Origin of the sequence: Amycolatopsis sp. NPDC058278, assembly GCF_042881395.1 — a bacterium.
Classification (GTDB): domain Bacteria; phylum Actinomycetota; class Actinomycetes; order Mycobacteriales; family Pseudonocardiaceae; genus Amycolatopsis.
The window spans coordinates 1-86,667 of sequence record NZ_JBHVXZ010000031.1; the positions used below are offsets into that span (position 1 = coordinate 1).

Below are 86,667 nucleotides of genomic sequence, written 5' to 3' on the forward strand. Positions count from 1 at the left end.
CTGCCACCCTCCGCTCTAACTATTTTTGGTGTGCCCCCCTCCCCCCAACCCCCCCCCCCCGCTGGTTGGGGCCCGCCTGGCGCCCCCCCCCCCCCCCCCCCACCACCCCGGCCCGGCGCGCACTAGGAACTCGTCATGATCCGCTATGTCCTGCGACGGCTGCTCCAGCTGATCCCGGTGTTCTTCGGCACCACGTTCCTGATCTACGTCCTGGTCTGGGCGCTGCCCGGCGACCCGTTCTCCGGCAAGTGCGGCCAGGCCGCGTGCCCGGCGGCCTACGTCGCCCAGATGACCGAGAAGTACCACCTGAACGACAACATCTTCGTCCAGTACTTCAAGTACCTCGGGAGCCTCTTCACCGGTGACTGGGGCGAAACCTTCAACGGCACCTCCGTCGGCGAGCTGATCGCGACGTCGTACCCGATCACGCTGCGGCTGGCCGTGATCGCCGTCGCCATCGAAGCCGTCATCGGCCTCACCGCCGGCGTGCTGACCGGCCTGCGCGGCAAGGGTTTCCTCGACAACCTGGTGCTGGTGTCGACGACGTTCCTGATCTCGCTGCCGGTGTTCGTCACGGCGATCGTGCTGCAGCTCGCGCTGGGCGGCAACGGTCTCGGCTGGATCGAGGCCAGCGTGTCGGAGGATCCGAGCGTCGGCGAGCTGATCGTGCCCGGCATCGCGCTCGGCAGCTTGTCGATGGCCTACGTCGCCCGGCTGTCGAGAAGCAGCATCGCCGAGAACCGCCGCGCCGACTACGTGCGGACGGCGATCGCGAAGGGGCTGCCCCAGAGCCGGGTCGTCGGCGTCCACCTGCTCCGCAACTCGGTGATCCCGGTGCTCACGTTCCTCGGCACCGACCTCGGCGCCCTGATGGGCGGCGCGATCGTCACCGAAGGCGTGTTCAACATCAACGGTCTGGGCAGGCTGATCTTCCGCGGCATCCAGGACCGGGAGAGTGCGACCGTCGTCGGCGTGGTCGTCCTGCTGGTGCTGGTGTACCTGCTGATGAGCCTGCTCGTCGACCTGCTCTACGCCGTTCTCGACCCGAGGATCCGCTATGACTGACCCGAACCTGGTGGGTGGCGGCGGCGCCGACGCGGCCGAGCTGTCCCGCGTCGACGACTCCGCCACCAGCCCGCAGAAAGCCCGCAGCCTGTGGAGCGACGCCTGGCAACAGCTGCGGCGCAAGCCCGCGGTCATCGCCTCGGCGGTGATCATCCTGTTCATCGTGCTGCTCGCGATCGCCCCCGGCCTGTTCAGCTCGCGGGACGCCGGGTTCAGCGACCTGTCCCACGCCAACGAAGGGCCGTCCGCGGACGCCTGGTTCGGCTACGACAACCAGGGCGCCGACGTCTACGCCCGCACGATCTACGGCACGCGGGCCTCGGTGCTGGTCGGCGTGTTCTCCACGCTGCTGACCGTCCTCTTCGGCTCGCTCGTCGGCATCCTCGCCGGCTACTACGGGAGGTTCGTCGACAGCTTGCTTTCCCGCTTCGGCGACATCTTCGCGGGCCTGCCGTTCATCCTCGGCGCGATCGTCATCCTGACGACGTTCAACGCACCGGGCTCGAACCCCGGCGCTGTCACGATCATCGTCCAGGTGGTGTGCTCGATCGCCGTGCTGAGCTGGCCGGTGGCCATGCGCATCATGCGGTCGGCGACGCTGGTGGCCAAGCAGCTCGACTACGTCAAGGCCGCGCGCGGCCTCGGCGCCAGCACCCCGCGGATCATCTTCCGGCACCTGCTGCCGAACACGATCGCGCCGGTGCTGGTGTACGCCACCATCGCGCTCGGCGCGTTCATCGGTGCCGAAGCGACGCTCGCCTTCCTCGGCATCGGCGTGCGCGCGCCGGTGGTTTCGTGGGGCGTGCTGATCTCCGACTCGAAGGACTACTTCCAGAACGACCCGCACATGTTGCTGTTCCCCGGCGCCTTCGTCACCCTGACCGTGCTGGCCTTCGTGATGCTCGGCGACGGCATCCGCACCGCGCTCGATCCGAAGTCGAGGTAGATCTCCTTGTCCGACAACGAACTCCTGCTCGAGGTGGAAGATCTGCGCGTCGAGTTCCGGACGTCCGACGGCGTGGCGAACGTGCTCAACGGCGTCAGCTACTCCGTGCACGCCGGGGAAACCCTGGCCGTGCTCGGCGAGTCCGGTTCCGGGAAGAGCGTCACGGCGCAGACGGTGATGGGGATCCTCGACACGCCACCCGGGGTGATCACCGGCGGTGCCGTGCGCTGGCGCGGCGAGGACCTGCTGACCGCGTCCGACGAACGCCGTCGTGAAGTCCGCGGCAGCGAGATCGCGATGATCTTCCAGGACGCCCTTTCCGCGCTGAACCCGGTGTTCACCGTGGGCTTTCAGATCGAGGAACAGCTGCGCGTCCGGCTCGGGATGTCCAAAAAGGATGCCCGGAAGCGCGCGATCGAACTGCTCGACACCGTCCGCATCCCCGCCGCGGAACGTCGGATGAAGGACTACCCGCACCAGTTCTCCGGCGGCATGCGCCAGCGCGCGATGATCGCGATGTCGCTGGCCCTCGACCCGGACCTGCTCATCGCCGACGAGCCGACCACCGCCCTCGACGTCACCGTCCAGGCCCAGATCATGGACCTCCTGGGGGAAATCCAGGCCGAGCGCAAGATGGGTCTGGTGCTGATCACCCACGACCTCGGGGTGGTCGCCGAGGTCGCCGACCGGATCGCGGTGATGTACGCGGGCCGGATCGTCGAGCAGGCCGACGTCGGCGAGCTGTTCCGCGCGCCGGCCCACCCCTACACCGCCGCGCTGATGGACTCCCTGCCCCGGCTCGACCTCAAAGGACAGACGCTGGAAACCATCAAGGGCCTGCCGCCCAGCCTGCTGGACATCCCCTCGGGCTGCCCGTTCCACCCGCGGTGCAAGCGCGCCGAGGCCAGGTGCAGCGTCGACGTCCCGCCGCAGCACGCGATCGGTTTCGGCCGGACGAGCGCGTGCCACTTCGCCGAAGAGGTGGTGAGCTCCCGTGCCTGATCCGATCCTGTCCGTCCAGGACCTCCGGAAGTACTTCCCGGTCCGCACCGGCATCCTCTTCAAGCGCACGATCGGCCAGGTCAAGGCGGTCGACGGCGTCTCGTTCGACCTGATGCCGGGCGAGACGCTCGGCGTCGTCGGCGAGTCCGGCTGCGGCAAGTCGACGCTCGCCCAGGTCCTGATGCGCCTGGAGGAACCGACCGGCGGCACCGCGCGGTTCGAGGGCCGCGACATGTTCGCGATGCGCGGGTCCGAGCTGCGGAAGCTGCGGCGCGAAATCCAGATCGTGCTGCAGGACCCGTACACCTCGCTCAACCCGCGGATGACGGTCGGCGACATCGTCGGCGAGCCGTTCGAAATCCATTCCGACGTCGCACCCAAGGGATCGCGGGCGGGCAAGGTGCGGGAACTGCTGGAGGTCGTCGGGCTCAACCCCGAGCACCTCAACCGCTACCCGCACCAGTTCTCCGGCGGCCAGCGCCAGCGCATCGGCATCGCGCGGGCGCTCGCGCTGCGGCCGAAGGTGATCATCTGCGACGAGCCGGTGTCCGCTTTGGACGTCTCGATCCAGGCGCAGGTGATGAACCTGCTCGGTGACCTGCAGGGCGAGTTCGGCCTGTCGTACGTCTTCATCGCGCACGACCTTTCGGTGGTGCGGCACCTGTCGAACCGGGTCGCGGTGATGTACCTCGGCAAGATCGTCGAGCTCGGCACCGACGAGGAGATCTACGAACGGCCGTCCCACCCGTACACCCAGGCGCTGCTGTCCGCGGTACCGGTGGCGGACCCGGCCGTGCGCGGGCGCCGCCAGGTGATCCGGCTGACCGGCGACGTGCCGAGTCCCCTGGATCCCCCGTCCGGGTGCCGGTTCCGCACGCGGTGCTGGAAGGCCGAGGACAGGTGCGCGTCCGAGGTGCCGGAACTGGTGCCCCGGACCGACGGGCACTTGTCAGCTTGTCACTTCGCGGAGCAGAAGTCGGTTGTTCCATAACGTACGTTTGGCCGTTGTACACGCATTGTCCGGTCTATACGGTGCAGGAACCGCTTTCCGAGGAGGAGAATCGTGAAGAGACCCAGGCTTTTCGCCGCGGCCATGGCCGTCCCGCTGTTCGGGGCGCTCTCGGCCGTCGCGGTTCCCACCGCGTCGGCGCAGCCCGCGCTGTCCGGCCCGGCGACCGAATTCACCGTGCTCGCCAAGGACGTCCAGAGCATCGGCAGCGCCCAGCAGGCGATCAAGGCCGCGGGCGGCACGGTACTGGAGACCAACACCGCGGTCGGCCTGATCAGGGCCAGCGCGCCGGCCACCGGCTTCACCGAGCGCGTGGCCACGAACCGCGCGGTGTTCGGTGCGGCCAAGGCCCAGTCCATCGGCTCGGTGCCGAAGATGGGCAAGAAGACCAAGGGTGACGCCGGCGTCGAGAAGGAAGGCCGCGGCGCTGCTTCTTCGAAGAAAAATGTCACAGCCGCAAATGCCGTCGGGATGGACCCGCTGGACGACCAGCTCTGGGGCCTCAAGTCCGTCCGCTCGGACCTCGCGCGCACCAAGCAGCCGGGCAGCAAGCAGGTCAAGGTCGGCGTCATCGACACCGGCATCGACGGCACGCACCCGGACATCGCGCCGAACTTCGACGAGGCCGACTCGCGCAACTTCACCCGCGACATCCCGACCGACGTCAACGGCGCCGAAGTCGACGGGCCGTGCGAGTTCCGCGGCTGCGTCGACCCGGCCAACCACGACGACGGCGGCCACGGCACGCACGTCGCGGGCACCATTGCCGCCGCGGCCAACGGCTTCGGCGTCTCCGGTGTCGCACCGAACGTGACGCTGGTGAACATCCGCGCCGGCCAGGACTCGGGCTTCTTCTTCCTGCAGCCGACGGTCGACGCGCTGACCTACGCCGGCGACGCCGGCATCGACGTGGTCAACATGTCGTTCTACACGGACCCGTGGCTGTACAACTGCACGGCGAACCCGGCCGATTCGGCCGCCGAGCAGGCCGAGCAGCGCACGATCATCGAGGCGACCCAGCGCGCGCTGAACTACGCGCACCGCAAGGGCGTCACGATGGTGGTCGCGCTGGGCAACCAGCACACCGACCTGGGCGCGCCGCAGCCGGACACCACGAGCCCCGACTACCCGGCGAACGGCACGCACCCGCGCACGGTGGACAACTCGAGCTGCCTCAACCTGCCGGTCGAGGGCAACCACACCATCGGCGTGAGCTCGTTCGGGCCGTCGCAGAAGAAGGCGGACTACTCGAACTACGGCCTCGAGCAGATCTCGGTGTCGGCCCCGGGCGGCTTCTTCCGCGACGGCTTCGGCACGCCGTGGTACCGCACGGTGGAGAACCAAATCCTCTCGACGTACCCGAAGAACGTCGGCATCGCCGAAGGCAACATCGACGCGGACGGCAACATCACCGAAGCCGGCCTGACCGCGGGCGTCAAGAAGGCGACCGCGCCCGACGGCCGCGTGGGCTACTACCAGTGGCTGCAGGGAACGTCGATGGCCGCCCCGCACGCCACCGGCGTCGCGGCGCTCATCATTTCCCAGTACGGCAAGAAGTCGCACGGCGAGTTCGGTCTGGACCCCGACAAGGTCCAGCGCGTCCTCGAGGGCACGGCGGCGAAGATCGCCTGCCCGGTGCCGCGCACGGTGGACTACCTGAAGGAGAACCGCGACGCGACGTACACGGCCACCTGCGAGGGTGACCCGTCGTTCAACGGCTTCTACGGCCACGGCGCGGTCGACGCCTACGCGGCGGTGACGCGCGGGTCGCAGTACCTGAAGTAAGGGAATTTCCGCACCGCCCCGCCCCGGGACGCCAACCTTCCGGGGGCGGTCCGCGTTTACGACGGGACTGGGGGGATTCCGTTGATCGTGCGTGAACCGGCGTTGCCGGTGGACCCGAGACTGCCCGGCGAGCCGACCCTGCTCGAGGTCGGCAGCACGCGGCTGTGGCTGGCCCGCCGTGGGGTACGGGTGTGGTTGCCGACGCGGCTGCTCGCGCTGCGCATCGGCGCGCGCGGCTTCGGGGTCCGCGAACGACCTGAGCAAGCCGTCATCGCCGCGGTCGTGGGCGCTTCCTTCCCGGCCTTCACCGCCGGCGTGGACCTGCCGGGCCGGGGAGCGGTCCTCGCTGTGCTCTTCGCCCTTGTGCAGGTGCTGCGCTGGGGGCGGATGCAACGCCGCGAGCGGCTCGCCGAGCGCCTCACCGCGGCCGGACCCCCGCTGCCGCTGCGCGTGGCGGCCCGGCAGGTCGGCTGGTGGTACCTGGCGACGGTGGCCGTGACCTTCGCCGGCGGGGCGGTGTTGTGCGCGGCGACGTTCCTGACCGCACCGCGGTTCGGGGACTACTGGTACCCGCCCTCGGTCGACATAGCGCTGTCCACGATCGCACTGGCCGTCGGCGCCGGCGCGACCGCGCTGGTGCTCGGCAAGGCCCTCCGCTCGCCGGTGATCGCGGAAGACGAGGCATCCCGGCTGGTCGACGAAGCGCTGCGAGCCGAGGACGCCCACCGCTACGCCTTGTGCACGTTTTACGCCCTGTTCGCGGTGCCGGTGCTCATGGTGGCCTGGGAGCCGCCTGCCCTGCTCGAGTGGGCCGCGTGGGCTTACTCGGCGGTGGTGGCCGCGTTGGAGCTGACCGGCTGGCTGCTGCTCCGCCACCGGTACCGCCGGCTGCCGCCCGGCTACTACGGCCGGTAAACCATTCCGGGCCTTGGCGCGTGTAGGACGGGACAGGGGGAGGTCCGATGGTGGTGGAAGCAGCGTGGACGACGCTCGCCGAGAGACAGGCGGCGCGGGCGTGGCTGGCCGGCCACGGCGTGGTGGTGGACGAGCCGACGCCGCTGCTGGCGGTGCGGGTCGGGTCCCGGGTGCTGGCCACACGGTCCTACCAGGCCTACAGCGTGCTTTCCTCCGTGGTCTGGATGGTCGCCTTGTTCCCGCCGGTTCCGGTGCTCGCGCGGTTCCTGGTGCTCAGCGTGCTCTGCACCGCCTATCCACTGCTGCAGTGGCGCCGGGTGTGCCAGGCCGACCGCACCGCCGCCCGGCTGGTTCCCGCGGGCGCCCGGCCGTCGCTCCGGGTGGCGGCCGGGCAGGTGGGCCGGTGGTACCTCGCCGCGGTGGCGACGACGTTCGGCGGCGGCGTGGTCCTCTGCGCGGGGTTCGCGGCCAACCCGGCGGGCTGGGCGGCCGCACTGGTGATCGGCGCCGCGAGCGTGGCGCCGGTGCTCGGCCGGGCCCTGCGCGCCCCGGTGATCGCCGAGGACGAGGCCTCGTCGGCGGTCGACGCGGCCTTGCGGGCCTACGACGCCCGAGCGTTCGCGGTGCCGTTCTTGTTCACGTTCGCCGCTTGGATCGACCTGTCCACCAGCTGGCCGTGGGCCCCGGCGCGGTTCGTGCCCGCGGTCGGGTACTTCGTCCTGGTGGTGGCGGTCCACGTCGGTGCTGCGAGGGAGGCCCGGCGCCAAAGCCTGCCGCGCGGCCACTACGGGACGGTGACCCCGTGATCGCCCCGGCGCCGACGGACGCCGAGCGCGCGGCGGCCGGCCGCTGGCTGGTCAAGCACGGCGTCGACGTGCCGACGCTGACCGACCTGCTGTCCCTGCGGCTCGGCTTCCGCGCCGGCGCCCGGCCGCCCGGGTCGTGGCGGTGGATCGGCGTGGCCGTCCTGGGGTACGCGGCCGTCACGATCGGGTTCGCGAGCCTGGCTTTCCTGCCCGGTGTCCGCGGCGGGGAACTGACGGACAGTTCGTACGTCTTCTTCATCATCATCGCCCAGCACCTCGGATACTGGCTTCCGGCGCAGGTCCGCGACCGCCAAGCGCTGGCACGGTTCGGGACGCTCGACGGCCCGCCGCGTACCGAGGTGCCCGGCTGGTTCCTCGCCGTGCCGCTGATCACCTTCGGCGGCGGCGCCGCGCTCGCCGTGACGATCTTCGCCACGACGCCGTTCCGCACGTTCGCGGGCAGCTGGCTCCTGCTGCTGCTCCTGGGCGCGGCGGTCACGGCCGCGATGGTGACCGACGTCTTCCGGCGTCCCGTCATCGCGGAGGACGCGACATCCCGGGCGGTGGACACCGCTCTGCGGCTGCAGGACCTGCTCATGGCGATGCCCGGGATCTACGCCGTTCCCACGCTGGTCGATCCGCTGGTCGGCCACGCACAGCCGCCGGAGTGGCGGCCGTGGCTCGTCGGCTACGCCGTGCTCGCGGTGGCGACGCAGGTAGTCGTGGGTGTCATCCAGTGGCGGCGGCTACGGGCCGTGCTCACGGAAACCGGGGGAGAAGTCCGTGGACGTGCGTGAACCCGCCCTGCCGGTGAACCCGAGGCTGCCCGGCGAGCTCCGTGGGTGAACGAGTACCGAGCCGCGGCGAGGTCGTGCAGGCGGCGGCGTGGCTGGGAAAGCACGGGGTGCGGGTGGGCGTTCCGACGTGGTTGCTCACCGTGCGGCTGGGGGTCCGCCCCACCGCGCGCTCCCGGCCGCTGGTGGTCCTGCAGGTGGGGATCGTCGTGGCGGCGGTCGCGGGCGCCGTGGCCTACCAGTGCCTGCAGTACCTGCCCGGGGTACGCGGTGTGGAGATGACCGAGAGCAAGGTCGCCTACTTCCTGGGCACCGGGATGCAGCTGGCCTTGTGGTACCCGACTTGGTGGCGGGACCGGCAGGCCGTGGAGCTGCTCGGCGACCGCATGCTCACCCGGCCGCGGCCGTCCTGGCGGGAGACGCTGGGAGGCTGGTACCTCGCGTCGGCCGCGGTCACGTTCGGCGGCGGCGCCGCGCTCGGGGTCACGATGTTCGTGGCGACGCCGTACCGGACCTACGCCTGGAGCTGGCTGGGCCTGCTCGCACTCGGCGCGGTCGTGTTCGCGGTGGTCACGACCGGAGTCGTCCGCCGCCCGGTGATCGCGGAGGACGAGCCGTCCGCTGCCGTCGACGCTGTGCTGCGGCGCGAGGACCTGTACATCGCGTTCCCTTCATGCTGTTCGGTGCCGGTGCTGGTCGACCTGATCACCACCCACCGCCAGCCACCCGGGTTCGCGCCGTGGCTCATCGGTTACGCGGTCCTCGCGATCGCCCTGCAGGTCGTCGGCGGCGTCTTCGACCTGCGGCGGCGCCCGGTGCTCCGGGGCGGCGGCTACGGCGTCCCGCGGCCGGCCCGGGCCGTGGCCGGCCGGTCACCGGAGGCGTCCCGGTGATCGCGGTGACGAAGGACGAGCAGGCGGCGGCCAAGTGGCTCGAGAAGCGCGGTGTCCGGGTCGCCGAGCCGGCCACGCTGCTGACCTACCGGTTGAGCGTCCGCGCCGGGCGGCGGTCGCCGGACGCCTTCGCCGCGGTCTTCGTCCTCAGCGTGGTGGTCGCCGCCTGCGCCTTCGGCTACGTGTTCCTGCGCCTCCTGCCCGGTGTGGAGGGCGCCGACCTGCCGAAAGCCGGGTCCGTCTTCTTCATCGTGGTCGGGATGATCCTCACGATGTGGCTGCACATCCGGGCGGGCGACCGGCGGGCGGCGGCCTGGCTCGGGGATCGGCGGCTGCACCGGCCGCCTCCGTCCGGGCTCAGCGTGCTGAACGGCTGGTACCTGACCTCGCTGCTGGTCACCTTCGGCGGCGGCGCGACGCTCGCCGTCACGATGGCGGCCGGTGGTTCGCTCTGGGCGGTGTTCTGGCTCGGCCTGCTCGCCTTCGGCGCGGTGGCGGACGCCGTGGTCCTGACCGGCATCCTCACGCGGCCGGTCCTCGCCGAGGACGAAGGATCGCTGGCGGTCGACGTCGTGACGCGGCTCGAGGACGTCCACCTCCTGGTGCCGTCGGCGTTCGCGATCCCGCTGCTGGGCGAAGTGGTGTACGAAGACCGGCCGGGCGAGCCGTGGTTCATCGGCTACGTCGTGCTCGCGGTGGCCACGCACGTCGCCGGGTGGTTCACCCAGCGGCACCGTCGTCCCGCGCTGCCCGCGGACGGCCACTACGGGGAGGCCTGATGAGCACGAAAGCCGAGCGCACCATGATTCTGCGGTGGCTGGCGGGCCGCGGCCGGCCGGTGGCGGCGCCGACGCCGTTCCTCGACGCGCTGCTGGCCACGCGCAACGTCACCATCCGCCGCGCCCTGCCGTGGCTCCTGCTGTTCGGCGTCCCGGCGCTGTTCGGAGCGATCGGCTACCACTCGCTCTTCGGGCCCGGCGCAACCGTGAGCACGCCGGCGTACTTCGCCTGTTTCGCCATCCAGCTGACGATGTGGCTGAGCGTCCGGTCCCGGCAGCGCGCGCTCGCGAAGCAGATCCGTCCGTGGCGCGGCGCGGCGCACGAACGACCCGGCGGCTGGTTCATCGCCGCCGCCGCGCTGGCCTACGGCGGCGGCGCGGCGCTGGCCCTCGTCCTGTACTTCGCCACTCCGGCGCGGACTTACGCCTTGAGCTGGCTGGGTCTGCTGGTCCTGAGCGCGGTGTGCAGCAGCTCCATCATGGCCGGCTACCTGCGGGCGCCGGTGCTCGCGGTCGACGAGCCGTCGGCGGCGGTGTACCGAGCGCTGCTCGCGGAGAACATCCACACGGCGGCACCGGCACTGGCGGCGGTCCCGCCGATCCTGGACGTCGCCCTCGGAAACCGGCTGCCGTCGGGGTACGGGCTGTGGCTGGCCGCGTACGCCGCAGTGGTGGTGGCGATGGAGCTGGTGGCGTACGTCCGGAGCCGCCGTCCCCTGCCACCCGGCCACTACGGCGATCCGCTGCCGGCGCCGGGATTCAGCGGTTCGACGCCTTCTTGACGAACTTCGCCAGGTCCTTCGACTGCTGCACCCGGGTCGGCTCGTGGATGTACATCATGTGGCCCGCCGGGTAGTACGCCGTGTCGATGTTCTCGCGCAGTTCCTCCGGGATCTGCAGGTGGGCCAGCACGTGCTCGGCCGCGTAGTACGGCGTCGCGCCGTCGTAGTGGCCGAAGGCCACGTGCACCTTCAGGTGCGGGTTCGCGCGCATCGCCGCGCTCAGCGAGTCCACCACCGACACCGAACGGCCCTCGAAGTCCGAGTACGACCACGCCTTGAACGTGTCCTCGCTGATGAGCTCGTACGGCAGGTCGTTGGCGTACCCGAGCTCGGCCCGCACGTAGTGGTTGAACGCCGCCGCGTACGCGCCGATCACGCGGGAGATCGACGGGTCGTCGCTCATGTGCTCGCGGCCGCCGTCCGGCTCCCACGTCGTGAACCGGCCGTCCATCCGGCCGACCGTCCGGCCGCGGTCGCGCAGCAGCTCCGTGAAGAACCGGACGTGCTCGATCCGCAGGTTCACCCGGTCCACATAGGACTCGGCCAGCCCGGTCAGCGACGCCAGCGTGGCCACCGCCTCCGTCCGGTCCTGAGTGGACAGCCGGGCGCCGCGGGCCAGCGCCCACGGCAGGTCCTTGGCCGCGAAGTCCTCGGCGTCGGCGAGGACGTCGTCGAGCGGGCGCTCGCCGTGCAGGCCGTGGTAGTGCGCGATCGCCGCGTACGTCGGCACGTACAGCGAGTACGGGAGGTCGTTGCCCTCCGTGAACTGCAGCGTGCCCAGGTCGAGCACCGACGAGATGAGCAGCAGCCCGTTCAGGTACAGCCCGTGCCGGTCCTGCAGGTGCGCGGCCAGCCCGGCGGCGCGCAGCGTGCCGTACGACTCGCCGGCCAGGAACTTCGGCGACAGCCAGCGCTGGTGGCGTGACACCCACAGCCGGATGATCTCGCCGACCGACTCGATGTCGCCCTTGAAGCCGTGGAAGTCCTTCGTCTCGCCGCCTTCGGACGCGCGCGAGTAGCCGGTCGACACCGGGTCGATGAACACCAGGTCGCTGTGCACCAGCAGCGTCTCGGGGTTGTCGGCCAGCCCGTACGGCGGCGGCATCAGGTCGTCGACGTCGCCCGAGAGCACCCGGCGCGGCCCCAGCAGGCCCATGTGCAGCCAGATGCTCGACGAGCCGGGGCCGCCGTTGAACGCGAACGTCACCGGCCGCGACCCCGGGTCGGCGTCGTCGAGGGTGTAGGAGGTGATGAACACCTCCGCCTTCGCCTTGACGCCCTCGGACTTGCCGTCCTTGACGACCTCCTTGCGGAGGACGACCCGCCCCGCCTTCGCCGTGTACGCGAGCTTCTTCCGCTTCACGGTCAAGGTGTGCTGGGTCGTGACGACGTCGTCGGTCGGCTCGGCCGGGAGCTCGGTCGTCTCCGCGGCCTTCGGCTCGGGGGCCTCTTCGGGGGTGCTGTCCGCCATGGACCCAACTTAGTCGGCGGGAACGGGCGTCTGTGGCAGGGTGACCTGGTGCACACCGAGGACTGGCCGGCGACGATCGAAGAAGCGCTCGCCGTGCAGGACCGGCTTCGCGGCCGGGTCGAACGCACCGACGACTGCCCCGAGCTGCCGCCGACGGTCACCGGTCTCGACGTCGCCTACGACGACATCGGCGGCATCGCCGCGGCGGTCGTCACCCTCGAGACCGCCGGGCTCACCGTGGTCGAGGAACGGACCCACCGCGCGAAGGCCGTCTTCCCGTACGAACCGGGCTTGTTCGCCTTCCGCGAGCTGCCGCCACTGCTGGCCGCCCTCGAGCGGCTGGAGCGCACGCCCGATGTCCTGGTCTGCGACGGCCACGGCCTCGCGCACCCCCGGCGCTTCGGCCTGGCCTGCCACCTCGGCGTGCTGACCGGGCTGCCCGCGTTCGGCGTCGGCAAGACCCGGTTCGTCGGCTCGCACGGCACGCCGGCTCACGTGCGCGGGTCTTCGGAGCCGCTGGTCGACGCCGGGGAGGAGGTCGGCGCGGTGCTGCGGACCCAGGACGGCGTCAAACCGGTGTACGTCTCGGCCGGCCACCGGATCGGCCTGGCCCACGCCTGCCGGCTGACGCTGGCGTTGACCCCCCGCTACCGGCTGCCCGAGACCACGCGGCACGCCGACCGGCTGTCCCGGGCGGCGCTGCGATGAGGTCGCTGCCCGAGCTGGACGCCGCGGTGGCCGGCTGCCGCGCGTGCCCGCGGCTGGTGGCCTGGCGCGAGGGCGTCGCGGGCACCAAAGCGGCCTTCCGCGGCGAGGAGTACTGGGCGCGCCCGGTGCCGGGCTTCGGGCCGCCGGACGCGTCGCTCGCCGTCGTCGGCCTGGCGCCCTCGGCGCACGGCGCGAACCGCACCGGCCGGATGTTCACCGGCGATCCATCGGGTGATTTCCTGTTCCGGGTCCTGCACGAGGTCGAGCTCGCCTCGCAGCCGACGTCGACGGCGATCGGCGACGGCCTCCGGCTGTACGGCACCCGGCTCGTTTCGCCCGTGCGGTGCGCGCCGCCGGAGAACAAGCCGACGCCGGCCGAGCGGGACACCTGCCGCCCGTGGCTGGCGGAGGAGCTGGCGCTGTTACGTCCGACACTGCGGGCGATCGTGGTGCTCGGCGCGTTCGGCTGGCAGGCGTTACTGCCCGTGCTGGAGGCGACCGGCTGGCCGGTGCCGCAGCCGCGGCCGGCGTTCGCGCACGGGGCCGTCGTGGAGCTGGGCGACCTGCGGCTTTTCGGCTGTTATCACGTCTCACCGCGCAATGTCCAGACACACCGCGTGACCCACGCCATGGTGGCCGACGTCTTCCGGGCCGCGACCTCGGTGACAGGGCACGACTGAATCGTTACGGAAACCGCAGCGACGCTGGTCACAGCCGGATGGGGCCCCCGAGCGAGGTCGCGGCGAAGGTGTCACCATGAGGACATGGCTGCTGCGAAGTCGAAGTCGGAACCGACTCGGATCCTCGTCCTCGGTGGTGGGTACGTCGGGCTCTACACGGCGTACGGCCTCCAGAAGATGCTCCGGGCCAACGAGGCCTCCGTGACCGTCGTTGACCCGCAGCCCCACATGACCTACGCGCCGTTCCTCCCGGAGGCCGCGGCCGGCGCGATCGAGCCCCGGCACGTGGTCGTGCCGCTGCGGCGGGTGCTCAAGCGCTGCCACGTGCTGACCGCGCGCGTCACCAAGATCGAGAACGAGAAGAAGTCCGTCACGGTCGAGGCGGCCGACGGCCACATCGAGCAGCTCGGCTACGACATCCTGGTCGTCGCGCTCGGCGCCGTGGCGCGCATCCTCCCGATCCCGGGCCTGGTCGAGGAAGGCATCGCCTTCAAGACCATCGGCGAGGCGATCTACCTGCGCAACCACATCATGACCAAGCTCGACGAGGCGGCCAGCACGCTCGACCCCGAGCTGCGCAAGCGCCTGCTGACGTTCACGGTGGTCGGCGGCGGGTTCGCCGGCATCGAGGCGCTGGCCGAGCTCGAGGACATGACCCGGTTCGCGGTGGAGAACTACTACCCGAACATCAAGACCTCCGACATCCGCTGGGTGCTCGTCGAGGCGGCCGGCCGCATCCTCCCCGAGGTCCGCGAGACCCTCGGCGTGTACACGGTCGAGCAGCTGGAGAAGCGCGGCATCGAGGTCTACCTGTCGACAGCGGCGAAGTCGTTCGAAAACGGCCACGTCGTGCTCTCGGACGGCACGGAGTTCGACACCGACACGATCATCTGGACCGCGGGCGTGAAGGCCAACCCGGTGGTCGGCCAGTCGGACCTGCCGGTCGACAAGCGCGGCCGCCTCGAGGCGACCGCCGCGATGCAGGTCGTCGGCCACCCCGACGTCTGGACCGCCGGCGACAACGCGGCGATCCCGGACCTCTCGCGCACGGAAGAGGACCCGACGGCGACCTGCCCGCCGAACGCCCAGCACGCGGTCCGCCAGGCCCGCCTCCTGGCGAAGAACATCATCAAGGTCCTCCGCGGCGGCAAGCCGAAGGACTACTACCACAAGAACCTGGGCGCGGTGGCGAGCCTCGGCCTCCACAAGGGCGTCGCGGACGCGCTGAACCTGAAGATCAAGGGCTTCCCGGCCTGGCTGTTCCACCGCGCATACCACCTCAAGGCAATGCCGACGTGGAACCGCCGCATCCGCATCCTGTTCGACTGGATCCTGGGCGGCTTGTTCCGCCGCGAGGTGATCTCGCTCGGGCAGATCAACAACCCGAAGGACGAGTTCGCGCGCATCTCGAAGTCCTGACGTCTTCCCGTCGAAGCCCCCGGTCCTCGTGGCCGGGGGCTTTCGCCGTTCGGGAGGACCCGCTGGTGGAGTGAGGTCATCGCCTAGAGTGTGCGATGCCCCCGTAGCCCAACCGGCAGAGGCAGTCGACTTAAAATCGATTCAGTGCGGGTTCGAGTCCCGTCGGGGGCACCACGCAGACCATCATCATCCGAACAGCCCGACCTGACCGGCACGCTGGTCATCGAGGCGACGTACGACCTCTCCGCGACGCCGGCCCAGGTCGGTCGTCCGCATCGACGGGTCCGAGGCCGGTGCCGCGGAAGCATGTCCGTGGGAACACTCCGATCGAGGCTCGCGGAGCGGAAGTCGCTCGGTCCTGTCCCTACGGCGTCGTCGCCGGGACAGTGACCGTCGGGCCCGGAACCTGGACCGTCGACGAGCTTGGCCAGAAGATGAAGGTCAGCAGCGCCATCAAGACGCTGATTGCCACTGCCACCACCAGCAACAGGCTTTGCCGACGGATGCGCCACTCCAGGCTCTGCAACCGGCGCGCGACTTCTTGTTCTCGTTCGCCGGGGTGGTGGCTCCTGGGTGCTGCGAGCGGTTGAGTTCGGACGCCGGGTTCGGTCGCGAGCTGCGGATCGTGGGGAAGGGACGTGCTGGGTTGTGGTAGCCGTCCGGTCTCCCGGATGGCGACGGGTGGTGCCTGAACCGGCGCCTGAACGGCATGGGTCAGGTGTGCCAGCCGCTGCCGGCGCCAGCGGACTTCGCTCAGCTCGGCGAGCACGTCCTCGTGATATGCCGTCGGCGCCGCCAGGTAGCGATCGACCAGCTTTCTCGCCAACGGCGAAAAGGAGCTCGCCGCGGGTTCACGGCCGGTGCCGATCCGCCGTCGCGTGGTTTCCCCGGACTCAGGCAGCCGCAGCACGCACCAGAACCGCGGTGCCCCTTCCTTGTCCGGAGATGCCTCGGGCCGGGTGTCCGAATCTTCGTACGTGGAAAACGTCCACTCGAATCGTTCACCGGGTGTCGAGACGACCGGATCGAGGATCTCTCGTGCGATCGTCAGGAACGGGAGCGGGTCCCGGTGGCCGAAGATCGTGACGTACGGCGATTCTTCCGACAGCACCGTCTCCAGCAGCAGCTCGAGGGTGCCGGGATCGAGGCGCACGGCCTCGTCCGCCTCGTCCAGCCAGCTGTCGTGCAGCGCGTCCCAGACGCCAGGGTCCCCGATGCACAGCGGCTCGTGCGCGTTCATCCGCCAGCCGTCCCAGTGCGAGAGGAACATCGCGTGCTGCGCCAGCACCTCCGCGGGGCCGACCAGCGCGTGCGAGCTGTTGCGCCCGTCCGGGTCGTTGTCGAACCGGGTGAGCACGGCGGCGTCGCCGTTGTCGAATTCGAAGTAGGAAAACGCCTTCGGCGGCAGCCAAGCTCCGTTCGCCTCGATCGTCGGGTTGAGCCGGTTGTACTTGTCGAGCCGGTGGTCCCACCGCTGTCGCTGATACGTGCTGAGCCCGTTCGACGCCTTCGTGATCCCGATTCCGCCCTGCGTGGTGAGCCCGAACAGGATTTGTTCCACCGGACGCGTGTCCCTCATCTGCGTGCTCCCTCGGTCCGGGTCATCGGGATCACGCCGGCCATCGCCAGCAGCGACAACAGTGGCACCATCACGCGCGTGGGCCGGATGCCCGAGCGGTACTGGTTGTCTTCGCCCACCGCGCCGCCGGTCGCCGAAACGAAGTGCATCGTGCAACTACGGAAATCGCGGTACAGCTTGGTCAGGGACGCCGCGTTCGCGCGGTGCAGCAGCGCGTAGACGTCGCGGCTTTCGGCGACCAGATCCGCGGGGTCGACCCGGCCGCCGGGGTCGTGGCGGAGCCACCGGTCGGCCGGGGCCAGGTAGCGCAGACGGTCCGACTTCGTCAAGGCGACCACCGCGGGGAGGTGCCGGCCGCCGTTGGGGAGGCGCTGGACCGCCTCCTGGACGAACTCGTTGGTCGCACCGGCCCCGAACGGACTCGACAGGGAAAGATCGCGCTGGAGGTCGCGTGATTCCGCGAAGCTGCGCAGCACGTGCGGTGCGTCCTCGACGAACAGCACCGCTCCGGCAGCCACGAGGAACCGCGTGTGCCGCCCGTTTTCACCCGCCTTCGCAAAGTCCTCGCCCGCCACGTCGAAGAAGACGATCGGCCGCTTGACGCCTCCGCTCTCCACCGCCAGCCAGGCGAGGTGCGAGCCCGACTCGTTGATCGTCGCGGGCAGCTTCTTGCCTGCTTCGAAGGTGTCGAGGAACTTCCGCTTGAACGTGACGTGCTGGTAGTAGTCCAGCGCCTTCGCGCTCAGCTCGGTCGTGCCCACCTCGCTGCCCGCGAGCAGCGCGCGGATCATGGCGACGACCAGGTGCGTCTTGCCCGACAACGGACGTCCCACCAGCGCGATCACCAATGGGTCGTCGTAGTCGACGTAGGTCGCGGGCAAGTAGTGGTTCGGGCTGTCCTGCGATGGGTTCGGGCACCGGACGTACCAGCGGCTGCGTGCGTCGGCGACCTTGTCGGGGTTTCCGTCGTCGGGCCAGACCGCCGCGCTGTAACGGCCTTCTTCAACCGAGTACTGGAGCAGTTCGGTGTCGTTCCAGCCGAACGTGTCCAGGCACGTCGGGCACGTGATGACGCGGTCGGCGAGAGGGTTCACGCGGACACTCCGATCAGGACGAGCCAGACGACGGCGACCAGGAGCAGGGCGGCCGTGGACAGCAGCGTGACGACCACGCGTGAGCTGCGGCGCGGCGGCGCCGGCGGTGCCGGGACCGGCTGGGGCTTGGGCCGTTTGCGTTCCCGCGCCACGTCGAAGGCGGCCCGCCCGGCTTCGAGTTCGTCCACCCCTTCGATGCGTGGGAAGTCCTCCCGGCCGAGACGTCGCAGCACCTCCGTGGCTTCGGGGACGGGCCCGGACGCCGTGAAGAGATCGCCGAGCCGCGAGGCGAGCAGCGGTATTTCGGCCAGGTCCGGCCGGCCGGCCGGCCGGGTCCCGGTGAACGCCTCGTAGAGCAGGCAGCCTGCCGCGCGCGCGTCGGTCTCCGGAGTGACCCGGCCACCGCGCCGCCGGTCGGGTTCGCCGACCAGCGCGGCGTCCTCGAACAGCACGAGCTGGATCCGGTCACCGTCGAGCCGGATGCTGTCGAGGCTGAGCTGCCCGTGCACGACTTCGACCAGCGACAGGTGTGCGAGGGCGTCGAACACGTTGACCATGAAATCCCGCTGATCGGCGCCGAGCAGCCGGTCGGTCACCTCTCGGGCCGGGACGCCGAGGTAGTCGTGGAACAGAGCCCACGGCTCGAGCGTGTCCATCGCATAGCCCGCCAACGCCGGGAACGGCCGCGGCCGCCGGTCCGGGAAGGCGCGGGTGAGCCGCGCCAGCGCACGGATCTCGTTGTCCAGTAGCATCCTCGAGTTTTCGTCACCGGCGGCGTACGGGCTCCGGAGCACGAGCGTCGCACCGTCGGTGGTCTGGACCCGGCAGGTGCGCAAGCGCGAGCCCGGCAGGTGGATCTCCTCCCGGTTGATCAACTTCCACCGGCTGGGCCTCCCATCGAGGTCGCACCCGGACAACGAGTCGGCCTCGGTCGTTCCGCTCATGACAGCGATCCGTCCCCTTCGTCCGTGGCGGCCTCCGGACTTTCGTGCACGACGCGGCCGGCACCCAGCGGGACCAGCCGCAACGCCCCGACGACCTCCGACGCGGTGGTGAGCACCGAGACGTCGCCGGCGACGCGTAGCGCACGCCGTGCCGTTTCCGGCGCGAACCGGAGCACCCGGATGCTGCGCCAGGCGATGTCGAGCGCGCGGATGTCCCCGATCCGGCAGAGCTGGACGAACTCGGTTCGCCCGTCGGTGCGCAGGACCCGGGCCGCGGCGTCCGAGCGTTGCCAGAAGCCCAGGCTGAGCTGCTCGCGCGCACCGTTGTTGTCGACCACGGGGGGTGTGCGGTGGATGCCGTGGGTGTCCAGGAACTTCTCGTAGTCGGAGAGCCTGCGCTCGGCGGTCGTCACTACGTTCTCCGGCGCGGCGGTCAGCGTGGCTTCGGAGCCGACGGCGGCGAGGTGGTCCTCGAGGGCGTGGAGGACCAGCGAGATCAGGTCTTCGCGCAGCACCGGCACCACATCCGGCAGGACGTCGGACGGGGAGCTGCCGCGGGCGGCCGGTTGCGACCTCGCCCGCGCGCGGTACAACCCCGCGAGCTTGCTGGTGTCCGCGGCCAGCGCGAGTGCTGCATCGGCCAGCCGCCGCCGGTGCGCCACACCGCGGACGTGCTCGGCCACCTTGCCCTCCACCAGTGCCTCGACGCGTTCCACGGCCTGCCGGGTCTCCTCGAGCCGCAGCTCGGCCAGCCACTTCGCCCCCGTGTGATGCCAAGCCGCCGACGCCCCCGCGGCGAGAACGACCAGCGCGGCGGCGACACTGAGCAGCCCGGCCGGCGAGCCGGCGCCTGCCCGCGACGGCAACGTCCCCGCGTAGATGCCGGCCGCCGCGGCCGCCGCCGTTCCGATGAGGACAATCAGGGACGCGCGAGGCGGCAGCCCAGAGGCGCGGCCCGCGAACCCGGCCGACAGCAGCAGCCCGGCCAGGGCCACCACCGCACCGCCCGGCCACGACGACAGGAAGGTCACCACACCTGCGCAGAGGGCGGTCAGCACGGCCAGAACCGCCGCGGGCGCGAGCCAGTCCGAACGGCGCAACCGGATTCGCGCGGGAGCGAGGTGGCGGCGCAGCGACGCGAGCTCACCGCGGAACTTCTGGTGGTCCGGTGCCATGTTCCGGTTGGCGAGCGCACGCAGGTTCGCGCTCAAGTCCTGCAGGGAACGACCTCGGGCGAGCTCGGTCCGCACCAGCTCGCGCAGCTGCCCCGCGAGCCGGCGGTGGTTCGCCGGGTCGGCCGCGGGTACGCCCAGCCGGGCCAGCTCTGCTTCGTTGTGACCCGTCTGCCGGCCGTCCATCAGGGTCAGCATCTCGTCGATCCGCGCGAGCCTGGTGTCGAACGCGGTGTGGATCCGGGTGGTGTCCGCGCCGGCGCCGGTGCGGACCAGCCCGGACGGCCGGGCCACGGCTTTCGCCGCGGTCACGGCCGACTCCACCGCCTGCCGCAGCGCCTGCCGATCCTTGCCCAGCGGCGAGCCGGGAACGACGACGTCGAGCGCCGGGTCGAGCCGGGCGCCGGCGCGAGGCGGGAGGGGGGCTGCCGGTGGCGGCAGACCGGGAACGCTGTGCTCCGCCAAGGCCTCCAGCACTTCGCGCCGGGCCAGCAGAAGATCGTCATCGTCCAGCGGTGGCCGCACGATGTCCAGTCCCGGGCACGCCGTCTGATAAGGGACCTGCCGGACGATCTCGTAGACCTCGTCGAAGACCTCTCCGTCGCTCAGCGCGGCGATGAGGTCGGGAAGGACGTCCGGGCCGTCGAGAACCGGCTCCGGTCGCGCACTGCCGCCCGCCCAGCGGCTGCCGCGTTCATCACCGACCCACAGCGTGACACCCCCGAACCGGAAGGCAGCGGACTGGCGCAGCGAGATCCCGCGCGCGCCGTCGTCGATCGGCCCCACCGCCACGCAGACGACCGCGCGCACGTGCGGGAGCGAAAGCAGCCGTTGGTAGCGATCGTGGTTCACGAGGAGGTTCCCCGTCGTATCGACGACCACGATCCGGCCCGGAAGGCCGAGCCGATGGGCACTGGCCGGGTCCAGCTTGTCCAGATAGGACATGTCGGGACCACTATCGCGGATGTCGAGCACCTGCACAGCGGGTGTCACCGGGTCACCCACTGGTACAGCTCCCCGAGGTTGTCCTGGTGGGCGTCCTCACTGCCGGTGAACTTCAGTTTCAGTGCCGCTTCGAAGGTACTGGTCCAGAACTCCTGGATGGACTCGAGTCGCCGCCGTCCCGAGCTCCGGCCCTCGGCGAGCAGTTCGGCGGCCTCCTTGGCCTCGGTCCGGGCCAACGACACCAGGGTGAGGAAAGCGGGCGCCGGCGCCACCAGCTTGCCGTCGAGGCCGAGCGGTTTCGTCTCCATCAGCCGATCGCAGAAGTCCTGCCGGATCTGTTCGCTGTCGGCGAGGACCCAGCGTTCGTAGGCGCTGATCAGGCTGCTCCAGCTCGACAGCGGGTAGTACGGCGTGAGTTCGAGCCGCATGTTGACGGCGGAGTCGCCGAGGAAGAGCTGGACCGAGTCCGGCGACTCCGGATCGCCGGTCGCCTCGAGGAAGCCGTTCCACGCCGCGCAGAGGATGTGGTGCAGGATCCGGGCGCGGTCTTCCGCGGTGGTGGCGAGGTACCCGTACCGGTACCCCGTGCGCTGCCGCCACGGCAGGAAGTCGTTCTTGCGCCCCTCGGCGACCGCGTCCGCCCAGTTCACCAGCACCTTCTGCACCTCGGGCACCTCGGTCAGCCCCATTGAGGAGCGGAACAGCACCACGACGATCGACTCGGCGTCGATCGGCCGGAACTCCGGAACGGAGTCCGCTTCTCGCGGCAGGTTCACCTCCTGCCGCAGGAACTTCTCGAGTTCCGCGTCGCGCTTGCCCGCCGGTGACGGGTAGGAGAAGAGAATCTTCAGCCGGCCGCTTCCGCTCGGCGCAAAACCGCCTGGCACGAGTCCGGCCAGCTTCTCGCGGAACTGCGCGAGATCGTCGGTGCCCACCGTGCCCTTGTTGCGCCCGGCGGCCGCGGCCAGCAGGTCGTGCAGGCCGGCGAGCAAGGGCTGGTGGACGTCGTCGCGGTAGCGGAACAGGCGCAGCACTTCGGCCTTGATCAGCCCGCGGAGCTTGGCGACGGCGCGTTCGGGACCGTCCTGGAGGCCGAACTCGGCGAACTCGGCGTAGGCGGCCTGCCAGCCCTGTGGGCTGATGATCGTGTCGACGACATCGGCGGGGGTCGCGGTCGGCAGCAACCGGCTCTGCTCGGCGTAGACCGCGACCAACCGGCGCACGACCGCGCTGTAGAACGAGGCGAGCTGGCCCTGGCGGGGAAGCAGGTAGGACACGCCCACCCGTGGTTCGTACAGCGCCTTGGCCCTCCTGGCGAACCGCGCGTCCTCGGTGCGCGCGTGCTCCCGGAACGCCTCCAGCAACGCCGAGACCTCGCGTTCGGCGGTGCGCACCTTGCGCTCCCAGCGCGGTGCCTGCGCGTTCCACGCGGCGTGCCAGGCTCGCTGCGCGCGCCACGCGAACCAGGTGTCCTGGCGCTTGAGCGACTCCTGCACGACCGGGTCGGAAAAGCGGATCTTCTTCCACCACTTGGTCTTCTTGACCTCCGGTGACGGGCCACCGAGCGTGATTCCCTGCGGTGGAGCGGGTTCACCACGCCTGCTCTCGACGATCTTGACGAACCCCTTGCCGCTCAGCGGTTCGGTCAGCGCGGCGTCGCCGAACAGCACGCGCCCGAGCCGGAACACCCCGGTGTCCCCGACCATTTTGGCGACGGCCCTGGATGGGTCGAACTGGTTCGCCATCTCGGGGACATCCTGGCGCAGCGTCTGTTCCAGCGCGTGGATGCTCGACTCCATCGTGCGTCTGCGGGTGTTCAGCATCGCCAGGATCTCCTCACCGCCGTCCACCGCGGGCGGGGAGTTGATCGGCAGCGGTGCCCGGTTCAGCAGCGGGTCGATGTTGGCGTCCTGGAACATCCGGGTGATCAGCTCCCGGTTGTTCTCGCCGGCCATCCCGCTCGGCGTGGACATCTCCTCGATCGCGTCCGCGAGCAACTTGGAGGAGATGATGTCGGCGAGATCCTCGGCCGGCACGGTCATCGACGCCACGGCACTGGTGGACACCCCGCGTTTGCCGATCCCGGTCGGCGCGGAGATCCCCCGTTCGCTGGAGCTGTTGATGAAACTGTCGGCGAACGACTGGAAGTTCCGGTCGAGGTACTGGACGCCGTCGGGGTCGGTGGGCAGATCGGTGCCGATCAAGGAGAGCAGCAACGAAACCACCGACCGGTGCAGGTCGTCGCGGTGCATGCCGGCGGTGAGGCTGAACAGGAACGCGGTCTGCACGGTCGACGCGCGCAGCCGGATTTCGTTGCCGCCGGGGTAGCGCACGGCGAGTGACCCGTTGATACCGTGCCGGTCCAACGCTGTGCCCGCCACCTGCGAGTTCTGGTCGTCCACCAGCCGGAACAGGTCGAGCAGCGAGCAGGCGGCGTTGAGCTCCGCCGCCCGCCCGCCCCCGAGCCCGTCCTCGAACGCGGACGGCATGAGCACCAGCGGGTAGATCCGGGCCTTGTACTTCTGTTCGGCCAGCGCGTCGCCGATCAGGTGAAGGTAGTCGAAGAACAACCCCGACCCGGTGCCGCCCGCCACCGAGAAGGCGACGAAGACGTCGATCGAATCGCGCAGCTTGCCGCCCAGCCGCGACAGCTGGCCGCCGGAGTTGTTGATCTGGCCGATCGCCTTGTGCAGTGATGACTTCGCCGGAGCCAGCCCGGTGCGGAACGTCTCGAACAACGCCGCGCGCCCGATCGTCGGCAACTGCCCCGCACCCTTGGACAGCGGGCCGACGCGGGGTTCGTGTTCGGCGGGCGGCAGCCAGCTTTCGACGACCGACGCGGCGCTGAGCCGCAGGCTGCGCGCCACCTCAGGGTATGTGTCGTACGGTGGCACGAGTTCCCGCACCATCGTGTACGTCCGTTCGGCGGCCGGCAGGTGGATGCGGTCGGGCACCACCCGGTTCTCGACGTGACCGAACTCGTCCTCCGCCAGATCGGCGTAGACGAACTGCAGGCATCCCGGCAGCTGGTAGCCCAGCATCTGTTCCCCGGGCATCAGGTCGCGCAGCGCGGAACCGTCCGGGCCGCACAGTTCTTCGCGCAGCTTGCGTTCGAGCTCGGCGCCGATCCGGCACCCGGTGCCACCGAGGCCTACGAACAACATCGGTTGGTAGATCTGCATGGGTCCTCCTGCCGGATCACTCCGGTGGATCGATGGGGCAGCGGGTCAGAGCAGGGGATCGCCGGGCGTGGCGCCGTCGGTGGCGAAGGGAACAGTCGGCGCATAGCCGTCGCCGGGCTCGTCGCCCGGGGTGTCGGGGCGGAACAGCGTCTGGGTCACCACCAGCGTCAGGCCTTCGCCGACTTCGGTCTCCTCCCCGAGCTGGACGTAGCGCGTGTCGCCGTACGGTGTTCTTATGCGCAGCCCGGCACGGGATCGGGTGAGCTGGAATGCGTCCGGATCACCGGGTTTCGCGTGGTGCAACTCCGGCACCCGGGCCTCGGTCTTGACCGTGAACGGGAACAGCACGGCCTTCTGGTCCTGCGCACCGAGGTAGGTGCGATGCCCGTTGCGGACGGCCTGTACGGTCAGGTCCTTGACCTCCCGGACCCGGCGCCGGGCCACGATCGCGACCACGATCGCGGCGATGATCAACACCAGTGCGAGGCCGGCCAGCGCCGGCAGCCACGGGAACGGCGGCGCCGGTTTCGCCACGTCGACGGTGAAGGCCTTCTCGTGGAAGACGGTCACGGGGTCGGTGTCGTCCACCAGACGGAGCGTCCCGCTGGTCACGCCCTCCGGGCTGTTCGGGGCGAAAACCAGCTGAAAGTCGAACGTGCTGGCCCCGGGATCGACCTCGTGGACGGCGTCGGGAACGGTGATGGTGGCACCCCCGACCTGCCGGATCTCGACGCGGAGCCGTTTCCGCTGCCCGGAGTTGTTGGTCACCGATGCCCGGGCGGACACGGCTTGCCCCGGGGCGACCTGGGTGGCGATGGTGGGCAGGCTGGTCGTGATCAGCACGGTGGGCACATCCGGCGCCACCTTGACGGTGGCGACGGCGTCGGCCGCACTGATGCCGATCCCGGTGACGGTCCCGTGGAACTGCACCTGGCCCGCGGCGGCCGCGGGAATGGAGATGCGACCGGAGTAGGTGCCATCGGGCGCGCCGTCCGGGTCCTGCCCGTCGTCGCGCAGGGCCAGCGGCTGGGCCGGCAGCTTCGCGTTCTCCATCGTTACGGCGAAGCTCAGTCCCTGCAGCAGCTTGGGGTCGGTCACCGGCTTGCCGCCGCGGAGCACGATCTGCAGGGAGACGGCGACCTGCTGGCCCGCCGCGGGTGACGGCGGGTCGATCAACAGCTGTGCCTGGGCTGCGCCCTGCCATGTGACGGTCGTCAGGACGTTCTGCGGCGGGATGTCCGGCAGCGACGTGAGCCGGACGTGCCAGGTGCCCGGCAGCGGGTCGACGACGTGCAGCACCTCGACCGCGCCGCTTTCACCGCTGACGGAGAACTGCCCGGCGGTGCTCTTGCCGGACTTGGGCACTACGTTGCCCTGCGGGTCGGTGTACTCGACCGCGACCCGGCCGTCGTGCTTGACCACCACGATCGATCCGTCGGTCGCGATCGCCGGGACGGTCACCGGAACGTCGAGTGCGCCGCCAGTGCCGAGCTGGTTCTGCGTCACCGGGCCGACGCCGGTGCAGCTGCCTGAGCTGAACGAGCGCAGCAGTGCCTCGGCGACGTCGGCCGAGCCGGAAACGACCGTGGCCGAGGGTTGGGGCACCCCCGGCCCGCACCCGGTCTGGAAACCGCCCCGCGCGAACTCGTCGAGCGCGGATTTGTCGACTTTTCCGAATCCGAGCGGCCAAATCTGGACGTGCGCATCCCGCGCCTTGGCAAGGTTTTCTCTGATCGATTCGTGAGCGGCAGCATTGCGCTGCTCAGCGGTCTTCCCGACGCCGTAACGCGGGCTGTCGCTGACATCGAGAACACCGTCAGTGAGGAGAAAGATCATTTTCTGCGCGTCCGGGCGGGAACTATCGGCCAGGTAGCTCAGTGCCTGCTTCAGTGCCTCGGCGTGATCGGTTCCCGAGCCTTCGTCCTTGGTGCGTTTGCGTAGATCGCGCACGCATTGAGAAATTCGTTCCCGCTCGGCGGGCCCGGTCAGCTGAATCGGTGGGCAGGCGACGTCGACCGCCGGCTTGGTCCCGTTGTCGCTGGCGAAGCCGACGACCGAAACCGTGGAATCAGTGGACAGCTGGGCTTGCGCGATGAGGCTCGCCGCATCCTGTTCTCTGGTCATGTCCTGCGGATTGATGCTGCCGGACTCGTCGACCAGGATGACCATCTGAATCGGCTTCACCCCTGTCGCCTGCTGTTCGGCGAGTCGCGGTTGGAGATTTTCCGAAGCCTGGGAGAATGCGTAGGAACCAACTTCACCAGAAAGTGTCAGTAACACCCCGGCGAATATCGCAACGGTCTTGGGCAGTGCCCTCACGTGCCTGCTCGCCCAGCCGCTCAATGTGTCCTCCACGCACTGCGCCATCCGAATGGTTCAAGTACAACCAGCCATGTCGAGCGTGGTCGTCCCGCTGTTACGGGATTTGACGAACACGCGTTGTCACGATTCGGCTCGGCCGGTTGATGTCCGATCGTGACCGGTCGGTCGAAACAAGCGATGTTCTGTCACCGACAGTGTGGCCATGTCTGGACACGAATCCCGCCCGCTCACCGACATTCGCGCTGTCGTCGTCACTGCGGCCGGCGATCGGTTCGCCACCGGCGCGGACGACGGCTCGATCCGCCTGTGGACCACGGTGCCGTTTCGGCGCTTGGACGCCGTCTCGGCCCACACCGGGGGGACGCTGGCACTGGCGCTGGACGAGGCCGGTGGCCAACTCTTCAGCGCGGGCCGCGATGGGCGGATCCTGCGCTGGAAAGTGTCGGAAAACGGGCTGACGCGTGCCGGTGAACTGAAGGGTTTGCGGGGTTACAAGCCCGTTCGAGGACTGGCGATATCGTCCGAACGAGTGGCTGCGGCGAGCGACGACGGTTCACTGCGGACGTGCGACCAGAGTGGCGAGGGCGGGTTCACCGAGAAGCTCGACCTGGAGCCTCGGACGATCGCCTTCCTTCCCGGTGGCGACAAGTTGGTGGTGGCCGGAACGCGCGGGCACGTGGGAGTGGCCCAAGTTTGGCGGGTGACCGCGACTGTCGAACCGCTCGCGGAGGTGAAGCTGGAGGGGTGCGAATTCATCCGCTGCGCCGTGGTCGCGGACCGGCGTTTCGTGCTCCTCGGTGGTGACGGTGGCAGCGTGGCCTGCTGGGATGTGGAAACGTGGATGGTCGAAACGCTCCGGACCGATCAACCGGACGTGGTGCACGCGATGGCCATGCGCGGTCCGGGTGAGTTCGTCGCGGGTGGCTCCGACGGCGCCCTGCGGCAGTGGAACATCCGGGACAAGCTGTCGAGACGTTTCCCGGACGTGAGCAGCAGCGGGATCCTCGCGCTGGCGGTCGCTCCGGGGTCGGATCCGCTCACCATGGTCGTCGCGGGCGGCAACGGCGCGCTGACCCGGTACCAGGACGATCACGTGCTGGACCGGCAGTTCAGCGGGCACGTCGGTGCGGTGCGTGCGATCGCGGTGAGCGCCGAAGACGATCTCGTCGCGACCGGCGGCACCGATCGCGTCATCCGGCTGTGGAACCGCAAGGGCGATTCCGAGGCCGAACTCGACGAGCACACCGGTGCCGTGACGGCGATCGCCACTTGGCCGGGTGACCGAGCCCAGCTCGTGTCGGGCGGTGAAGACCACAGAATCATCGTCTGGGATCGGTTCCGCAAGGCACCGGTCAACAAGGTGCCCATGGATCACGGGGCGAAGGTCTGGGCCGTGGCGGTCGATCCGCAGGGGAGGCGGATCTACTCCGGCGGCAACGACGGCAAGGTGGTCGTCTGGAACGCCACCACGCACAAGCGGATCGGACAGCCGTGGGTGGTGGCCGAGCGGGCGGTTTCGGCGATCGCCTTGTCCGGGGACGGTGAGTACGCGGTCTTCGGTTCGGATGACGGCAGAGTCATCTTCCGCGAGCTGCGCCGAAACGGCGGCGGTTCGGCCAAGACCTTCGTGGTGCCGGACGGTGCCCAGATCCACACGGTCGCTCTCGATCACGACGGCCAGATCGCGGTCGCAGGGTCGGGATCGGGCGTGATCACGGTGTGGGACACGGTGAACGGTGCACTCGTGTGCGACCCGATCCAGACCGGACACGGCGATGTCCGAAAAGTCTTGCTGTCCCCAGCGGGCGGTTCGATCATTTCGTGCGGTGAAGACGGTTCGGTCGAACGGTGGGACCGGAAGACCGGTGTTTCGCTTGGCAATGTCTTTCCCGACTTCGTCGACGCGGTGGAGACCATCGCTTTGATGCCGGAAGGGAAGGTCATCGTGGCCGGCGGTGGGGACGGCGAATTGGAGCTGGTCAGTACCGCCGAATACGGCTCGAGCCTGACCGATGCGGGTCATGCGTCGCCGGGTGAACAGCGGCCGGCGCAACGTCCGCACCCGTTCCTGACCGGGGACAACGCGACCGTGCATGACCTGATCGGGACCAGCAGCGATGTGTGGTCGATCGCCGAACTACTCGCCGCGCGACAGACCCAGGGGCCGGTCTCCGTTGCGCTGCTGGGGGAGTGGGGCTCGGGCAAGTCGAGCCTGATCCTCCAGGTCGAAGCATTCGTCCGGAAGCTGGCCGCCGGCGCGCGGGACAAGCCGGCGCCGTTCTGGCTGGCCGGGATCCGGCAGGTGCGGTTCAACGCCTGGCACTACAGCGACGACCACTTGTGGACCGGGCTCATCGAACAGCTGCTGTCCGCGCTGCGCGCCGAGAAGGCAGCGCCGGACGCGACCAACGGTGCCGGACTCAAAAAGGACCGCGACGACCTGCTCCGGTTGCAGGGCGGCCTGAAGGAGCATCTGAAAGCGGCCAAGGACGCACAGACGTCCGTGGTGCGCCGGAACGAGCATCTGGGCCGCGCGCTCGCAGCAGTGGCCGCCTACGACGCGAAGCGGGAAAATAAGCAGATGGCGGTCGCGGTGCAGGCCATCCGGAAGGGGCAGACCGGGGTTCGCTGGTTGTTCCGGAGCCGGACCGCCTTGCTGGTCGCACTGCTCTTGGGTACCGCTGTCGCGGCTCCGATCCTGATTCCCGCCCTGGCCGGCTGGGTCGTGACAGCTGCCACGTTGGTGACCGCGATGGCGACGTCGCTCACGAAGACGTACTCGTGGTGGAAGAAGCGCACCAGGGAACTCACCGAAAAGCTCACCGAGCGAGCGGAAGGGCTGGAAAAGGCACTGGCCGACAACACCGAACAACTCAAGCAGACGGATCCCGAATTCCTGCTCGACAAGCTCGCCGACGAGCTGTCGCTGCCCGACCGGTACCAGCACTTCCGGGGTTTGACCGGATACGTCCACCAGGACCTCAGCAAGTTCACCGAAGCACTCGAAGGCGTGGCCGCCGCCGGGAAGCGCGCCAAGATCGACCGGATCGTCCTCTACATCGACGACCTGGACCGGTGTGCCCCGGAGCGGGTCTCCGAGGTCCTGCACGCGGTCAACCTGCTGATGGCGTTCCCGGTTTTCGCCGTGGTGGTCGCGGTGGATCCCCCGGCCCTGTTCGAAGCACTGCGATCGGCCCGGGCGGTCACTGTCGACGAGTCACGGCAACGCTCGTTCGATCTCGGGCTGCTCGACAAGGTCTTCAACCTCGCGTTCGCGGTGCAGCCACTGGGTGATCGCGGTGGGCGCTACCTGCGTCAGCTGGTCAGCGACCTCGGGACGGTAGCCGAGGACGACCACGAGCCGGCGGCGGCGGAACCGGCCGAAACCGGCGGCGCGGCCCCGGCTTCCCCGCGGACGGCCACCGCGGTCGCAGGGATGCGCTCGCTCTCGGCGCCGGAGCCTGTGCAGACGCCGCCGCACCTGCCGCCGATCAGCCACGAAGAGCTGGACTTGCTGGCGTCACTGACGTCAATCCTGCCCGGGCCTCGTGCGGTCAAGAAGCTGTCGAACATCTACCGCTTGATCTTGGCGGGCGAGTTCGATCGACGTATCGAGCTCCTGAACGGCGACTACCGGGTGGCCGCGGTGCTGGCCGCGGGGCTGGTCCGGTCACCGGAACAGTTCGCTTCGCTGATCCGGCACCTGAGCACCGTCCAGCTGTGCCCGAGTGACCACCACCGCGACGTCGTCGGCGTGCTGCAGCGGTGCGGCAACGGCTGTGCGGAACTGGCGGACGTGCTCGCCACCGAGATCGCGAAACTGCCGCGAGAAAGCCGGTGCCCGGAACGGTACAAAAGCTGGTCAGTGAAGATCGCGAGGTACGGCTTCGCGACCTACCAGCACTACGTCGCGTCGTAGCGACGCGCCCACACAGACGGGCCGCAAAGTCGTAGGAACGCCGAATCGGACTTGTCAGGATCCGCCGGCCTGAGTCAGAGCTCAGCCGAGGGTTTCAGGGAAGCCCGCACGCGGGCGGCGTCAGCGGTCCGTTCCTGCGCTTCAAAGAGTTCCAAGGCCTTCTCCAGCGCCGCCCGGGCTGACTCGGCTCGTCCTGACGTTAGGTACGCCGCGCTCACGCCTTCCAGGGTGTTCGCCTCCTCGTAAGCGTTTCCCGCCTCTCGGCGCAGTGCCAGCGCCTGCTGGTAGTAGTCGACGGCGGTGTCGTACTCGCCGGTCTGGTGCGCGATGTGGCCCAGACTGTCGAGCGTGGAGGACGATCCGTCGCGATCGCCATGCTGGAGTTGCAGGGTGAGTGCTTCGCGGCAATGCGACAACGCCTCGTCGTAGTGGCCTTGTTTGGCCAGGTACCAGCCGACGGTGTTGAGTGCGTCCGCTTCGCGGGTGCTGCTCCCCATGGCGCGGTACAGCCGCAATGCGTTTTCGGCGTGGGTGCACGCCTGCTCGTAGCGGTGCTGGGCGCCCAGCACCCAAGCCATGATCCGGTGACTGTGAGCTTGGTTTTCGACATCGCCGATGGTCGCGGCCAGCGTCAGCGCCGCGTCGAGGTGGGACATCGCCGCGTCCCACTGCCTCACCTGGGCAAGAGCGCGAGCCAGCCGGCGAGACGCCAGCGCCTGCTGCGACTTGTCCTCCAGCAGATCGGCCGAGGTTCTCGCGAGCTGCCACACGGCGAGGAGGTCGTTGTTCCGCCCTTTCCGGTGCAGGAACGTGTCCATCGCCCAGGCCAGCTGCCACGTCGGCTCGATCAGGCCGCGCGTCGCGGCGGTCCGCTGAGCGGCGATCAAGCAGGCGTGCTCCGCTTCGAACCACGCCATCGCGTTCTGCTCGGTCAACGTGAGCGCCGACGCGCCGGCCACGGGCGGGCCCAGTTCGATGGGCGTCGAATGGGGGTACAGCGCGCGATCACCCCGATGGGCCGTGCGCAGGTAGAAGTCGAGGATCCGCCGCACCGCGGCGTCTTGGCTTTCGGCAGAGCGTTGTGGTCCCAGGGTGGCCGCGTACTGCCGGACCAGGTCGTGCATCGCGTATCGGCCCGGACTGACCATCGTCAGCAGCGAAGCCTCCTCGAGTGCGTACAAGATCCGGCGCGCCTCGCCGGCCTCCACGCCGAGGAGTGCCGCGGCCGCCGGCAGGCTGAGGTCCGGGCCCGGCGCGAGCCCCCACAACGCGAATGCCCGTCGTTGCTCCTCGGCGAGGGCCGAGAAGGACCACGAGAGGACGGTGGGCAGGCTGGCCAGAGGATCGTTGCCGCTGAGCGCGGTGAGACCGGTGTTCCGGAGCTCGTCGACCAAGTCCGACAGCCTTGCCCGCGGCCGCAGCGAGCTGCGGCTGACCACAATGCTCAACGCGAGCGGAAAGCCCGCGCAGTACTCCAGCAGCGCCGCCACCGCCTCGGGCTCCGCGGAGATCCGATCGTGCCCCAACTTCCCCTCGAGAAGAGCGAGGGCATCCGCTTCGTCCAGAACATCGACGACCAAGTGCCCGGCTCCATGCGCGGTCTGTAGGCCCGCCAGGTGGTTCCGGCTCGTGACCAGCACCGTGCACTCGCTGCCACCGGGCAGGAGCGGCGCCACCTGCTCCGTGCTCGCCGCGTTGTCCAGGACGATCAGCATGCGCCTGTCGGCGACCAACGTCCGGAACTGCGCGGACAGGGCGTGCGCGTCGGAAGGAAGGCGGTCGGCGTCCACGCCGAGCGCATCGAGGAAGCCTCGCACCGCCGTCTCCGGCGACATCGGGCCGCTGTCCGGGCTGAACCCGCGCAGATCGACGAACAGCTGCCCGTCGGGAAACCGGGCGAGGTGGTCGTGAGCCCAGCGCGCCGCCAGCCAGGTCTTGCCGATCCCGCCGACCCCTCCGAGGGCCGAAATCACGACGCTCCGGCCGATCGTCGCCGTGTCGTCCGGCAGCAGCGCGTCCAGCGCACTTCGCTCGGCGGACCGCCCGACGAACGACGTCGGTACGGCCGGGAGCTGCCGAGGTACCCCCAGCTCGCGCGGGGGGTGGTGGATGTGCACGGAACCGCTGATGACACCCGCCTGGACCACGGTGCCGCTCACCGGAGCGGACACCTGGTTGACCACCATGCCCACCTGCGCTGCTTCAGATGCGCGTTCGGGCTCGACTTCGTCCTTCATGCGGCCCTCAGTAGTCCCAGTGGATCTTGCTCCAGGTCAAGTCGGTGAATTCGATCCCGTACAAGGTCAACATCGCGGCGTAGTGCTTTACGTGCGCACTGATCGGGCGGCTTCCCTCGGTCGAGTGTGAATAGACGAAGAATTCGCTGTCGTCAAGGCCGACTTCGAACGGCTGGACAGCGCGTGTGTCGGACAGCGCGATCCGCTCGCCGTACGGCAGATACCACTGTCCCGGTTTTATCCCCAATCCGATCAGGTCCCGGTCGGAGTTCTCCCCCGTGCTCTTCGCGGGCATGTGGCCGCTGACGAACTCGCCTTCCACGGTGAGTGACAACCGGCCCATCGGCCAGGCATGGCAGTCGATCACCGCGTTGCGGTAGTGGTCTCTTCCGCCACCGGGGTGGGGGTTCGCCAGCACCGAGAGTGGCTGGGCACCCTTGCTTCGCAGGTAATGGGCGCTTTGTTCCGCCAGTTGCCGCAGGTGCTCGAGCCGCTTCCGATGCCGTTCGAACTCCGTCCTTTGTGCGGCGGCGTTCTTGGCGTCCTGGTCGACGTGGAACCCGACCAGTGCATCCACCTCATCGCCAAAGCTGCCCATCTTCGCGACCTCCGACGTCTCGGGCTCAACGCACAAGGTAGCGTCCGCTTGGTGAGTTCGGTGTGGTTTCGGCGTGGGTGAATTGATCTTGATTGCCGCGCCCTCCGGCTGCATCGATGCCCGGTTCGAATTCCCGAGAAGGCTTCGCTGGTGGCCAGGCCCGCTTCTTCGTCGCGAACGGTGATGGCTGGACCTGCCGGGCCTTCAACGCACTGCTGCCGGGTTCAGAACCAGCGGCGCACGGCCCGCTCGAACGAGCCACGGTCCGGGACGCGCTCACCGGCCCAGGCGACGATGCCGTCCGGGCGGATCAGCACCGCGCCGAAGCCCAAGTCGTTCTTCGCCGGGCCCGCCTCGTACCGGATCCGGTTGCCGTACCGGCGCGCCACCTCTTGCAGGGGACCGTCCGCGCTGAAGTCGAGGGCGACGCCGCGGCCGTCGTGCAGCAGGTCGCCGACGCGGGTTCCGTTCTCCAGTGTGAAGTCCGGGGCGTTGTGGCCGACCAGACCCTGCTCGCCCAGGTCGTAGTGCAGCGAAGTTCCGCTGGTGCGCTCGAAAACGTACGTTGTTCCGTCGCGTGTGGACAGAACGTCGTGGAGGACGGACCGGGCTGCGCGGGAATGGCGGTCCGGGCGCATGGCCGCCACCTGGGCTCGGGACCAGTCGAGTACCCGGGCTCCGATCGGGTGGCGTTCGGCCGTGTACGTGTCGAGGAGTCCGGACGGTGCGTTGCCGGCCGCCGTTGCCGACAGCTTCCAGCCCAGGTTCATCGCGTCGCCGATGCCGAGGTTGAGGCCCTGGCCGCCCAATGGGGAGTGGATGTGGGCCGCGTCTCCGGCCAGCAGGATACGTCCTCGGCGGTACGTGGTCGCCTGCTTCGCGCGGTCGGTGAAGGTGGAAGCGAGGTGCAGCTCGCCGAGCGTCACGTCGGTGCCCGACACCCGGCGCAGCACCGACTGGAGGTGTTCGCGGGTCGGTGGTCGGGAACGGTCGTACGCGCCGCCGTCGAAGTCCAGTACGCCCAGGTGGCCCGGCTCGGACATTGTCAGGTACATGCCCTGCGGGGTCACGGTGAAGCCCGGAGCGAGGAGACCGGGATCGGCGAGCGTGACCAGCGCGAGGTAGCCGGTCAGCTGCGGCTCGGTGCCGGCGAAGTCGAAGCCCGCGAGCCGCCGGACCGTGCTGCGGCCGCCGTCGCAGCCGACGAGCCAGCGGGCCGGGTACTCCTGCTCCGCGGCCCGGGCCACCGCCGCCGAGCCGTCCTGGGTGATCGCCGTGATCGCGACGCCGCGGCGGATCTCGACGCCGAGCTCGGCCGCCCGCTCGGCCAGCACCGTCTCCACCGCCTCGAGGCTGGTCATGATGCCGTCGAGCGCCGGGCTGGGCAGGCGGTAGGGCAGGCGGGCGAGGTCGACGTCGGCCGGGTCGAGGGGCGTCCCGGCGAAGTGGCCGACCGACCGCGGCGGCGCCGGCTCGTCCGTGACGGGCCGCTCGGCCACGCCCGACGCGGCCAGCAGCGGCGGCAGCATCCCGCGGCGGTAGAACGCCTCGACCGATCCGCCCGACAGGCCCCGCATGCCGAGCGGGAAGCTCCGCCACGGGGACCGCGGCTCCGGCTCCCGTTCGAGCACCAGCACCGAACAGCCCGCGAGGCCGAGTTCGCAGGCCAGGAACAGACCCACCGGGCCGGCTCCCACGATCACCACGTCATGCATCACAAACCGCTTTCTCGAGGTCTTGAACGTGCCTCGAGACTGACGGCCGTCACGCACACGGCGCGCACACCGCGCTCACCCCGCGAGCCGCGCCGGGTCAGCGGCGGCGACGGCTGCCGGCGCATCCAGCTCCCAGCCCTCCGCGTACGCCGCGGCGAACCCGGCCTCGCCCAGGGCGGCCCGGCCCCGGTGGGTGAGCTCGCGGACCTGCGGATCGGTGCGGTCGTGCGCCCCACGCAGCCGGGCGGCGACGCCGAGCAGCACGGCCGGCTCCCGCTGCCGTCCGCGTGCTTCGGCGAGCGCGGCCGTGTGCACCGTCACCAGCGACAGGATCGGCAGGTCCCGGGCCGCCAGCGCGGCCGCGTACGCCGCTCGCCCGGCCTGGTCCGCGCCGGCCGGGTCGCCCAGGGCCAGGCAGAGCGCGGACCGCGCGCCGGCGATCAGCGCCCGGGCGTGGTCGGAGGGGAACCCCGTGTCGACGAGCAGCCGGCGTTCGGCGTCGTCGAGGAGGGCCCCGGCCCCGGCCAGGTCGCCGAGGCGCACGCGCAGGCCGGCCTCCCAGCCGTCGATCAGGACCGGCAGTTCCGCCGACGACGCGCGCAGCAGCCGCTCCCGGACCGAGCCGATCACCGCCAGCGCCCGGCCGGTTTCGCCGCGCCGGATGTGCAGGTCGATCCAGCGCAGGTCGTTGTAGAGCTGGTCGCCGAGGCTGAGCGTGCCGAACTCGCCCGCCAGCGCCTGGGCCTCGCGCAGGTCGGCCAGCGCGCCGTCGAGGTCTTCGTAGCGCCGCAACTGGGCCCGCATCGGCAGCGTCGCCGACTGGCCCCACCGGTCGCCGGCCCGCCGGAAGCCGGCCAGCGCGGCCGCCACGTGGACGCGCACCCGGTCGAGCTCGCCCGCGTTTTCGGCGATCTCGGCCTGGAACATGTGAGCCAGCCCGGACAGCCACACGTCGTCACCGTCGGCCAGCTGCCGGAAGATCGCGAGTGCGGACTCGTCGCCCAGCAGGAAGAGCAGCATCGGGCCGAACACGCGGTAGTGGCCGGGCAGCCGCGGGTGCGCCAGCAGCCGTCCGGCCAGCTCGCGCATCTCCGCCCGGTCTTCCGCGGCTTCCCCGGCGCTGATCCCGGACAGGATGTCCGCGCGGCTGAGCAGGTGGGCGGCCCGGGCGCAGTCCCGCTCGGGCGTCGGCTCGCCGCCGGGCACCGCCAAGGCCTCGCCCAGCCAGTAGCCGGCGTCGGAGTCGCGGCCGAACATCTGCCAGTACCAGGTGAGCGCGAGGGCCAGCGCGATCGCGGCGGCGGAGTCATGGGTGGCGCACAGGTGACGCAGGGCGGCGACCGCGTTGTCGTACTCGGCGCCGATGACTGCCATGGCCGCCAGCTGGCCTGGCCCGCGCAGCTCGGCGTCGTGGCGGGTGATCAGCCCGGTGAAGTGGGCGGCGGCCAGGTCGCGAACCGGGCCGAGATCGCCGGCGAGCCGTTCGATGCCGTACTCGCGGATGGTCTCGAGCATGCGGTAGCGGCCGGTGCCGGGCGCGAGCTGCAGCAGCGACCGGTCGACGAGGGCGGCGAGTAGGTCGGGGACTTCGCCGGCGGGCACGGTGGTGCCCGCGCAGACGGCGGCGGCCGAGGCGGACGTGACGCCGCCGGGCAGGACGGCGATCCGGTCCGCGACCGTGCGTTCGCGCTCGTCGAGCAGCTCCCAGCTCCAGGCGATGACCGCACGCAGGGTGCGGTGCCGCGGCGGCGCGGTACGGCTGCCGGTGGTGAGCAGCCGGAACCGGTCGGCGAGCCCGTCGGCCAGGTCCGGCAGCGACAGCGTCCGCAACCGGGCGGCGGCCAGCTCGAGGGCCAGCGGCAGGCCGTCCAAGCCGCGCACCACGCGCACGATGTCGGACAGCGTGGTTTCGTCGACGGCGAAACCGGGCCGCACGGCGGCGGCCCGCTCGGTGAACAGGCGCACTGAGGCCACTTCGCGGACGTCGTCGTCCAGGCCGGGCAGGGCGAGCGGCCCCAGCGGTACCAGTGCTTCGCCGTCCACGGCCAGGGGTTCGCGGCTGGTGGCGAGCACCCGCAGGCCGGGGCAGCGGGGCAACAGCGTCGCGACCAGGTGGGCCACGGCGTCGATCAGGTGCTCGCAGTTGTCGACCAGCAGCAGGCTTTCCCGGCCGCCGAGCTCGCTGACGAGCACGTCCAGCTCGTCAGCGTGCTCGGCCCCGGCGCGCTTGCGGGCGTCGAACAGCGCGCTGCCGCGCAGGCCGATCCCGGCGAGCACGGCCGGCGCGACCTTCGCGGGTTCGGTGACGGAGGCGAGGTCGATGAGCCGGACGTCGTGGCCGTGCCGGCGAGCGGCCTCCAGCGCGAGCCGGGTCTTGCCGGCGCCACCGGGGCCGAGGACGGTGACCAGGCGTCCGGTCCTGAGCAGGGCGGAGACGCGCGCGAGGTCGTCGTCGCGGCCGATGAAGCTGGTCAGCGGCGCGGGCAGGGGAGCGGGCCGGGGCCGGTCCGGGGCAGGGGCCGGGAGGGGTTGCAGCAGACGCAGGTGGCGTTCCCGCAGCGCGGTGCCCGGGTCGGCGCCGAGGGTTTCGGCCAGGGTCCGGCGGACGCGCTCGTAGACGGACAGCGCCTCGGCCTGACGTCCCTGCGCGGCGAGCGCGTCCATCAGCAGGGCCGCCGCCCGCTCGTGCGCCGGGTGCTCGGCCAGCAGCGCGGTCAGCCGGGCGGCGGCCGGTTCGGCGCGTCCCAGCGACAGTTCCGCGTCGGCGAGGTCCGCGATGGCTTCGATCGACAGCCGGGTCAGCCGGGTCGCCACCGCCGGGGCGACGGCGGCGATGAGCGCGGGCTCGCCCCACAACGCCACCGCCTCGGCGAGGGCGGTGCTCGCGGCTTCGGCGTCCCCGGCCCGCAGCCGCTCCCGGCCGGCCGCGGTGAGCTGCTCGAAGCGCAGGGCGTCCACGTCGGCCACCGCCAGCCGGTAGCCGCCCGCGACCTGCACGAGCAAGCCGTCGGCCGGGGCGAGGGTGCGGCGCAGCCGGGAAACGAGGGTCTGCAGGGCAGAGGCGGTGCCGGACGGCGGTTTGTCGCCCCACACCGCGTCGACCAGTACCCCCGGCTCGACCGCGCGGCCCCCGGCGAGCGCCAGCCGGACGAGCAGGGCCCGCAACCGCGCGCCCGGGACGGGCAGGACCGTGTCACCCCGGGACACCTGGAACGTGCCCAGCAGCGTGATGCGAAGCCCGTCCATGCCCCGATCTTCGCGTGCCCGGCCTCGTGGCCTCAACGAGGGCGGCCGCGTGAGCGCGGTGTGCGTCCCGTGTGCGCGGCCCACCGCAGCCTTCGGAGGTCAGCACGACCACGGGAGGCAACAGATGACCGACACGAACATCGGCTGGGTCCGCAGCTGGGGCGCCTCGCCCCAATCGCCGTACGGCGGGCTGGGCTCGCTCGAGGACCAACCGCCCTTCGCCGACGTGACGCTCCGCCAGGTGGTGCGCCTCAGCGGCGGCGGGCGCCGGGTGCGCGTCCGCTTCACCAACGAGTTCGGCACCGCGCCCGTCACCATCGGCGCGGCGCAAGTGGGCCTCGCGGTGCCCGGCGGCGGCGTGCGGGACGGACGCGTGCTGACGTTCTCCGGTGCCACGGCCGTCACCGTTCCCACGGGCGCACCGATGCTGAGTGACCCGGTGGAGCTGCCCGCGGCGGCGTTGACCGAGCTGTCCGTCAGCCTCTACCTGCCCGAGCGCGTGGAAACCTGTACGTGCCACGAACCCGTCTTCGACACCGGCTGGACGATCCCGGGTGACGCCGTCGCGGCTTCGGTGCTGCCGGCGGACGCCACCGCCCTGCCGGTGCGGGCGCTCATCTCCGCGGTCGACGTGGTCCCCGACGCCCCGGCAACGGCCGTCGTCGTGGTCGGCGACTCGCGCACCGACGGCGCCGGGTCCACTCCGGACACCCACCACAGCTGGCCGGAGCTGCTGGCCGCGCGAGGCGCGGGTTTCGTCGTCAACCAGGGCATCAGCGGCAACCGGCTGCTCGACGAAGGCATCGGGTCCGCGGTCCTGGCCCGCTTCGACCGGGACGTGCTGGCGACGCCGGGCCTCGGCTGCGTCGTGGTGTCCGTGGGCGGCAACGACCTCGCCATCTCCTTCGCCCCGCGCGACGACGGTCCGCTGGCCGACTTCCTGAAGGCGTTCCCCGGTGCACCGGTGACGACGGACGACGTCATCGCCGGCTACCGGCAGCTGGTGACGCGGGCGCGTGAACGCGGGGTGCGGGTCTACGCCACCACGATCGCGCCCTTCGAAGGCGCCGACGCCTTCACCCCGGGGTGCGAGACCGCACGCCAGGTGGTGAACGAGTGGATCCGCACCGGCGGCGCGTTCGACGCGGTGCTGGACTTCGACGCCGTCTGGCGCGACCCGGACCACCCCAGCCGGATCAGGGAAGGCCTCCACTCCGGCGACTACCTGCACGGCAGCGACGCGGGCTACCGGGCACTGGCCGACTCGGTCGATTTGTCACTGTTCGGCTGAGCCCGAACCGGGCGGCCATCTCCGGGAAACCGGGACGCCGGCCGGGTGAACGCGGCCACCATGGCGGGATGGCGTTCACCGAACCACCCGATCCCGGTCAGGCGCGCACGCTGGCCGAGCTCATCGCGCAGCTGCGGCTGCTCAAGGCGTGGGCGGGCGGCCCGTCGTACGCGCAGATCGCCGAGCGGGTCAACCGGCTCTGGACGGCCGCCGGGCGGCCACCCGGCGAGCGGACCGCCCGCACCACCGTCGCCGACTGCTTCAAGCCCGGCCGGGCGCGGCCCAACACCGATCTGCTGCTGGCCGTCGTCGAGGTGCTGCACCCGGACCCGGGTTACGTCGCCGACTGGCAGCACGTGCTGCGGGTGGTCCGCGGCCGCGCGGAGGCGGCGACCTTCGTCCAGGCGCAGCTCGGCCTGCCGGAGGCGGACGCGCACTTCACCGGGCGCCGGGCGGAACTCGCGCGGCTGGGCGCGGTGCTCGGCGATGGCGCGGGCGGGCGGGTGGCGGTGATCGCGGGCATGGCCGGGGTCGGCAAGACCGGGCTGGCCGTCCACGCCGGCCACGAGCTCCTGCGCACGGGCCGGTGCGACAACGCGCTTTTCGTGAACCTGCGCGGGTTCCACCCCGACCCCGGCCGGCCGCCGGTCGATCCGGCCGCGGTGCTCGACTCCTTCCTGCGGCTGCTCGGCGTGCCCGGGCACGCCGTCCCCGCCGACCTGGCCGGCAAGACGCGGGTCTACCAGGAACGATCGGCCGGGCGGCGCCTGCTGGTCGTCCTCGACAACGCGAGCAGCGAGGAGCAGGTCCGCCCCCTGCTGCCCGGCGAGCGGGGCGGCCCGGTGCTCGTCACCAGCCGCCTGGCGTTCGCCGGGCCGGCCGGGGCCACGCACGTGCCCTTGGACGTGCTGAGCCCGGACGACGCGCTCGCGTACCTGCGGCGCACCGTCGGCGCGGAACGGGTCGACCAGGCACCCGGCGTGGCCCGGCGGATCACCGCCGAGCTCGGCCGGCTGCCGCTCGCGCTGAGCCTCGCCGCGCTGTGGATGACCGCGCCGGCCCACCGGCCGTGGCTGCTGGCCGACCACCTGGAGCGGCTCGAGCAGCGGCGCGCGCACCTGCGGCTCGACAACGCCGTGGACGCGTCGATCAGCCTGTCCTACGACCAGCTCGCCGAGCCGGAGCGGCGGGCCTTGCGGCTGCTGGCGTTGCACCCGGGCGCGGACCTGGACGCCCACGGCATCGCGGCGCTCGCCGATACCGGCCTGGCGGAGGCGACCCGGATCGCGGACCGGCTCGTCACCGCGCACCTGGTGCGGCGCGACGAGGCGGGCCGGTTCGAGCTGCACGACCTCATCCGCGCGTTCGGCATGGCACGGGCCGAGGACGAGGACGCCCCCGCCGGCCGGAAGGCCGCGCTGACGCGGTTGCTCGACTACTACACGTTCGCGGCCGCCACCGCGATGGACCAGTACGCGCCGCGGATGCGGGCCTACCGGCCGCGCGTCCCCGACCCCGGCCTGCCGATCCCGCCGCTGACCGACCGCGAGCCGGCGACCGCGTGGCTGGACGCCGAACGCGCCAACCTGGTCGGCGCCGGTGTCCACGGGGTGGCGTCCGGCCACGCGGGCCTGCTGTCGCGGCTGCTGTTCCGGTACCTGCAGACCGGCGGCTACATCAGCGAAGCGCTGGTCCTGCACGCGAGCGCGGCCGAATCGGCCGACCCGGCCGCCCGCGGGCACGCACTGGTGAGCCTCGCCGCCACCCACAGCCAGGTCGGCCGCTACGAGGTGGCGACGCGGCACGTCGAGGAGGCACTGGACTGCTTCCGCGGCGCCGGAGACCGCTCCGGCGAATGCCGGGCGCTCGGCACGCTGGGCGCGATCACGTCGTGGAACGCCGACTTCGTGCGGTCGGCGGGGTTCCTGCGGGAGGCGTTGACGCTGTCCCGCGAGCTCCGCGACCGGGCCGGCGAACGGACCGCGCTGACCAACCTCGGCTTCGTCTACGGGCGGCTGGGCTGGTACGCCGAGGCGCTGGAGATCCACATGAAAGCGCTGGCCATCGACCAGCAGACCGGCGACCTGTGCGACACGGGGCGCACCCTGCTCAACATCGGCGACACGCACCTGCGTTCGGGCGGTCACGCGGAGGCCTGCGGCTACTTCCGCCGCGCCACCGCGATCGCCGAGCAGGCGGGCGACCGCGACCTGCACCTGGAAGCGCTGCTGTGCCTCGCGGACGCGTCGCTGGAACTGGGCCGGACGGAGCACGCGCGGACGACGCACGAGTGTGCGCTGGCGATCGCGGTGGACCTGGGGAGCCTGCACGCGGCGGCCCGGGCGCACACGGGCCTGGCCCGGGCGCTGACCGTGTCGGGTGATCCGGAGCGGGCCCGGCACCACTGGCTCGCGGCCCGGGACCACCACCGGGAGCTGGGGTTGCCGGAGCCGGCGGAGATCGCGGCGGGAGCGGATTGTTCAGTGGCGGCCGGCGGCTGAGCCGGCGCGCATTCCGCAAGGCGCCCCCTGCGCCCCAATGGGCTTTTCCCAGTGGGGGCGGGGCAGGTGTTGTTGTGTGATGAGGCGTGGGGCCGCGGTACATCTGTGGTACTCGAGCAAGCACCGCGCCTTGGGCGGGAACATCCAGTTCTAGCCACCCCGGGCGGGTTCCCGCTCCGGACCTCGCCGGTGCTGCCCGGCTCCCGCAACGACCTCTCCGCCGCCCGCGGCCTCGGCATTACCGGCGCGCTCACTGCCGCCGCGGCTACCGGCCTGCCCGTCCTGCCCGACAAGGCATCCCACTTAGCCGACCACGGCATCCACACCCCCGATCAAGAAAACCGCAACTCAACCCACTCCTCGACCCCGTCAGCGGCTCTGCAACCTGCTGCAATCCCGCGCCCGGGCTCTCGGTGATCGCACCATGGTCCCTGCTCAAACCCGCTGGCGAACCCTCGATCACATCAGCCTCTGCCCACCCCAACGCCCCCACCAGCCACACCACGGGGAGACAACCCCAATGTGGCCTTGGTTGCGTTGAGCACTCCGAAGGCCACATCGGGTGCGTTGAGCGCACCGACGGCCACCTTGGGGCGCATTCTCCGGGACTCGCGGCGGCGTCCGGGTTCGTCCGGGATTGCTGCCCGCGGACGCACCGACCGCGATGCTCGCAGCCGGTGCGGGATCGCGGTAGCGCGTCCCACACCTCGGACACCCACCGTCGAAGGGAGACACCATGGGGCGCCTGATCGACCGCGTGCTGAACCGGATCGTGCCCACCGCACAGGCTTCCGCCTGCAGCGGCCAGTACTTCTGCAATGCCCAAGGCCACAAGGGCTACTGGTACCGCTTCTGCTGCCCGCAGACCGGCTGCGAGTGGTCCAAGGTCCGCAGCACCTGCTGATCCGGTCCGAGCGTGCCGGGCGGTGTCCGCCGCCTTCCCCGCGGACACCGCCCGGCGTGGATGGAGTGACATGGAGTACCTGCGGGCCGCCGGCGCGGCAGTGATCGCCGTGGTCTTCGCCGCCTCGGCGTTCTCGAAGCTGCGGGACTTCCGCGGGTTCGCGCGCTCGGTGCCCGCGCTGGTGCCGATGCCCGCCAAGTGGGTCACGCCGGTGTCGGTGGCCGTGGTGGGCACTGAACTGGCCTCCGCGGTCCTCGTGCTGGTCACCGCCGTGGCCGGCTTCGTCCTCGCATCGGCGTTGCTGCTGGCCTTCACCGCCGCCATCGCCGCTTCACTGCGACGCGGGCGGCGTGCCCCGTGCCGCTGCTTCGGCGCGACCGAAACCCCGATCGGCCCGCGCCACCTGGTCCGCAACACCCTGCTGGTCTGCTTCGCCGTCCTCGGCGCGCTCGCGCCGGCGCACCAGCCGCCCGTCGCCGGAGCCGCCATCGCCTTCGCGGCCGGGGTGGTGGTGGCCGTGCTCATCGTCGCCATGGACGACATCGCCGTCGTGTTCGCAAGGAGTTCCTGATGCCTTACGTCGTCGCCACCTTGGTGCTGCTGGGCGTGGTGTGCCTGCTGAACCTGCTCCTGACCGTCGGGATCCTGCGCCGGATGCGAGCTCAGCCCGCCGCGAGGTCCGAGCCGCCGTTCGCGCTGCGCCCCGGCTCGGCCGTCGGCGAGTTCGCCGTCACCACGACCGACGGCGAGCCGCTCACCGCCGCCGGGCTCGAGGGCACGGTGGCGTTCTTCTCCGCCGACTGCGCCGCCTGTCACGACACCCTGCCGGACTTCCTCGCCTACGCCCGCGCACAGGGCCGTGACCACGTCTTCGCCGTCTTCGGCGGCGAAGAGCCGGACACCGTGCGCGCGCTCGCCGAGGTCGCCCACGTGGTGACGGCCGAGCTGGACGGCGGCCCGGTCGCCGCCGCGTTCCGCAACACCTGGACGCCCGCGTTGTACGTGGTGGCGGCCGGGCGGGTGACCGCGACCGCCGGCCGGGTGCACGAACTGCCCGTGCCCGCCGGACGGTGACCGTGGGGGAACCGGACCACCGGATCGGCGCGGAGCAGGTACGGGCGGCGGGCGCGGCCGCCGCCCGGCTGCTCTGGCGGTCCGGACCGGCACGGCTGCTGGGACTGGTGGCCATGACCGCGGCCGCGGCCACCGCCCCGATCGCCACCGCCTGGCTCACCAAACTCGTCCTCGACCGCCTCGTCGAGCGCACCGGCGCGGTCGGCGGCCTCGCCGTGGCCCTGGTGCTGACCGGGCTCGCCGTCGCCGCGCTGCCCGTGGTCGTCCACTACGTCCGCGCGCAGATCGGCCGCGCGGCCAGCACCGTCGCCACCGACCGGCTGTTCGCCGCGCTGGGCAGGCAAGTCGGGTTGCGCACCTTCGAGAACCCGGCCTACCAGGACCGGCTGCGCCTGGCCCAGGAAAGCTGCGGCCGGATGCCGGAAATCGTCGACGGAGTCGGCGGCACGCTCAGCGGGACGCTTTCACTGGCCGGGTTCCTCGGCTCGCTGCTCCTGCTGAGCCCGGCGATGACCGGCGTAGTGCTCGCCGCCGCGATCCCCGCCCTGCTCGCCGAACTGCTGCTGGCCCGGCGCCGGGCCGCGGTGGAGTGGCGCATCGAGCGGTTCACCCGGCGCGAGTTCTTCTACAGCCAGCTACTCACCGGCATCCCCGCCGCGACCGAAATCCGGCTGTTCGGCATCGGGGCGTTCCTGCGCGCCCGGCTGATGGACGAGCGCCGCAGCGCCAACGAAGCCCAGCGCCGCATGGACGAGCGGGAGCTGTGGACCATGGGCGGGCTGACGGCGCTGAGCGCGGCCGTCGCCGGGGCGGGGCTCTGGTGGGCGATCACCTCGGCGTACGACGGGTCGCTCAGCGCCGGCGACGTCTCGATGTTCGTGGCCGCCGTCGCCGGGGTGCAGGCCGCGCTGGGCACGCTGGCGTCGTCGATCGCCGGCGGACAGGCCCGGCTGCTGTCGTTCGCGCACTACGTCGCCGTGGTCCACGCGGAACCCGATCTGCCGAGCGGTTCCCGCGACACGGTTCCCGCGCTGCGGCAAGGGCTCGAGCTGCGTGACGTCTGGTTCCGGTACAGCGACGACCACCCGTGGGTGCTGCGCGGGGTGGACCTCGCCATCCCGCACGGTGCGGCGGTCGCCCTCGTCGGCCTCAACGGCGCGGGCAAGAGCACGCTCGTGAAGCTGTTGTGCCGCATGTACGACCCGACGCGCGGGCAGATCCTCTGGGACGGCGTCGACCTGCGCGACCTGCCGCCAGCCCTGCTGCGCCAGCGGATCAGCGCCGTCTTCCAGGACCACATGAACTACGACATGACCGCGGCCGAGAACATCGGGCTCGGCGAGCTGTCCGCGCTGGACGACCGGGCCCGGCTGGTGGACGCCGCGACCCGGGCGGGCGCGCACGAGCGGATCGCCGCCCTGCCGAAGGGTTACGACACACCGCTCACCCGGATCTTCGAGATCGGCACCGAGGACACCTCGACCGGGGTGGTGCTTTCCGGCGGGCAGTGGCAGCGGCTGGCGCTGGCCCGCTCGCTCGTCCGGGAGAGCCGGGACCTGATGATCCTCGACGAGCCGAGCTCCGGCCTCGACCCGGAGGCCGAACAGGAGGTGCACGCGCGCATCCGCGAGCACCGGCAAGGCCGGACGAGCCTGCTCATCTCGCACCGGCTGAGCGCGGTGCGCGACGCCGACCGCATCGCCGTGCTCGAGGACGGCCGGATCAGCGAGCTGGGCACGCACGAGAGCCTGCTCGCCGCCGACGGTGGCTACGCGCGCCTGTTCCGCCTGCAGGCCGACGGCTACCAGGCGGTGTCGTGAAAGGACCGGTCTTTCTCGGGTTGCTGATCGCCGGCAGCGTGTTCGCCGCCCGCCGGCGGCTGATCATGACCACAGTGGACGGTCCGAGCATGGCCCCGGCGTTGCTGTCCGGCGACCGGGTCCTGGTGCGCCGGACCCGCCGCCCGCGCCGCGGCCAGGTGGCCCTCATGCGCTTCCCTCAGCTGCCGAGCGGAGCGCCGACAGGGGACCAGCTGCTGCTCAAGCGCGTGGTGGCGGTGGCGGGCGACCGCCTCCCGCCCGGCTGGGCCGAGCCGGACGTGCACGGCCTCGGCGGCGAGGTGGTGCCCGGCGGCTGCGCCGTCGTGCTGGGCGACAACCGGCCGAGCAGCTGGGATTCCCGGCACTACGGGTTCGTGCCGCGGGAGCAGATCGTCGGCGTGGTGGTGCGCCACGTGTCCCGCGGGTGAACCGGCCCGGAGGTCCGGGTGCCTCCGGGCCGCGGTGAGCTCAGCGGCGGCCGCTGATCGTGCTCGCACCCGCGTAGCGGGCTTCGGAGCCGAGCTCTTCTTCGATGCGGATGAGCTGGTTGTACTTGGCGGTGCGGTCGGCGCGGGACAGCGAACCGGTCTTGATCTGGCCGCAGTTGGTGGCGACCGCGAGGTCGGCGATCGTGGTGTCCTCGGTTTCGCCGGAGCGGTGGGACATGACCACGGAGTAGCCCGCCTTGTGCGCCGTTTCGACGGTGGTCAGCGTCTCGGTGAGGGTGCCGATCTGGTTGACCTTGACCAGGATCGAGTTCCCGATGCCGCGTTCGATGCCGTCGGCCAGCAGGTTCACGTTGGTGCAGAAGACGTCGTCGCCGACGAGCTGGACGCGTTCGCCGATGGTGTCGGTGAGCTGCTTCCAGCCGGCGTAGTCGTCCTGGGCGAGACCGTCCTCGATGGACACGATGGGGTAGCGGGCGGTCAGGTCGGCGAGGTAGGCGACGTGCTCCTCGACGCTGCGCTTGCGGCCTTCGCCCGTGTAGTCGTAGACCTCGCCGGTGTAGAACTCCGACGCGGCCGGGTCGAGCAGCAGGGCGATGTCCTCGCCGGGGGTGTAGCCGGACTGCTCGATGGCCCGCAGCACGAACTCCAGTGCCTCGTCGGCCGAGCTGAGGTTGGGCGCGAAGCCGCCTTCGTCGCCGACGTTGGTGCTGTGCCCGGCGTCGTGGAGGGCCTTGCGCAGCGTGTGGAACACCTCGGAGCCCATCCGCACCGCCTCCGCGAACGTCGTCGCGCCGACCGGGCCGATCATGAACTCCTGGAAGTCGATCGGGTTGTCCGCGTGCGCGCCGCCGTTGATGATGTTCATCATCGGCATCGGCAGCAGGTGCGCGAACACGCCGCCGGCGTACCGGTACAGCGGCAGGGAATTGGCGGCCGCGGCCGCCTTGACCACGGCGAGCGACACCCCCAGGGTGGCGTTCGCGCCGAGCCGGGCCTTGTTCGCGGTGCCGTCCAGCTCGATCAGCGTCCGGTCGACGGTCGCCTGCGCCTCGGCGTCCAGGCCCACGATCGCCTCGGCGATCTCGGTGTTGACCGCGTCGACGGCCTTGCGCACGCCCTTGCCGTGGAACCGGGACTTGTCCCCGTCCCGCAGCTCGACCGCTTCCCGGGTGCCGGTGGAGGCACCGGAGGGCACCGCGGCCCGGCCGAGCGAACCGTCCGCCAGTTCGACGTCGACCTCGACGGTCGGGTTACCCCGGCTGTCCAGCACTTCGCGGCCCTTGACGCGGACAATGGCAGTCATCGCACTCCTCGTGAGTCCGTCGAGCGGGGAGCGGCGCCACGGTGAGCCGCGAGACGTGGCGAGGCTAGCAGAATTTACTGAATCGATCCCGAAAAATTTACCGGCCGGCGGGGAGCCGGACCGTGACGAGGAGGCCACCGGCCGGGCGGGGAGCCAGCTCGAGCATCCCGTCGTGGGCCCGGACGATGCTGTGCACGATCGCCAGCCCGAGACCGACGCCGTCGTGCTCGTCGGTGCGTGTGCGCCGGGTCCCGCGCTGGAAGGGCTCGGTCAGGGTCGGGACCAGCTCGGGGGGAAGCGGGCGGCCGGTGTTCTCGACCAGCAGCACGCTCGCGTAGCGCCGTCGTTCGGTGTGGACGGTGACCGTGCCGTCCGGGACGTTGTGGACGATCGCGTTCTGCACGAGGTTCGTCGCCATGCGCACGAGCAGCGCGGCGGACCCGGCCGTGTGGACCGGCTCGCCCGTGACGCCGAGCGTGATCCGGCGCTGTTCCGCCAGCGGCAACAGCGTTTCGGCGGCTTCTTCGGCGACCAGGGAAAGGTCGACGGGCTCGCGGGTGAAGTGCCGCCGGTCGCTGCGGCTGAGCAGCAGGAGGGCCTCGGTGAGGTCGATCGCCCGCGTGTTCACCGTGCGGAGCCGATCGATGAGCTCACCCCGTTCGTAGGCCGGGTCCCGGCCGGCGACGTCGAGGATGGCCTGCGAAACGGCCAGCGGGGTGCGCAGTTCGTGGGAGGCGTTCGCGGCGAAGCGCTGCTGCTCGCCGACCTGGGATTCGAGTCGTTCGAGCATCGTGTCGAAGACGTCGGCGAGCTCGCGGAACTCGTCGGAGGGGCCGGTCAGGCGGATGCGGTGGGACAGCGACCCGTGCGCAGCCAGCCGGGCGGCGTCCGCGATCCGGGTGAGCGGGGCGAGCATCCGGCCGGCGAGGAGCCAGCCGCCCAGGAGCCCGAACACCAGCAGGAAACCGAGTGCGGTGGCCGCGGAGGGAGCGAACATGCGCGTGAGGAGGTACCGGTTCGGAGCGATCCCGAGCAGGCCCTGGTCGTTGTCCGGCACATAGCGCAGCAGGGACACCTGCACGACGGCGAGCAGCACTCCGCCGGCGAGCATGAGGAACCCGGCGTAGCTGAGGGTGAGTTTCAGTCGCGCGCTGAGCCCGGGGCGCCTGTTCACGAGCGGATCGTAGGCAGCGCGGGATATCGCTGGCATATTGTTTCTCCGTGATCAAGATGAAGACGCCGCGGTGAACGAAATCCCTGACCTCGGTCCCGTGCCCCGGCGCCGCACCGTCGGCGCCGAACTGGTGCGCCGGTTGATCGACGAGCAGTTCCCCCAGTGGGCGGCCCTTCCGGTCCGGCCCGTTTCCCACGGCGGGTGGGACAACTTCACCTTCCACATCGGCGGCGAAATGGTGGCGCGGCTGCCCAGTGCGGCCGAATACGCGTTGGCGGTCGACAAGGAACAGCGGTGGCTGCCGGTGCTCGCGCCCCGGTTGCCGCTGCCCATTCCGGTCCCGCTGGCGAACGGGCGTCCGGGTGCGGACTACCCTTTTCCGTGGTCGGTCTACCCGTGGATCGACGGAGAACCCGCTCGCCCCGACCGGATTTCCGACCCCGTCCGCTTTGCCGTCGACCTGGCCGGATTCCTGGCCGCTTTGCAGGACGTCGAGGCCGCCGACGGGCCTCAGCCGGGAAAGCACAATTGGTTCCGGGGCGCCACCTTGCGCACTTACGAGCCACAGGCGGAGCGCGCGCTCGCGGCGCTGCACGGCCGGATCGACGCCGGCCTGGCCCGCGAGATCTGGACGACCGCGCTGGCGGCGCGCTGGGACGGCCGGGACGTCTGGTTCCACGGTGACGTCGCCGCCGGGAACCTCCTGCTCGCCGGCGGGAACCTGACCGCCGTCATCGACTTCGGGACCTGCGGGGTCGGCGACCCGTCCTGCGACACGGCCATCGCCTGGACGCTGCTGACCGCCGACGGCAGGCGAGCGTTCCGCGAACGCCTGTCCGTCGACGACGAGACGTGGGCGCGCGGACGCGGCTGGGCGCTCTGGAAGACGCTCGTGTCCGCGGCCCGGACCGGCGACGAGGCCGGGGAAGCGCATCGCGTCCTCGGCGAAATCTTCACCGAATACTCGACCGGCCGTTAATCCGTTGTTCCCCCGCCGATCGGTCGGCTACGGTCGGACGGCTCTGATCGATCCGCAAGGGGGCACCATGCGCCAGATCCGCAACACCGCCGAGTCCCACGTACGCGTTGCGGCATCTGGAGTGCTCTTTGTCCGAAACCTCGGTGAACATCGGGATTCTCGCCCACGTCGACGCCGGTAAGACCAGCCTGACCGAGCGGCTGCTGTTCGACACCGGCGCGGTCGGTGCGCTCGGCCGCGTCGACGACGGCAACACCCAAACCGACACCCTCGACATCGAACGGCGTCGCGGCATCACGGTCAGCACCGGTGTGGTCTCCTTCCGGGCCGGCGACCGGACCGTCAACGTCATCGACACACCGGGGCACGCCGATTTCGTCGCCGAGGTCGAGCGGGCGCTCGGCGTGCTCGACGGCGTCGTCCTGGTCGTCTCCGGGTCCGCCGGCGTCCAGGCGAGCACCCGGATCCTCTGGCGCATCCTGCACCGGCTGCGCGTGCCGACGCTGGTGTTCGTCAACAAGCTCGACCAGGCCGGCGCCGACCCGGCCGCGGTGCTCGAAAGCCTGCGGAAGAAACTGTCGCGCGCGATGGTGCCGATGGTGACCGTCGAGGGGGCGGGCGGCGCGGAGATCACCGTGCGCGGCCGGCCGCGGATCGCCGATGACCTTTTCCGCCGTCAGGTGGCGGCCGGCGAGGCGTTTCCGGTGTTCCTCGGCTCGGCCGTGACCGGCGCCGGCGTGCCCGAGCTCGTGACCGCGATCGTGGACCTCCTGCCCACCGCGGTGCCGGGCGCCGAGCTCCGCGCGACCGTGTTCAAGGTCGAGCGCGGCAGCGGCGGCGACCGGATCGCCTACGCCCGCGTGCACGGCGGGACGCTGCAGGTGCGCGACCGGGTGGAGCTCTTCCGGCGGACCGAAGACGGCACGGTCGAGCGGAGCCGGCGGCGGATAACGGCGATGACACTCGCGGGCGCCAAAGTCACCCGTGCGGCCGCGGGAGACCTGGTCCGGCTTTCCGGGCTCGGTGACGTCCGGGTCGACGACCGGCTCGGTTCTCCGGACGGCGTGGCGGACGCCGGGTTGTTCCCGCTGCCCGGGCTCGTTTCGGTCGTCACCGCGCGGCCCGGCGAGGAAACCCGGCTGCACCGGGCGTTGCGGGAGCTGTGCGACCAGGACCCGCTGCTCGGCCTCCGGGCCGACCGCGGCGCCTTGTCGGTCCGGACCTACGGCGAAGTGCAGATCGAAGTGCTCCTCGAGCGGCTGCGCGAAGATTTCGGCCTGGTGGCCCGGTTCGCCCCACCGATCCGGTCGCCACGGTCGGGCTGCGGGTGGCTCCGGGCCGGACCGGCAGCGGCGTCCGGTACGAGCTGGCCGTCGAACGCGGCTCGCTCCCGCGGGCCTTCCACACCGCCATCGAGCAAACGGTGTACCGCGCGGCGGGGTGCGGCCCGCACGGCTGGGAGGTCACCGACTGCGTCGTCACCCTGACCCATTCGGGGTTCCAGCCCCCGCTCAGCACGGCCGGTGGTTTTCGCGAAGTCACCGCGCGGCTGCTCTCGCTGGCGCTCGCGCGGGCGCGGACCCGCGTGTACGAGCCGGTGGACCGGTTCGACCTCGAAGTGCCCGAGCACGCCGCCGGAACGGCGGTGATCGCGTTGGCCAAGCTCGAGGCGGTGTGCGAGCCGCCGGCGGTCGAAGCCGGGGTCGCCCGGCTGCGCGGCACGCTCCCGGCGGCCGCGACGGCGGTTTTCCGGCGCCGGTTGCCGGCCCTCGGCCAGGGGGAAGCCGTCTTCACGGCCGAGCCCGGCGGCTACCGTCCGTGGCGGCCGTAGGGGGCCTCCGGCCGGAGGAGACGTCTGCGTTCGATGGGTGAACGCGCCGGACGCTGTTCGCCTCAATCAGCCGCTTTGTCTGCGTTGGCGATTGACAACCCGGAGCCGGGAAGCGACGGTGTGGACGTGCTCTGGGAACGCTCCCAGAAGCTTCCGCCGTCAGTGTGCACAAGGGAGTGCCGATGTGGGGAAGAGCCGGAAAACGTCCTGCCGTGCTTGCGGTTGCGGGGCTCGCGGTCGCCGCCGGGGTCGTGACGTCGACGACCGCGGTGTCGTCCGCGCGTGAGACGAGCGCCGCGTTCGCCTGCCGCGTCACCTACTCGGCCAACGACTGGGGAAGCGGTTTCAGCCTCGCCGTCGGGATCGCCAACGTCGGCGCCGCGGCGGTCGACGGCTGGACGCTGACCTACTCCTACGCCGGGAACCAGACCCTCCAGCAGGGCTGGATGGGCACGTGGACGCAGTCCGGCAAGCGGGTCACCGTGACCAACGCGAGCTGGAACGGCACCATCCCGGCCGGTGGTTCCGTCAACACCGGCGCGAACTTCTCCTACAGCGGCACCAACACCACGCCCACCGACTTCGCGGTCAACGGCGCCGCGTGCACCGGAACGCCGCCGACCACGGCGACGACCCCGATCACGCTCCCGACGACGCCCACCACGACCACGACCACGACGCCGCCGCCGGGTCCGGCGCCCGCGTTGCACGTTTCGGGCAACAAGCTGCTCACCGCCGACGGGAAGACCTACCGGCTGCTCGGCGTCAACCGGGCCAGCGGCGAGTTCGCCTGCGTGCAGGGCAAGGGCATGTGGGACAGCGGCCCGGTCGACCAGGCGTCGGTCGACGCGATGAAGGCGTGGAACATCCACGCGGTGCGGATCCCGCTCAACGAGGACTGCTGGCTCGGCCTGTCCGGCTCGCCCAGCGGCGCCCCCTACCAGCAGGCCGTCAAGGACTACGCGAAACTGCTGGTGGCCAACGGGATCAACCCGATCCTGGACCTGCACTGGACGCACGGCCAGTACACCGGGAACTCCTCCGCCTGCACCGACGTCAACGCGACCTGCCAGAAGCCGATGCCCGACCGGCAGTACACGCCGACGTTCTGGAGCCAGGTCGCGACCGCGTTCAAGGGCGACGACGCCGTGGTGTTCGACCTGTTCAACGAGCCCTACCCGGACGCGGCCGGCGGCTGGTCCGACGCGGCCGCCGAGTGGAAGTGCCTGCGTGACGGCGGCACGTGCACGGGGATCGGCTACCCGGTCGCGGGGATGCAGGAACTGGTCGACGCGGTCCGCGCGACCGGGGCCAAGAACGTGGTGATGACCGCAGGGCTCACCTGGACCAACGACCTCACGCAGTGGCTGGCCTACCGGCCCACCGACCCGGCGGGCAATCTGATGGCGTCCTGGCACTCGTACAACTTCAACGCCTGCGTCACGGTGTCCTGCTGGGACAGCCAGATCGGGACGGTCGCGGCCCAGGTCCCGGTGCAGGCCGGGGAGATCGGCCAGAACAGCTGCGGGCACGACTACATCGACCAGGTGGTGGCCTGGCTGGACGCGCACAACCTCGGCTACACGGCCTGGACGTGGAACCCGTGGGGCTGCAGCGGCGGCAACGTGCTGATCGAGGACTACGCCGGCACGCCCACCAAGACCTACGGCGAGGGCTTCCGGGCCCACCTCCTGACCGTCCACCCGTAGCGGCGGTACGCGCGAGCGGGGTGCGGCGGGCGGCGACGCTCGCGGCACCCCGTCGTCCGTGCGAGTCTTCAGGGCGGAAACACCCGCTCGCCTCCACCCGGGAGACTCCATGGGCAAGCTCCTGCTCACCGCGCTGCTGGCGGCCTTCGCGCTGGCGCCGTCGCCGGCCGCCGGCGGGGGCGGTGGCCCGCGGGGCAGTGACCCCTTCGGCCCGGAACTGCGGGCGCGGATCGCGCGGGCGCAGGCCTACGCCGACAGCCGGCCCGGGGTGACCGGGATCGTGCTCCGGGACCGCTGGACCGGCGCCGTCCACCGCAGCCCGGCCGCCGGCACGCTGATCTGGGCCTGCTCGACGCCGAAATTGGCCATGGCCGTCGACCTGCTGCTCCGGGAGGACTCCGGCGCGATCAAGCTGACCGCCGAGGACCGGGACCTGGTGCACCGGATGCTCCATTCCAGTGACGACGCCGCCGCCCACGCGTTGTGGACGCGGTTCGGCGGCGAGGCCGAGTTCGCGCGGCGATTTCCGGCATACGGAATGGCCGACATGCGGTTCAGTGATCGCCACCCGCACCACTGGGGCTGGATCCGCACCACGGCGGACGACCTGGACCGGCTGATCGAATACGTCCTGGCCCTGCCCGCGCGCCACCGCGACTACCTGGTCGGGGAACTGCGCACCGTGGACGCGAACCAGCAATGGGGGGTCTGGGGCGCCGGGTCCGCCGCCCGGCCGGGGAACAAGAACGGCTGGTCGGACGACAACGACGACGGTTCCTGGATCATGAACTCCGTCGGTTTCGCGGGGCCGGGCGAGCGGTACACCCTGGCGTTGATGAACGACACCCGGGTGATCTCCGACGGCGATGCGGTCGGCAAGGAGACCACCACGAAGATCGCCGAAATCCTGTTCGGCGGGTATTTCGGCGCCTGAATTCGCGCCCCATTCAGGGGATTCTTGAAGTGAATGGTGTTTATGGGGGCACCGTGCGTAGCCCGCTGTGAGGTCTGTGTATGCTGCCATTCGCTTGACCGGGTGATCACTCACCCGAATCAGTGGCCGCCGTGGTCGGGATTGGTGATCTCACGCGGCCGTACCGGCGTGGTTCGGTCTCGGATAGGAGATTTATGCAGGTCAGGTCAGCTTTCGTGCGTGGCGGGATCGCGGTGCTCGCCGCGGCCGCCGGTGTCATGGTCAGCGCCCCGTCCGCCCTCGCGGACGGCGCGGCGCGCGGCCGGGTCGACTACGCCACGTCCACCCAGGCCTATCGGGTCAACACCGACCAGGGTGACCCCTTCGCCAAGCTGTTCAGCTTCAAGCTGTCGGACGGCAAGACGCTCAAGCTCTACTGCGTGGAGTTCGGTACCAACGTCCGCGACGACGTCGACATGCTCGAGACGCCCTGGAACAAGTACCCGGACGCCGGCTCGCCGTTCAACAAGAACAGCGCCAAGATCAACTGGGTGCTGCACCACGGCTACCCGGCTCTCGGGCTCGACGCGGTGGCAGCCGAGCTCGCCAAGCAGGGCGTCAAGGTCCACGACGGCCTCTCCGAGTTCGAGGCGATCACCGGGACGCAGGCCGCGGCGTGGCACTTCAGTGACGGCGTGAACCTCGATCTGAAGAAGCCGCTGAAGGAGAGCGACGACGCCAACGCCAACGCCGACGTCTCGGCGCTCTACAGCTACCTCATCGGCGACCAGAACACCGGCATCGGCGCGCAGCCGAAGCCGGCCCTGGACATCGCGGGGCCGAAGACCGAGGGCAAGGCCGGCACCAAGATCGGCCCGTTCCAGGTCGCCACGAACGGTACCGTCACGTCGCTGACCACCGAGCTGCCCGACGGCGTCAAGGTGACCGACGCCGACGGCAAGGAGCTGAAGGTCGCCGACGTCAAGGACGGCAGCAAGCTGTTCCTCGACGTCCCGGCCGGCACCAAGCCGGGCAACGGCTCGTTCTCGCTCAAGGCCACCGGCGAGCTGGACACCGGCCGCCTGTTCGTCGCGGAGAACTACGCGAAGCACCCGGCGCAGTCGCTGATCGTTGCCGACTCGGAGAAGACCGAGGTGGCCGCGAAGGCGACCGCGAGCTGGTCCGAGACGCCCGCTGCCCCGAGCACCACGCCGCCGACCACGCCCGGCGGCGCGCCCTCCGGCGGCGGCGAGCTGGCCAACACCGGTGTCGACGCCGCGGTTCCGTTCGGCATCGGCGGCCTGCTGCTCGGCGGCGGCGCGCTGATGCTGCTGGTCAACCGGCGCCGCAGCCGCGCGTGACGCCGTAACGCAATACCACCGGGCGGGGCTGGTCCACTGTGGACCAGCCCCGTTCTGCTGTCCGGTACCCGACGATCGGATTGCGATTATCGGGGCAAAACCGGCGAATCGCGCGTGGCGCGGCATAAACTTCCGGGCCATGCGCGGTACGACGGTTCCGCCCGGAACGCCCTGCCGGCCCCCGCGGCCGGGGGAGCTGCCGATGCACCGGCTGGAGGTGCCCGCCCCGCACAAGCTCCCGTTCGCCGTCGGCACGTTCGACGCGATCGGGCCGCTGTCCCGCGCGGACTTCCCGCACCGGCACACGTTCCACGAGCTCGTCCACGTCACCGGTGGCACCGGCGCGCACGTCGTCGACACCGCGAGCTGGCCGCTGCGGCCGCCGCACTTCGGCGTCATCGCGCCCGGGCAGGTGCACCAGTGGGCCGGCGTCCGGGGCCTCACCGGGCACGTCGTGCTGTTCACCGACGACTTCCTCCTCGACCACCCCGCCGATCGCGAGCTCCTGCGGCGGCTGAGCGAACGGCCGTGGCTGCACCTGGACGGCCACGCCGACGCGCGCGTCGCGCGGCTGATCGACGACCTGGAGGACGAGTACCGCCGCGGTGGCGAGAGCACCGAGTCGGTGCTGCGGGCGCTGGTGCACGTCCTGGTCGTGCGGGCGGGACGGCTGCTGGGCACGCCGCCGCCCGCACCCGCCGGCGCGGTGGCGGCGGAGTTCGTCCGGCTCACCGGCCGCCCCGGACCGGGGCCGTGGTCGGTGCGCGCGCACGCCGAACGCCTCGGCGTCACCCCCGGCCACCTCACCGAGGCGGTGAAGGCCGCGACCGGCCGCACGGCCGCGCAGCTGCTGCGCGAGGCCCGGACCCGGGAGGCGCAGCGGTTCCTGCTCCGGACGGACCTCACCGTCCGGCAGGTCGCGAGCCGCGTCGGGTTCGCCGACCCGGCCTACTTCTGCCGGTTCTTCCGCCGCGAGACCGGGCTGAGCCCCGGTGACTTCCGGCGCGGCGGGGAGAAGCACCACGACTGACCGATCCAGTCCATCGCCGCCCGCCCGGTGCGCTGCCTACGTTCGAGGGGATCCCCGACCTCCCCACGAGGAGCAGGCATGGACGAAGAGAACAAGCTCAGCCGCAAGACGGTGCTCAAGGTCGCGCTCGCCGCGGGTGTCGCCGCGCCGGTCGCGCTGCTCGGCGGCCCGGCGCTGGCCCGCGCGAACGCCGTCGGCGGCACGGCACCGGAGCTGACGCCGGCGTGCCACGACGACGACGATCCGACGATCGAGCAGACCGAGGGGCCGTACTTCAAGCCGAACTCGCCGGAACGGACCAGCCTCGTCACGCCCGGCACCCAGGGCACCCGGCTGACCGTGACCGGCTACGTCTTCGGGCGGGCCTGCCTGCCGGTCGGCCGCGCGCTGCTGGACTTCTGGCAGGCGGACGTCAACGGCGCCTACGACAACGTCGGCTACACCTTCCGCGGGCACCAGTACACCGACGCCCAGGGCGCGTTCACGCTGTCCACGATCGTGCCGGGCCTCTACCCGGGCCGCACCCGGCACATCCACGTGAAGGTGCAGGCACCCGGCCGGCCGGTGCTGACCACGCAGCTCTACTTCCCCGGCGAGCCGCGCAACAACACCGACACGATCTTCGACGCGCGGCTGCTGATGACCGTGCGGGACAACGGCTCCGCGAAGGAAGCGGCCTTCGACTTCGTGCTCGACGTCCCGCAGACGCCGACGTCGACCCGGCCCACGCCGACCTCGTCCACCCCGCCAGGGGGCACCTCCTGGGCGGTGGGCACCGCGTACGCGGGGGGCGCCCGCGTCACCTACGGCGGCCGCGGTTACGTCTGCCTGCAGGCGCACACCGCGCAGCCCGGCTGGGAACCCCCGGCCGTCCCGGCGCTGTGGCGGGCGGAGTGACGGTTCCCGGCTGATCGGCACCGGCGGGCCCCGGCCGCATCCCGGGGCCCTGCCGGGCCGCGGGCTGCGCACCTTGGGGGTCGACGCCGGCCCGGCGGCCTGCCAGATTGGGGGCCATGACGATTTCCCTCGACGCCTCGGAGTGGGTCCGGCGCTTCCACCCGGCACCGTCCGCGTCGGCGCGGCTCGTGTGCTTCCCGCACGCCGGGGGATCGGCGAGCTACTTCCACTCCGTTTCGGCGGCGCTCGCGCCCGCGGTGGAGGTACTGGCCGTGCAGTACCCCGGCCGGCAGGACCGGCACACCGAAGCCCCGGTGGACGACCTGTTCGTGCTCGCCGACCGGCTGGCGGACGTGCTCGCCCCGGAGATCACCGGGCCGGTGGCCTTCTTCGGCCACAGCATGGGCGCCAGCCTGGCCTTCGAGGTCGCGCGGCGGCTCGAAGCGCGGGGCACGAAGCTGCTCACCCTGTTCGTCTCCGGGCGGCGAGGGCCGTCGGCGCACCGCGACGAGCGGATCCACGAGAAGGACGACGAAGCCCTGCTGGCCGAGGTCAAGCGGCTCGGCGGCACCGACACGGCGGTGCTGGACGACGAAGACCTCCGCAGCCTCGTGCTGCCCGCGCTGCGCAGCGACTACAAGGCCGCCGAGCTCTACCACTACCGGCCAGGGCCCGACGTCGGCTGCCCGATCGTGGCGCTGGTCGGCGACCAGGACCCGAAGGTCACCGAGGCCGAGGCGCGGCAGTGGGCGGAGCGGACGTCGGGGAGCTTCGAGCTCAAGACGTACCCCGGCGGCCACTTCTACCTGAACGACCAAGCGGCGGCGGTCATCCGGCTGATCGCCGGACGGCTCGCCGGTTGAGCGAGCGGGCGGGGAGGTGGCCCCCGCCCGCCCGCCGGCTCAGCAGTACAGGTTGGCGCCGGGGTCGACGCCGAGGATCGACGTGATCTGGCGGTACTTCGAGACGCGGCTCTCGACCTGGGCCGGGTTGCCGCCGTTGCACTCGATGGAGCCGTTGATGCTGCGGATGGTTTCGCCGAAGCCGCGGCCGTTGACCATGGCGTTGTGCGGGGTCATGGTGCCGGGGCCGCTCTGGGTGTTCCAGTACCAGAGCCCGGTCTTCCAGGCGACGGCCGAGTTCTGTTCGACCTGCCAGGGGTTGCCGAGCAGGTCGATGCCGAGCGCGTCACCGGCGGCCTTGTAGTTGAAGTTCCAGCTGAGCTGGATCGGGCCGCGGCCGTAGTAGGCGGACTGGCCGGCGGGGCAGCCGTAGGGCTGGTTCCAGTCGCAGTAGTGCGGGTAGTTGGCGGTGTTCTGCTCGACGATGTAGACGAGACCACCGGTTTCGTGGTTGACGTTGGCGAGGAAGGCCGCGGCTTCCTGCTTCTTCACGGTGTCGCTGCCGGTGGTGGCGAAGCCGGGGTAGGCCGACAGCGCCGCGGTGAGGCCGCTGTAGGTGTAGAAGGAGTTCCGGCCCGGGAAGATCTGGTTGAACTGCGCTTCGCTCACGACGAAGGCGCCCGGGTTGCCGGGATCGGTGCCGCCGCCGCAGCTGAACGGCTCCCAGTACCAGGTGCTGATGACGGGGTCGTAGCCCGGATTGGCGTTCTTGGCGCGGTAGTAGCCGCCGTTGGTGTACCGCACGATCGCGCCGACGTCGTACCACTGGCCGGCCACCCAGTTCGGGTAGCTGCAGGTGGTACCGCCGCCGCCGTCACAGCTGTAGGGCTCCCAGTACCAGGTGCTGATCACCGGGTCGTAGCCCGGGTTGGCGTTCTTGGCGCGGTAGTAGCCACCGTTGGTGTACCGCACGACGGCGCCGACGTCGTACCACTGGCCCGCCACCCAGTTCGGCGCACTGCACGAGGCGGCGGCCGCCTGCGAAGCGTGCCCGGTGACGGCGGGCACGCCGAACACGAGCCCGGCAACGGCGGCAACAGCGGACAGGACCGCGACAAGGCGTCTTCTCAAGACTCGCTCACTCCTTCGGCCACGACAGAACCCGGGCGCGCAGGCGCCCGGTGTCGAAGGTGGGTGTGCTCATCCGGCCGAGACGAACGTGACACCGGTCACTAGAGCAGATTGGTCTAGTCCAGTCAAGGTCGCTCGGGTGCCGCGGGCAAGGGTTGTGCGCGAACGTCCCTTCCCGGGGCGGCGCCTGGAGAACGGGCGGGTCGTGGGGCGGGCGACGCGGCACCGAAGCCGCGTGGCCCGCCCGGCACGTCACCGCGCTTGCGGAATCCTCAGCTGCGCGGCCGGGACGATGTGCAGGATGCGCTGCAACCTCGCCCGGCCCAGCCGGTGGAGCATCTCCCCGAGCTCCTCCGACGCGATGCTCCCCTCGAGGTCGAGCCGCGTCGTCCGGACGACGCGGTCGATCTCCGATGCGGGGAGACGCCCCGCGAACTCCCCGGCCAGCCACACCCCGACCTCATCAACGACGTCGTCCGCCCGGTGGCTCCGTACGGTCATCGCTCTCCTCGTTTCGGATCGCCTTCTTGCCCAGGTCGAAGCCGGGAAATCCCGGTCCGACGCCAGTCCGACGAGCGAGCCGGGGACCCATGACGCCGAATCGGCGAAGTCGGCGGCACAAAAGCGTTCCGTGTTCGCGCGAGTGAAATGCGTGACCACTGCTGTCACTCACATGGGCTGTTCGCCGTCCGAAGTTGTCGGCCGTTCGGGTAGAAAACCGCGGAACTTCGCCGACGGCGCGTCCCGCTCAGGACCCTGGAGACATCGGGACAGTGCGGGCGTTCTTCACGGGACGCGGAACGGAGACGCGATCCATGGGCCGGTACGACCGGACCGACCTCGGGGCGTACAGCCTGGGGTTGCTCGACGCCGCCGAGACGGCCCGGGTGGAGCGGCACCTCTCGGCGTGCCCGGACTGCCGCCAGGAGGTCCGGGAGTTCGAGGCCGTCCGCGGCATGCTGGACCACCTGGTCGACGTCAAGTCCACTTAGGACGCGCCGGGGAACTGCCGGTCTCCGGGGGCACGGGCCGGCCTCAGCGGCAACCGGTCTGACCTGCGCTGAACCCGCGTACCCCTCAGCGGGAGGCGGCGGCCTTGACGGTCCGCAGCACCGGCGCCGTCTCCAGGGTCCGGATGGCGTCCAGTGCCCCGAGCCGGTGGGTCAGGTAGTGGTGCAGGGCGGCCGCGTCCGGGCAAAGCGCCTGCGCGACCAGGTTCGCCGGGCCCGTCGTCGCGGCGACGAGCGCGAGCTCCGGGTGGGTCGCCAGCGTCCGGGCCACCCGGTCCAGCTTGGCCGGCGCCACCGCCATCCAGAGCAGCGCCTGCGTCGTCGCGCCCAGTGGTTCCGGGGCGATCTCCAGGTCGAAGAACATCGTGCCACCCGCTTGGAGGTCGGCCAGGCGGCGCGCGACGGTCGCCGCGGACCACCCGGTCGCCGTCGCCAGCTCGGCCAGGCCCGCGCGGCCGTCGCGCTGCAGGGCCGCCATCAGGGCGTCGTCGTCGGCGGTCAGTGGCTTGCCGGGGCCTGCGTGCACCGGCGTGAGTGCCGCGATCTGGGCCGCGTCGAGGGCGTTCGCCCGGCCGAGCCACGCCGTCGGCCCGCCGAAGTAGCGGTGCAGCAGCTGGTGCGCCGAGACCGCCGTGATGCTCGCCGTGCGCGGGATGTCCCGCAGCAGCAGCGCGTGGTCGCTCGCGGCCGGCGTGTGCACGTTCACGCAGATCTCCGTGCCGCCCGACATCAGCTTGATCCACGCCGTGTCGGCGCGGCGCGCCAGCGCCTGGGCGAGGTCCTGCGCCGTGTGCGGCGTCGCCGTCAGCCGCACCATCCATTCGGCCTGCCCCGCCCGCTGCGGGTCCGGCAGGCCGACGACGCGCAGCGAGGCCTCCGCCCGGAGACGCCGGTAGCGCCGCGCCACCGTCTGCGTCGAGACGCCGAGGACGTCGCCGATCTTCGTGAACGGCGCCCGGCCGTCGAGGTGCAGCGCGTGGATCAGCGCGCGATCGACAGCGTCCAGGATGGTCATATCCCTCATTGAACCGGATTGGAAGGAAGAAATCCGCCAACCAACGCTGACAAGTGGAACGAGTGACGGCCGGGTCGTCAGGGTGGGTGCCGAACGAAAGGAGACACCCTTGCCGACCATCACGCGTCACCGGCGGCGCTGGGCCGCACTGGCGGTACTGCTCGTCGCCGAGGCGATGAACCTGCTCGACGCCACGATCGTGCAGGTCGCCGGCCCGGCCATCCACGCCGACCTGGGCGGCCCGACCGCCGGCATCCCGTGGTTCAGCGCGGCCTACACGCTGCCCTTCGCCGTCTTCCTCATCACCGGCGGCCGGCTCGGTGACATCCTCGGCCGGGCGAAGGTCTTCAAGCTCGGCGTCGCGGGCTTCGTGCTCGCGTCCCTGGTGTGCGCGGCCGCCCCGGCCGCCGGGCCGCTGATCGCGGCCCGCGCGGTGCAGGGCGCGGCGGCCGCGCTGATCATCCCGCAGACCATCGGCCTCATCCGGGCCCTCTTCGACGGCGCCGAACTCGCCAAGGCGCTCGGCACCATCGGGCCGGTCATGGGCCTGTCCGCGGTCACCGGCCCGCTGCTCGGAGGACTGCTGACGCAGGCGGTGTCGTGGCGGGCGGTGTTCCTGGTGAACGTTCCGCTGGGGCTCGCGGTGCTCCTCGCCGCGCGGCTGCTGCGGGAGGATCGCGCCGCCACCCGGCCCCGGCTCGACGTCACCGGCACGCTGCTCGTCGTCGGCGGGGCCGGGCTGCTCGTCTACCCGCTGATCGACCCCGCGGGGATGGATTGGGGCCTGCTCGCGGCCGGGGCCGTGCTGCTGGTCGTGTTCGGCCTCCAGCAGCGCCGCGCGGCCGCGCCGCTGGTCGAGCCGAGCCTGTTCGCCCACCGCGGGTTCCCGGCGGCGCTCGCCGGGTCACTGCTGTTCTTCGCGGTGATGACCGGCCTGATGCAGGTCGTGCCGATGCAGCTCCAGCTCGGCCTCGGCGCCGACGTCCGCACCGCGGGCCTGACGCTGCTGCCGCTCTCGGCGGGGCTCGCGGTGTCGTCGTTCATCGCCGGCGCCCGGCTGGTGCCGAAGTTCGGCTCGCGCGTGATGTTCGCCGGGCTGGCCCTCCTGGTGACCGGGGTCCTCGCCATGGAAGCCGGCGGGGTGGGCGCCTACCCGTGGGCGCTGGCGCTGTGCGGGCTCGGGATGGGGACCTTCACGGTGCCGTTCTTCACCGCCGCCCTGAGCCGGGTCCGGCCGCACGAGACCGGCTCGGCCGCCGGGCTGCTCAACGCCGTGCAGCAGCTCGGCGGCACCCTGGGCGTCGCCCTGCTCGGCGGCCTCTACCTCGGTACCGGCACGGCGGCCGCGGCGCTCGGCCTGGGTGCCGCGCTCGCCGTGGCCGCTGCGGTGGCGGTGGTTCCGCTCAACACTCGCCAGGGGGTCGGGGTGGCGGAGCCCGCCGCCCGGGGCGACGCCCCGGAAACTCAGTAGTCGTCGCGGCCGGTGAACTGCTGCTCCAGCAGTTCGGCCGCGCCGGCGACCAGCTCGAGCGGATCGATGAACTCGTTGATGTCGAGGTTGATCAGCGGCAGCGAGTGCCGGAGCACGACGTGTTCGCCCATCACCGCGATCCCGCCGACCACGATCGCCTCGCCGACCTCGGTCAGCACCTCGAGGAGGTCGACCTCCTCGTGCCGGGCGAACGGCGTGGCGATCTGCACCCAGTCCTCGCGCTGGTCGAGGATCTCGCGGGCGATCACGACGATCTGCGCCCGCTGCTCGGTATCGGGATCGTCACCGAACACCAGGCGGATGCGCAGCTCGTCGGGCTCGTCGCGCACCACCCGGTACGCCTGCCTGATGTAAGCGACCAGATCGCCCCACTCCGCCACGGCTTCTCCGTCCTCGTGCCTGTCCGAGCGCTCAGCGTAGCGATCAGGCGGTGCCGATCCGGTCCAGATCGGCGAGAACGTCGGCGGGCAGTTCGAGATCGGCGGCGGCGAGGTTCTCCCGCAGGTGCCCGGGCGACGACGTCCCGGGGATGAGCAGCATCGACGGCGACCGCTGCAGCAGCCAGGCGAGCGCGACCTGCATCGGCGTGGCACCGAGCCGCGCGGCGCAGTCGTCGAGCAGCCCCGACTGCAGTGGGCTGAACCCGCCGAGCGGGAAGTAGGGCACGAAGGCGATCCCCTCGGCGGCGCACTTGTCGACGAGGTCGTCGTTCTCGCGGTGGGCGAGGTTGTACTGGTTCTGCACGCAGACGACGGGCGCGATCGCCTTCGCTTCGTCGAGCTGCTCGGCGCTGACGTGGCTGACGCCGAGGTGCCGGATCAGCCCCTGCTCGCGCAGTTCGGCGAGCACCCCGAAGGGCTCGGCGAGCGACATCGGCACGGGGTAGTCACCGGCCGCGTTGCTCAGCCGCAGGTTGACGACGTCGAGCGCGTCGACACCGAGGTTGCGCAGGTTGTCGTGCACGGCCTCGGTGAGGTCCGCGGCCGACAGCGCGGGCGGCCAGCCCTTGTCCGCGCTCCGCCGCGCCCCCACCTTCGTCACGATGACGAGCGATTCGGGGTAGGGGTGCAGGGCTTCCTTGATCAGGGCGTTCACGGTGTGGGGGCCGTAGTAGTCACTGGTGTCGAGGTGGGTGACCCCGCGGTCGACGGCTTCCCGCAGCACGGCGACGGCGGTGTCGTGGTCCTTCGGCGGCCCCCACACGCCAGGGCCGGCCAGTTGCATGGCGCCGTAACCCATGCGGGTCACCGAAAGTTCGCCGCCGAGGGTGAAGGTGCCGCCGAGGTTCGCCATGCCGCTCCTTGCTCCGGGTGCCGTCGCGGGAAAGTCTAGCCGCGTTCGGCTTCCCCTTTTTGTCGGTGGTAACCGGTAGCGTGGAAATCGGGGGCTTCTCACGTCGCCACGCTGCTGTTTCCCTTGTGCCACCAGGGAAATCTCCTCCGGAATTCCTTGGCGAGGTTCACCCGATTCAGCGGTGACCTTCGAACTCGTGTTCGGTACCGTCGTTGGTGTGACTGCGACGATTCCTTCCACACAACCGAAAACGCCCCCGCCGGCCGAGAGTTCACCGCTCTTCCATCAGCCGGGCAAGACGATCCCAGGCCGGCGAAGACCCGCCGGGCAAGGACTGCGCGGCCAACCGCGCCATGTCCGGGTTGCCGGCCGCGGCGGATTCCGGCCGCTCGGCGAACCAGTTCCGCGTGCGTTCCGCGAGGCCGGGCAGGCGAGGATCATCCGGCGGCCAGTCGTAAGCAGCGTCGTGCTCGACGCAAAGGGCCCGGAATTCGGCGTCGGCCAACAGATCCCGCTTCTCGGCGATCCACCGGGCGGCGTCCTCGGGCGAGGCGGTCTGCATGAGGATCCAGCCGTCGCGTTCCAGGCGCAGGTGGCGCTCGCTGACCCCGAGCTCGCGCAGGTCGTCCAGGTAGGCGGCCACTTCCGGGGAGACGAAGAGCCGGTCGCCGCCGCGCAGCTGGGCGAGCTGGCCGCGGGTCCGCCGCAGCTGCGCGATGCGCTCCTCGAGGTCGTCGTCGATTTCGGCGATGGCGGTGGCGAGCGTGGCCTCGTCGGCGTCGAGGAGGTCCTTGATCCGGGCCAGCGGCACCCCCGCGGCGGCCAGCGTCCGGATCTTGACCAGGTCGATGGCGTGCTGCGCGGTGTAGCGCCGGTAGCCCGACGAGTCGCGGCCGGGCTCGGCGAGCAGGCCGCGCTCGTGGTAGTGCCGCACGGCTTTGACGGTCACCCCGGCGTAGTCCGCGAGCCGGCCGATCGTGATCATGCGCGCATCCTTCCAGTGCACCGGTCAGACCCGCCGGGTCAGGCGGCCGCCGCCGTTGCGGAAGCGCGCCCGACCGTCGCGGAGGTCGTGGTAGGAGACGAGCAGGAGCCGGAGGTAGCCGTCGAACGTCTCCGGCGGGTAGCCGGCGGGCGCGAAGAGCCCCGGGCGGATCGGCACGTAGCTTTGCGGTGGCGCCGACGTCGTCCCGCCGGCGAACGCGGTGAAAATCCGCTCCTGCGCCTCGTCCGCCGGCTCGTACGTCATCCGTTCTTCAAGCCGGCCGTCGACGGCGCTGACGTCGATGCGGAGCTGGTCGGAGCGGTAGGTGCCCACGTAGGGCGCGAGGTCGACGTCCGGCGCCGGCTCGGTGAGCACGGCAGGCACCGGAACTCCGAGGTGGTCGCGCAGGAGCAGCTGCAGGATCCGGTCCTGCAGCACGATGGCGCCGGGAGTGTTGCCGAAGGCCGTGAAGACCAGGTCGTGCCCGGGCACGACGCACAGGATGGCCACGCCACCGGGCGACGCACCCGACATGGCCAGCACGGTCGTGCCGCCGAACGGGTACCGGACCCAGCCCAGGCCCATCGGCGGGACGTTCGGCGTCGCCATGTCGTGCGACACCCGCTGCATCAGCGCGACCGACCCGGCCGAGAGGACACGGGCACCGGTGGGCGACACCCCGCCCGCGAGGTGGGTGCGCCCGAACGCGAGCAGGTCGGTGACGGTGCCGATCGGCGTGCCACCGGCCGGCCCCCAGGTGTCGGGCAGCATGAACATGTCCGTCGGCCGGGCCGTCATGGTGGCCGGGTCCGGGAAGTGGCCGATCGCGGTACCGCGCAGGATGGCCTGCGCGGCCGAGGTGGCGGAGTCCTTCATGCCGGCGGGCGCGTAGACGTCGCGGGCCAGCAGCTCCGGGAAGCTCACGCCGGTCACCACTTCCAGCAGCCGGCCCGCGACGATCATGCCGCCGTTGGAGTAGCTGAGCTGCTCGCCGGGCTCGAAGAGGGTGCCGCAGCTGTTCGCCAGGCCCGCCACGTACGTCTTCAGGGCGTCGCGGCCCGATGCGCCGGGGAAGTAGAGGTCCGCGTCGATGCCGTTGGTGTGCGAGATCAGGTGCCGGACGAGGATCCGGCCCGCCGCGCCGGGCGTGCGCAGGGCGAATTCCGGGAGGTACTTCACGACCGGCGCGTCGAGGTCCAGGCGCCCGCGTTCGACCTGCTGGAGGACCAGCGTGGTGGTCAGGACCTTGGTCACCGAGCCGAAGAGGAATCCGGTGTCCTCGCGCATCGGGGCCCCGGTGGTGGTGTTCGCGGTGCCGTGGGCCAAGACGACCTGTTCGCCCGCGTGGTGGATGCCGGCGACGAACCCGGGGATGTGGTCGGCTTCGCAGCGGGCGGCGATCTCTTCGCGGATCCGGGCTTCGATGGTGTGCAGGGCGTTCTCGGTCATGCGAACCATCGTCGAACCCTCCCCCTGGGGCAGGGTCAAGCCGGCGGTCCCGGAACTTCAGCAGAGACCCTTGCCCCGGAGCACCCGGGTGACCGACTCCTGCACCCGCGGCTTCGGCAGCTCGCCGGTCTGCACGGCCTTCACCAGCCGGTCCAGCACCTCGTCCACCCGGCCCCCGGAGGACCACAACGCCTCGTCCGCGCCGGCCTGCAGGGCCTTCAGGACCGCTTCCGGCAGCGGGTACTGCGCGGTGATCGCCTTCATCGCCCCGAGGTCGTCCGTCACGACCGGGCCGGTGAACGCGAACTCGCCGCGCAGCAGCTGGTACGCCGCCGGCGAAAGGGACGCCGGGAGGCCGCCGGTCAGATCCGGCACGTCGAGGTGGCCGACCATCACCGCGACCGGGCCGTAGTCGGCCAGGCCGCGGTACGGCACCAGGTCGAGCGCGCGCAGCTTGTCGAGCGGCGGCGTGACCACCGTGCCCTTGTGGGAGTCGCCCGAGCCGTGGCCGTGGCCGGGGAAGTGCTTCAGCACCGGCTGGACACCCCCGTCGCGAAGGCCCTCCGCAAACGCTTTCGCGTACGTCTTCACCCGGGCCGGGTCCGGGCTGAACGACCGGTCGCCGATCACGTCGTCGTCCGGGGCGCCCGTGACGTCGGTGTCCGGGGCGAAGTCCACCGTCACCCCGCGGGCACGCAGCTGGCGGCCTCGCTCGGCGGCCAGCGCGCGGACCTCGGCGGGCGACTTCGTGGCGGCCATCGTCCGGGCCGAGGGCAGGTCGCCGTCGAGGTCGTCGATGCGCTGGACGCGGCCGCCTTCCTCGTCGACCGACACCGCCACCGGCACCCGGGCCACGGCCTGGACCGCGGCCAGGGAACGATCTTTCAACAACGCTGTTGCGTTACCCCCGATGAAGATCCCGCCGACCTGGTGATCGCGGACCAGCGACACCGTGGCCGCCGGGTCGTCGCCGGAGACGCCCACGACGACCAGCTGCGCGACCTGGGCGCGGAGGTCGAGCCCGCCGACCAGCGGGGCGCAGTCGTCCGGCCGATCGAGACGTGAGGTGGGGACGGACGGAGTGGGAGGAGGAGCCGCCGGCGGAGGAACGGCCCGATCGGAGGTCAGCGGCACCGCCAGCCCGGACACGATCCGGGGTTGCAGGCCCGCGACCAGCAGACACCCGGCCACGATGGAGAACGCCACCCCAAGGGCGGCAAGACTTCGGCGGTTCATCGGTCCCTTCACTCGTCGGTGTGTCCCCACGACCGTAGTCGACGGCCAAACTTCACGGCGTGAAGAATGGCCCCACCGTCGTTAGAGAATTCGTGAAGGCGTCCTCAGCAGACTGGCCGGAGTCAGGATTCGTCGTGGGCGGAGGAGGGTTCGATGGACCAGGTGCGAGTGGCGGCGTGGGCGTCCGACCCGATCGCCCTGACCGGGCTGACCAACCACCTGAAGTCCCGCCCGGAGTTGCTGGTCCTCCCGCGCGCCCGCCGGGGTGAAGCGGCGGTGCTGGTGTTCGCCGTCGGGGAGGTCGACCGCGAGGCCGTCGCCGCGCTGCGGGCCGCGTCCGCCGAGTCGCCGGCCGCGATCGTGCTGGTCGCCGGGCACGTCGACCCCGCGCACGTCGGCCTGCTCGCCGACTGCCACGTCTCCGCCGTGCTGCCGCGGACCGCGCTCGATCGGCTGACCGCGAACGTGCTCGCCGCGGCGCGGGGGCGCTCGTCTTCGCTGCGCGAGCAGGTGGAGGCCCTTTCGAACGCGGGCGGCGGGGCGGCACTCACGCCGCGCGAGGTGGATGTGCTTCGCCTGATGGCCGAAGGCTGGGACACTGCCGAGATCGCGGGCAAGCTCTGCTACTCGGAGCGGACCGTGAAGAACGTCATCTACGCCATGACCAACCGGCTCAACCTGCGCAACCGGCCGCACGCGGTCGCGTACGCCGTGCGGGCCGGTGTGATCTGAGGAAGCCTGTTGCGAACGATCGCCCGCCGGACCGCCATCGTGGTCGCCGCGTTGATCCCGCTCGCCGCCTGCACTCCGGGTGACGCCGGGGGGAAGACGAAGCTCACCATCGCCACCTTCGGTGAGTTCGGCTACGCGCCCCTGATCGCCGAGTACGAGAAGCTGCACCCGGACATCACGGTGCAGAACCGCGTCACCGACTTCGACACCCACCACAAGGGGCTCGCGACGCAGCTCGCCACCGGGCACGGCGCCGCCGACGTCGTCGCGATCGAAGAGCAGTACATGCCGCAGTACCGGAAGGCGAAGGACAAGTTCGCCGACCTCGCCGGCTACGGCGCCCGCGAGCTGGAAAAGCAGTGGGTGCCGTGGAAGTGGGCGCAGGGCACCGACGGCGCCTTCGTGCTGGGTCTCGGCACGGACATGGGCAGCCTCGCCCTCTGCTACCGGCGCGATCTGTTCCAGGCGGCGGACCTGCCGACCGACCGCGAAGAGGTCGCGAAGCTGATGCCCGACTGGGACGCCTACGCCGCCACCGCCGAGCGGTTCACCGCCAAGACGCCGAATGTGAAGTTCGCCGACTCCGCCGGGACCGTCTACACGGCGATGCTCAACCAATCGCCGGAAAACTACTTCTCCCAGCGCGACGATTCCTTCATCGCCGACCGCAACCCGAGCGTGCGCACCGCCTTCTTCCTCTCCGGCGGGCTCGCCGCGAAGGGGCAGACCGCGGCGGCGACCACGTTCACCCAGGCGTGGAACGTGGCGATCAAACAGGGTTCCTTCGCCACCGTCGCCTGTCCCGCGTGGATGCTCAGCCAGATCAAGGAAGCCGGCGGGGACGCCAACCGCGGCAAGTGGGACGTCACCACCGTGCCCGGCAAGAGCGGCAACCAGGGCGGTTCGTTCCTGACCGTGCCGAAGCAGGGCGCGCACCAGAAGGAGGCGTACGAGCTCGCCCGCTGGCTGACCGCCCCGGAGCAGCAGAAGAAGCTCTTCCTCTCCGACGGCATCCTGCCCAGCGAGCCCGCGGTGTACGAGGATCCGCAGGTCGTCGCGCACACCGACCCGTACTTCGGTGAAGCGCCGACCGGGCGGATCTTCGCCGCTTCGGCGGATCAGCTGCGCCCGAACTACCGTGGCCTGCGCGATGCCGACGTCCGGCCGGAGTTCGGCCGCGCCCTCGGGCGGATCGAGGAACGGACCGACACCGTCGACCAGGCCTGGGCGAAAGCCGTCCAGCAGGCCCAAGCCGCCCTGAAGTAGCCGCTCGTGCAGCACCGGCTCGCCCGTTGGGACCGCAAGGTCACGCCGCTGCTGTTCGTCGCGCCCTTCTTCGCCCTGTTCGTCGTCTTCGGTGCTTTCCCGCTGCTGTACACGGCGTGGGTTTCGCTGCACGACTGGAACCTGCTCGAAGGCGACCAAGGCGCCTTCGGCGTCGCCAACTACGGCGACCTGCTCACGGATCCGCACTTCTACAACGCGCTGGCCAACACGGTCTCCATCTTCCTGCTGGCCGCGGTCCCGGAGTTCCTGCTGGCCCTGGGCATCGCGGCGCTGCTCGACCGGCCGCTGCGGGCCGCGACCTGGTGGCGCACCGGGGTGCTGCTGCCGAACGTCGTGTCCGTCGTCGCCGTCGGGCTGGTGTTCGGGCAGCTGTTCAGCCGCGACTACGGCGTCGTCAACGAGGTCCTCGGCTGGTTCGGCGTCGCGCCGGTCAACTGGCGGGCGACGACCTGGACGTCGCACTTCGCCGTGGCGAGCATGGTCCTCTGGCGCTGGACCGGCTACAACGCCCTGATCTACCTGGCCGCGATGCAGGCCGTCCCCGGTGACCTGTACGAGGCCGCCGAGCTCGACGGCGCCTCGCGGTGGCGGACGTTCTGGTCGATCACCGTGCCGGGCATCCGGCCCGCGCTGGCCTTCACCGCCATCGCCGGCACGGTCAACGGCCTGCAGCTGTTCGCCGAGCCGCAGCTGTTCGACGCCGGCGGCTCGGCCGGCACCGGTGGCAACGACCGCCAGTTCCAGACGCTGGTCATGTACCTGTACGAAAAGGGGTTCACGCACCTCGATGCCGGCTACGCGGCCGCGCTGACCTGGGTGATGTTCGTGATCTGCGCGCTGTTCGCGCTGGTCAACTACCGGCTGGTGCGCCGGTTCGTGAGGTCGGCGTGACGGCACGGCGCCGGCCGGGCGGCTGGGTGTACGCGGTGCTGACCGGGGTGCTCGGCGCCTCCGTCTTCCCGCTGTACTGGTCGTTCGTCGTGGCCACGCGCGACAACGCGGCGATCGGGGAGACGTCGCCGCTGCTGGTGCCGGGCGGGAACCTGGCCGGGAACGTGCGGCGCGTGTTCGACACCGTCGACTTCTGGGCGGCCATCGGGAACTCGCTGATCGTTTCGGGCACCGTCATGGTGGCCAACGTCGTGCTGGCGAGCCTCGCCGGGTTCGCCTTCGCCCGGCTCCAGTTCCGCGGCCGCAACACGCTGTTCCTGCTGGTCGTCGGCTCGGCGATGGTGCCGGCGCAGCTCGGGGTCATCCCGCTGTACCTCGTCGTCGGCGACCTCGGCTGGTACGGGCGGCTCGAAGCGGTGATCGTGCCCGCGCTGGTCAGCGCCTTCAGCGTGTTCTGGATGCGCCAGGCGTGTGAGAACGCGATCACCGCGGACCTCGTCGACGCCGCGACCGTCGACGGCTGTTCGATCCTGCGCACCTACTGGCACGTGGCCGTGCCGGCCCTGCGCGCGCCGGCCGCGGTGCTCGCGATGCTGACGTTCATGGCCACCTGGAACGACTACTTCTGGCCGCTGGTGGTCCTCGACCCCAACGAGACGCCGACCGTGCAGGTCGCGCTGTCGCAGCTGGCCAGCGGCTACTACACCGACTACGCGCTGATGCTCACCGGCGCGACCGTGGCCGTCGTGCCGGTCATCGCGTTGTTCCTGCTGCTGGGCCGCCACATCGTGCGGGGCATCCTGAAAGGGGCACCGGTATGACCTTCCCGACGGGCTTCCTGTGGGGCGCGGCGACCGCGTCCTACCAGGTCGAGGGCGCGGTGTCCGAGGGCGGCCGCGGACCGTCCATCTGGGACACCTTCGCGGCCACCGAAGGCAAGGTGCTCGGCGGCGCGACCGGCGCCGTCGCCTGCGACCACTACCACCGCTACCCCGAGGACGTCGGGCTGCTCGCCGACCTGGGGCTGAACGCCTACCGGTTCTCGGTCGCGTGGCCGCGGGTGATGCCGGACGGCCGGACGACGTCGGCGGCCGGGCTCGCCTTCTACGACCGGCTGGTCGACGAACTGCTGAGCCGTGGCGTCGTGCCGGTGGTGACGCTCTACCACTGGGACCTGCCGCAGGCACTCGAAGACGCGGGCGGCTGGCCGGAGCGTGACACGGCTGCGCGGTTCGCCGACTACGCCGCGGTCGTGCACGCCGCGCTCGGCGACCGCGTGCACCAGTGGACGACGGTCAACGAGCCGTTCTGCGCGGCGTTCCTCGGCTACGGCAGCGGCGTGCACGCGCCCGGTGTCCAGGACTACGACACGGCGCTGGTCGCGGCCCACCACCTGCTGCTCGGCCACGGCCTGGCGACGCGCGCACTCACCGCGCAGGCCCGGCCGGGCCACAAGTTCTCGCTGGCGCTGAACTTCGCCCCGGCGATCCCGGACGGTGACACCCCGGCCCACCTCGAAGCGGCCCGGAAGTTCGACGGCATCCACAACCGGTTCTTCCTCGACCCGGTGCTGGGCCGGGGCTACCCGGAGGACGTCCTGGCCGACGTCGAGCACCACGGCGGCCGCTTCGCCGCGGCCGTCCGCGACGGTGACACCGGCCTCATCGCCGCCCCGATCGACTGGCTGGGCGTGAACTACTACGCCCCGGCGCGCGTCACCCCGCTCGCCGACCCGCACGCGCCCGGCAACTGCCCGCTGCCGGCGTTGCGCGGCTTGGACGTCCTGCCCGCACCGCCGCCGCTGACGGCCTTCGGCTGGGAACAGGCGCCGGCTGCCCTGACCGGCCTGCTGCGCTGGATCGACACCCGGTCCGGCGGGCTCCCGCTGGTGGTGGCCGAAAACGGGGCGTCCTTTGTGGACCGGGTGGTCGACGGCCGGGTGTTCGACGCGGCGCGGGTGAACTACTTCATGGAGCACCTCGGCGCGGTCCACGACGCCCTTCGCGCCGGTGTCGACGTCCGCGGCTACTTCGCCTGGTCACTCCTGGACAACTTCGAATGGGCGATGGGCTACACGCAACGGTTCGGCCTGGTGCACGTCGACTTCGAGACGCAACGGCGGACGGTCAAGGAATCGGGCCGCTTCCTCGGCCGGGTCGCCAAGGCCAACGCGCTAGGTGCGCCGGCGGAAGGCGTCGGCGACACCCGAGCGTGACGGCGTCTCCAGCTTGCCCAGCAGCCGCGCCACGTGCGCCTGGACCGTCCGGCGCGGCAGGGACAGCGCGGCCGCGATGTCCGGGTTGGACCGGCCCTCCGCGACGAGGCCGGCGATGCGGACCTCGATCGGCGTCAGCGACTCCCAGCCGTGGCCGGGCCGGATCGGGGAGAACAGCGCGCCCCGGCGGACGCCGAGGCGGCGCAGCCGGGTCTCCGCGCGCCGCAGGTCCCAGCGCGCCGCCAACGCCGTGTACAGCTCGGCCGCCTCCTCGAACGCCGCGTGCGCCGCGTCGAGGCGGCCCGCGCGGGCCAGCAGCACGGCCGCGTCCTCCAGCGCCGAGGCGAGCTCCGGGCGGCGGCCGACCGCGCGGAAGTGCTCGGCCGTGGCCAGCACCGGTGCCGGGTCCTCCTCGATCAGCCCGCGGCACCACGACGCCGCCGCGTGCGCCCGCGCCGGACGTCGCTCCTTCGCCGCTTCCTCGGCGCACACCGCCAACGCCCGGCGGGCGCGGCCGACGTCGTCCTGCTCCATCGCCAGCCGCACGAACGCCGGCAGCCACTGGTGCCGCAGCATCATCGCCGCGTACGTCGGGTTCAGGATCGGCTCGAGGACGGACAGCGCGCGGACCCGGTCGCCGCGCTGCTCGGCCGCCAGTGCGTCGGCGACCAGCAGGAAGTCGAAGCTTTCGCGCTCGGCGCCGGTCGCCGGGGCGTACTCCTCCGCCGCGTCGAGGTGGGCCGCGGCCTGGGCCCGGTCGTCCCGGCGGCCGGCGATCAGCGCCGCGACGCCGTGCAGCAGCAGTGCCGCCGGACCCGGCTCGCGCAGGCCGTAGAACGTGATCGCCGGGCCGTCCTCGATGACCGTGTCCAGTTCGACCAGCGCCTCGTCCCAGCGGCCTTCCCAGTACCGGTGCACCGCGGCGGACACCTGCAGCCCGACCGGCAGCGCGTGCCGCGCGGCGACTTCGCCGGCCGCACGCAGGGCGTCGCCCGCTTCGGCAAGGCGGTCGAGGTTCTGCAGCGTGAACACGCGGTTGTCGAGCAGGTCGAGGTGCAGGTCGGCGAGCTCGTGCTCGTCGCCGACGGCCTCGATCGCCGCGTCGATGTGGGTGAGCGCGCGGTCGTGCTCGCGGCGCACCGAATCGACCAGCCACAACGACTGCAGCGCGTGCGCGGTCAGGTAGCGGTCGCCGCCGGCGAGCGCTTTCGTCTCGTGCGCCGTCTGCTCCGCGGCGTCCAAATCGGACAGGCTGCCGCGCCGGAAGTTGGCCAGCAGCTGCCGGTGCTTGACCCGCCAGAGCTCCGGCACGGCCGGGTCGTCGACCCACGCGGCGAGCGTCGCGACGGCGCCTTCGGTGTCGCCGCGGCGGTGCCGCATCGCCGCGAGCACGTGCCGCATCTCCTCGACGGCCTCCGGCTCGGTGGCGACGTCGAGTGCTTGCCGTGCCAGTGCTTCCGGGTTGCGTTCCAGCCGGAACAGCACCTTGACCAGCGCGACCAGCAGCGTCTCCCGGCGCGGATCGGTGGCGGAGCACGCGGCCAGCGCGCGTTCCAGCAGCTCGACGGCGATCAGCGGGGCCCTGGTCGAGACGATCGCGTGGTGCGCGGCGAGCCAGTCCAGCACCCATTCGTCCACCGCGGCCGGTGCCGCCACCAGCTGCTCGGCGACGCGCTTCACCGGCGCGCCGATGCCGGCGAGGGCCTCGGCGGCCTGCCGGTGCAGCGCCGCCCGCGTCCCGGCCAGCAGCCGGTCGTACAGCGCCTGGCGCAGCAGGGGGTGCCGGAACGCCAGCTGCGTCCCGGTGTCGATCAGGACGTTCGCCGCGACGGCTTCTTCCAGCGGCGCCAGCAGGTCGGACGGCCGGGTGCCCAGCACCGCGGCGACGTCGCCGACGGCGAATTCCATGCCCAGGAGCGCGCCCCAGCGCAGGACTTCCTGTGTCCGCGCGGTCAGGAAGTCCAGCCGCCGATCGACCGCGGCGACCAGCGACCGCGGGGCCTCGAACTCCGCCGGGTCGTCGACGTCGGCCTGGCCGTCGCTCACCGCCACCGCGCCCGCCCGGCGCAGGACGTCGACCATTTCCTTGACGTACAAGGGGTTTCCCGCACCACGGGCGGCCAGCTCGCGCAGGCCCGGCCCGGGTGGCGCCCCGAGCTGGTCCTCGATCAGCCTGCCGACGTCTTCGCCGGTCAGCGGCCCGAGGTCGAGGACGACCCCGTCCCGGGCCTGGACGCCGCGGCGCAACTGGGCGAGTTCGGCGCGGTCCGGTGCCGGGCGAGTGGCGGCCACCAGCAGCAGCGGCAGCTGCCGGGTCGCGGCGCAGAGCCGGTGCCAGACCAGCACGGAAGCTTCGTCGGCCCACTGCAGGTCGTCGAGCACCAGGACCTGCGGCGACTCCGCGCACAGCTCGTCGACCAGCGCCAGCAGCCGGTCGACGGCGCCGAGCACCGGGTCGGCCGGCCCCCAGCTGCGCCGCGCCGGGCCCTCGCCCGCGAGCTCTTTCGCCACCCGTGCGCGCCGCGGGTCCGGCGAGTGCGCGTCGATCGCCAGGCACTCCAGCACGACCTGCAGCGGAAAGCGGGTGCTCAGCTCGTCGGCGGCCGCCCAGAGCCGCTGGAAGCCGGGGCCGTCCGGCAGCGAGCTGGCGAGCAGCTCGGACTTGCCGATCCCCGCGTCCCCTTCGATCCAGACGGCCCGGCCGCGCCCGGCCCGGACATCGGCGACGAGCTCGGCGAGCCGCGCGGTCTCGGTTTCCCGGCCGAACAGCCGGTGCCCGCTGATCACGACCGGCGCCGCGGGCGCGTCGAGGGCCGGGTCCTGGGCGAGGATCTGCCGCTGGAGCCGCTGCAGGGCGGCCCCGGGTTCGACGCCGAGTTCCGCGACGAGCGTGGCGCGGGCGTCGCGGAAGACGTCGAGCGCATCGGCGGGCCGTCCGCTGCGGTAGAGGGCGAGCATGAGCGATTCCCGCAGCGACTCCCGCAGGGGGTGTTCGCCGGCCAGCACGGCCAGCTCCGGCGCGAGGTCGAGGTGCCCGCCGAGGGCGAGCACGGCTTCGGCGCGCCGTTCGAGCGTGTTCAGCCGGAGTTCGGCGAGGTATTCGCGGTGCCGCTCGGCGAACCCGCCGGGGACCCCGGAAAGGGCCTCGCCCTGCCAGAGCGCGAGAGCCTCGTCCAGTTCGGTGACGGCGGCCCGCGGATCACCCTGCTCGAGGTGCCGCTGCGCGCGTGCGCGGTGCCGTTCGAACAGGGCCGCGTCGAGCGCGTCTTCGCCGAGGACCAGGGAGTAACCGGCGGGATCGGAGACGAGGACGCTGGCCGCCGACCAGCGCGACCGGTCCGGTTCGAGGGCCCGGCGGAGCCCGGAGACGTAGGTGTGGACGCTGCCTTCGACGCTCGCGGGTGCGGAATCGCCCCACACCCCGGCGATCAGTTCGGCCCGCGGAACCGGCCGGCCGGCATTGACCGCGAGCACCGCGAAGATGGCGCGCTGACGGGCGGGGCCGAGGCCGATCTCGGCGGCCCCGCGCCAGGCCCGCAGCGGGCCGAGCACGCCCACCCGCAGGCCGGTGTCCGCATCCCCTGGCATGTCGTTGCCGTCCCCTCTGGGACTTGCGCCCCAGACCCCTTCCCCCAGGGACATCTCGGTACCGGCTACTCCGGTGATCTTACCGACGCGGCAACCCCTCCCGAGGTTGCGCGGTCACTCGCCCGCGACGGCCCGCGGCCTCGCCGCGGGGGCCCGGCGGATGCCGAACGGGCCCATCCGGGCCTCCGCGCGCCGCACGTCCCACGCCGCGCCCATCTCGGTGTACGCCGTCAAGGCGGCCCGAAACGTCGTACGCGCCGCCGTCAGCTCGCCCGACTCCGCCAGCAGGATCGCCGCGTCCTCGTTGGCTTTCGCGTGCTTGAGGAGCCGGCCGGCCGCGCGGTAGTGCCCGGCCGCCGTGAGGACCGGCCCGGGATCGCCGGTCGCCAGGCCGCGGCCGTGCGCGGCCGCCGCCGCGTGGGCGGGTGGGACCTCCCCGTCGGGCTCGAGCAGGCGCACCGCCTCTTGCACCCGCGGCCGGTCGCCGAGCGACAAGGCGAGCCGCACCAAATCGGGGAGCCACTGGTAGCGGGCCGCCGGCGGGTGGTCGTCCTCCAGCAGCGGCAGCAGCGCCGCCAGGGCCGCCTCCGGCCGGCCCTCCTGCTCCGCCAGCAGGGCGCGTGCCGCGAGCAGGAAGTCTCCGCCGTCCGGCTCCAGGCCCGGTGGCCACTGCCGGCGGTCGGCCGCGTCCAGGTGCGTGCGCGCCTGACCCGGTTCGCCGCGGTGCCCGGCGATCAGCGCGCCGACGCCGTGGACCAGCAGGGCCGAGCCCGGGCTGCGCAGGACGTAGGACGCCGTCTCGGCGCCGTCGCGGATCACCGCGTCCAGCTCGGCCAGCGCCGCCGGCCAGCGGCCCAGCCAGTAGTAGTGCACCGCGCCGGCCAGGTGCATCTCGCCCGGCACCGCACGGGTCGCGGCGATCCGGCGGGCGGCGTCGAGCGGCTCGGCGGCGTCGTCGAGGCTGTCGAGGTTCGGCACGGCGAGTGCCGCGTCGTCCAGCGGATGCAGCCCGGCCGGTGCCAGCGCCGTCTCTTCGCCGAGTTTCTCCAGCGTGGCCAGCAGCGCCTCGTGCCGGCCGCGCCACATCTCCGGGACGTCGGTGTCGTCGAGGGTGCGCTTCAGCTCGGCGGTCGCCTCGGAGAAGTCGCCGCGGCGGTAGTAGACGTAGGCCAGGATCCAGCGCATTTCGGCCGCGCGCCTGCTGTCGGACGTCCGCGCGACGACCGAGCGGGCCTCGGCTTCGGGCTCCCGGCCGAGCCAGAACAGCAGCCGGGCCAGGGTCGCGGTCAGCGTCTCCCGCGCGTCCGGCGGCAGCGTGCCCTGGGTGACGGCGTGGCGCAGCAGGTCGACCGCGACCCGCGGGGTCTCGGTGGCGACCGTCCCGATGTGCTCCAGCAGCCACCCGGTGACCCACGGGTCCACCTGCGCGGGTGCGGCGGCGAGCTGCTCGGCGACGCGTTCGGCGGGCGCGCCCGCGGCGGCGAAGGCCTCGGCCAGCTGCCGGTGCAGCGCGACCCGCATCGCGGCGGGCGTCTTTTCGTAGAGCACCCGGCGCACCAGCGGGTGCCGGAAGGCCAGCCGGTCGCCCGATTCGACGAGCACCCCGGACGTGATCGCCTCGTCGACCGCGCCGACCAGCGCCGTCGGCGGCCGCTCGGTGGCGACGGCGATGTCCGCCAGCGAGAACTCGTGCCCCAGCAGCGCGGCCCAGCGCAGGGTGTCGCGGGCCCCGCTGGAGAGGAAGCTCAGGTACAGCGTGATCCGCGAGCCCAGCGGCGGCGGGATCGTCTGGCACGAATTGCCGTCCAGGTGCGCGTGGACGCCGTCGAGCACGATCATCGACTGGGCGAGCAGCGTCTCGACGATTTCCCGGACGTAGCGCGGGTTCCCGGCCGCGTAGGAGACGAGCAGCTGCAGCCCGGGCCCGGGTGGCGCGCCGGCCAGCTCGGTGGCCAGCTCGCGCGTGGCGTCCTCGGCCAGCGGCGGCAGGACCAGGACGGTGATGTCATCGTTGTCAAGCTCAGCCCGCAGGTCGTCCAGCGCGGCCGGCCGTGGCACCGGACGGCAGGCGCCGACGAGCAGCAGCGGCAGCTGCCGCGTCTCCCGGCTCAGGTAGCGCCAGACGCGCAGCGTGGTGTCGTCGGCCCACTGCAGGTCGTCGACCACGAGCACGAGCGGTGCCTCCGCGCACAGCTCGCGGACCAGCCCGAGCACGTCGTCGACGGGATCCTCGCCGGACTGCCCGGCGAGCCGCCCGGCCAGTGCGGCGCGGCGCTCGTCGGTGGCGCGCGGGTGCACGCCGAGCGCGTCGAGCAGCGGCCGCAGGGAGAACCGCTGGTCCAGCGCGTCCGCGGCGGCGAAGGCCGGCTGAAAATCGCGCGCCGCGTCGAGGACTTCGGCGAGCAGTGCGGTCCGGCCGCTGCCCGGCTCGCCTTCCAGCCACACCGAGCGCCCCACCCCGGCACCGAGGCCGGCGACGGCTTCGTGCAGCCGGTCGAGTTCGGCCTCCCGGCCGACGAAGATCTCCGCCCGCTCCGGCAGCGCCGCGGCCGGCACCCGCGCGGGTCGCGGCGGCGGGGGCTTCGGTTCCGGGGCTGCGGCGGGTTTCTCCAGCAGTTCGTCGTGCAGCCGCCGCAGGGCCGGCCCGGGTTCGGTGCCCGACGACTCGACGAGCCGGTCGCGGATGTCGGCGTAGACCGCGATCGCCTCGGTCCGCCGTCCGGCCCGGACCAGGGCTCGCATGAGCAGTCCGCGCAACGTCTCGCGGAACGGGTGTTCGCGGGTCAGTGCGGTCAGTTCGGCGACGAGTTCGGTGTGCCCGCCCGATTCCAGCACGACCTCGGCGCGCCGCTCGGTGGTCGCGAGCCGCACCTCGGTGAGCCGGGCGCGCTGGGCGGCGGCGAACGGCCCGGGCAGGCCGGACAGCGGAACGCCCTGCCAGAGCCCCAAAGCTTCGTCGAAGGCCTCGCGCGCACCGCGGAGATCGCCCGCCGCGTGCCGGCGCTGCGCCTGCTCGCGCAGGGCTTCGAACCGGTGGACGTCGATCGCTTCGGCGTCGAGGCGCAGCGAATAGCCGGAACCGATCGACGCGAGCAGCTGCGGGCCCTCGCCCTTGACCCGGCCGGGTTCGAGCGCGCGCCGCAGCCCGGAGACGTAGGTGTAGATGGAGCCCTGCGCGCTCTGCGGCGGCGCCTCGCCCCAGACGGCGTCGATCAGCTCCTCGCGCGAAACCGTGCGGTTCGGGTACATCGCCAGTGCGGCGAGGACCGTACGGCGGTGCGCGGAGCCGAGGTCGAGCTCCGTGTCGCCCTGCCAGGCCTTCAGGGGGCCCAGCAGCTGGAGTCGCAATGGCGCGGTTGGGGGGTCCAGGGGGGCTCGCCCCCCGGCCGGGGTCTGGGGCTCGGCCCCAGAGGGAGGCAGTGCGGAGCCGTCCGCGGCCGACATCGGTCTCCCTTCGTGCGCGACGAATCGTCACGCGCCGGATGCCTGCCGTGAGCATACGCGGACGCCGTGAACCGGCAGGCAAGGATGGCGGACATTCGGGCAACGGCACCCGGGTGGGGTTCCGCGCCGCCCCCGCGTGCGCCACGCTCGGGGAGCCGGAGAGGAGCGCGGATGCCGACCGAAGACATGCAGCGGGCCGCCGCCTGCTTCGCGTCCGCCCTCGAAGGCGCCCGTTCCCGCCTGCGCGACGTCAACAGTGAGATGGCGATGGTGCAGGCGTCCTGGCGCGGTGAGGCATCGGTGCGGTTCGGCCAGGCGATGAGCGACTGGGAGCAGGAGTTCGACGTGATCCTGTCGCGGCTGGCGGAGCTGCTGGAGGCGACCGGCGGCCCGATGCCGCGGCCGCGCCTGCCGTGACGCGGCTCGACTTCAGCTTCGCCGATCTGGTGCTGGACCGGATGGGCGCGATCACCGGGGAGCTCGGCGAGCTGCTGGCCGACCTGGAGGCCCGGGTCGAGCCGGAGCTGGCCGGCTGGACTCCGGAGGCGCGGGAGGAGTACTGGCGCGCCCAGCGCGACTGGGCCCGCGCGGCCGAGCGGATGCCCGGGTGCCTCGAGCGGGCGCGGGCGGCGTTCGGGGAGCTGTCTTCACGCGCGTGAAGACGGAATAGGGAAGGCGTGAAGACACGCCGTCCACACTGCCCCCATGAAGCCCGTCGAAGTGAGCGTCCTCGCCTCGGACCCGATCACGCACGCCGGCGCGGTGAGCCTGCTGGACAACCATCCCGACGTCCGGCTGACCGACCTCGTGCCGGACGTGCTGCTGGTGATGGAGGACCACGTCACCGAGACCGTGCTCGGCGAGATCCGGGCGGCCAAGGCGTCCCACGTCGTGCTGGTCGTCGAGCACTTCCGCGAAAGCGACTTGATGGCGGCGCTGGAATGCGGCGTGGTGGCGATCCTGCCGCGCCGCGAGACGGGCGGCGCCGAGCTGGTCACGGCGGTGCTCGCCGCGGGCGACGGCACGGCCAACCTGCCGCCGCGGCTGCAGGGCGCGCTGCTCGCGGAGGTGCAGCGGATGCGCAAGGACGTCCTGGAGCCGAACGGGCTGACGCTGTCGGGGCTCGCGGCCCGCGAGTGCGATGTGCTGCGGCTGGTCGCCGAGGGGTTCGGCACCGAGGAGATCGCCGCGAAGCTGTGCTACTCGGAGCGGACCGTGAAGAACGTCCTCTACGGCCTGATGACGCGCTGCGGCCTGAACAACCGCGCCCACGCCGTCGCCTACGCCCTGCGAGCCGGCGCCATCTGAGACGTTCTCTTTGCCACTGTCACCTTTTCGGGGCTAGTGTCCCGATCATGGCGCTCACGGCAGTGGAGATCGCGGCCTCCGTCCGGGCTGGGAAGCTCGATCCGGTGCGGGTCACCGAGGAGACCCTCGACCGCATCGCCGCGGCGGACGGCGTCATCGGCGCCTTCCGGCGGGTACGCGCGGAGGAGGCACTGAAGGAAGCCGCGGAGGTCGCCGCGCGGCCCGATCTCGCGTCGCTGCCGCTGGCCGGGGTGCCGGTCGCCGTCAAAGACGTCACGGAGGTGGCCGGCGAGTACGCGTCGCACGGCTCGCCGGCGGGATCGTCCGCGCGGGCCGGCGCGGACGGCGTGATCGTGGCGCGGCTGCGCGCGGCGGGCGCGGTGATCGTGGGGCTGACGCGGGTGCCGGAGCTGTGCATCTGGCCGATGAGCGACACCCCGGACGGCATCGCCCGCAACCCCTGGGACCCGACGTACGCCGCGGGCGGATCGTCGGGCGGCAGCGCGGCGGCGGTGGCGGCCGGCCTGGTCCCGCTGGCCCACGGTACGGACGGCATGGGCTCGGTCCGCCTCCCGGCGGCGATGTGCGGCCTGGTGGGGTTGAAGCCGGGCGCGGACCTGCTGGCCGAGGGCGGCTGGTTCGGCATGTCGGTGCACGGCCCCCTGGCCACGACGGTCGCCGACACGGCGTTGCTGCTTTCGGTGCTGGCTTCCGCTCCCGAGCTGGCTTCGGTGCCTTCGCCGTCTCCGGTCCGCATCGGCGTGTCGACGACGGTGCCGCTGCTGCGCACCCCGGTCCCGAAGGAGCTGGTGGCGGCGGTCTCGACGGCGGCGGGCCACCTGGCGGCGGCCGGTCACGCGATCGCCCCGGCGGCACCGCGCTACCCGGCGACGATGGTCCTGGGCATGACGGCCCGCTGGCTCGCGGGTCCGGCGGTCCAGGCGCGCGCCTTCGACGTGGCGCGGTTGCAGCGCCGGACCCGGGCCCACATCCGCGCGGGCCGGCTGGTCGAGCGGGCGGGACTCCTCCGGGACGGCACGCGTGACCGATGGGTTTCCCGGGCGGAGGAGTTCTTCGCGTCGCACGAGGTGCTGCTGACGCCGACGCTGTCGCACTGGCCGGTGAAGGCGGGACGCTGGCACGAGCGCGGCTGGCTGGCGAACGTGCTGCCGTCGACGCGGTTGGCGGGTTTCACGGGCCAGTGGAACTTCGCGGGCTACCCGGCGATCACGGTCCCGGCGGGCCGGTCGGCGGTGCCGGGCCTGCCGACTTCGGTGCAGCTGGTGGCGCGGCCGGGAGGGGAGTCGCTGCTGCTGGGCTTGGCGGCCCAGCTGGAAGTGGCGAACCCCTGGTCCCGGACAGCGCGCAACTGAAAAGCCGCATTCGAAGACCCTCGGTCTCCGAATGCGGCCACCACGACCTGGGAAAGCTCAGGAGCCCGGCTTGCTGCCCGTCGGCGAGAGCGGCTTCGCGCCGTTGCCGTTCGCCGGCTTGGTCGCCGGGCCGTTCGAGTTCGCCGGCTTGGCCGCCTGCGGTGCCGGCTTCGGGACCGCGGCCGGCTTGGGGGCCGGCTTCGGCGCCGCCGACTTCGGAACGGCCGGCTGCACCACCGGAACGACCGGCGCCGCCGGTGTGGTCGCCGACTCCGAGTCGCCACCGACCAGCCTTGACGCCTGCGGGATCACCGCTTCCTCCGGCAGCGTCGCCAGCTGCGTCTCGCTCCGGTTCAGGATGTCCTCCGCCATCGCCAGGCTCTTGCGCGCCTGCTCGCGGATCTCCGCCAGCCGCTCGACCTTCCGGTTCGCCACCGTCGTCCGCTGGGCCGCCTGCGTGGTCGCCTCGTCGAGCCGCCGCTTGGCCTCGGCGGTCGCTTCGTCGAGCCGTCGCTTCGCCTCCGCCGTCGCTTCCGCGAGCCGGCGCTCCGCCTGGTTCTTGCTCGCCGTGCGCTGGTCGGCGACGTGCTTCTCCAGCGCCGCCTTCTGGGCCGCCTGGGACGCCTCGAACTCGCGCTCGAGCTTCCGGCGCTTCCGCTCGGCCTCGTTGTCCAGCAGCTCGCGCCGCTGGGCCGCCTCGACCGTCAGCCGCTGGACCTCGGCGCGCGTCTCCGCCAGCGCGCTCTCGTGCTCCGTGTGCAGCAGGTCGGCCTGCTTGTCCAGCTCCTCGACCAGCCTCGTGTAGCGCTCGCGCAGCTTCGTCGACGCCTCCGTCGAGGAGGCCCACGTCTTCTCCGCGGCCACCTCGGCGCGCTTGATGATCTCGTCGGCGCGCGCCTGCGCGAGCGTCACCGTGCGCTGCATCCGCTCGTCGAGGTCCTCGAGCCGCTCCGGCGGCTTCTTAAGCTCCTCGACGCGGGCTTCCAGCACCGCGACCTGCTGCCGGACGGACTCGACCTCGCGGGTCGCGGCGGCGGCCTGCGCCGCCGCGGCGTCGCGTTCGCTGAGCACCCGGCGCAGCTGGGCCTCGATGTGGTCGAGGTACTGCCGGACCTCGTTGCGGTCGAAGCCGTGCCAGGCCTGGGTGTATTCACGACGGAGGGGAAGGAGGCCGTTGAGGGCGGTTGCGGCGGGGTCGCGCTCAGGAACCATGGGCCCGACCGTACCCGGGCACCCGCCGCCTCCGCCTTCCGGCTTGACGAATCACCAACACGTGTCGCCGTGTCGCCGGAACGGCCTCACCCCGGAAACGCAGTGTCACCAGTGGAAGTCACCAGTGGAAACCGCGCGAAAGCCGGGCCAGCGCCATCGCCGCGCGCGAGAGGTGTTTCTCGCCACGTCCGATCTTGAGTTCGCCCGAACCGCCCGCCGCGGTCGAATCCGGGAAGATCCGGAAACCCTGGTACGCGATCGCGTCGGTGAGCCCCGGCGTGAGCGTGTAGGCCAGCCCGATCGCCTGCCCGGCCGGGGTGCCGATGTGCTTGGGCCGCTCGACGAGCGCCGTCATCACCATGTCCGCGGCCTGTTCCGGCGACTTCGTCGGGAACGCGTCGTAGATCTTCGTCGGGCGGATCATCGGCGTGCGCACCAGCGGCATGTGGATGGTGGTGAACGTGATCCCGTCGCCGTGCGTCTCGGTCGCCGCGATCCGCGAGAAGTAGTCCAGCGCCGCCTTCGACGCCGCGTACGCCGAGAAGCGCGGCGCGATGCCCTGCACGCCGATCGACGAGACGTTCACGATGTGCCCGAACTTCCGCTCCGACATGTGCGGCAGCACCGCGAGGATCAGCCGGACCGCGCCGAAGTAGTTGATGGCCATGGCGCGCTCGTAGTCGTGCATCCGGTCGTAGGACAGCTTGATCGACCGGCGGATCGAGCGGCCGGCGTTGTTCACCAGCATGTCGATCCGGCCGTGCTCGGCCAGCATCGCGTCGACGGCCTTGCGCACCGAGTCCTCGTCGGTCAGGTCGGCCGGGTACACCGACGCCGTGCCGCCGGCGGCGACGATCTCGTCGCGGACCTCTTCCAGCTCGTGCTGGCGGCGCGCGACGAGCAGCGGGACACCGCCGGCGGCCGCCACCTTCAACGCGGTCGCGCGGCCGATGCCCGAGGACGCGCCGGTGATGATCACGCGGCGGCCGTCGAGCTCGCCGCGGGGGCCGTGCTTGCGCGCGCGGAAGGGGTCGAGGTGCTCGCGCCAGTAGCGCCACAGCGTCGGCGCGTACTCCTCCAGCCGCGGGACCTCCACGGTGCCGGCCAGCGCCTTGCGCGTCTCGGCCGAGGAGAACACCGACGGGAACGCCATCGTGTCCAGCAGCACCGGCGGGATGCCGAACCGCTCCATCACGGCGTCGCGGGCGATGGTGACGCCGGGGATGTGCTCGGTCAGCTTGACGAGCCCGACGATCCGCTTCGAGATCCCTTCGCCCAGCTGCACGGTGATCGTCGGCGCGCCCGCGGCCCGCGCGAAGGCGTTGTAGACCGAAACGACCGGCTGCGGCTCGGGGTTGACCAGGTGGAAGGCGTGCCCGTCGAGACCGGGCTTGACCACCAGCTCCAGCAGCGCCTTGGCGACGTAGTCGACCGGCACGATGTTGGTGTCGCCGAGGTCGGGCCCGACGATCGGGAGCACGTCGGGCAGCCCGGAGAGGCGGTTGATCGCCGGGAAGAGGTAGTACGGACCGTCGATCTTGTCCATTTCGCCGGTCTCGGAGTGCCCGACGACGACGGCGGGCCGGTACACCCGCCACGGCACCTCGTCCTGCTCGCGGACGATCTTCTCGGCTTCGAACTTGGTCCGGTGGTACGGCGTGACCAGCCGCTGCCCGGCGTCGAACATCTCCTCGGTGAAGACGCCTTCGTGGTCGCCCGCGACGGCGACCGACGACACGTGGTGCAGGCAGCCGGCGCGCAGGTCCGCGGCGAGGTCGACGACGGCCCGCGTGCCGTCCACATTGGCCTTGATGCTGGCTTCGTCGTCGGCGGTGAGGTCGTAGAGCGCGGCGAGGTGGACGATGTGGTCGACGCTCCCGCGCAGCTCGGCGCGGTCGGCTTCGGACACGCCGAGCAGCGGCTCGCCGAGGTCGCCGGTGATCAGCGTGACGCGGTCGGAGTGCGGCCACTGGTCGACCAGCGCGGCCAGCTTGGCCCGCGAGGACGCGCGCACGACGAGCGCGACGCGGTCGTCGTCGGGGCGGGAGAGCAGCAGCCGGGTGAAGTGACGCCCGATCAGTCCGGTCGCGCCGGTCACCAAGAACGTCGCCATTGTCTTCACACCTCTCGCCGCCACAGCCCTGACCCTGGGCATTCTGCTGCATGGCGACGCGCACGACCACCGTTTCGAAACGTGATGTTACCCACGAGTAACTTAGGCTGGGTCCGCGATGACGACGCGGTTCTCCTCGTAGCCGTCCGATCCGCCGACCCAGCGGCCGCCGCACGTCACCAGCACCACGCGGTGCGGGCCGGACGGGCCGAACAGGTAGTCGGCGCGCGCCGGCAGATCGTTCTTGTGCACGGTGACCAGCTGCGAGATCCGGTACCGCCACGTCTTGCCCGCACTGTCCACAATGGTCACTTCGGTGCCGATCCGGGCGGTCCACAGCTCGGCGAACGGCCCGGTCGCGCCCCGCCAGTTCACGTGGCCGGCGAACACGCTCGCCCCGCCCGCCGCGTCGAGTGACGCACCCCACCAGGCCGCCTGCCCGAGGTCCGCGGGCACCGGCAGCTCCCCGCCGGGGCCGAGGTTCTGGCGCACCAGCGTCGCCGTCCCGCCGCCGGGCAGCCGCACGGTGCCCGGCCGCTGCGGCGGCGGGGACGGCGGTGGCGCCGGTGACGACGACGTCTGCGGTGTCTGTGCGGCCGGCGCGGCCGGAGTCGCGGGCGCGGAGGCCGTCGGGGATGGGGACGGCGCCGCGGCCGCGGCTCCCGCCGCGCCCGCGGCGGGCAGCGCGGTGCAGAACACGACGGCCACGGGCGCCGCGGCGACCCGGGTGCAGACCAACTGCACGGCGAGCACCGTCTCCGCCCCGAGACCTAAGCCGGTGAGGGGCCGTCCCCGGCCGGGGTTGCGG

At 71.7% G+C, this 86,667-nt stretch carries 67 protein-coding genes, 1 tRNA gene and 1 pseudogene; 43 read left to right on the forward strand and 26 right to left on the reverse strand.

What is annotated here, in order from left to right; genetic code table 11:
• The first annotated feature begins 135 nt into the window (after positions 1 to 135).
• The 11 genes from ACFVYA_RS18225 to ACFVYA_RS18275 all read left to right on the forward strand — a co-directional run bounded on the left by ACFVYA_RS18225 (position 136) and on the right by ACFVYA_RS18275 (position 10,776).
• Positions 136 to 1,065, forward strand: a complete 930-nt coding sequence (locus ACFVYA_RS18225; protein WP_285986271.1) for an ABC transporter permease — start codon at positions 136 to 138, stop codon at positions 1,063 to 1,065.
• Positions 1,058 to 2,011, forward strand: coding sequence for an ABC transporter permease (locus tag ACFVYA_RS18230; protein ID WP_285986270.1), 954 nt, complete (start codon positions 1,058 to 1,060; stop codon positions 2,009 to 2,011). Before ACFVYA_RS18225 ends, ACFVYA_RS18230 begins: the two co-directional genes overlap by 8 nt.
• Positions 2,012 to 2,017: 6 nt before the next feature.
• Complete coding sequence (locus ACFVYA_RS18235) at positions 2,018 to 3,013, forward strand: ABC transporter ATP-binding protein (protein ID WP_387046319.1); 996 nt, start codon at positions 2,018 to 2,020, stop codon at positions 3,011 to 3,013.
• On the forward strand, positions 3,006 to 4,004 hold the full coding sequence (locus ACFVYA_RS18240) for an ABC transporter ATP-binding protein (protein WP_387046321.1): 999 nt from the start codon (positions 3,006 to 3,008) through the stop codon (positions 4,002 to 4,004). The genes ACFVYA_RS18235 and ACFVYA_RS18240 overlap by 8 nt, the downstream gene beginning before the upstream one ends.
• 102 nt (positions 4,005 to 4,106) lie before the next feature.
• The gene (locus ACFVYA_RS18245) at positions 4,107 to 5,807 is read left to right on the forward strand and encodes a S8 family serine peptidase (protein ID WP_387046408.1); all 1,701 of its coding nucleotides are present in this window, start codon (positions 4,107 to 4,109) and stop codon (positions 5,805 to 5,807) included.
• An 81-nt stretch (positions 5,808 to 5,888) separates the two neighbouring features.
• Positions 5,889 to 6,722 (forward strand): hypothetical protein, encoded by an 834-nt coding sequence (locus ACFVYA_RS18250; RefSeq protein ID WP_387046322.1) that lies wholly within the window; start codon positions 5,889 to 5,891, stop codon positions 6,720 to 6,722.
• A gap of 47 nt (positions 6,723 to 6,769) precedes the next feature.
• Positions 6,770 to 7,528 carry a hypothetical protein gene (locus tag ACFVYA_RS18255; protein WP_387046324.1) on the forward strand — a complete coding sequence of 253 codons (759 nt, stop codon included), beginning with the start codon at positions 6,770 to 6,772 and terminating at the stop codon, positions 7,526 to 7,528.
• Complete coding sequence (locus tag ACFVYA_RS18260) at positions 7,525 to 8,325, forward strand: hypothetical protein (protein ID WP_387046325.1); 801 nt, start codon at positions 7,525 to 7,527, stop codon at positions 8,323 to 8,325. Before ACFVYA_RS18255 ends, ACFVYA_RS18260 begins: the two co-directional genes overlap by 4 nt.
• 41 nt (positions 8,326 to 8,366) lie before the next feature.
• On the forward strand, positions 8,367 to 9,215 hold the full coding sequence (locus ACFVYA_RS18265) for a hypothetical protein (protein WP_387046326.1): 849 nt from the start codon (positions 8,367 to 8,369) through the stop codon (positions 9,213 to 9,215).
• Positions 9,212 to 9,994: a hypothetical protein gene (locus ACFVYA_RS18270; protein WP_387046327.1), complete on the forward strand. Its 783-nt coding sequence runs from the start codon at positions 9,212 to 9,214 to the stop codon at positions 9,992 to 9,994. The genes ACFVYA_RS18265 and ACFVYA_RS18270 overlap by 4 nt, the downstream gene beginning before the upstream one ends.
• Positions 9,994 to 10,776 (forward strand): hypothetical protein, encoded by a 783-nt coding sequence (locus ACFVYA_RS18275; RefSeq protein WP_387046328.1) that lies wholly within the window; start codon positions 9,994 to 9,996, stop codon positions 10,774 to 10,776. The genes ACFVYA_RS18270 and ACFVYA_RS18275 overlap by 1 nt, the downstream gene beginning before the upstream one ends.
• On the opposite strand, the gene ACFVYA_RS18280 is transcribed toward ACFVYA_RS18275, so the two are convergent.
• On the reverse strand, positions 10,754 to 12,247 hold the full coding sequence (locus tag ACFVYA_RS18280; protein WP_387046329.1) for a S10 family peptidase: 1,494 nt from the start codon (positions 12,245 to 12,247) through the stop codon (positions 10,754 to 10,756). The genes ACFVYA_RS18275 and ACFVYA_RS18280 overlap by 23 nt on opposite strands.
• A gap of 48 nt (positions 12,248 to 12,295) precedes the next feature.
• Here ACFVYA_RS18280 and ACFVYA_RS18285 point away from each other — a divergent pair, with 48 nt between their 5' ends.
• The 4 genes from ACFVYA_RS18285 to ACFVYA_RS18300 all read left to right on the forward strand — a co-directional run bounded on the left by ACFVYA_RS18285 (position 12,296) and on the right by ACFVYA_RS18300 (position 15,228).
• Positions 12,296 to 12,955: an endonuclease V gene (locus ACFVYA_RS18285; protein ID WP_387046330.1), complete on the forward strand. Its 660-nt coding sequence runs from the start codon at positions 12,296 to 12,298 to the stop codon at positions 12,953 to 12,955.
• Positions 12,952 to 13,635 (forward strand): uracil-DNA glycosylase, encoded by a 684-nt coding sequence (locus ACFVYA_RS18290; protein WP_387046332.1) that lies wholly within the window; start codon positions 12,952 to 12,954, stop codon positions 13,633 to 13,635. Before ACFVYA_RS18285 ends, ACFVYA_RS18290 begins: the two co-directional genes overlap by 4 nt.
• 84 nt (positions 13,636 to 13,719) lie before the next feature.
• Positions 13,720 to 15,054, forward strand: a complete 1,335-nt coding sequence (locus ACFVYA_RS18295) for an NAD(P)/FAD-dependent oxidoreductase (RefSeq protein ID WP_285986258.1) — start codon at positions 13,720 to 13,722, stop codon at positions 15,052 to 15,054.
• A 97-nt stretch (positions 15,055 to 15,151) separates the two neighbouring features.
• A tRNA-Leu gene (locus ACFVYA_RS18300) sits at positions 15,152 to 15,228 on the forward strand.
• Positions 15,229 to 15,418: 190 nt separating this feature from the next.
• On the opposite strand, the gene ACFVYA_RS18305 is transcribed toward ACFVYA_RS18300, so the two are convergent.
• The 6 genes from ACFVYA_RS18305 to ACFVYA_RS18330 are packed head-to-tail and all read right to left on the reverse strand — an operon-like array spanning position 15,419 to position 26,325.
• The gene (locus tag ACFVYA_RS18305) at positions 15,419 to 16,633 is read right to left on the reverse strand and encodes a hypothetical protein (protein WP_387046334.1); all 1,215 of its coding nucleotides are present in this window, start codon (positions 16,631 to 16,633) and stop codon (positions 15,419 to 15,421) included.
• Entirely contained in the window at positions 16,630 to 17,727 is a 1,098-nt protein-coding gene (locus ACFVYA_RS18310; protein ID WP_387046336.1) for a hypothetical protein, read from the reverse strand. The genes ACFVYA_RS18305 and ACFVYA_RS18310 overlap by 4 nt, the downstream gene beginning before the upstream one ends.
• On the reverse strand, positions 17,724 to 18,671 hold the full coding sequence (locus tag ACFVYA_RS18315) for a hypothetical protein (protein WP_387046338.1): 948 nt from the start codon (positions 18,669 to 18,671) through the stop codon (positions 17,724 to 17,726). The genes ACFVYA_RS18310 and ACFVYA_RS18315 overlap by 4 nt, the downstream gene beginning before the upstream one ends.
• Positions 18,668 to 20,836: a hypothetical protein gene (locus tag ACFVYA_RS18320; protein WP_387046339.1), complete on the reverse strand. Its 2,169-nt coding sequence runs from the start codon at positions 20,834 to 20,836 to the stop codon at positions 18,668 to 18,670. The genes ACFVYA_RS18315 and ACFVYA_RS18320 overlap by 4 nt, the downstream gene beginning before the upstream one ends.
• Positions 20,833 to 23,970: a tubulin-like doman-containing protein gene (locus ACFVYA_RS18325; protein WP_387046341.1), complete on the reverse strand. Its 3,138-nt coding sequence runs from the start codon at positions 23,968 to 23,970 to the stop codon at positions 20,833 to 20,835. The genes ACFVYA_RS18320 and ACFVYA_RS18325 overlap by 4 nt, the downstream gene beginning before the upstream one ends.
• 45 nt (positions 23,971 to 24,015) lie before the next feature.
• A complete protein-coding gene (locus tag ACFVYA_RS18330; protein WP_387046342.1) occupies positions 24,016 to 26,325 on the reverse strand; it encodes a VWA domain-containing protein in 2,310 nt (769 codons plus the stop codon).
• Positions 26,326 to 26,494: 169 nt separating this feature from the next.
• On the opposite strand from ACFVYA_RS18330, the gene ACFVYA_RS18335 reads away from it, so the two are divergent.
• Positions 26,495 to 30,211, forward strand: a complete 3,717-nt coding sequence (locus tag ACFVYA_RS18335; protein WP_387046344.1) for a P-loop NTPase fold protein — start codon at positions 26,495 to 26,497, stop codon at positions 30,209 to 30,211.
• 74 nt (positions 30,212 to 30,285) lie between these two features.
• Here ACFVYA_RS18335 and ACFVYA_RS18340 read toward each other — a convergent pair whose 3' ends face one another.
• The 4 genes from ACFVYA_RS18340 to ACFVYA_RS18355 form a co-directional block, all read right to left on the reverse strand.
• Positions 30,286 to 32,184 carry an ATP-binding protein gene (locus ACFVYA_RS18340; protein ID WP_387046346.1) on the reverse strand — a complete coding sequence of 633 codons (1,899 nt, stop codon included), beginning with the start codon at positions 32,182 to 32,184 and terminating at the stop codon, positions 30,286 to 30,288.
• A gap of 271 nt (positions 32,185 to 32,455) precedes the next feature.
• Positions 32,456 to 33,046 carry a hypothetical protein gene (locus tag ACFVYA_RS18345; protein WP_387046348.1) on the reverse strand — a complete coding sequence of 197 codons (591 nt, stop codon included), beginning with the start codon at positions 33,044 to 33,046 and terminating at the stop codon, positions 32,456 to 32,458.
• Between the two features lie 224 nt (positions 33,047 to 33,270).
• On the reverse strand, positions 33,271 to 34,761 hold the full coding sequence (locus tag ACFVYA_RS18350) for an FAD-dependent monooxygenase (RefSeq protein WP_387046349.1): 1,491 nt from the start codon (positions 34,759 to 34,761) through the stop codon (positions 33,271 to 33,273).
• A gap of 75 nt (positions 34,762 to 34,836) precedes the next feature.
• Positions 34,837 to 38,007: a BTAD domain-containing putative transcriptional regulator gene (locus ACFVYA_RS18355; RefSeq protein ID WP_387046351.1), complete on the reverse strand. Its 3,171-nt coding sequence runs from the start codon at positions 38,005 to 38,007 to the stop codon at positions 34,837 to 34,839.
• A 124-nt stretch (positions 38,008 to 38,131) separates the two neighbouring features.
• Here ACFVYA_RS18355 and ACFVYA_RS18360 point away from each other — a divergent pair, with 124 nt between their 5' ends.
• The 7 genes from ACFVYA_RS18360 to ACFVYA_RS18390 all read left to right on the forward strand — a co-directional run bounded on the left by ACFVYA_RS18360 (position 38,132) and on the right by ACFVYA_RS18390 (position 46,025).
• Complete coding sequence (locus ACFVYA_RS18360; protein WP_387046353.1) at positions 38,132 to 39,298, forward strand: SGNH/GDSL hydrolase family protein; 1,167 nt, start codon at positions 38,132 to 38,134, stop codon at positions 39,296 to 39,298.
• A gap of 68 nt (positions 39,299 to 39,366) precedes the next feature.
• The gene (locus tag ACFVYA_RS18365; RefSeq protein ID WP_387046354.1) at positions 39,367 to 41,799 is read left to right on the forward strand and encodes a tetratricopeptide repeat protein; all 2,433 of its coding nucleotides are present in this window, start codon (positions 39,367 to 39,369) and stop codon (positions 41,797 to 41,799) included.
• A 736-nt stretch (positions 41,800 to 42,535) separates the two neighbouring features.
• On the forward strand, positions 42,536 to 42,703 hold the full coding sequence (locus ACFVYA_RS18370; protein ID WP_285986230.1) for a hypothetical protein: 168 nt from the start codon (positions 42,536 to 42,538) through the stop codon (positions 42,701 to 42,703).
• A 70-nt stretch (positions 42,704 to 42,773) separates the two neighbouring features.
• Positions 42,774 to 43,274 (forward strand): MauE/DoxX family redox-associated membrane protein, encoded by a 501-nt coding sequence (locus ACFVYA_RS18375; protein WP_387046356.1) that lies wholly within the window; start codon positions 42,774 to 42,776, stop codon positions 43,272 to 43,274.
• A complete protein-coding gene (locus ACFVYA_RS18380) occupies positions 43,274 to 43,777 on the forward strand; it encodes a TlpA family protein disulfide reductase (protein WP_387046358.1) in 504 nt (167 codons plus the stop codon). The genes ACFVYA_RS18375 and ACFVYA_RS18380 overlap by 1 nt, the downstream gene beginning before the upstream one ends.
• Positions 43,774 to 45,597: an ABC transporter ATP-binding protein gene (locus tag ACFVYA_RS18385; protein WP_387046360.1), complete on the forward strand. Its 1,824-nt coding sequence runs from the start codon at positions 43,774 to 43,776 to the stop codon at positions 45,595 to 45,597. The genes ACFVYA_RS18380 and ACFVYA_RS18385 overlap by 4 nt, the downstream gene beginning before the upstream one ends.
• Positions 45,594 to 46,025 carry a S26 family signal peptidase gene (locus ACFVYA_RS18390; protein WP_387046362.1) on the forward strand — a complete coding sequence of 144 codons (432 nt, stop codon included), beginning with the start codon at positions 45,594 to 45,596 and terminating at the stop codon, positions 46,023 to 46,025. Before ACFVYA_RS18385 ends, ACFVYA_RS18390 begins: the two co-directional genes overlap by 4 nt.
• Positions 46,026 to 46,065: 40 nt before the next feature.
• Here the strand turns inward: ACFVYA_RS18390 and eno are convergent, their stop codons facing one another.
• Complete coding sequence (eno, locus tag ACFVYA_RS18395; protein WP_387046363.1) at positions 46,066 to 47,349, reverse strand: phosphopyruvate hydratase; 1,284 nt, start codon at positions 47,347 to 47,349, stop codon at positions 46,066 to 46,068.
• Between the two features lie 97 nt (positions 47,350 to 47,446).
• Positions 47,447 to 48,523 (reverse strand): sensor histidine kinase, encoded by a 1,077-nt coding sequence (locus ACFVYA_RS18400; RefSeq protein ID WP_387046365.1) that lies wholly within the window; start codon positions 48,521 to 48,523, stop codon positions 47,447 to 47,449.
• 70 nt (positions 48,524 to 48,593) lie between these two features.
• Here ACFVYA_RS18400 and ACFVYA_RS18405 point away from each other — a divergent pair, with 70 nt between their 5' ends.
• The 9 genes and pseudogenes from ACFVYA_RS18405 to ACFVYA_RS18445 all read left to right on the forward strand — a co-directional run bounded on the left by ACFVYA_RS18405 (position 48,594) and on the right by ACFVYA_RS18445 (position 58,106).
• Positions 48,594 to 49,502: an aminoglycoside phosphotransferase family protein gene (locus ACFVYA_RS18405; protein WP_387046367.1), complete on the forward strand. Its 909-nt coding sequence runs from the start codon at positions 48,594 to 48,596 to the stop codon at positions 49,500 to 49,502.
• A 143-nt stretch (positions 49,503 to 49,645) separates the two neighbouring features.
• Positions 49,646 to 50,731 (forward strand): annotated as a pseudogene (locus ACFVYA_RS18410) (GTP-binding protein); the annotation flags it as partial.
• Between the two features lie 98 nt (positions 50,732 to 50,829).
• The gene (locus ACFVYA_RS18415) at positions 50,830 to 51,333 is read left to right on the forward strand and encodes a hypothetical protein (RefSeq protein WP_387046369.1); all 504 of its coding nucleotides are present in this window, start codon (positions 50,830 to 50,832) and stop codon (positions 51,331 to 51,333) included.
• A 212-nt stretch (positions 51,334 to 51,545) separates the two neighbouring features.
• Positions 51,546 to 53,042, forward strand: coding sequence for a cellulase family glycosylhydrolase (locus ACFVYA_RS18420; RefSeq protein ID WP_285986221.1), 1,497 nt, complete (start codon positions 51,546 to 51,548; stop codon positions 53,040 to 53,042).
• Positions 53,043 to 53,151: 109 nt separating this feature from the next.
• Positions 53,152 to 53,976, forward strand: coding sequence for a serine hydrolase (locus tag ACFVYA_RS18425; RefSeq protein ID WP_387046371.1), 825 nt, complete (start codon positions 53,152 to 53,154; stop codon positions 53,974 to 53,976).
• Between the two features lie 194 nt (positions 53,977 to 54,170).
• Positions 54,171 to 55,316: a thioester domain-containing protein gene (locus ACFVYA_RS18430; RefSeq protein ID WP_387046373.1), complete on the forward strand. Its 1,146-nt coding sequence runs from the start codon at positions 54,171 to 54,173 to the stop codon at positions 55,314 to 55,316.
• A 202-nt stretch (positions 55,317 to 55,518) separates the two neighbouring features.
• Positions 55,519 to 56,346, forward strand: coding sequence for an AraC family transcriptional regulator (locus tag ACFVYA_RS18435; RefSeq protein ID WP_285986218.1), 828 nt, complete (start codon positions 55,519 to 55,521; stop codon positions 56,344 to 56,346).
• Positions 56,347 to 56,424: 78 nt separating this feature from the next.
• Positions 56,425 to 57,243: a carbohydrate-binding protein gene (locus ACFVYA_RS18440; protein ID WP_387046375.1), complete on the forward strand. Its 819-nt coding sequence runs from the start codon at positions 56,425 to 56,427 to the stop codon at positions 57,241 to 57,243.
• Positions 57,244 to 57,359: 116 nt separating this feature from the next.
• Positions 57,360 to 58,106 (forward strand): thioesterase II family protein, encoded by a 747-nt coding sequence (locus ACFVYA_RS18445; protein WP_387046377.1) that lies wholly within the window; start codon positions 57,360 to 57,362, stop codon positions 58,104 to 58,106.
• 39 nt (positions 58,107 to 58,145) lie between these two features.
• On the opposite strand, the gene ACFVYA_RS18450 is transcribed toward ACFVYA_RS18445, so the two are convergent.
• Positions 58,146 to 59,162: a glycoside hydrolase family 19 protein gene (locus ACFVYA_RS18450; RefSeq protein ID WP_387046410.1), complete on the reverse strand. Its 1,017-nt coding sequence runs from the start codon at positions 59,160 to 59,162 to the stop codon at positions 58,146 to 58,148.
• Positions 59,163 to 59,468: 306 nt separating this feature from the next.
• Positions 59,469 to 59,717, reverse strand: a complete 249-nt coding sequence (locus ACFVYA_RS18455) for a hypothetical protein (RefSeq protein WP_285986215.1) — start codon at positions 59,715 to 59,717, stop codon at positions 59,469 to 59,471.
• A 314-nt stretch (positions 59,718 to 60,031) separates the two neighbouring features.
• Between ACFVYA_RS18455 and ACFVYA_RS18460 the strand changes: the two genes are divergently transcribed.
• Positions 60,032 to 60,208 (forward strand): zf-HC2 domain-containing protein, encoded by a 177-nt coding sequence (locus ACFVYA_RS18460; RefSeq protein ID WP_103336984.1) that lies wholly within the window; start codon positions 60,032 to 60,034, stop codon positions 60,206 to 60,208.
• A gap of 85 nt (positions 60,209 to 60,293) precedes the next feature.
• Here the strand turns inward: ACFVYA_RS18460 and ACFVYA_RS18465 are convergent, their stop codons facing one another.
• Entirely contained in the window at positions 60,294 to 61,241 is a 948-nt protein-coding gene (locus tag ACFVYA_RS18465; RefSeq protein WP_387046379.1) for an Lrp/AsnC family transcriptional regulator, read from the reverse strand.
• 109 nt (positions 61,242 to 61,350) lie between these two features.
• Here ACFVYA_RS18465 and ACFVYA_RS18470 point away from each other — a divergent pair, with 109 nt between their 5' ends.
• On the forward strand, positions 61,351 to 62,712 hold the full coding sequence (locus ACFVYA_RS18470; RefSeq protein WP_387046381.1) for an MFS transporter: 1,362 nt from the start codon (positions 61,351 to 61,353) through the stop codon (positions 62,710 to 62,712).
• Here the strand turns inward: ACFVYA_RS18470 and ACFVYA_RS18475 are convergent.
• From ACFVYA_RS18475 to ACFVYA_RS18495, 5 genes are all read right to left on the reverse strand, one after another.
• Positions 62,706 to 63,113: a hypothetical protein gene (locus ACFVYA_RS18475; protein ID WP_285986212.1), complete on the reverse strand. Its 408-nt coding sequence runs from the start codon at positions 63,111 to 63,113 to the stop codon at positions 62,706 to 62,708. The genes ACFVYA_RS18470 and ACFVYA_RS18475 overlap by 7 nt on opposite strands.
• Positions 63,114 to 63,156: 43 nt before the next feature.
• Positions 63,157 to 64,026 carry an oxidoreductase gene (locus tag ACFVYA_RS18480; protein ID WP_285986211.1) on the reverse strand — a complete coding sequence of 290 codons (870 nt, stop codon included), beginning with the start codon at positions 64,024 to 64,026 and terminating at the stop codon, positions 63,157 to 63,159.
• Between the two features lie 271 nt (positions 64,027 to 64,297).
• Entirely contained in the window at positions 64,298 to 65,011 is a 714-nt protein-coding gene (locus ACFVYA_RS18485) for a MerR family transcriptional regulator (RefSeq protein ID WP_285986210.1), read from the reverse strand.
• Positions 65,012 to 65,035: 24 nt separating this feature from the next.
• Complete coding sequence (locus tag ACFVYA_RS18490) at positions 65,036 to 66,460, reverse strand: serine hydrolase domain-containing protein (protein ID WP_387046384.1); 1,425 nt, start codon at positions 66,458 to 66,460, stop codon at positions 65,036 to 65,038.
• Between the two features lie 57 nt (positions 66,461 to 66,517).
• Complete coding sequence (locus ACFVYA_RS18495) at positions 66,518 to 67,696, reverse strand: glycoside hydrolase family 3 N-terminal domain-containing protein (RefSeq protein WP_387046385.1); 1,179 nt, start codon at positions 67,694 to 67,696, stop codon at positions 66,518 to 66,520.
• Between the two features lie 153 nt (positions 67,697 to 67,849).
• Here ACFVYA_RS18495 and ACFVYA_RS18500 point away from each other — a divergent pair, with 153 nt between their 5' ends.
• From ACFVYA_RS18500 to ACFVYA_RS18520, 5 genes are read left to right on the forward strand one after another with little or no spacing between them, the layout of a single operon-like run.
• Entirely contained in the window at positions 67,850 to 68,428 is a 579-nt protein-coding gene (locus ACFVYA_RS18500; protein ID WP_285986208.1) for a LuxR C-terminal-related transcriptional regulator, read from the forward strand.
• Positions 68,429 to 68,437: 9 nt separating this feature from the next.
• Positions 68,438 to 69,694 carry an ABC transporter substrate-binding protein gene (locus tag ACFVYA_RS18505; RefSeq protein ID WP_285986207.1) on the forward strand — a complete coding sequence of 419 codons (1,257 nt, stop codon included), beginning with the start codon at positions 68,438 to 68,440 and terminating at the stop codon, positions 69,692 to 69,694.
• A 6-nt stretch (positions 69,695 to 69,700) separates the two neighbouring features.
• The gene (locus ACFVYA_RS18510) at positions 69,701 to 70,606 is read left to right on the forward strand and encodes a carbohydrate ABC transporter permease (RefSeq protein ID WP_387046387.1); all 906 of its coding nucleotides are present in this window, start codon (positions 69,701 to 69,703) and stop codon (positions 70,604 to 70,606) included.
• Positions 70,603 to 71,427 (forward strand): carbohydrate ABC transporter permease, encoded by an 825-nt coding sequence (locus tag ACFVYA_RS18515; protein WP_387046389.1) that lies wholly within the window; start codon positions 70,603 to 70,605, stop codon positions 71,425 to 71,427. The genes ACFVYA_RS18510 and ACFVYA_RS18515 overlap by 4 nt, the downstream gene beginning before the upstream one ends.
• Positions 71,424 to 72,821 (forward strand): GH1 family beta-glucosidase, encoded by a 1,398-nt coding sequence (locus tag ACFVYA_RS18520; protein WP_387046391.1) that lies wholly within the window; start codon positions 71,424 to 71,426, stop codon positions 72,819 to 72,821. Before ACFVYA_RS18515 ends, ACFVYA_RS18520 begins: the two co-directional genes overlap by 4 nt.
• Here ACFVYA_RS18520 and ACFVYA_RS18525 read toward each other — a convergent pair.
• Together ACFVYA_RS18525 and ACFVYA_RS18530 are read right to left on the reverse strand one after the other, a co-directional pair.
• A complete protein-coding gene (locus ACFVYA_RS18525) occupies positions 72,780 to 76,409 on the reverse strand; it encodes a BTAD domain-containing putative transcriptional regulator (protein WP_387046393.1) in 3,630 nt (1,209 codons plus the stop codon). The two genes, ACFVYA_RS18520 and ACFVYA_RS18525, sit on opposite strands and share 42 nt — an antisense overlap.
• A 114-nt stretch (positions 76,410 to 76,523) precedes the next feature.
• Entirely contained in the window at positions 76,524 to 79,757 is a 3,234-nt protein-coding gene (locus tag ACFVYA_RS18530) for a BTAD domain-containing putative transcriptional regulator (RefSeq protein WP_387046395.1), read from the reverse strand.
• 267 nt (positions 79,758 to 80,024) lie between these two features.
• Here ACFVYA_RS18530 and ACFVYA_RS18535 point away from each other — a divergent pair, with 267 nt between their 5' ends.
• The 4 genes from ACFVYA_RS18535 to ACFVYA_RS18550 are packed head-to-tail and all read left to right on the forward strand — an operon-like array spanning position 80,025 to position 82,534.
• The gene (locus ACFVYA_RS18535) at positions 80,025 to 80,270 is read left to right on the forward strand and encodes a WXG100 family type VII secretion target (protein WP_387046397.1); all 246 of its coding nucleotides are present in this window, start codon (positions 80,025 to 80,027) and stop codon (positions 80,268 to 80,270) included.
• Positions 80,267 to 80,512: a WXG100 family type VII secretion target gene (locus ACFVYA_RS18540; RefSeq protein ID WP_387046399.1), complete on the forward strand. Its 246-nt coding sequence runs from the start codon at positions 80,267 to 80,269 to the stop codon at positions 80,510 to 80,512. The genes ACFVYA_RS18535 and ACFVYA_RS18540 overlap by 4 nt, the downstream gene beginning before the upstream one ends.
• A gap of 46 nt (positions 80,513 to 80,558) precedes the next feature.
• Entirely contained in the window at positions 80,559 to 81,161 is a 603-nt protein-coding gene (locus ACFVYA_RS18545) for a LuxR C-terminal-related transcriptional regulator (protein ID WP_387046400.1), read from the forward strand.
• A gap of 47 nt (positions 81,162 to 81,208) precedes the next feature.
• The gene (locus ACFVYA_RS18550) at positions 81,209 to 82,534 is read left to right on the forward strand and encodes an amidase family protein (protein ID WP_387046402.1); all 1,326 of its coding nucleotides are present in this window, start codon (positions 81,209 to 81,211) and stop codon (positions 82,532 to 82,534) included.
• A 57-nt stretch (positions 82,535 to 82,591) separates the two neighbouring features.
• Here the strand turns inward: ACFVYA_RS18550 and ACFVYA_RS18555 are convergent, their stop codons facing one another.
• The 3 genes from ACFVYA_RS18555 to ACFVYA_RS18565 all read right to left on the reverse strand — a co-directional run.
• Positions 82,592 to 83,746, reverse strand: coding sequence for a cell division protein DivIVA (locus tag ACFVYA_RS18555; protein WP_387046404.1), 1,155 nt, complete (start codon positions 83,744 to 83,746; stop codon positions 82,592 to 82,594).
• A gap of 118 nt (positions 83,747 to 83,864) precedes the next feature.
• Positions 83,865 to 85,859 (reverse strand): SDR family oxidoreductase, encoded by a 1,995-nt coding sequence (locus tag ACFVYA_RS18560; RefSeq protein WP_285986196.1) that lies wholly within the window; start codon positions 85,857 to 85,859, stop codon positions 83,865 to 83,867.
• A 102-nt stretch (positions 85,860 to 85,961) separates the two neighbouring features.
• The coding region (locus tag ACFVYA_RS18565; protein ID WP_387046406.1) for a class F sortase at positions 85,962 to 86,667 on the reverse strand (706 nt) is incomplete at its 5' end.

Coding starts and splice junctions, on each gene's coding strand:
- ACFVYA_RS18525 (WP_387046393.1), bottom strand. CDS start 76,409: ATGCCAGGGGATGCGGACACCGGCCTGCGGGTGGGCGTGCTCGGCCCG.
- ACFVYA_RS18520 (WP_387046391.1), top strand. CDS start 71,424: ATGACCTTCCCGACGGGCTTCCTGTGGGGCGCGGCGACCGCGTCCTAC.
- ACFVYA_RS18315 (WP_387046338.1), bottom strand. CDS start 18,671: ATGAGCGGAACGACCGAGGCCGACTCGTTGTCCGGGTGCGACCTCGAT.
- ACFVYA_RS18550 (WP_387046402.1), top strand. CDS start 81,209: ATGGCGCTCACGGCAGTGGAGATCGCGGCCTCCGTCCGGGCTGGGAAG.
- ACFVYA_RS18225 (WP_285986271.1), top strand. CDS start 136: ATGATCCGCTATGTCCTGCGACGGCTGCTCCAGCTGATCCCGGTGTTC.
- ACFVYA_RS18365 (WP_387046354.1), top strand. CDS start 39,367: ATGGCGTTCACCGAACCACCCGATCCCGGTCAGGCGCGCACGCTGGCC.
- ACFVYA_RS18255 (WP_387046324.1), top strand. CDS start 6,770: ATGGTGGTGGAAGCAGCGTGGACGACGCTCGCCGAGAGACAGGCGGCG.
- ACFVYA_RS18280 (WP_387046329.1), bottom strand. CDS start 12,247: ATGGCGGACAGCACCCCCGAAGAGGCCCCCGAGCCGAAGGCCGCGGAG.
- ACFVYA_RS18335 (WP_387046344.1), top strand. CDS start 26,495: ATGTCTGGACACGAATCCCGCCCGCTCACCGACATTCGCGCTGTCGTC.
- ACFVYA_RS18455 (WP_285986215.1), bottom strand. CDS start 59,717: ATGACCGTACGGAGCCACCGGGCGGACGACGTCGTTGATGAGGTCGGG.
- ACFVYA_RS18350 (WP_387046349.1), bottom strand. CDS start 34,761: ATGCATGACGTGGTGATCGTGGGAGCCGGCCCGGTGGGTCTGTTCCTG.
- ACFVYA_RS18275 (WP_387046328.1), top strand. CDS start 9,994: ATGAGCACGAAAGCCGAGCGCACCATGATTCTGCGGTGGCTGGCGGGC.
- ACFVYA_RS18430 (WP_387046373.1), top strand. CDS start 54,171: ATGCAGGTCAGGTCAGCTTTCGTGCGTGGCGGGATCGCGGTGCTCGCC.
- ACFVYA_RS18295 (WP_285986258.1), top strand. CDS start 13,720: ATGGCTGCTGCGAAGTCGAAGTCGGAACCGACTCGGATCCTCGTCCTC.
- ACFVYA_RS18560 (WP_285986196.1), bottom strand. CDS start 85,859: ATGGCGACGTTCTTGGTGACCGGCGCGACCGGACTGATCGGGCGTCAC.
- ACFVYA_RS18480 (WP_285986211.1), bottom strand. CDS start 64,026: ATGGCGAACCTCGGCGGCACCTTCACCCTCGGCGGCGAACTTTCGGTG.
- eno (WP_387046363.1), bottom strand. CDS start 47,349: ATGACTGCCATTGTCCGCGTCAAGGGCCGCGAAGTGCTGGACAGCCGG.
- ACFVYA_RS18245 (WP_387046408.1), top strand. CDS start 4,107: ATGGCCGTCCCGCTGTTCGGGGCGCTCTCGGCCGTCGCGGTTCCCACC.
- ACFVYA_RS18425 (WP_387046371.1), top strand. CDS start 53,152: ATGGGCAAGCTCCTGCTCACCGCGCTGCTGGCGGCCTTCGCGCTGGCG.
- ACFVYA_RS18555 (WP_387046404.1), bottom strand. CDS start 83,746: ATGGTTCCTGAGCGCGACCCCGCCGCAACCGCCCTCAACGGCCTCCTT.
- ACFVYA_RS18490 (WP_387046384.1), bottom strand. CDS start 66,460: ATGACCGAGAACGCCCTGCACACCATCGAAGCCCGGATCCGCGAAGAG.
- ACFVYA_RS18355 (WP_387046351.1), bottom strand. CDS start 38,007: ATGGACGGGCTTCGCATCACGCTGCTGGGCACGTTCCAGGTGTCCCGG.
- ACFVYA_RS18545 (WP_387046400.1), top strand. CDS start 80,559: ATGAAGCCCGTCGAAGTGAGCGTCCTCGCCTCGGACCCGATCACGCAC.
- ACFVYA_RS18360 (WP_387046353.1), top strand. CDS start 38,132: ATGACCGACACGAACATCGGCTGGGTCCGCAGCTGGGGCGCCTCGCCC.
- ACFVYA_RS18440 (WP_387046375.1), top strand. CDS start 56,425: ATGGACGAAGAGAACAAGCTCAGCCGCAAGACGGTGCTCAAGGTCGCG.
- ACFVYA_RS18465 (WP_387046379.1), bottom strand. CDS start 61,241: ATGACCATCCTGGACGCTGTCGATCGCGCGCTGATCCACGCGCTGCAC.
- ACFVYA_RS18370 (WP_285986230.1), top strand. CDS start 42,536: ATGGGGCGCCTGATCGACCGCGTGCTGAACCGGATCGTGCCCACCGCA.
- ACFVYA_RS18495 (WP_387046385.1), bottom strand. CDS start 67,696: ATGAACCGCCGAAGTCTTGCCGCCCTTGGGGTGGCGTTCTCCATCGTG.
- ACFVYA_RS18230 (WP_285986270.1), top strand. CDS start 1,058: ATGACTGACCCGAACCTGGTGGGTGGCGGCGGCGCCGACGCGGCCGAG.
- ACFVYA_RS18290 (WP_387046332.1), top strand. CDS start 12,952: ATGAGGTCGCTGCCCGAGCTGGACGCCGCGGTGGCCGGCTGCCGCGCG.
- ACFVYA_RS18485 (WP_285986210.1), bottom strand. CDS start 65,011: ATGATCACGATCGGCCGGCTCGCGGACTACGCCGGGGTGACCGTCAAA.
- ACFVYA_RS18500 (WP_285986208.1), top strand. CDS start 67,850: ATGGACCAGGTGCGAGTGGCGGCGTGGGCGTCCGACCCGATCGCCCTG.
- ACFVYA_RS18460 (WP_103336984.1), top strand. CDS start 60,032: ATGGGCCGGTACGACCGGACCGACCTCGGGGCGTACAGCCTGGGGTTG.
- ACFVYA_RS18305 (WP_387046334.1), bottom strand. CDS start 16,633: ATGAGGGACACGCGTCCGGTGGAACAAATCCTGTTCGGGCTCACCACG.
- ACFVYA_RS18435 (WP_285986218.1), top strand. CDS start 55,519: ATGCACCGGCTGGAGGTGCCCGCCCCGCACAAGCTCCCGTTCGCCGTC.
- ACFVYA_RS18445 (WP_387046377.1), top strand. CDS start 57,360: ATGACGATTTCCCTCGACGCCTCGGAGTGGGTCCGGCGCTTCCACCCG.
- ACFVYA_RS18535 (WP_387046397.1), top strand. CDS start 80,025: ATGCCGACCGAAGACATGCAGCGGGCCGCCGCCTGCTTCGCGTCCGCC.
- ACFVYA_RS18345 (WP_387046348.1), bottom strand. CDS start 33,046: ATGGGCAGCTTTGGCGATGAGGTGGATGCACTGGTCGGGTTCCACGTC.
- ACFVYA_RS18375 (WP_387046356.1), top strand. CDS start 42,774: ATGGAGTACCTGCGGGCCGCCGGCGCGGCAGTGATCGCCGTGGTCTTC.
- ACFVYA_RS18325 (WP_387046341.1), bottom strand. CDS start 23,970: ATGCAGATCTACCAACCGATGTTGTTCGTAGGCCTCGGTGGCACCGGG.
- ACFVYA_RS18380 (WP_387046358.1), top strand. CDS start 43,274: ATGCCTTACGTCGTCGCCACCTTGGTGCTGCTGGGCGTGGTGTGCCTG.